Here is a 115343-nt window from a genome sequence, read left to right on the forward strand (position 1 = left end):
TGTTATACAGGAGGTGGGTGTGCGCGTATGAGCAGGAACACTGATGACCGGCGTGCTCTTGCAGCGATCGAGAGCGAACGCATGGAAGACCAGATCGCTTATTACCGTAAGCCCTTCATGGTGCTGTGGGCGGCTGTTCAGGAGGCTTCGTCGGAATTGGAAGAGGATTATGGACTCTCTTCCGACGTCTCGCAACTCTGGGTGGCTGAACGGCTGCGGCAGGTGTCGGATTCATTGGTGGACAGATTGGCCGAGAAAGCCGTGCAACATGGCACCAGCAAATCGAACGTGGCACGTGCCGCCGATTCGGATCCAACGAATGCCATGCGCAGATTTCCTCGTCTTCGACCGGGAGCTGTTCGCACCCGACTGCTTATTGACGAGGTGCTCGATTCGCTGGAATGACGTCTTCGGATTCGCCATCGACCTTTCCCATCCTTCTCGGCAATGAGTGCATGCCATTGACGGCAATGGGGTGATGGCATAACCCGTTCTCCGACCACAATGACCTGCCAGACTGGACACGTGGATGCTAACCAGTCATAGTGGAATCCAGATCACTACGTGGCTGGAGGAGATATGGCACATCATGGGACTTCCTGGGATGGGTGGCGTCGATGGCGGGCTCGCAGACTCAGGATGGTGAGATTGTGGATGCTGCGGTTGCTGCGGATGCAGCATGAACTGCTGATTCTGGCGCTATGCCTGGTTTGCGGTGCCGTTGCCCCGCTCGCTGTCTCGTCGAGTGAGATTCATGGCATGGAGCTCGTTGCTGGTTGTACGGCAATCGCAGGGGAAATGTGCCATGCTCGCATGCTGTCGCCCGTGCCCGATGGATTGATTGTCAGGGGGTTCGACCGGCCGGAATGGCAATGGAGCCCTGGCCATAGGGGAGTGGATATCTCGTTGAATGGTATGCATGAGTTGCTGGCACCCAGCGATGGGGCCATCAGTTTCAGCGGGATGGTGGCGGGGAAATCGGTGGTGAGTATCGACACAGGTCCGTACACGCTCACATTCGAACCGGCGCACACTCAACTGGCGGTGGGCGACAAAGTGCATCGCGGAAAGCGATTCGCCTCGGTCGGAGGCCAGAGCGACCACTGTGGGGAAAGTTGCGTGCATTGGGGTGTCAAGCGCACTGGGCGCAGGGACTATCTCGATCCGGCGTCATTCCTGCGTCCAATGCAGATTCGGCTGGTTCCCTATTCCGAATAGCGTCCCACCGGCACATCACATCACATGTCGGCGTCGGCCAATGAGATGTATCCCGGATCGATCAATGCGGCCTTCAGATTTGCGGCACTCACGGCCAGCAGGGTCATATGCAGTGTGGGGATCTCCGAACCGTAGTCGTCGCTGGTTTTGAGCTCGGCAATGTTGGAGAGCTTCTCCTTGCGGTTGAGCTGCAGTGCGATTTGTGCAATGGTGCCGGTGTTGGCATGGACGTCCACCAGACCGGTCATCCACTGCAATCCATTCACAATGTTCGGGATATCGGATATATAGGCACCAAAACCGGTGATAATGGGCCATTGCTTGGAGTCCGTCTTCGTTGTCTGGGATGGTTGCGCGGACTCATCACCTGACTGTGCCGGATCAGGCACACGTTGTCTGTTCAGTGGCTTCCTTCCTGCAATGTTGCCCACCACATCGAAAATGGTGATGGAGGGGTTGACATCCATGGAGGATCCTGAATAGCCCATCGTTTTCAGTGCCTTGATCGATGCGGCCGCGGTGAAATCGTTCATCGCCAGGATACCGTCGATGCGTACGGCAGCATCGCGTCCTTTCGTCTCGAGGCGTGACTTGAGCTCATCCTCTATCTGGGAGTCCTTCGTCGCCTTGAACATCACATCCTTGTAATCGCTTTTCGTGGTGAAGAACGAGAGGCGTTGTGAGGGGCTATATGCCTTGCGCTGCCGGAAATACGGCCCCAGAACCTCCCAGATGCCTTCAAACGCCTGCGCTTGGAACGAATTGTTTTTGCCGGACGGGTCGGTGTTCGGCAGGAGCACCTCTATGGCTTTGGGATTCGACTCGCTCACCGCATCGAGATCGAGTTTGGATACGATCTGCTGTGCCTGCATACGGCCGATATCAGCGGCAGTCACCAATGGGACGTAGACGTTCGGAACGAAGCCGTCGATCGGGTTGCCCAGCACCACCACATGCATCCCCGCGTTCTTCGCCTTGTTCAGCGAATCGGCTATCTGGCGCATGGAAGAGGATTCATCTGAGTCAGTGTCAGATGCATCCTGGTCGGAGGGCTCCTGGTTCGGAGTGGTGATGAAATGGCTGTATTCGCCGTAGTTCCTGTCAAGCCTGACGGCCGGGGCGATGACAATCGTCGTTGCCCCCTGCTCGGTTTGCGGGTCGCCGTATTGCTCCTTGGAATCCGCATTGAGCCGTTCCTGCACATACCGCTTCAAGGCATCGCTCTGGCTTGCCAACGAACCGCTGGTCTCACGGTTCATGGACTTGCCGGAGAATCCGCCAGTGGACAGCGCGTTCTCGAGCGAATCATTGAGGGTGTTCCAGTTGTTCAGGGGAACGTTCTGCGAAAGATTAGGGGAGTTCGATGGAAGGAAGAGCGCCACGTGCCCTGTCGAAGCTGCGGTGGTGGCCGAGGGGCTGGTGGTGGCGGTACCGGTCAATGGATCGGTGGAGCATCCGGCCGTTGCACACATCAGTGAGCCAGCCATCGCCAACGAGACGAATGCGCGAATGATGTGAGAGGTGCCTTTGCCCATAACCGCCCTTGCCCTTTGCCTAGATCGCAGCGTATGCCGTTACATTGTACCCGACCTGCAACACTTCGGGGCCTGTGCATACGCACAGGCCCCGAATGTCGTGAGGATGTCAGATTCAACGCTGCTCGGCAAGGTTCCTTTGCAGGTTCTCATCCAGGGCGTTCATGAACTGCTCTGTGTCGAGCCATTCATGGCTTGGATCGATGAGTATGGCCAGATCCTTGGTCATCTGGCCGCCCTCAACGGTCGAGATGATGGTCTGTTCCAGTGTTTCCGCGAAATTGGCGACCTGTGGGGTGCCATCGAGTTTTGCGCGGTGCTTGAGGCCACCGGTCCAGGCATAGATCGAGGCGATCGGGTTCGTGGAGGTCTTCTCGCCTTTCTGCCAGAGACGGTAATGGCGTGTGACCGTTCCATGGGCGGCCTCGGCTTCGACGGTTTGGCCATCGGGAGTCATGAGAACCGACGTCATGAGTCCCAGCGACCCGAATCCCTGTGCCACAGTGTCGGACTGCACATCACCGTCATAGTTCTTGCAGGCCCACACGTAACCGCCATGCCACTTGAGCGAGCTGGCCACCATATCGTCGATCAACCGGTGCTCGTAGGTGAGTCCCTCCTGCTCATAACGTTGCTTGTATTCTGTTTCGAACACCTCGGCGAAAATGTCTTTGAACTCGCCGTCGTAGGCCTTGAGAATCGTGTTCTTCGTGGAGAGGTACACGGGGTAGTGCCGCAGGAGTCCATAGTTGAAGCATGCGCGTGCGAAGCCGCGAATCGATTCATCGAGATTGTACTGCACCTGCGCCACGCCGCTCCCAGGATAATCGAACACCACATGTTCGATCGGCCCGGAGCCGTCATTCGGGGTGAAAGTCACGGTGAGAGTGCCAGAAGTCGGCACCTTGAAGTCGGTGGCCTTGTACTGGTCGCCGAACGCGTGACGAGCCACCACAATCGGCTTTGTCCAACCAGGCACCAGACGAGGAATGTTGTCTATGACAATCGGCTCGCGGAAGATCGTACCACCGAGAATGTTGCGAATGGTGCCGTTCGGCGACTTCCACATTTTCTTGAGGCCGAACTCCTCCACACGCGCCTCGTCGGGGGTTATCGTGGCGCATTTGACACCCACATGTTCGCGCTTGATCGCTTCTGCCGCGTCGATGGTCACTTGGTCATCCGTGGCGTCGCGGTTCTCGATTCCCAGGTCGTAATAGTCGAGATCGATGTCGAGATACGGCAGTATGAGACGATCCTTGATGTCCTTCCAGATGACGCGTGTCATCTCGTCGCCGTCGAGCTCAACCACCTTGCCTTCGACCTTGATTTTGGCCATGCTGTGTCCTCCAGTCGTTGCGGGTAACAAACCCATGTGTAATGCAAAAGTGTTACCAACATGAATATTTGTCCATTCTGCAAACGGTGCGGGTGACGTGTCACATGGCACGGATAGCCTAAAGGCATGGCTCAGGAAACAGAAATCGGCCTTGGCAAGAAGGCCCGCATCGCTTATGGCTTGGACGACATATCCATCGTCCCCTCCCGTCGCACCCGCGATCCGCAGGACGTGTCTACCTCGTGGCAGGTGGATGCTTATGAATTCGACATCCCGGTGATCGGGGCCCCGATGGATTCGGTGACGAGCCCACAGACGGCCATAGCCATGGGCAAACTTGGAACTGTTGGCGTACTCGATTTGGAAGGTCTGTGGACCCGATACGAGAATCCCGAACCGATTCTGGAGAAGATCGCCTCGTTGGATCCCGACGATGCCACGGCGTATCTGCAACAAGCCTATGCGGAGCCAATCAAGCCCGAACTCATTGTTGAACGACTCCACGAGATCCGCGATGCGGGGGTAACCGTGGCAGGTGCCCTTTCCCCGCAGCGCACGCAGCAGTACTATTCGACTGTGCTCAATGCCGGTGTGGACCTGTTCGTGATCCGCGGCACTTCCGTGTCGGCGGAGCATGTTTCGAAGGATCATGAGCCTTTGAACCTCAAGCAGTTCATCTACGACCTCGACGTGCCGGTGATAGTCGGCGGTGCGGCAAACTACCGGGCTGCATTGCATCTGATGCGTGCTGGGGCTGCCGGTGTGCTGGTTGGGTTCGGTGGCGTCGCGACATCCGCCAACCGCCAGACCATCGGGGTGTCCATCCCGATGGCGACCGCCATCTCAGATGTGGCCGAGGCGCGACGTGACTACATGGATGAGTCGGGGGGCCGATACGTCCAGGTGATTGCGGATGGCAGCATGGGCGAATCAGGCAGCTTCGTCACTGCCCTCGCCATGGGAGCCGATGCGGCCATGCTCGGTGCGCCGCTGGCCCGCGCCCAAGAGGCGCCGGGGCATGGAACGCATTGGGGTTCCGAGGCTCGCCACGCCACATTGCCGCGTGGCCTGCGCTCTGAGGTCGGTACGGTTGGCACCCTGCAAGAGATTTTGTATGGTCCGAGCCACAAGGCGGACGGCACCACGAACTTCATAGGTGCATTGCGCCGTGCCATGGCATCGTGTGGCTATGTGGACATCAAGAGCTTCCAACGATGCCCCGTGGTGGTCACCGCCAACCGATCCTGAATGGGAACATCAAAGCGCCGAGTCTGCCATCTCATCAGGCTCGGCGCTTTGGCATTATCGGGGGGAAGGGCGCCGCGGCGAGGATGCGGGAGGAATGTGAATAAATCATCCACAAATCCACAATTCCCCGTGTCAGGGTTGCGGGATAATCGTGGCTTCGATACATTCGATACCGAATACGGCAAAGGGGACCGTATCGGACTCAAGGGGGAAACATGCATACACCATCCAACCCATCGAATACGAAACCACATGCGGGCAATGCGCGTCAACCCATAGACATTCCTCCGCTGAAGGAAGAGCTGGAGACATGCCCTCCCGATGTGGACATGCACATAGAACGCACACCGTTGCCGGTGCACAGCGGCATGCTCTCACGTAATCACAGCCTATGCCCGGTGCGGTTCCGCATACGCAGCTGCGTCAATGTGGAACTGCTGCCCATCACGGCATATGGCATAAGCGAACGTGCTTTCAAGATCTGCTGCATAGCGTTTGAGGTTGTGCGAGGCAGGGTGGGGGTGCAGGCGCTGAGAGGCATGGTCACCACCACCTGCTGCGAGAGGTTAGAACTCATGCGGGATCTTATGAAGTCCGCCACCAGCAGCCGTGTCGATTTGCATTCCAAGCGTTTCTATGGGCAACCCATGCCTGTTCTCATCGACGGCACCGCGGTGTCTCCGATGAGATTCGAAATCACCATCGAGGTGAGGGTGGGTTCCCTCCAATATTGGGTGAACATGGTGCTCGACCTTCGCGGCAGTGCTTGGATATGCACCTATCTGGATATGGGATGAACTTGACACCATCCGATGAAATGGCAGACGATTGGATATAGTTGAACCATGCTCAGGGAATATGGACTCGATAACAAATACGTGACCACGGATGACGACACCGTATATCAGCTGCTGTCGAAACGTGCTTTGGAACGCCCCGATGAACTGATTGCCCAGTTCAAAGACCCTCAGACGAACCAATGGGTCGATGTCATGGCCGGTGAGATGCTGGCCCAGGTGCGCAGCGTTGCGAAAGGCCTGATGGCCATAGGGGCGCGTCCGGGTACCATGGTGGCAATCTATTCCGCCACCAGCTACGAGTGGGGGGTCATGGATTTCGCATGTGCCAGCATTGGTGCGGTGAGTGTTCCGATCTATGAGACCGATTCGCAGAAGCAGGCCGACTCGATCATCACGGAGGTGCAGCCTGCCATCGCATTCGGCGGTGACGAGAACCATACCCATACTTTGGAACGCATCGCCGAGCAGGTCAAATGCCTCCGCCACGTATTCAACTTCGAGAACGGTGCATTGGAAGCGCTCATCGATTACGGCGAATCGGTGAGCGAGGACGAGCTTGATGCGGCCATTGGCCGGGTGCGTGCCGATGACCTGCTCACCATCGTGTTCACGTCCGGTTCCACAGGTAAGCCGAAAGGCGCCATGCTTTCGCATCGCAACTTCACCCACATTGTGAAGAACGGCTACGAGATCCTGCCCGAGATGCTGTACGATGCCCCGAACCGTCTGCTGCTGTTTCTGCCGCTCGCCCATTGCTTCGCGCGTTACATCCAGTATGTGGCCATCGGAGGTTATGGGGTGGTGGGCTATGTGCCCGACGCCAAGCATCTGTTGGCCGATCTGCGTGGCTTCAAGCCGACGTACTTGCTCGGTGTGCCCCGCGTATTCGAGAAGGTTTACAACGCAGCTTCCCAGAAGGCCGGCGCCGGCATTCGCGGGCATATCTTCGCCAATGCCGTCGACCATTTCGTCTCCTGGTCGAAGATGATGTCGGAACACAAACACCCGGGACCGATGATGCGAATCAAGCATTCGTTCTATATGAGCACCGTGGCCTCGTCCTTCCGATCGGCCCTTGGCCCGAACCTGCGGTATCTCGCGTGTGGCGGAGCGCCGATCAATCCGGACCTCGTGCATTTCTTCAATGGCATCGATGACATCACCTTCATTCAGGGGTACGGCATGACGGAGACGGCCGCTCCGATGATCGTCAATTGGCAGAAAGCCAACCGCGTTGGATCCGTCGGACGTCCCGGACCGGGAATGGCCGTGCGTACGGCGGACGACGGGGAGATCGAGGTCAAAGGCCCCAACGTGTTCCTTGGATACTACAAGAACCCGGAGCTGACCGATGAAGTGCTGGAGCCAAGCGGTTGGCTGCACACCGGCGATCTCGGGTATATCGACGACGACGGATTCCTGTACATCACCGGTCGCAAGAAGGATCTCATCATCACCGCGGGTGGAAAGAACGTGAGCCCGGCCCCGCTGGAAAGCGCAATCAGTGAATGCCCGATCGTGTCCCATGTGGTGGTCGTCGGTGACAACAAGCCGTTCATTGGCGCAGTGGTGACCCTCGATGAGGAGATGACCCGCAGCTGGCTCGATAATCAGGGCATGCCCACGAATCTTTCGATGGACGATCTGGCCCACAGCGACGGTGTCCACGCATTCATCCAGCAGTACGTGGACAAAGCGAACGCCAATGTATCCCGTGCAGAGTCGGTGCGCAAGTTCATCGTGCTTCCCTCCGATTTCAGCATTGAGGAAGGCACGCTCACGCCAAGCCAGAAAGTTGTGCGTCCCAAGGTGCTCTCGACATACAGCGAGCTCATCGATGCGGAGCTCTATGCTCCGAAGAATGCGGCGCGTCCGGTTCCGGTGAGCATGCAGATCATCGAAAGCACCTCGGAAACCGTGAAGAAAGCCTCCCAAGCCGTGCAGCACACCGCCGAGACGGTCACTCCGAAGGTCCGTCAGGCATTCGACAATGTACAGGAACGCTTTGAGGAGCTTCAGCAGCATGGTCGGTCCGATGAAGCCTCCTCGGCCAAGCCTGAGCATGGTGCCTCAACCACAACGAATTCGGATTCCTCCGAACAGAACACAAAGGAGCAGTGACAAGAGTGGCAATTCGTGAAATTCGGGTCGTTCCCGATCCGGTACTGCGCACGCCATGCGATCCAATCACCGAGATCACGCCGGCCGTACGCAATCTCGTGCAGGATCTGCTCGATACTGTGGATGACCCAGGCCGAGCGGGCGTCTCCGCCAACCAGATCGGCGTCAGCCTCCGAGCCTTCTCGTACAACATCGATGGCAAGATCGGCTATGTGCTCAACCCGGTGCTCGAGGAGACCCGGGGCGAACAATACGGCGATGAGGGATGCCTGAGCCTGCCGAAACTATGGTACAAGACCAAGCGGGCGGATTACGCGCGCGTGCGCGGCATGGATCTGGACGGCAATGAGATTGTGCTCGAGGGGGACGGCATCATGGGCCGTATGCTCCAGCACGAGACCGACCATCTCGACGGCCATCTCTATATAGACCGGCTGGAGAAGGACGAGCGGCGTGCGGCGATGCGCCGCATGCGCAGTCTTGAATAGCGCTGACTAGCCATACCGAACGCAGCGGGAACGTCTGGTGTGAATGTCCACAGGGGGTCGCAATTGAAATGCGACCCCCTGTGGTATTATCGAGCATTGTGCGCCAACCGGTGAAGAAGGCAGTCGCAGCTTTCCGAGCCAACCGAATATCGTCTACCGGTGCACATGAATTCGCGTCATGCCCGCGACGGCCTGTGTCGGTCGGCAGCCCTGTAGGGGCAGCTGCACGCAGGATCGCATGGCCAGGCAATAACCGACTAGGAAGGTAGTAATACCATGGCTCAGATCACTATGAGCGAAATGCTGAAGGCCGGTCTCCAATTCGGTCACCAGACCCGCCGTTGGAACCCGAAGATGAAGCAGTACATCCTTACCGAGCGTAACGGAATCTACATCATCAACCTGTTCAAGACGCTGGATCTGATCGATGTCGCCTACGACTTCATCAAGACCACCGTCGCCCACAATGGCACCGTGCTGTTCGTCGGCACCAAGAAGCAGGCTCAGGAAGCGATCAAGAACGCTGCCACCCGCGTGAACATGCCCTATGTCTCCGAACGCTGGCTCGGCGGCATGCTCACCAACTTCCAGACCGTTTCCAAGCGCGTCAACCGTCTCAAGGAACTCGAGACGATGGACTTCGACGACGTGCACGGCTCCGGTCTCACCAAGAAGGAGCTCCTCCTGCTCAAGCGCGAGAAGGACAAGCTGGAACGTCAGCTTGGCGGCATCCGCAACATGACCCGCACTCCTTCCGCGATGTTCGTCGTCGACATCAACAAGGAAGCCCTGGCCGTTGAGGAAGCACACAAGCTGGGTATCCCGGTGGTCGCCATTGTTGACACCAACGCCGATCCGGAAGCCGTCGAGTATCCGATTCCGGCCAACGATGACGCCATCCGAGGCATCGAACTGCTCACCAACCTGTTCGCGGACGCGGTCGCCGAGGGCCTGCTGGAGCGCTCCGGCAACGCCTCCAAGAGCGAGAGCAACTCCGAGCAGCCGATGGCCGCTTGGGAGAAGGAACTCCTCGAGAAGAACGAGAAGGCCACCCTGCGTGAAAACGCCGTGGTCACCGAAAATGAGGTGAAGAAGACCGACGAGGAGGAGGGAGCCTCCTCCGAAGCCGCACGTGCCGACGCCCAGAACGAAGAGGCTGTGGCCAAGCCAGGCGAAGAGGTCGAATGATCTCTACGGCGTCGGGAAGCTTTTGCCTTCCGCCGCTGTTGCATTGGTGGGCGTAAGCCGCAAGGTTGCGCCCACCACCCATGCTTTTCACACAAACAAGGAGAAATCAATGGCAGCAATCACTGCAGCTTTGATCAAGCAGGTTCGCGAGGAGACCGGCGCCGGCATGATGGACGTCAAGAAGGCCCTCACCGAGGCCGACGGCGACGTCGCACGCGCCAAGGAAATCATTCGCGCCAAGGGCATTCAGGCCGCCGGCAAGCGTGAAGGCCGTAAGGCCCAGGAAGGTACCATCGCCTCCACAGTTATCGATTCCGCGGCGGGCCAGACCGGCTATGCCGTCGAGCTCAACTCGGAGACCGACTTCGTGGCCAAGACCCCGAAGTTCATCGACTTCGCAGACACCGTGCTCGCGGACGCCGTCAAGGCCGGTGCCGATGACATCGATGCCGTTCTCGCCGCCCCGTCACAGGACGGCACTGTGAAGGAAGCCGTTGAAGAAGCTTCCGCGCTCTTCGGCGAACATGTCAAGGTCGGTCAGTTCGCCAAGATCGAAGGCCCGAAGGTCGAGATCTACGCGCACAAGAAGTCCGTTGAGATGCCCCCGAGCATCGTCGCGATGATCGCCACGGATGAGGCCGGTGCCGCCGTGGCCCATGAGGCCGCCCTGCAGATCTCTGCCATGGGCGCCCAGTGGCTCACCCGCGACGATGTTCCCGAGGACGTCGTCGAGACCGAGCGGCGCGTCGCCACCGAGAAGTCCCTTGCCGAAGGCAAGCCGGAGAAGATCGTCCCGAAGATCGTCGAGGGTCGTCTCAATGCCTTCTTCAAGGAGAATGTGCTGCTTGAGCAGGCCTATGTGAAGGATCCGTCCAAGACGATCGGTGATCTGTTCAAGGAAGTCGGCGGTCAGGCTCTCGCTTTCGCTCGTCTCGAGGTTGGCAAGGCTCCTGAGGCCGATGCCTGATCTTGACTGATTTCGCATACATATGAAAACGGGGGACGTGGAATTCCACGTCCCCCGTTTTCATATGCCTACGGTGTCTGCGTGCATGGATACCCTGTAGACAATAGTGACTGCGCGAAGGCGCAGCAAACGGAAGGCAGAATATGGCATTGGAAAACGACTTGGCACAGCCGCGCCGAGTATTGCTCAAACTCTCCGGTGAGGCATTCGGCAATGGCAAAGTCGGCGTGGACACTGCGACCATCCGTCGCATCGCCGGTGAAATCGTTCCCGCAGTGGAGCAGGGAGTTCAGGTGGCCATCGTCACTGGCGGCGGCAATTTCTTCCGCGGCGCCGAACTTCAGGAGGCGGGCATAGACCGTTCCCGCGGCGATTACATGGGGATGCTCGGTACGGTGATGAACTGCCTGGCGCTGCAGGATTTCCTCGAGCAGGCCGGACAGGCGACACGCGTGCAGACCGCCATCACCATGGGCCAGGTCGCTGAACCGTACATTCCGCTCAAGGCCATTCGCCATTTGGAGAAAGGTCGTGTGGTCATCTTTGGTGCCGGCGCGGGCATGCCGTATTTCTCCACCGACACCGTGTCGATTCAACGTTCGCTGGAGATCCATTGCGATGAGGTCCTCATGGGCAAGAACGGCGTGGACGGTGTGTACACCGCCGATCCTCGCAAGGATCCAAGTGCCCAGCGTTTCGAAACGTTGAGCTATAAGCGCGCGCTCATTGACAATCTGGCCGTCATGGATGCCTCGGCAATGGCCATGGCCCGTGACAACAACCAGACCATTCGCGTCTTCGGCTTGGAAGGTGAAGGTAATGTGACCCGCGCGCTGATGGGCGATTCCATCGGTACACTGGTGTCCAATGGAGATTCCTCGCTGGCGTAGTCGCCAGCGGTGACGAACACACGTAGCAGCAAAAACTAGAGGAGCATGCATATGGCAAACGTTGTAGATCAATCCAAGGAACAAATGAAGAAGTCGGTGGAGTCCACCAAGGAGAACTTTGCAGGCATCCGCACAGGCCGAGCCAATCCCGCTCTGCTCAACGGCATCGTGGTGGAATACTATGGCGCTCCCACCCCCCTCAAGCATGTGGCCACCATTGGTGTCCCAGAGCCTCGCACACTTTCCGTCACACCATTTGACCCCTCGCAGGCTAATGCAGTGGAGAAGGCCCTGCGCGACTCAGATCTGGGGGCAAGCCCACGTCGCAACGGATCCGCCATTCTGCTGACGATGCCGGAACTGACGGAGGACCGCCGCAAGGAATACGTCAAACTCGCCAAGTCGAAGGCCGAGGATGGCAAGGTCGCCGTGCGTAACATTCGCCGCAAGTCCAAGGAAGCCATCGACAAGGCCGTCAAGGATGGCGAGATGGGCGAGGACGAAGGCGATCGCCTGCTCAAGGAACTCGACAAGGTGACGAAGGCCACCACCGATGAGCTCGATGCATTGCTGGAGGCAAAGCAGAAGGAGATCATGGAGGTCTGATCTCCAGATGGTCCAAAAGGCAATGGTGTGCATATCCAGCATGCCATTGCCTTTCATCTTGAGTGGTCACGTCATGAGTAAGGCGTAGGGAAATGGATTCACAAATGCAGCGCGACAGGGAAGCCAAGGCCGACGAGGCAATCAACGCGATCAATAGAAAAGCCGGCCGCAATATGCCACAGGCAGTGGGTACGGCGATCGCGCTCATCGCCATCATTCTGCTATGCCTATGGGCAAGTCCCATACTGTTCGTGGTGCTGGTGGTGCTGTTCATGATCGCGGGGCTATGGGAATTGCGCGTGGACTTCGCGACGATTAACCTGCACATTCCGCTTGTCACACTATGGATCTGTTCCACGGTCACATTGCTGGCGGTGTACTTCTACCCACGCCACGTCGTGGCCATGGCGGTCTGTGTTGCCGTCTCGCTCATAGCCGTCGCATTCAGCGCCACTCTGCAGGTCTGGCATGGGCGTCGTGTGGAGAAGGAGCTCGATAACAAGGCCCTGACCACGCCAGATGCGCCCGATCGTCGCACCGAGCAACACAGCCACCTGACTCAGGTGGCTGTCGCGATGTTCACCGTGTTGTACATCCCACTGCTGGCCTCCTGCATCGTGATGCCCCTGACGTTCAACGAGCATTATTTCGCCCACGCGATGTTGATTGTGTTCATGCCGGCGTTGAGCGACACCGGTGGCTTGTTTGCAGGCATGCTGTTCGGTAGGCACAAGCTGAGTCCGCGCATCTCTCCGAAGAAATCCGTGGAGGGGCTGTGCGGATCCATGCTCTTCGCGGTGGCCGGAGCCTATGCCGTATTCGCCTGCACCTATGAGCCGGCGTTGTGGGCCACGCGTTGGTGGGCGCCGTTGTTGACCGGCGTGATCATAGGCATTGTGGGCACCTATGGTGATCTGTGTGCGTCGATGCTCAAGCGTGATATGGGCATAAAAGACATGGGGCATATGTTGAAAGGCCATGGAGGGGTGCTCGATCGTGTGGATTCGATCCTCATGTGCGCGCCATTCATATGCGTATTGCTGTGGGCAACTGGACTGTAGACGAATAAGGATTATGAGCGATTTCAGAGTGACTGACGACAATCAGGTTTCCGAGACCGTCGAGACCGGCATCACTGAAGGTGGCCGCAGTGGCGCATTCCGTGACGTACTCAGCAAGAACCACGCGCGCCGCGGCAAACCGCCGGTTCATTTCGCCGATCTGACGGACGATGAGCGCATCGCCAAGGCGAAGGAGCTCGGATTGCCCAAATTCCGGGTCCGGCAGCTCGCCAACCACTACTATGGGCACTTTGACGCCGATGCTGGGTATTTCACAGATTTCCCCGCGGGCAAACGCGATGAGGTGGCGCGTGAATTCTTCCCGACGTTGATTCGCGAAGTGACCCGGCAGGTCGCTGATGACGGGCAGACGATCAAGACTCTGTGGGAGCTGTTCGATGGTTCGAAGATTGAGTCGGTGCTCATGCGTTACCCGAACCGCACCACGTTGTGCATCTCGTCGCAGGTGGGTTGCGGCATGGGATGCCCCTTCTGCGCCACCGGCCAATTGGGGTTGACGCGAAACATGTCCACCGGCGAGATTCTCGAACAGGTGCGCATCGCCGCCGCAATGATGGAACGGGGTGAAGTGGCCGGAGGTCCCGGCCGATTGAGCAATGTCGTGTTCATGGGCATGGGGGAGCCGATGGGCAACTATCGGGCGATTGTTTCCGCAGTCCGACAGATCAGCGCGATGCCTCCGGAAGGCTTCGGGATCTCTGCACGCAACATCACCGTATCGACTGTGGGCGTGGTTCCTGGCATTCGCAGACTCGCACAGGAAGGCATGCCGGTGCGGTTGGCGGTCTCGTTGCACGCCCCCAACAACGCGCTCCGTGATGAGTTGGTGCCGATGAACCGTCGCTTCAATGTGGATGAAGTGCTCGATGCCGCACATGACTATTATCTGGCGAGCAAACGCCGCGTGAGCATCGAATACGCATTGATGCGGGGCATCAACGATCAGGAGATCCATGCGCGTCAACTGGCGAACCGGCTCAACCATTACGGTGACAACTGGGCCCACGTCAACCCGATTCCTCTCAATCCCATTGAAGGATCGAAGTGGACGGCATCGAAGCCCGAGGACGAGCGCCGGTTCCTCGAGATTCTGCACAATGCCGGCATCACCGCCACATTGCGTGACACCCGTGGGCAGGACATCGATGGTGCGTGCGGCCAGCTTGCGGCCAAAACCAACAACGCATAATGGGCATATTCTCGGTTCAGGCGGCACCAATTCGGTGTCGCTTTTTCATGCCCAACTTGACATAAGCAGTCTGCTCTTGTAAGGTAACATATGTTACTTAATAGATCGAGGAGATTGCATTGCCGCGTCCACCACGATTCACGCAGGAGGAGGTCGCCGTAGCCGCGTTTGACATTGTTCGCGGTGGGGGCGAGGAATCCCTCACTGCCCGTTCCCTCGCCGAGAAGCTTGGATGCTCGGTCAAGCCGATCTTCGGCCTGTTCGACACCATGGACGAGGTGCGGCAGGCCGTTTGGGAACAGGCGAATGCGTGGTACATCGAGAGGCTTGATGCGGCGATGAGTGCCGGTGATCGACCGCCATATCTGGCCAGCGGTCTCGCATACATCGAGTTCGCGCGCACGGAGCCAAATCTGTTCACGTTGCTGTTCATGCATCGGCGCACACCTGAGCAGATGGAACAATCCAGCATCCAACTGCGTCCGGTGATCGAAATCATCGCCAGGCAATTGGGTGTGGGGTATGACGAAGCCTATGCCTTCCATATGCGAATGTGGGTGTATGTGCATGGCATCGCCTCAATGATCGTCACCGGTTATCTCGACTGGGACGAGGCATTCGCGGAACATTCCCTTTCCGACATGTTCCATGCGCTGAGCGAGTACACGGAAACGAAACAGGGGGAGTGAGATGGACGCCATATGAACCGTCGACCTGACCAAGACCTTCGGCAGCCTCACCGCAGTCGACAAGCTCAATCTCACCGTGGCGCAGGGGGAGACCTTCGCATTGCTCGGCGTGAACGGCGCGGGCAAGACGACGACGATCTCAATGCTATGCGGATTGACCAAACCGACGAGCGGCAACGCATACTTGCTGGGAGAATCGGTACTGACCGATGCGAAGCGCATCAAGCCGCAGATCAATCTCTCGCCCCAGGAAACGGCCGTGGCGCCGAATCTGAGCGTCACCGAGAATCTCAGGCTCATCGCCGGAATCTATGGGCAGTCAGCGCAGCAGGCCAAGGCGAGCACACAGCAGGCACTTGATGAATTCGGACTCAATGCGGTGGCCTCCCAGAAAGCACACACGCTCTCCGGTGGCATGCAACGCCGGCTCAGCATCGCAATGGGCCTCATCACCAATCCGAAGATTCTGTTCCTCGACGAGCCGACGGTGGGACTGGATATATTCGCCCGTCGTGAGCTGTGGAATGTGATCAAAGGGCTTAAGGGGCGGGTGACGATACTGCTTACCACGCATTACCTGGAAGAGGTGGAGGCGCTGGCCGACCGTATCGCCATCATGGTCGCCGGCAGGACCATCGCCATCGGCACCGTGGCCGAGCTCAAGAAGCAAACCGGTGAAAACAATCTGGAAGACGCATTCGTGAAACTGGTGGGAGGGAACAATGAGCTGGCATAGGACGTGGTTGTTCGCGCGCCGCACCATGAAGGAAATCATGCGCGATCCGGTGAATCTGTTCTTCGGTCTCGCGTTTCCGGTGCTCCTGCTGTGGGCATTGTCGTTGATATACAAGCAGGTGGGCCAGATTCCAGGTGCTGCGACAATCTCCGGCGATGAGCTGGCCGCGGCCATCTCCGCCTATGCGCCGGTGTTCGTCTCGTTGTTCTCCGGCATGCTGATCGCCAAGGATCGCACGTCGTCATTTCTTACACGCCTGTTCGCCTCGCCGATGACCGCCGCGGATTTCACTCTCGGGTATTCGCTGCCAATGCTCGTGGTGGCGCTGGCGCAGTCGCTTGTCACGTTCCTGTTCGCCGGGCTATTCGGCCATCCGATCGGCGTGCGTATGTTGCTTGGGGCGATTGTGGTTTTGCCGACGGCGCTCATGTACACGGCGATAGGCTTGCTGTGCGGCACGCTGATGAGCGACAAGGCCGTGGGTGGTGTGTGCGGCGCGATGCTCACGACAATCGCGTTCATTCTCGCCGGAGTCACGGTGCCGATTCAGATCATGGGACCGACATTCCAGGATATTGCGAAGGCATTGCCGTTCTACAATGCCGCGCAGTCCGCTGTAGCGGCTGTGGGCGGCGACTACGGGAGAATCTGGCCGCATGTATGGATTGTGACTGCGTATGCCGTGGGGTTCTGGCTTGCCGCGGTCATCGTATTCGGTCTGCGCAAACGCAATGTGAACCGGTAGTTGCCGGTATTCCTGAGGAATATATGCAGGGTCGCGATATCACAATATGGGCGCCCCATAGCAAGCACATGGCGATGTAACAGGGAATCGGTACTCTAGAGCACGGTATGCAAGTCCCAAGATGAAACGGAGAGCATGAGCATGTCGTTGGCGGTACGTGTGATTCCCTGCCTGGATGTCGATGACGGACGTGTGGTCAAGGGCGTTCATTTCGAAAACCTCAGGGATGCCGGGGATCCGGTGGAGCTCGCAGCGGAGTATTACCGTCAGGGGGCCGATGAGCTCACGTTCCTCGATGTGACCGCCTCGAGCTCGCATCGTCAGACTATGGTTAACGTCGTCACGCGCACCGCGGAACAGATTTTCATTCCGCTCACGGTCGGAGGGGGCGTGCGCACGCCCGAAGATGTAGATTCGTTGCTGCGCTGCGGTGCGGACAAGGTGAGCGTGAACACCGCGGCCATTAACGATCCGACGCTGATCAGCCGCGTTGCCGAGCGTTTCGGCAATCAGGTGCTGGTGCTGTCGGTGGATGCCCGGCGTGAGCGTGGGGAGCAGCATACGCAATCCGGATTCGAGGTCACAACGATGGGTGGCCGTAAATCCACCGGCATCGACGCCCTGTGGTGGGCGAGGCGTGCCGAGGAGCTGGGTGCCGGCGAGGTGCTGCTCAATTCGATGGATGCGGATGGCACGCAGCAGGGCTTCGATCTGGAGATGATCCGTGCAATGCGCGAGGTGGTGTCTATTCCGATCATCGCCTCCGGAGGCGCAGGAAAGGCACAGGATTTCCCGCCTGCCATCGCCGCCGGCGCGGACGCCGTACTTGCCGCATCAATCTTCCACTACGGCAAGGTTACAATCGGCGAGGTCAAGGACGAGTTGCGCCGTGCTGGCTATGCCGTGCGCTAGAGAGGCCGAAGGGATGCCCTGGATGCTCCCCGGCCACCAATTGAATGAACGCCTACAGCATTGGAGCAGGCATGAGTTATGAATCTGAAATCGTATACGACAACACCAAGACGCTGGATCCGCGTATCAAGGACCGTCTCAAATACGACGACAAGGGGCTGGTCTGCGCCGTCATCCAGCAATACGATACCCATGAGGTGCTCATGGTGGGGTACATGGACGATGAGGCATTGCGTCGAACCCTTACCACTGGTCGAGTCACGTTCTGGTCGCGATCGCGGCAGGAATACTGGTGCAAAGGAGACACGTCCGGTCATGTGCAGTATGTGAAGGGTCTCAGCCTGGATTGCGACGGCGACGCCATTCTCGTGGAAGTTGATCAGGTGGGTGCTGCATGCCACACCGGCAAGCGCAGCTGCTTCGACGAGGGTGGGCCGTTGCCGGTGGTCATGGGCGAGCGCGAACCTCGGGAGGAGACAGAGTGAGCATGCAGGACTCCAGTAGTGTGAAGAATCTGGGTTGGGGGGAAACCTGGCCGTCGCGCGAGCGGTTCCATGAACTTGCCGGTGAAGGGTACCGCATCATCCCCATCGTACGCAGGATCCTTGCCGATTCGTTGACCCCCGTGGGGTTATATGAACGTCTTGCAGGGCACCGGTCGGGGACCTTCATTCTCGAATCCGCCGAGACTAATGGCACCTGGAGTCAGTACAGCTTCATCGGCGTCAATTCCATGGCCCAGTTACGTTCGAATCAAGGCGAGGCCGATTGGCTGGGAAAGGTTCCTGTCGGTGTTCCTCTCACCGGAGACGTCATCGATGTGGCGCGTGCGACACTCGATGTGCTTAGATCGCCGAAAGTGGAGGGCCTGCCGAATCTGACCAGTGGGCTGGTGGGCAATGTCGGATGGGATGCCATTCGGCATTGGGAACCGACGTTGCCTGCGAATGCGCCCGATGAGACCGAGCAGCCCGAGCTCACGTTGGCTTTGGCCACCGACATTGCCGTGGTGGACCACAAGACGGGATCCGTGTGGCTCATCGCAAACGCCGTGAACGTGGACGACAAGCCGACCCGTGCCGATGCCGCTTACAACGAAGCGGTTGCGCGCGTCGGGCAGATGGAGATCCAGGCCGCGACTCCGGCGCAGGACGAATTCCGCGTCAACGTCGTAGACACATCCATTCCCCAACCGCAGCTGCGCTTCCGGACGGCGAAGGAAGATTTCATCGCGATGGTCGAACGATCACGCCGGCACATCATCGACGGAGACGTGTTCCAGGTGGTGGGGTCGCAGCGTCTCGACATCGATTCGCCGGCCGATCCCTTCGACGTCTACCGTGTGCTGCGCACGCTGAACCCGAGTCCATACATGTACTTCATGACGCTCACCGATGCGAAGGGCCGCGTTTTCAACGTGATCGGATCTTCTCCGGAGACACTCATCAAAGTCGACAACGGATTGGCGATGAGTTTCCCGATTGCGGGGTCACGCCCGCGAGGCAAGACCCCGGAGGAGGACGAACGTCTCCATGACGAGTTGCTTGCGGATCCGAAGGAGCGCAGTGAGCACATCATGCTCGTCGATCTTGCCCGCAACGATCTGAGTCGTGTCTGCGAGCCGGACTCGGTGGAGGTGGTTTCCCTGATGGATGTGTTGCGCTACAGCCACATCATGCACATCTGTTCCACCGTCACCGGACGTGTGCTGCCGGGACTTTCCGTGATGGACGTGTTCACATCGGCATTCCCGGCAGGTACGTTGTCGGGCGCGCCGAAGCCCAAGGCCATCGAACTCATCGATCAGATGGAACCAGCGGATCGCGGCATATACGGGGGTACTGTCGGTTATTTCGATTTCTCCGGCAATATGGACATGGCCATTGCAATCCGCACTGCGTTCATTCGCGATCACAAGGCGAGTGTGCAGGCGGGAGCCGGTCTGGTGCTCGACTCCATTCCGGAGAACGAATGGATGGAGACGCGCAACAAAGCGAGTGCGAGCGTCGAGGCGATCAAAATCGCGGCACAACTCAAACAGGTGTGAGCGCCCGCATATCGAAGTCCCCCGTATTCGTCGTCACAACGAATACGGGGGACTTACGTCATTAGAATCGAGTGATTTCTCACTTGCCAAGGATGGCGTGCACATGCTCGCGCAGTGCCGGCACCACCGTCTCATCGAACCACGGATGCTCGGTGCGCCAGATGTCGGTCCGGCCCGACGGATGCACGATGGGGAAGTACTTGGGCAGGTATTCCTGGAAGTGCTTCACCGTGTCCTCAAGACGCGCCTTCGACCATTGATTGAGGTAGTACTTCACGGCATTCGATCCGGCCAGAATCGTCAACTTGACATCCGGCAGCAGCTTCATGATCTCTGGGTGGTAGGTTGGGGCGACCCACTCGCGCGGCTCCTCCATGCCCTTGTCTCCAGGCACGTCGCCAAGATAGTAGAAGTCCATTGGCACGAGTGCGAATTTTCCGGAATCGTAGAACGTCTCTTTGTCCACATCGAGCCATTTGCGCAGGGTGTCACCGCTGCGGTCGTTCCAGCACAAGCCGCGCGTCTGCGCGTCCAGACTCGGTGATTGCCCGACTATCGTGATGAGCGCGGTGGACGGCGCCGAGAAAACCGGCTTCTCACCGCGCTTCGTGAACTCCGCGTCACGCGGGTCGTCCATGATCTGCTTGGTTATCGATTCAATCGTATCCATATACACTCCTTAGCATGTCTCCACCAGACCGGCTTAGCACGTTCTGGGCAAACCGGCGCGGAAACGTGGCCCGCTTCTGCCAACGGCGTCATGCGGAACGCTCTGCGGTTCAAAAGGAAAAGGCGTGAACCTGAGGTTCACGCCTTTCATTGGATTCGAAGCGGTCTGGTGACGCGATGTCACTTGGACTGGTCCTCGTGATCCTTCTTGAGTTCGTCGAGCTTGGCCTCGGCCTTGCCCTTGAGCTCGCCGGCCTTCATCTTGACCTCGTCTGCCTTGACTTCGGCCTTGCCCTTGAGTTCACCTATCTTTTGAGCCATATCACTCATGATTGGCTCCTTTCGTTTGTGTGTGCCTGTATGGCACTCCATCCATTACAGCATGTTCGGCAAATTACCAAACGGATTGTTCGTCGAGAGCAATGGGGGATTCGTGCACGGTGTGGGCCCCGGACATACCTGCTATGGGGGTCCAGTGGAGTATGAAAAAGGGACATGCATGCACGTCCCTTTCAGCCGGAAAATGTGGAGCGGAATCAGCCGAGCTGGGTTCCGAAGCGCTCGTTGAGCTCCACCTGATCCTCGGTGGCCTTGGCTTCCTTGGCGGCTGCCTTGCCTTCGGCCTTGTCCTTCTTGTCATCGGCCTTGTCGGTGATCTTCTCGAGCTTGGCATCCGGGTCGTCAGCGGCCTTGACGATCTTCTCGTCCTCCTTGGCAATCACCTTGGCAGCATGGTCCTCGGCACGCTCGGCGCGCTTTTCGTCACGCTCCGCCTTGTGCTCCTCGTGCTTCTCCTCCATGCGATCCTTGAATTCCTCGAAATGTTCCTTGATGTCTGCCATAATCGGTTCCTTTCATCAGTGATGTAGGCTATGTCTAATTAGACCACCATTTGCGAATGCATAGATGGCATTCCGCTTTTGAGCGTAATTCCCTCGCCGTGTGTGATTCGGTGTTATGCGTCGAGCCGTATGTCGCCGGCGAGAAGGAACAGACCACGATTCAGACGTCGACATGCGTTCGTCACCTGCATTCCGTTACAGTGACTATGACGGGAAGGGCCCGTTGAGCCATCGCATCCCAAGGAGGAGCATGTCGGTTTTGGATGAACTGGTAGCGGGGGCACTCGAAGACAAGTGCGACCGTGAACGCGTAACGTCGTTGGAAGAGCTCAAGGCCCGGGCTGCCTCGGCTCCGGCTCCCCTCGACGCGAAACGATGGCTTAGGCGTCACGACGGCATTCCGGTGATTGCCGAAATAAAGCGTGCCTCGCCGTCGAAAGGGCATCTCATCGATATAGAAGACCCTGCCGCTTTGGGCCGACAATACGAACAAGGCGGTGCGAGCGCAATCTCGGTGCTCACTGAAGGCCGCAGGTTCCTCGGGTCTCTTGACGATGTCGATGCCGTACGTGCCGCTGTGCACATCCCGGTGCTTCGGAAGGATTTCATCACCACGGATTACCAGATCTGGGAGGCGCGTGCGCATGGGGCGGACATCGTGCTGCTCATCGTCGCGGCGCTTGACGACACCCAGCTGGCGCATCTGCTGAAGCTCACGCATGAACTCGGTATGACCGCCTTGGTCGAAACGCATACCCGTGAGGAAATCGAGCGGGCCATCGCGGCCGGCGCGCGTGTGATCGGCATCAATGCGCGCAATCTGAAGGATTTGCGCGTCGATGTGGGCAAATACACCGAGTTGGCGAGCAATCTGCCCGAAGATGTGATCAAGGTGGCCGAGTCCGGTGTATTCGGTGCCGTTGAAGTTGAGGATTATGCCCGCGCCGGAGCCGACGCTGTTCTGGTGGGAGAGGGCGTGGCCACCGCCGATGACCCGCGGCTGGCCGTGGAACGATTAGTGAAGGCAGGAGAACGAGTGAAAGCTTCTGAAACCACTCCGTTGAGCGAACATCATGGCCCGTATTGGGGGCAGTTCGGCGGTCGCTATGTGCCGGAGGCGCTTATCACCGCCCTCGATGAATTGCAGCGTGTGTACGACGACGCGAAAGATGATCCCGAATTCCACAAGGAGCTCGCCACGCTCAATAAGCGCTATGTGGGACGTCCTTCACCGCTCACCGAGGCGCCGCGATTCGCCGAACGCATCAAGGAACGCACCGGACTCGACGCCAGAGTGTTCCTCAAGCGTGAGGACCTCAACCATACCGGTGCCCATAAGATCAATAATGCGATCGGGCAGGCACTGCTCGTCAAGCGCATGGGCAAGACCCGCGTGATCGCGGAGACCGGAGCAGGACAGCACGGCGTTGCCACGGCCACCGTGTGTGCGATGCTCGGTCTCAAGTGCCGCATCTACATGGGACAGATCGACGCACGGCGACAGGCGCTCAACGTGGCCCGCATGCGCATGCTGGGCGCCGAGGTGGTCGAAGTGACACTTGGTGACCGTATTCTCAAGGACGCCATCAACGAGGCGCTGCGTGATTGGGTCACCAACGTCAAAGACACCCACTATCTGCTTGGTACCGTCGCAGGTCCCCATCCGTTCCCGGAGATGGTGCGTGACTTTCAGAAGATCATAGGTGAGGAGGCGAAGGAGCAGCTGGCACAGTGGTACGGCATCGATCATCCCGATGCGATCTGCGCCTGCGTGGGCGGCGGTTCCAATGCCATCGGCATCATGAACGCCTTCCTCGACGATCCGCGCGTCAACCTCTATGGTTTCGAGGCTGGCGGCCACGGTCCGGACTCCGGCCAGCATGCCATCCGTTTCGCACCGGGAACCGGTGAACTCGGCATGTTCCAGGGGGCCAAAAGCTATCTGCTTGGGAACTCTGAGGGACAGACCCTTGACACCTACTCGATTTCCGCAGGCCTTGATTATGCGTCCGTTGGCCCAGAACACGCATGGCTCAAGGAAATCGGACGTGTGAACTATTCATGGGCGACCGATGAGGAAGCGATGAACGCGTTCAAGGATCTGTGCGAGACCGAGGGCATCATTCCAGCCATCGAGAGCTCCCATGCCGTCGCCGGCGCCTATAAAGCGGCACGGGATCTCAAGGAGAAGGGCTATGAGCATCCGGTGATGATTGTGAACATCTCGGGACGCGGCGACAAGGACATGAACACCGCCGGCAAGTGGTTCGGATATCTCACCGATGAGCAGGCAGCCGCACTCGAGGCGAACGGTGCGACCGGCAACAACGCGTGAACGAGTAAGTGGAATAGGAGCAGATATGACCGAATACAACACCACGCCAAGCGGTCAGCCGCTTGGAATCAGCCATCGTCCCAGCCCATGCCGCGAGCTGTTCACACGGTTCAAAGCGCAGGACAAGCCTGCATTCATTGGGTACCTGCCATTCGGATTCCCCACGATGGAACAGTCACTCGAGGCCTTCGCCACGATGGTCGAGAACGGTGCTGACATTGTCGAGATAGGACTGCCGTATTCCGATCCGGTGATGGATGGCCCGGTGATCCAGGCCGCCAGCCAGATCGCCCTGAACAATGGCGAGCGCATAGCCGATGTGTTCAAGGCCGTGGAGACGGTGGCCAATGCCGGTGGAGTGCCGCTCATCATGAGCTACTGGAACCTCATCTACCATTATGGGGTTGAACGCTTCGCCGCTGATTTCGCGAATGCAGGAGGCGCAGGCCTTATCACTCCCGATCTCATTCCCGACGAGGCAGGGGAGTGGATCGAGGCGTCGGACCGCCATGGGCTCGATCGCATCTTCCTTGTTTCCCCCGACTCCACCGATGAGCGTCTGCGGGTGGTGTGTGAAAACGCCCGGGGATTCGTCTATGCGGCATCGCGCATGGGCGTGACTGGCGAACGGTCGAGTCTAGGGACTTCCCCGGAGGATCTTGTGGCCCGGACCCGTAAGGCCGGGGCCGAGAATGTGTGTGTGGGCATCGGCGTCTCCACCGCTGCTCAAGGCAAGGCCGTCGGGCAGTATGCAGACGGGGTCATCGTTGGATCCGCCTTGGTCCACACCCTGCTCACCGAGGATGGCGATGCGCGCGAGCTCACCTCAGGTCTGGCTGCGTTGGCGGCCAAGACCGCAGAACTCGCCGAGGGCATCCACAACGCACGCCTGTAGCGGCACGCTATTGGTTGGCGGCCGGGACAATGAATCCGGCTGCCAACCAATACCGGTCCTATGCCGATATCGGTTCTCCACGCTATATTCGAGCGTATGACGACTCTTGCCTACATTCCCTCGCCATCCATCTCCCAATTCCATGTGGGATCGCTGACGATTCACATCTATGCGTTGACGATGCTGCTGGGCATCATTGCCGCGGTATGGATCACCGGCGAACGTTGGAAGAGATTGGGAGGCACTTTCGACCAGATCTTCGACACCACCCTGGTGGCGGTGCCATGTGGCATCGTCGGTGCACGCCTCTACCACATCATCACCACTCCGGAACGTTTCTTCGGCCCGAATGGCGACTGGGTCGAGATGTTCCGCATATGGAACGGCGGTCTCGGCATCTGGGGCGCCATCCTATGCGGCGCACTGGGTGCATGGGCATGGTGTCGCCATAAGCATTATCCGATGGCATTGCTGGCGGATTCCATTGCGCCTGCGCTGCTTGTCGCCCAGGCGATCGGTCGCCTTGGCAACTGGTTCAACCAGGAGCTGTACGGCAAGCCCACCACGCTGCCATGGGGGCTCAAGCTCAACATGAACGGCAGTGCCATAGGCAACAGTGAGACCTGCTATGACGGTGCGAGCTGCCCGACCGGCACGCTGTTCCATCCGACCTTCCTGTACGAGATGATATGGAATCTCATCGGAGCCGCCCTGATCATCTGGATCGGCCACCGACTTGCGAACAGGCTCAAGGCCGGATCCCTGTTCGCGCTGTATGTGATGTGGTACACCCTTGGGCGCACCTGGATCGAGATGCTGCGCATCGACTTCTCCCACGAGATTCTCGGACTGCGCGTCAACGTATGGGTGTCGATCATTGTGTTCATGCTCGGAGCCGTCGCCTTCATCGTCATCCAGCGAGTGGGAAGTCCCACCCAGCTTCTCAGCGACAAGCTGCATGCCCAGACCGAATTGGAAGCCAGACGGGAGCAGTCGCCGCAGGATGCAGGTGGCTCCGGCCGCAATGCGGGCTGAATATGGCCGCTCAGACGTCTCACCTGGTCGATTACTGTATTTAGAATGGCAACCATGGATATTAAAATCGCACCAAGCATTCTGTCCGCGGATTTCTGCAATCTCGAACGCGACCTCGAGCGCATTTCGAATGCGGACATGGTTCATGTCGATGTGATGGACCACCACTTTGTCCCGAATCTGACCATTGGCGAACCGGTTGTCAAGCGCATCTGCGAGGTCACCGATCTGCCGGTCGATGTGCATCTCATGATTGACGATCCGGACCGCTGGGCTCCCGGCTATGCGGAGCGTGGCGCCCATTCGGTCACCTTCCACATGGGGGCCACCCATGCGCCGGTGCGTCTGGCACGCCAACTGCACGACATGGGATGCGAGGCATGGTTCGCCGTACGTCCCGCCGAGCCGGTCGAACCGATCTTCGACATTCTCGAGGAATTCGACACCATTCTCATCATGACGGTGGAACCGGGATTCGGTGGCCAGAAGTTCCTCGCCAACCAGATGGGCAAGGTGCGCCGCCTGCGTGACGAAATCACACGTCGTGGCCTTGACACGAACATTCAGGTCGATGGTGGCGTGAGTCCGAAGACGGCGGCAACCGTGGCCCAGGCCGGCGCGAATATTCTCGTCGCTGGATCCGCGGTCTATGGCGCCGCTGATCCAGCCAAGGCGATCAACGAGATTCGCGACACGGCCGCCGCCGCCTACCGCGACTGATTCGCAACTTGCCGCACGTCGAAACGGCGTGCGGCACATTCATGCCCATACCACGTGCCACACTGGGTAGCACGTGTACGTTCGATTAAGGAAACCATGAAGACATTCGAGTCGCTGTTCGCCGAACTCAGCGAAAAGGCCGCCAACCAGACCCCAGGTTCACTCACCGTGGACGAACTTGGCAAAGGCACCCATTTCATTGGCAAGAAGATCATCGAAGAGGCGGGCGAGACCTGGATCGCCGCCGAATACGAGGGTGCCGAGCGCACCGCCGAGGAGATGAGCCAGCTCATCTACCATCTGCAGGTCATGATGATCGACCGTGGCATCACTCTCGACGACATCTACAAGAACCTGTAAGCAAATACCCGCCGGGGCGCCGGTCGCATGCGGCGCAAGCGTGGGGAGGAAGTTGGAGGAATCATGCTGAGAATCGCAGTGCCAAACAAGGGCATGCTTTCCGAGCCGGCATGGGCCATGCTGTCTGAGGCCGGATACACGTTGCGGAGCAACCCACGCCAACTGGTGGTGGAGGACCCCGACAACGACGTCGAACTGTTCTACCTTCGTCCACTGGACATCGCAGTGTACGTGGGCATGGGCACCATCGATGTGGGTATCACCGGCCATGATCTGCTGCTCAACTCGGGAACTGATGCGCAGGAGGAGATGAACCTCGGTTTCGGAGGATCCACGTTCCGTTTCGCCGCTCCGCAGGACAGCCCGATCACCACGCTCGACGACGTCGAAGGCAAGCGGGTGGGTACCTCCTTCGACAAGCTTGTGCATGACTATCTGACCGAACACGGCATCAATGCGACGCCCATACATTTGGATGGCGCGGTGGAATCCTCGGTGCAGCTTGGTGTGGCTGATTTGATTGCAGATGTCGTTTCCACAGGTACCACCCTGCGCAACGCCGGTCTGCGCATTTTCGGGGAACCGATTCTGCACTCGGAAGCGGTGCTCATTCGCTCGCCGCGGTTGGACCCCCAGGACGAGCGCTTGGAACGGCTCGAACGCCGCCTGCATGGTGTGCTCACGGCCAAGCGCTATGTGCTCATGGACTTCGATATTCCCGTGGAGAAGATCTCTGCGGCCGTACAGATCACGCCCGGCTTCGAAAGCCCCACCATCTCGCCGCTTCATGACAAGCAGTGGGCAGCGGTGCGCGTCATGGTGCCGAAAGCCAAGGTGAATCAGCTCATGGATCAGTTGTATGAAGTCGGCGCACGCGGCATCATCGTCACCGCCATCCAGGCGACGCGAATGTGAGTCGCTTGGATGTGACGCCCATGGATCTCAAAGAGAAGTTCAGCCGGAAGAAGTACAGTCCGGAACCGCGTGACGTGGTGTTCACCATACCAAACATCATCAGTCTGTTGCGCATCATCTCCATTCCGATCATCGCATGGCTCATCACCGAGCACAGCATGGTATGGGCTCTGGTCGTGCTGGCGTTGTCGTTCGCCTCTGATGGGCTCGATGGTCTCATTGCGCGTAAATTCAATCAGGTGAGCAAGATCGGCCAGTTGCTCGATCCAATCGCCGACCGATTGCTCATCCTGTGCTCCATTCTGGCACTCGGCATCTGCCATGTGGTGCCTTGGTGGATGCTCATTCTCGTGGCTTTGCGCGATGTGACAATGGCCGTGCTCACCGTGGTTCTCGCGCAACATAACTATGGGCCGCTCCCAGTGCACTTCGTAGGCAAGACAGGCACCGCAGTGCTCATGATCTCGATCGTCGGCCTCATGGTGGCCGATATAGAACGTCAGATGCCCGTGTTCGAAATGCTGCACTATGCGGCTATCTCCTGTGCGATTTGGGGCATAGGACTGTACTGGATGGCCGGAATCCTGTATATGCGTCAGGGTATCGGGCTCCTACAGGCGGATGGACGTCAAAAAGCAGTCAGGTAGGTAAATCAGAGAGAGGACGCGCAGTTGACCCGCGAAAACGGCATGCCTGAAGTGTTCCCGGTGAGCGTTGAAGATCCGCCGGTTCGCAGGCGTGCCGTTTTTTCGTCCGCATACGCCCGTCTCGACTCACATCACACCGAGATATCACGTGGTGGGGTGATGCCGCCTCGGCGCCGGGGCAAACACTACGATGCCTCGCTTCGGCTCATCGACGATCTAGTGAACCGTCCGATGGACGCCCTCTACAACGATTCGAGACTGGTTACCAAACCGGATTCGAAACTCACATTCTGGGGCACGCGCATTATCGTGCTCATCATATGCGTGGCCGTCGGATTCGCGGGATGCCTGTTCGTGCGCCTGCTCAACACCGATCCCCGCAAACAGGTGCGTCAACAGTTGGCGTCACAGCTTGAGGCGCAGAATACTCATATCGACGAACTGGAGAAGCAGATTGCGGATATGCGCGCAGATGTGGACCGCCAATCGCAATCCGCATTGCCCTCCCAAGTGGAGCAGGAGGTGCGGCGCAACGAAGCGGCTGCCGGCGCCACCGCTGTCGAAGGCGAGGGCATTGTGCTCACCGTTGCCGACCCGATGGTGACGAACAGCAATGCGCAGGAAGGATCGTTACCTCGAGAGAAATCGACGAACCGATTGCGCGTGGTCACCGACACCGATCTGCAATTGCTCGTCTCGCTTATGTGGAAGGCAGGCGCCGAGGCGATCTCCATCAACGACAACAGGCTTGGGGTGCAGACGTCCATACGAACCGCAGGCAACTCCATACTCATTGGCACCACACCGGTTTCAAGTCCATACCGCATTCAAGCCATAGGCAATAAGAACGAGCTTGCGAATAGAATGGGGCAAAAGGAGCTCTCGACACTGTACCAGGAGTTCAAGGACGCCGGTATGACGTTGCAGACCAGCAAGGAGAATATGATTCGACTCAAGGCGGCAACACCCGGTCAGGTTTCAAATGCGAAGGAGATACGGTAATGGCAGCAGTGCTCGGTCTGATCATCGGCGTTGTAGTCGGTCTGTTCGTGAAACCAGACATTCCGATTTGGCTCCAACCGTATCTTCCGATCATGGTGGTGGCGGCACTTGATGCGTTGCTTGGCGCGGCACGTGCCTACTTCGAGCGCAGCTTCTCCGACAAGGTGTTCGTGATCTCGTTCTTCTCCAATGTCGTCACCGCAACACTCCTGGTGCTCCTGGGCAACCAACTTGGTGTGGGGTCGCAACTCTCCACCGCTGTCATCGTCGTGCTTGGCATCCGCATCTTCTCCAACGTCTCGGCAATCCGCCGTTTCATCTTCCAGGGGTGAGTATGGGCGAAGCGAATGGGCACGAGAACAAACCGATTCAGTCAGCCGGGACGCCTCCTGAACCACCCAGCGGCATCCATGTGAAGAAAATCCTCTCTCAGCAGAAAAAAGACCGGCAGAATGACAAACTGCCAACCGGTGCATTTCCGGCGGTCAGGAAAGCGAAACCGAAGAAGCAGATTTCCGGACGCGCACAATCCATTCGCGCGCGGCTGCTGGCCAGTGTACTTGTAGCGGCATTGTGCGCACTGCTGTCGTTCGGGTACGTGATCCAGGTGAACAATACGGATATGACGTATGAGACGATGACCGAGTCTGAACTCACCCGTATGCTCGGCGAGACGAACACGCAGGTGCAGCGCCTTGAAGAGCGACGCACCGAGCTCAGCCGGCAGCTCACTTCACTGCAACAGGCAGCCGATAAGGAGGCCGAGGCGAACCGCATCGCCAAGGAGAACGAGGAGTCCAGCGGCATTCTCTCAGGTCGGCTTCCCGCGGAGGGTCCCGGTATCATCGTGCATATCTCCGCCGGCACCAAGGCGCCGATCGATGCGGCGACCATGTTCAACCTCATCGAGGAGCTGCGCAACGGAGGTGCAGAGGTCATTGCCATCAACGATGTGCGGGTGGTCACCTCCACCTACATCAGCGAAGGTGCGAATGGCCTCATATGTGACGGCAAGGCACTCAACGCGCCATACATCGTCAAGGCCATAGGGGAGCAGAACAACCTTGCGAATGCGGTGAACATGGCCGGTGGCGTCGGCTCGAGGCTTACGGTGAAATTCGGGGCGAGTGTGAACGTCGAGACGTCCGATGACGTGAAAATCACCCAAACGCAGCCGGTGACCAACTATAAGTACGCAAAGATTGTAGAATGAGGAGTTATGACTGATCCAATTCCAAGTGCAGGCGAAACCACCATCATCGGCATGCCTGCCATCCAGATTCCAGTGACCACCAGCGGTGAGCGTCCGTTGACGCAGGAGGATCTGCAGACCATCTCCAGACTGGCGGACGACACGGCTCTGCTTATCGCAACACGTGGCGCTCTTTCCGGTTCGCGTTACCTGCTCGATGAAGACGAGGTGACCGTAGGCAGGGACCCGCGCGCCGACATTCTGCTCGACGATTCCACGGTCTCGCGCCAGCATGCCGTGTTCCGCCGCGAAAACGGCGCTTACACGGTGATTGATGCCGGCAGCCTCAACGGCACCTATGTGAACCGGCAGAGGGTCGACAAGGCGACGCTCAAGAATGGCGATGAGATCATGATTGGCAAGTTCCGCCTGATCTATTTCACGAACAGCGCGGTGCGTAACATCTGAGCATTGAGCCGCACGCCCTGCAATGGAGTCGAATCGGGAGACACAAGCACAGCGGGAAGGTCGGAATGACGGCCTCCCGCTTTTCGTGGATGTCCCATTGCTCGATGTCGACGATTCCATGGTGCAAGGGGAGTTGTTTCCGGACTCCCTGCTGGAAACCGAGCAGGTTCGCATGGGGTATCGCGGATCTGCGGCGTCACGGGCGGCCGGCATCACATACCGGCAACTCGACTACTGGGCGCATAAGCATATCGTGGAGCCATCGGTCACCGCATCGCACGGTTCGGGGTCGCGACGCCTGTATTCCTTCAACGACGTACTCATGCTCGCCGCATGCAAGAAATTGCTCGACCTTGGCGTGAACTTGCAGAACATATCGCAAACATTGCAGTTCCTGCGGGCCTACCGCTCCACGCAGCTCTCCCACATGGTCATCGTCTGCGACGGGGAGCATGTGCGCGCCTGTGAGGGTGAGACCATGTTCGCCGATGTCCTGCAGCATGAATCCGCCGTGTTCATCATTGCCGTCGGGGCGTTGTTCCGTCAGGTGGAGTCCAGTCTGGCGGCCGCCGAATCCGTTGCTGTCACCTCCGATGTCGCCTTGCGGCACCTGAGCGTCGATTCCGATGGACCGTTGGCTCGTCTGCCGATTGTCGCGAAAGGCACCAGACTGCATCACCGGGACGCGCACGTCGAGCCTCCGTATCGCGATGTGCCCTTGGACATCGATGGGCATTCGTACGCCGTGGCGTAATATATCAATGTGCATGAAGACGAGGGGAGTGATATGAACGCCTTACCTGCCATTCTATGGATTGCAGCAGCGCTCTGTGCAGTCATGGTGTGTGCGGTCACCGTGCACTGCAGCCATTTCGGGCGCGCGGATGTTGTGGTCAAACCAGTCAGTTGGGCCGTGATCATCGGCCAGCTCACCACCTTTGTCTTGTTCGCCATGCCGTATTTCCTGTTCCTGGCGAACAAGGACTCGATCGGCACCCACCCACGCTCGCTCTACGAACGGTTGGGATGGCCCTCCGCGGTGGTTGCCGTGGTGTTGGTGTTCGCGGAGTTGGCGCTCATGTATGTGCAGGCTCGGCGTGCCATGCGTTTCGAACCGGCGCACGTCGAACCATTGCCTGACGATGGTGACGCAGACGGTGATGAGACCCATGAGGGGATGTCAATCATATGATCTGGCCGAATCTAAGTGCGGTGGCTGTTGGCGCATTCGCCGGCGGCTGTTTGCGCTCATTGGCCTCAGGCTGGCTTAACCGCAAGGACTACGCAATCCCATGCGGCACCCTGTTGGTAAATCTGGCCGGTTCGTTGCTCGTGGGCATCATGCTGGGGGTAGTGGCCATGGGGTCTGTGGCCGAGCCATGGAAAGCTTTGCTGATCACGGGATTCTGCGGCGGTCTGACCACGTTCTCCACCTTTACGTCGGAAGTCGTGTCGCTGTTCGAAGAGCACAGTACGGTTCGCGCGTGGATCTATTGGATTGGCAGCGTCGTGGCAGGCATTTGTTGCGTGGCGTTTGGTTTTCTTGTCACCAGAGCGTTTGCGTAGGGGTGAGGATTATGGAACTCATTGCAGTGGGATTCGGATGCGCATTGGGAGCCGTCTGCCGGTATCTGCTGGAGAATGGCTTCAACAATTGGACGATGGATCCGATCTCGATTCTTGTCATCAATTGCGTGGGCTGTTTCCTCATGGGGCTATTCACCGCAATCATCGAACGACGCGAACCGAGCAAGGCCATGGCGAAATTCATGACCACGGGATTCTGCGGCGGTCTGACCACGTTCTCCACTTTTTCGGCCGATACCTACAAACTGCTGCAGACGAATGCCTGGCAGGCGATTGCGCTAGTGCTGGCGAGCCTGTTCCTCGGCATGCTGCTGTACGCTCTGGGTCACAGGCTTCCGCGGCGGAATGCACACGCCGATGTTGTTTGAGTTGCGGAGGAATCCAAGGCAATGCATGGAGGAGAAGGCGTTGCTGTTCCGGTAAACCTTGTTAAATGCCACGTTGGTTCGAATAATGAAGTAACAGGCACTTAAATCATCGAAGAAAACACAAAATTACTACACGTTTAAATATATCTATACATCGTGCTGTAGAAAATCCGTAAAAACAGATCTACAGATAAGTATATTGAAAAGTATCATGCAAGTGTTTTCAATAATAAGACTTGTTCGACGAGAATATTTTCCCGTGACCCATTGTTTTGTCGTGGCGTGATTGGTCGTATTCGTTGATCTTATCGTGATGAATGTCGCGGTATCGGTGCCGCCGCTGGTGCGGAGGGTGTGGCCGCGTATTCATCAATCTGACTGAGCCTGGCGAACGAGCTAGATATGACATACCGCATATATATCACTGGGGAGTGTGACGGATATCTAATCTGACATAACGTACATTATCGGATAATGGTATACCGATATAGTGAAGGGGCGTATACGTATTGCATGCGCCCCTTCTGATGAGATTATTGGATTGTCAATCGGTCACTGGCGTTCCGTGAAGTAATCGTTCACCGCATCGGCAAGCTCGCTGACGAACGGAACCACACGGTATGCGCCATGCTCGCGCAATTCGTTCGGCTCGGCATAGCCCCAGCCGCAACCCAGGCAGTCGAGCCCATTGAGCTTGGCGCCGTCCACATCGGTCCAACGATCTCCCACCATGAGCGCTCTGTCTCCGGCGTTCCTGTCCACACCGATTCTGTCGAGCGCATAGGTGATCACCGCTTCCTTGGTGATGCGCGAATTGTCTTTGCTTGCCCCGTAGATGCCGTCGACAAGATCGGTCAGATGGAAATGCTCGCAAATCGGAATGGCCTGATACTCGGGCTTTGCCGTGCATACCGCGAGATAGTAGCCCATCTCGCGCATTTTGCGCAGCTGTTCGGGAATGCCTTCGTACATCGAGTTGACAAGACGGCCGGGCACTTTCCGCCCGGGTTCGTTCGGATCGTTGAACACATTCGCATCACCATAGAAATGCCGATAGACGCGTACCGCCTCATCGAGTTTCTGCGGCGGAATGCCGTTGAGCTTCATCGAATCGATGATGGCAGGTCCAATGAAACGCTGCAATGCCTCGTCGTTTGGCACGGGAACATCCACGGCCTCGAAGGCCTTGATCACGCATTTGATGATGCCGGGGCCCGATTCCGTCAACGTGCCGTCGAGATCGAGCAACACCACTCGCCTGGGTTCTGTCATGTATTTCCTCTTTCCGTCCTATATGGGCACACGCTGTTTTGCAAATGAAAAACCTGACATAACATGCTCTGTCATGTCAGGTTGTCGTCACTCGTAGTCCGGAATCCAGCCGTCGTGATGCATCTTCAGACGCTTTTCGAGCAATGCCGCCAGCTCGTCCTCGCTACGACGCTCCATGAGCATATCCCAATGCGTGCGGGTCGGCTTGGTGATTTCGTCCGGCTGCTCGTCCTCCTCGTTCTCACGGTGCGCGGTGGCGCCGCAACGGCACTCCCATTCGTTCGGAAGATCCGCGGACTCGGCGAACGGCAGGATGGTGCGGTGCCCCTTCGGACATACGTAGGCCACTTCGACGCGAGCCGCGAAATCGACGTTGTCGTCGGACTCCAAGGACTTTGCGCCGATGCTCATGCCGCGCAGACTGCGTTCCGCCATGCTGTTCCTCCTTGAGGTTTCAAAGTACTTCCAAGCTACAAAACAGCTGGGACTACCCCTTTATTCCTTGCATTCTCGGTGTCTGGCACCGGTTTTGGCGCCGATCAGTCCACGCCGGAGTAAGCCACGATGCCACGATTGACGCGCTCGTAGGCCTCATGCGCGAGGGCGGCGAGCTCGGCACCGCCCTCCCCCAGATATGGTTCGGCGACGGCGATCTGCTGCAATACGTCGGCAATGCGTTTCGCCGTACGTACGAAATCCCCACCGGTCATGTCGCTGTGCTCGAGCACTTCGGAGAGCGAGTCGCCATATGCCCAGTTGTACATGAGATCGACGATTCCAAAGTCCAGCGGTTGCAGATAGTTCTCCAGACCGTTCGCCTCGCACAATGCGATGATCTGCCCATCCATGTCCCTCAAGGCGTTCGCGGCCTGCATCACACGACCACGGGGGCCTCCCGGGTACCTTCTCGGTTCCCCACCCTCGCCTCGGCGAGGTTCGTACAGCAACGACGACATCACTGCAGCGAGTTCGGGGGCATTGAGATCGTCGAAGATGCCATGGGTGATCGCCTGCGCCAATACCAGATCACGTTCGGTGTAGAGTCGCCTGAGTAGCTGCCCGTATTCGGTGAGCCTGTAGTCGATGTGACCGTTCTCGTCGGCTGTCTCAAGGTAACCGAGCACTTCGAGGCTATGGCATATGCGGTCGAACTGACGAGCCACCGAACTGGTACGGGATTCATAGCGGTATTCCAGACGCTCGAGTTCCTTGGTCTCACGCACCCAGCGGTGCCCCCATTTCATCAGGGTCTTGAAATCCGCAGACCGTTTGGCGGGGTGGTTCGCCTCCTGCTCTTTGAGCTGGGCGATCTGTGCATCCAGCCGGCGGAATGCACGCGAACGCTCCTCATTCGACTTGAACACCTCGTGCTTGAGCCGCCGGCGTTCGTTCTTCTGCAGGTCGCTGAGCTTCATGCGAATGCGCAGCAGCTCCACCATGTCACCGGCATCATTGCCCATGGCCTCCTCATAGCCAGCTATGGCCTTGCGCAGTTTGTCAATGCGTGCCTCGAGATCCCATGCCGACTCATTGGCTTCCCATTGGGCGAACGAATGGTCGAGGGTGTCTCGTGCCGTCTCATAATCGCTGGAGTTGAGTAGATTGACGGCCATATTGAAGGTCGCCTTGAAGCTCGAATGCAGCGGGTAGACGCGCTTGCTGGACAATGCCACTGCCGTCTCGGGTTTGAAATCGCGGTGATCGACCACGATGGCATTGCCTATGGTGTCGATGCCCCGGCGTCCGGCACGGCCGGTGAGCTGGGTGTACTCCCCCGGGGTCAATGGAACGATGCCAGTGCCATTGTATTTCTCCAGCTTCTCCACCACGACGCTGCGTGCCGGCATGTTGATGCCGAGCGCCAGTGTCTCGGTGGCAAACACACACTTGATGAGCCCCTCTTCGAACAGGCGCTCGACAATCTGCTTGAACAGCGCGATCATACCGGCATGGTGCGCGGCAAAGCCCTCTTCCAAGGCATAGCGGAACTGTGAGAAGTGCAGGGTCTTCAGGTCCTCACGAGTGAGCTGTCCCTCAATCATCTCATCCACGATCTTGCGGATGTGCAGAGCCTCCTCGTCAGTGGTGAGCCGCAACCCGGCGTTGAGGCACTGTTCCACTGCCTCGTCACAGCCATTGCGTGAGAACACGAAATATATGGCGGGGAGCATGCCCAAGAAGTTCAGTTCATCGACGACCGCCCAACGGCGAGGCTGATATCGTTCCGGCTTGCGCACGAACTTGCGTTTGCCTCCGCGGTCTTGCCGCCGCTCCGACCTACCATGGGTGTCCGCACGCGCGCGCCGCGCCTCCATACGGTCGAGCTCGTCAAGCCGGTTCATCAGCCGTGCATTCATTTTGACGGTCTGTTCGCCCATGTCGTCCCTGCAATACAGGTCGAACAACTCCGGTTCGGTGCGTGGATCCTTTTGCAATAACACGTACTGGTCCAGCGGAACCGGCCGGTGTTCAGACACCACGAGCTTGGTGTCCCCGCGTACGGATTCAATCCAGTCTGCAAAGTCCTCGACATTCGACACAGTGGCGGAGAGTCCGATGATCCGAACGCTCTGAGGCAGGTGGATGATCACTTCCTCCCAAATCGGTCCTCTGAACCTGTCAGCGAGATAATGGACCTCGTCGAGAATCACATAGCCCAAGGCGTTGAGCGTTGTCGAATGCTCGTAGAGCATATTGCGCAGCACTTCGGTGGTCATCACCACGATGTCGGCCTCGGAATTTATCGAGGTGTCACCGGTGAGCAACCCCACCTTATCCGCACCGTACATGTCGACTAGATCATGGTATTTCTGGTTGCTCAGCGCCTTGATAGGCGTCGTGTAGAACGCCTTCACATTGCGTTGCTGAGCCAGATATATGGCGAAATCCGCCACCACGGTTTTCCCGGCGCCGGTCGGTGCCGCCACAAGCACATTGGAGCCGGCCTCAAGAGCCTCGTTGGCATCTTGCTGAAAGGCATCCAACTCGAATGGCATACGGTCCGCGAACCGTGCCGCTACAGACTGCATGCGCTTCCTCGACTCCTTGAAGGCCCGGTACCGTTCGGCCGGGCTGAGTTCACGCTCGTCTGTTGACTCGGAATGCCTGTTCCTTTTGTTTCGTCCTGCCATTTTCCCCATCCACGTCAGTCGTTGAATGAGGCCCACCTGCTCCAGATTCGTGCATAGCGTTCACGACGTGCCCGCTTGCGTTTGTCCACCTTCGTATGGGCCTGCGTGTATCGATTGGCGGCCACCTCGAGTGGCTCGGTGAAGATGGGACGCTCCTTGGGGTGTCGGGTGCCCTCGGTATCGGACATGAGGGCAATCCGTTCAGAGACCGCCTCACCGGTCCGTTGCACCGACTGGAGCGCATGGAGTCCGTGAATGATCACGTAGATGATGCCGGCAATCAGCACCGCCAGCATGGCAAGGGCCAGAATCAACCAGATCCACCACGGCATGCATTACCTCTTTCCTTGCGTCGTCCTGTCAATTCCACCGGGCGCGATGGCGTCCGTCCGTCATGTAATATACCTCTACACGCACCGCATCAGCGGGCATGATGTTCCTCGGCTGAATCGGCCTCGCCGTTCTCGTCGAGCATGCTCAGCTCACGCTTGGCGCGTGCGATAATCATCGTGCGCAAGGTCTCCGGTGCCACTGCCAGAATATGGCGGGCATGAGCAATGCAGAACGCCACGAACCACGAGTCAGACTGAATCTGCAGTCGAACCTTCTCCCCCTCACCGCACGGTTCCACCTCGGCATCGCCGAGTGTGCGTATGAACTCCAAATGCGGTTGATCGGTGATGAAGGCGGCGGATGTGGAGGTCTCGATGCTCCATTTGCGCAGGTCGCTCACAGAGACATCTGGAATCTGCATCGGCTTGGTCGGTTCCACCTCCTGGACCTCCTCTATGCGCGCGATGCGCAGGATCTGCCAGATTCGAGGTTCTCCGGTCTCCTTGTTAATCGTCATGTCCTTATGCACGATTTTGTGCAGCGCCGCCGGGGCGACGTCTTCGACATCGGTCCACAAGGCCACGTAATACACGCCTTCGTCCACGTAGATTTTGGATGGTGCCACCAGACGCTCGCGAATACGGCCAGAACCATCGGTGTACTTCATGTCCAGCAACGCATGCTCAGCGATTGCCTTCTTCACAATGCCGAAGGAACGCGGTTCCACCTCGTAGCCGGTCAGACTCAGCCAAGGGGTCTGACCCGGTTCCACATACTGGCGCAGGCGGTCATAGAGGTCAACCGCTTGGCTGCGTTCCTCGGCGGGCAGCAGCGGTGCATGGGCCAGATAGTTCACCGATGCGGTGAGCATGCTCATGTATTGCGGCGAGATTCCGGCAAGACGTTCGAGGCCGAGGGAGTTCGTGGCGCATACAATGCCCTCGGCCTCGAGCAACGACCAGTCGATGTCGAAGAACTGGCTGCCAGCCATCTCGCCATCGTCGGAGACGGTGGTCAGTGTGTTGATGTCCTTGTGAATTGTCTGTACGAACTTCTTGCGCTCGTCGTCATTCTTGGGGACGCCAATGAAGCGCACGGCGAGTTCGGAGAGCGAGTATTCCTCTCCCATGTGGGCGGAGAGGAACAGCATGAGGCGCAGACGGCGATCCACTTCGCTTCCCGTCTGGAACGAGCTCTTCTTATGGCCTTTGCCGTTCGCACCATCCTCGTCCTCCGCCTCGTCGCCGGCGTCAATGGCATGGGCTGCCACCTTGGCGCTGGACATGTTCGCAGAGTCATCGGCCAGCTGGAAGCCGATGGCGGCATTGAGGCGCCGCCGGAATGCGTCCACGGCCTCCGGCGGGTTCACAATGGAGGTGTTCGGGTGCTCAAGCACGAACATGACAAGATCGTCGGTGTCGGTGTAGGCGACGTTCAGACTTTCGCCGTTCACGGAAAGCGTGGCGGCGAATCGGCGGGAATCCACCTCCTTCACCAGATTCTCGGGAATGTGCTGGGTGCCCAGACCAGGTGCAATCGAATCAAGGCCGAGACCGGGAATCGGCGTCTGCGGCACGCGCGGTGCCGTGCGAGAGACGTGTTGCGGTTGAGGTTGTGGGGCGGACGACATGGACATCGATCGCGCTAGATAGTTGGCGGCCGCCAGCACCGGCATGTCTTCCGGCTGGAACTTCAGCCGAATACGGGGCTCGTCTCCGAGCTGAAGGCGGTACGAGGCGAAATCCTGACCTTCGGATTTCGAGGAATATTCGGGTTGCCGCGACTCTATGGCGATTCCCATGGCCGCCAGCTTAGCGCGGTCACGTTGGAATTGCTTCGCGAAAGCCGCTTTCGCGGCCTGATCAGCCAGTTCACCGTAGGAGTCAGCGTATGCCTTCACACGCTGGGCGATCTGGCGGGAAGTCAGCCATTGCGGAAAAGCGGACGACAACACTGCCAGCACATCAAGCTCATGCTTGCCCCACTTATCCGAGAAGCGGCGCCTGCCGTTACTACCCTCAGCCATTAGTCCTCACGTATCGTTATCGTTTTAAATCAAAGTGGGCGCACACAAACGCCCCTTGTATTATCATAAGGGCCTTTTCCTCAAATGGTGTACTGAAACACCGAAAAAGACCAAATTTTCTTTTCTGCGAACAATTCTACAGCCATTCGTCGGGCTCTATACCCTGCGGTCCTACGAATTCGCCGTTTGGGACATAACTCGGCCTACCCTCATCATGCAATGTCGCCTCACCATAGAAGTTCACATCACGGCCGAAGGTCCAATCCCCCTCCACCGTGACCGAGGCAGCCGCTGCAAGCGATGGCACGCCGTAGGGGAAGCGGTCGTCGAAATCATGGATGTTCTTGTAGAAGCGCGTGTCAAGCTGGACGTTCGGGAAGATGTAGTTGCCGTCCTCCATCTCGTACTGATCGGTCAGATGGAAGCGGTCGGAGCGCATGATGAACAGGTCGTCGGTGGTTTTCACCGGCAGGAAGCGCATGCGGTCCACCTCGACGCAGATCGCCCCATTGAACAGACTCACTGCAGCGCCCATCGCGGTCTCGAGCTGAATCACCTCGGTGGTGGAGGCATCCGTTGGGTCGACGGTCTTGTAATTGCGAATGACAGGCAACGGGAGCACGCCGTTGCTCTGTGCCAGCTTCTCGCGTAGGGAGTCGATGCGCACCCAGATGTTGTTCGTATTGAAATACGGATGCTTGTCGATGTTCTTGGCTTCCGCCGCGTCTTCAGGGGCCACCTGCGTCATCTCGCGCAACATGAGTCTACCGGTGACCTTGTCGCGAACGATGTGACCACCCTTGCGATCCGCTTCGGTGCGTTTCGACACTTCGATCATGAACGGAGCGTCGGTGTTTTCGAAGTGCTGGGCCAGAGTGCGTGACGGACGTGCCCCCAGATTGTCTGAGTTCGAGATGAACAGGTACTTGAATCCGTGGCTTTCGAGAATGTCGAGCAGACCCGATTCCCAGAGGGTCGAATACAGGTCGCCGTGCCCGGGTGGGCACCATTCGAGATCGGGATTGGAGGGGAATGACACCGGCTCCCCCGTCGAAAGATCGATCTTGGGCTCCACGTGCTGGATGATCTCCATCGGAATATCATCCTGATGGAACCGCTTGTCTCGGTTGAGCACCTTCATGGTGTCGGCCGATGTGCGGAACGAGTTCATGAACGTCAGCGGGAGCTCCACGCCCAGTCGGTTGCGTGCGGTTTCCACCTGTCCGAGAATGATGTCGATGAAGCGCATTTGCTTGGCTTTGTGCCTGCGAACCGGCAACAATGATTTTGCGCAGTCGAGCCCCATCGAGGTTCCCAGACCGCCGTTGAGCTTGAGGAACGCCGTCTTGGCGAATGCGTCGACCGCCTTGTCGTGGTTGATCGTCTCATAGATCTGCGCGAAATTGGGAATGTCCTGGACCGGCTCGATGTCCTCCTCGCGAATCCAAGTGGTGCCGTCCTCGTGCTGCCACACATCATAGAGATGCTCGAATTGGGCTATGGCCGTCTCGCTCAGGCCGTGGGCCTTCATCTTCTCGGCGGTTCGCTCGAATGCGTCGGTCATGTCAAACCTTTCTCATACGAAGAGGATCCCTGTATCGTTATGCCAACTGTGCCAAGTGTAGCCTTTTTTCCAAGGATTCGCATCTTTTGCATGACAATTCGAATTCATTTCCTAGTTTCAGTTGAAAATATGTAAACAACGAAGAGAAAAGAATTAGTATGTTAATTTTTTGAAAGTCTCGTCCGATCATCTCGAATTGATTCCTTGTAATACGGCAGATTGATCGACGACGGAAAATGAGGTGGGCAGAAATCCCATGAAGTCGGACCAGCGGGATTTGAACCCGCGACCCCTTGACCCCCAGTCAAGTGCGCTACCAAACTGCGCTATGGTCCGTATTGCTCAAAGGCAACGAATACACAATATAGCAGAGGGGGCGAATAATGGCCGACGCTGCGCGCGTCGGCCATTGGAATCGCTACTTACGGCGCTTCTTCTCGCGAATATTCACCGAGATCTGAATCGGTGATCCCTCAAATCCGAATTCCTCACGTAGCGAACGCTCCAGAAAGCGTCGGTACCCGTGCTCCAGGAAGCCGGTAGCGAAGATCACGAAGCGCGGCGGCCGACTTGACGCCTGGGTGGCGAACAGAATGCGAGGCTGTTTGCCACCACGCACCGGATGCGGGTGCGAGGCTTGGATCTTGCCGAGGAATGCGTTGAGCTTGCCCGTCGGAATACGCTTGTCCCAAGACTCGAGAGCCTGCGTCATCGCCTTGGCCAAACGGTTCGTGTGCCAACCGGTCTTCGCCGAGAGATTGACACGTTGCGCCCAAGTGACACGGTCGAATTCGGTCTTCCACAACCGCTCCATGCGCTGGCGGTCGAATTCATCCATGAGATCCCATTTGTTGAATACGAGCACCACCGCACGGCCTGCATCCACCGCCGTGCTCATGACCTTGAGATCCTGATCGGAGATCGGAATGGAGGCGTCGAACAGCACCAAGGCGAGCTCGGAGCGTTCGATGGCCGCTTGGGTGCGCAGCGAGGAGTAGTACTCCGCGCCCGACAGCTTGTGCTGGCGACGTTTGATGCCCGCCGTGTCGATGAACAGGTAATCCTCGCCGTCGATGGTCACGATCTCATCCACGGGATCACGCGTGGTGCCAGCAAGTTCGTTCACCACCGAGCGTTCCGAATGCGAGAGCTGGTTGAGCAGCGACGACTTACCCACATTCGGTCTGCCCACCAACGCCACACGGCGCAGATGGGATGGCGTGAGGAAACCGGAGGTCTTTTCGGCGCTTTTCATTTGCGCAACGGCCTCATCGAGCAGGTCCCCCACTCCCCTTCCATGCATGGCAGAGATCGGGTATGGCTCACCAAGGCCGAGCTTCCAGAATTCAGCGGCCATATACTCGCTGATCTGGTCGTCGATCTTGTTCACCGCGACGGTGACGGGTTTGCCAGCCTGACGCAGCAGCTTCACGATGCGCTCGTCGGTCTGTGTGAGCCCGGTGAGCGCATCTACCACGAAGATCACGGAGTCCGCGAGCTCAACGGCAATCTGAGCCTGGGACGCGATGGCGGAGTCGATGCCTTCGACGTCGGCTTCCCAGCCGCCGGTGTCCACCAGTTTGAAGTCAGTGCCCGCCCATTCGGCGTCATAGCTCACCCGATCGCGGGTGACACCCGGAGTGTCCTCCACAACCGCGGCGCGACGTCCGAGAATGCGGTTCACCAATGTCGACTTGCCCACGTTCGGACGACCCACCACTGCGATGACGCCCACCGCCTTGCGGCGGTCCGACTCTCCGTCTGCACTGAATGCGGAGCCGTCGAGCAGACCCTCATCGCCCTCATCAAGTTCGTAATCGTCGAGATTGGCGGCATATTGCCGGTATGCCTGCTCCTCGATCGCGTCGTCGACCAGACCAATCATCAGATCGAGCGTCTCCCCGAAATCGATGTCGGAGTTGTCGATCGTCGTCACACCATCCGAAGCCTCCGTGAAGTGGGTGACCTTCGAGTCGGCGGCGTCGCGTTTCGCTACATCATCGCTGCCCACTCCACCGGTCTGCTCCTGCCTGTTGCGGCGTGCCTGACGCACCTCCTCTCGGGCCGTGAGCAGGATGCGCACCTCCGCACCGGGTTCCACGACGTCGGTGATGTCACGCCCCTCGGCTACGACACCACGGCCGTGCGAGAACGAATCATCGGCGCTTTGAGCCGCGATGTAGGCACGTTGCGCCGCGATGAGCACGTTGCGCACCGGCATAATCGCCGCGAGTCTGGATACGTGGGATGAGACCTCCTGCGAGCGAATCTGCTCGCTGATGTCGACGTCGTCGGCGAAGACGCCGGGATGCTGGGGGTCGACGCTGATGTCGAAATGGCCGTCGGTGAAGAAGGCCGCCACAATCTCCGTCACCTGCTGCTCATCCACATGGTCCGCATCCAGGTCGACCCCGCGCTCCAGGCACCACCATGTGCATGCACGATACATGGCGCCCGTGTCGAGGTAAGCGAATCCAAAATAGTCTGCAAGGGCCTTCGACGAGGACGACTTGCCCACGCCGGCAGGGCCATCGATTGCCACACGAATCATAGACCGACCTCCTTCGAGAGTGCGCGAACCTCATCCTGCGACAGCACACGGTAGGACCCGGATTTGATGTCACCGAGCTTGATTGGGCCGATCTGCGTACGCACCAGCCGTTTGACCGGGAAGCCAATGGCACCGAAGATGCGGCGGACGATGCGGTTGCGCCCGGAATGGAGCACTACCTTCACGATGGTCTGGTCACGGTTCGAATCGATGATCGAGCAGTGGTCGAGCTTGATCCAGCCGTCGTCGAGCTGTACGCCGGTGCGTACGAGACGACGGCATACTGTGCCGCTCATATGACCTTCCAACGTGGCGATGTAGGTCTTCTCCACCTCGTATTTCGGATGCATGACGTGCTGGCTTAGTTCGCCGTCGTTCGTCATGAGAATAAGGCCCTCGGAATCGTAGTCCAAACGCCCCATGTGGAAGATGCGCTCATATTTGTCGCCGACGATGTCGCGCAGCGTGTAGCGCCCCTTCGGATCGTCCATCGTGCTCAGCACCTTGCGTGGCTTGTTCAAGGCCAAGGTGATGTGCCGCGGATTCAGTCGTATGCGTGAGCCATCGACACGTACTTGCTGGCGTTTCGGGTCGACTCGGGTGCCCAGTTCGGTGACGAGTTCGCCATCGACCTCGACACGGCCGTCGGTGATCATTTCCTCGCATTTGCGGCGGGACCCGAATCCCGCCTGCGCCAGAAGCTTCTGCAGGCGAATACCGTCGCCGTCGTTCTCATATTGTTTTCTGGCTTGACTGTAGATATGTGGCATCGTTCTCCCAACGTGGCCGAATAACATATAACTTTCTCAATATACTGTGCGGACGGTACTCCGTCAAGCCTTGACGAGCACTTGCACAGCTTGTTGAGTATGATGGGTTCCGGTCGCAAAACGCTTTGCGTCTGCCATTTGAATGAAGGAACAATATGACCGATACGACAACAACCGCTTCAGTCCAGCCAAAGAAAGGGCATGATCTGTGGGCGCGTGCACTCTCCGAGTTCGCTGGGTCCCTGCTCATCTGCTTCGCCATCTATCTCATGTGCACTTTCGGTTCGGCGTTCTATAACGTGAACCTTGCCTTCGTCACCGTCTGCGTCGGCGTGATCTACGCGGCCATGACCGCAATCTTCGCACGAATCTCCGGCGCACAGTTCAACCCGGCCGTCACCGTGGCCGCCATGCTCACCTCGAAGACGAAGGTGTGGGACGGCATCTGCTACATCGTCGCGCAGATTCTCGGCGCCATTGTCGCCGGCGGATTGCTCAGGCTTGTGCTGCCCACCTCCGAAAGCGTCGCCGCCAACCAGTGGTATGCCATGGCAGTGAACGGATACGACAAGGGTTCGTCGCTGTACACATCGCTCAATTCGCTGGGACTCACGTTCAGCATCACCGTCGCCATCATCGTCGAGCTGCTTGCCTCCATCATCGTCGTGGCGGCCGCCATGGTTTCGATGCGCAAGCATGGCAAGGTGAGGTCGGACTATGCGCTGGTTATGGGTGTTGCCTATGCTGCCGCGTCAGCCATGAGCTTCCCTGTGACGGGTGCCTCCATCAATCCTGCCCGTGCCACAGGCATCGCCGTGTTCGCCCAGGGGCAGGGTCTCACGCAGGAACCGCTTGCCCAACTCTGGGTGTTCTGGGTCACCGCCATTCTCGCCGCCGCCATTGTGGCGTTGGTGATCATCGTCTCCCAGCTGCTGGGCACTCCGAAGACCAGCGTCGACTCGGATGTAGCCGAGGCCGCCATGGCACAGGCCGGTGAGGTTCCGGCGGAAGATGAGGCCGAGGCGGTTCAGATCGCCGAAGCAGAGAACTACAATGTTCCACTGACCGGAGAACAGACCGACAACGACTATTCAGTGATTGAGGAAGAGGACGCTGAGGAAGAGACCGAACAGGATGACTCCCAGACTGATTCCGCAGATGGAGTCGAACGTCACTGAGCGAATCTTCCACGGGCTGCGTTCCCGCAACACAGTCCGTAGCACACTGGTTCCAATGGCCGTCACAGACAGTAGGGCTGTGGCGGCCATTGCTTTGCCACATGCAGCCAATACGGTGGAGACCACCACACAGAGCGCCACTCCCCATTCGAATGCGGGTTTGCCCTCATGGCTCTCAGAGACAAATGGATGATGGCTGCTCATGGTGCTCCTCCCAGTGATTGCTGCATACTTTACCCTATCCCCTGCATGTATGCCCGTAACATGATGGAAGGCCCGACAACCGTGCGGCTGTCGGGCCTTCCATGCGTCATCTGCCATACACCGGTTCGAACAGCCGGTTTCAAGGGCAAATGACTCAGTGGAGGAAGTGGCGTGTGCCGGTGACGTACATGGTCACATTGGCCTTGCGTGCCGCTTCGAACACCTCCTCGTCACGAATCGATCCGCCTGGCTGCACGATGGCGCGCACGCCGGCGTCAATGAGAATTTCGGCGCCATCGGCGAACGGGAAGAAGGCGTCGGAGGCGGCGACCGCGCCCTTCGTGCGGTTGCGCCCATCATCGAGCGTATTGGCGCGTTCCACGGCCAGATGCGCCGAATCCACGCGGTTCACCTGTCCCATGCCGATGCCTACCGTCGCCATATCGTCGGCAATCAGGATCGCATTGGATTTGACGCAACGAATGGCGCGCCATGCGAATTCGAGATTCTTGAGCGTACGCTCGTCCGCGGCCTCACCGGCAACAAGCTTCCAAGCATCCGGATGGTCTCCCGGGGCATCAATCAGATCGGTGGACTGTACAAGCAACCCTCCGTCGATCTGCTTGAACTGGTATTTGGCCTTGGGGGGTTCGGCAACCTTGAGGATGCGCAGGTTCTTCTTCTTGGCTTGGAGAAGTGCGAGGGCCTCGGGCTCATAATCGGGGGCCACAATGACCTCGGTGAAAATCGAACGGATGTATTCGGCCATCTCCAGCGTCACCGTGGCGTTGGAGGCAATCACACCGCCATAGGCGCTCATTGGATCGCAGGCATGTGCCTTGCGGTGTGCTTCGGCGACGGTGGTTCCCACGGCCAGTCCGCACGGGTTGTTGTGCTTGACCACGGCGACGGCGATCTGGGGGGCGAAATCCCATACCGCGCGCCACGCGGCATCGGCGTCCACATAGTTGTTATAGCTCATGGGTTTGCCGCCAAGCTGCTCGGCGTCGGCGAACCCGCGGACATTGAGCGGATCTACATACAGGGCGGCATCCTGATGGGGGTTCTCACCGTATCGCAGAATATGCGCGCGGTTCCAGGAGCGGGTGTATTGGGCTGGGAACTTGCCAAGCTTCACCTGCTCGGTCGGATCCTCGGTACCCGCGTCAGCGATGGTGTCAATGGTCTCGTCGATGCTCGCAGGTTTCGGCCAATGGGCACTGGTCCACTCGTTGATCGTGGCATCGTAGGCAGCTGTGTGGGCAAAGGCCTTCGCCGCCAGCCAACGGCGTTCCTCCAAGGAGAATCCCTCGCCGTTCTCGATGCGCGTGGCCACCAAGGCATAGTCCGTCGGATCGGTGACAATAGCGACCGTGGCGCTGTTTTTCGCAGCCCCGCGAACCATGGATGGTCCGCCAATGTCAATCTTTTCGATGACGTCGGACTCCCCAGCTCCCGACCGCACGGTATCGGCGAACGGATACAGGTTGACCACCACCAGGTCGAATGGCTTGATACCGAATTCCTCGAGCTGCCGGGCATGGTCTTCATTCGTCATATCAGCCAGAATCCCGGCATGGATATGCGGATCAAGCGTCTTGACACGTCCGTCGAGGCATTCCGGGAAACCGGTCACCTGCGACACTTCGATCACATTCACACCGAGCTCTGCCAGCTTATTCGCGGTTGAACCAGTGGACACCACCTCGGTTCCGGCATCAATGAATGCCTGGGCCAGCACCTCGATGCCCTCCTTGTGGAATACCGAGACCAACGCCCTGCGAATCGGTCGGTTAGTCGTCACCTTTCGTCTCCTTCTGCGTAAACGTGGAATTGACCACGCGTGGGGTATGGGGGGTTTTGTGTTCTTTGCGTTCGTCATCAGGGGAATCCGCGGATTCCAACGGCAACGAAGTGCGGTTTGCGGCCCGTCGTTTCAACATCATGAGCATGAGCGAGTGGATGGCAACGATCACGATCGCGCTGATCCAGGATATTCCCAGACCAATCGCACATGGCCTTGCCACCACATTTGTGGAGCGCATCACATCAACCCCGACATCACGGAGCCTGCCGACTCCCAGCGACCCATTGGCCAGCCAGAATGCCAAGCTGCTCATCAGGGAGACCAGTGTGGCCGTGATGCAGAATGCGCCAGCCGGGTATGCGAAGCGCAACAGCAAATCGCGTACGTCCACGGGCTCATTCGGATCAATGCCCCGCACATGGAAACCCCGGTGGAGCAGCAACATGAGCAAACCGAACACGAATCCCAGCATAACCGGAATCAGCATCAGACAGGTGCGAATGCCCGCATTGTCGACAGGATGGGGGAACAAAGCGAATATGGGAAGCGAAGGCAACTCGTGAATCTGCGCCGACCACAACGAATATGAGGCGGCCTGCCCAATGTGGAATCCGCCGCCGAATACCCATGACAATGCCCATAACGCCATATTGGGCAACCATGCCAAGGCCATGATGCACATGAGGATGCGCGATCCGGTGTTCATGTGCATTGTCTTGAACATGGTGACCATGCTGGAATGATCCAGACAAATCCAAACGAACACGGTAATCAAACCGATGGAAAGGAATATCACCAGCAATCGCAAGGCCAGACGCACACCGACATGAATGCTGGAACGCACTGGTTGGGAGATGTGCTCGCGGCAGTAGAGGCGCCCCCTGTCCATCAGTGCGGAGCCGGGCAACGCTCTCCACGCGAAGCCCAGGGAAAACACCACCGCACATTTGAGCGCGATGAGCCAAATGGAATCGGTGAGTTGGATGCGTGTTTCACCGCTGCACCATAGGCAGAGCACAATCCAAGTTGCCACGCCCGCAAGATAGGCTGGCAGATCCGTGCTCCAGTGGGAGTAGACGGCACGGATTAGCAGGATCATCGCTAGTGTCAGGAGCAAAGGCGTGATGGTCAGGGTAATCGCCCCGGCATGCATGCCGATACCCTGACTGAGTAACACAATGACTCTGGTGAGTGGGACAGCGAACGACGACATCGTCTCGCCGCCCTCTTCCATGGCGAAGACCAGCAGGGCCAGCGCCATGAACACACCGACCGGAATGGCGAAGATCACCATGACCAGAACCGGTGCGAGCACACCTTTCAACCAGGGCGTTATCTGCTTCATCATATCTGCGCGGAAAGCACCTCACGCATGATCTGCGCAGCCTCGGAGGGGGTTCTGCCCACTCGGATGCCGGCCGCCTCAAGTGCCGCCTGCTTATCCTGAGCAGTCCCCTTGCCTCCGGACACAATGGCCCCCGCATGCCCCATCTGCTTGCCTTCGGGGGCGGTGAATCCGGCGATGTAGGCAACAACCGGTTTGGTCATGTTCTTGGCGGCCCATTGTGCGGCATCCTGTTCGGCATTGCCTCCGATCTCGCCGATCATCATGACCGCCTTGGTGTTCGGATCGGCTTCAAAGGCTTCGAGCGCCTCGAGCAGCGTGGTTCCCACGATGGGATCACCGCCAGCGCCGAGACAGGCCGTGAAACCGATGTCGGAGAGTTCGCCCATGAGCTGATAAGTGAGTGTGCCGGATTTGGATACCAATCCCAACGGGCCACGCGAGACGATGCCGTCGGGAATGATGCCAAGGTTGACGCCATGTGTATCGGTGGATTCCGGCAAGGTGAGGAGGCCCGGACAGTTCGGCCCGACGATGCGCACGCCTTTGCTGAGAGCGAGTTCCACGAAATAGGCGGAGTCCGCCACGGGGATGCCCTCGGTGATCACGACAACCACCTCGAAGCCTGCTTCGACGGCTTCGACAACGGCGTCCTTGGCGAAACGAGGGGGAACGAACACAACCGATGCCTTGGCACCGGTGATGTCTTTTGCCTCCTGGCAAGTGGCGAACACCGGTACCCTGACGGGGACGCCGTTTCCATCTTCGAATTCGAGGGTGGTGCCGGCCTTGCGTGGGTTCACGCCACCGACGATATTCGTGTTGGCCTTGAGCATGCGTGCGGTGTGCGTCATGCCCTGATGACCGGTGATGCCCTGTACGATGACGGGTGCGTCATCTTCGATGAACACGTTCACTTAACGCTCCTCCTTGCCATGGGCGGCGAGACGAGCCGCCTCGGCGGCCGCCTGCCCCATGGTCTCGCATACATGGATGTTCGGGTTATCGGCCTCGGCGAGAATCCGAAGCCCCTCATCGGCCTTGTTCCCCTCGAACCGAACGACCATCGGCTTGGATGCGCCGAGCTGATCCGCCGCCTCGAGAATGCCGAGAGCTACCTGTTCACAGGAGGTGATGCCTCCATACACATTGATGAACACGGATTCCACCTGGGGGTCGGAGAGAATGATCTCAAGGCTTTCGCACATGACCTGCGAGGAGGCTCCCCCGCCGATGTCGAGGAAGTTCGCGGCCTTCACACCGGTGCCCTGTTCCTCGCCCGCGAATGCGACGGCGTCGAGGGAGCTCATCACCAAGCCCGCCCCGTTGCCGATGACACCGACCTCGCCGGTGAGATGCACGTAATGCAGATTGTGTTCACGGGCACGCTGTTCAAACGGATCCGGGACGATCGGGTCGGCAAAGCGCTTCCATCCATCGTGACGGAAGGCTGCGTTGTCGTCGAGTGAGATTTTCGCATCCAATGCGCACAACGACTTCGAAGATTCGTCGTCCGGGTCGCCGACTTTGGCCAATGGGTTGATCTCCACGAGGGTGGCATCGTTCTGCTTGAAGCAGCGCCACATGTTGAGCAGGATCTGCGCCGCCTGAGCTGAATCCGCGTGGTAGAAGCCGATGCTCTCGGCCATTTTTGTTGCTGCTTCGAGGTCGAAGTCCTCAAGAGCGCTTATATGCAGCCGTTTCACAGATTCCGGATGCTTGCGTGCGACTTCTTCGACTTCAGTGCCGCCGTTGGCCGTGGCCAGGACGTCGAAGTCGCGCGAGGAGCGATCAACCGAGATGGACACATAGTATTCGTGGAGGATGTTCTTGGCTTCGGTCACCAGGATGCCACTCACCTTATGACCATGGATGGTCATCGGAAGGATATCCTCGGAGATGAGTATCGCCTCGTCACGGTCATGTGCAATGCGCACACCGCCTGCCTGCCCGCGATGTCCGATCTTCACCTGTGCCTTGATCACGACCGGATATCCGATGATGTCGGCGGCTTCGGCCACCTCATGTGAATTCTGTGCGAACACCGCCTTCGGCACATCGATGTCCTGCTCTTCGAGCAGCTGACGTGCCTGATATTCGTAAAGATCCATATTCCTCTACTCCACTGTTTCCTAAGCGGGCATCTTCAACAACGAGCCGTATGGATAGTCGCCGAGCGCCGTCCGTCCGTCAAGGCCCTCCAATTCCATGACGAATTCGTAGCCTGCGACCTTGCCTCCAGCCGATTCGATGAGGTCCTTCGCCGCCGCAGCCGAACCGCCGGTGGCGATCAGGTCATCGACAATGAGTATACGTTCATTGTTTCGGACACTGGTGTCTTCGATCTCCAAGGTGGCTTTGCCGTATTCGAGTGCATAGCTGCATGCATGCACCGGTGGAGGCAGCTTCCCGGCCTTGCGAATGGCAATGAATCCCTTGCCGAGTTGTGCGGCAAGGGCAGGTCCGAACAGGAACCCACGTGCTTCAAGGCCTGCGACCGCATCGAATTCGTCTGTGTGCACCGGTAAAGCGGCGATGAGCGCGTCGAGGAGAATACGAAGCCCTCGGGAGTCGGCGAATACTGGCATGAAATCGCGGAACAGGATGCCTTCGCGGGGGAAATCCGGAACGGTGCGAATGAGTGAGATGAGGTAGCGGGCATCGTCTTGCGACATGCTGGCAGCATTGGCCACATGAATGTCGGTCTGTGACATGTTCACCTTCGTTGATCGGCGGGTTGGCGGTGGTATTGGCAGTTTACTTGGACTGTGTTTCGAACGGTGAGGAATCCGCGTCCTCCGGGGTCTCAACCACGGAGGTTTCCTCCACGACGGTCTCGGAACCGTCGGATTCCGGTTCGTTCGAGGTAATCTGCGCCGGTTCGTCCTTCGGCAGTGGATTACCGTTCTCGTCGACGTCGTCGTCGCTCACATAGGCCGGACGAACATAGGCCCGGCTGACCGACTGCAGGCTGAAGCGCAGCAGCGATCCTTCGGAGTCGAGCACGATTTCTTCGTACTGCTCGTCCACTTCCACGACCTTGCCGATCAGGCCTCCGATGGTGATGACCTCAGTGCCCGGAGCGAGGCTCGTGCGGAACGCCTGACGCTCCTGCTGCTGCTTCTTGGCCTTCCGGGAAGAGTAGAACATCATAACGCCCATGAGGACGATGAGAACGATGAGCATCATATATTCCATGAGTGGACTCCTTAAAAACATGAGAAGGGGCAATAGCCCACGAAATCCTAAGCTTAGAATAGCTTGCTGACATCATCGGGGGTACCGTCGTCGGGTTTGAGACCCAAATGCTCCCATGCCTTGGCGGTGGCGAGACGGCCTTTCGGGGTGCGAATCAGGAAGCCTTCACGTACCAGATACGGTTCGCATACAGTCTCCACTGTCTCGGCCTCCTCCCCCACCATGGCGGATAGGTTGTTGAGACCCACCGGGCCACCGTTGAACTGCCGGACAATTGCATTGAGCACGGCGATGTCCAGGCGGTCCAGTCCTTCGGAATCGATTTGGTAGAGAGCCAGTGCGTCTTTGACATCGTCCGCCCCCACGCTGTCGAGATCGTGCACGATAGCCCAGTCGCGCACTCGCCGAAGCAAACGGTTCGCAATACGTGGTGTGCCGCGTGAGCGCAGCGACAACTGTCGCGCAGCCTGATCCTCCAATGGGAGGCCAAGCACGGAGGCAGAGCGTTCGATGAGTTTTTCCAGTTCCTCGTGAGGGTAGAAATCCAGATGCGCGGTGAAGCCGAATCGGGCGCGCAGCGGTGAGGGGAGCATGCCTTCGCGAGTGGTGGCTCCGATGACGGTGAACCGAGGCAGCGTCAGTGGAATAGAAGAGGCACCAGGCCCCTTGCCCACCATCACATCCACGCGGAAATCCTCCATGGCTATATACAGCAGTTCCTCCGCGGCGCGTGGAAGTCGGTGAATCTCATCGATGAACAACACTTCGCCCACATCCAGCGAACTGAGAATCGAAGCCAGATCTCCAGCATGTTGAATCGCCGGTCCCGACGTGACCCGGATGGGCACCCCAAGCTCATTGGCCACAATCATGGCCAATGTGGTCTTGCCCAAGCCGGGAGGACCCGCCATGAGGATGTGATCAGGAGCCACATCACGTTTGCGGGCAGCATCAAGGAAAAGCTGCAGCTGGGCCTTCAGTCTGGGTTGCCCTATGAAGCCCTCCAACACATGAGGACGCAGCTCCTCGTCGCTCACCGGTTCATTGCCGACCGGCACGGCCGACACCATGCGCAACGATTCATCCCGGGCATCGAGGTTGTCGGCTCCGGAATACTCCATTGGCTCCATGTTCGCGATTGCCACGAATTACCTCCCTCTGTCCAGTGATGTCAATGCCAGTCTGAGCACAGTCGGCACATTGCCTTCCTCCAGTGGCAACGCGATGCCACTGGAGGAAATGACCGAATCCACAGCCTGCTGTGCATCCGCCTGCTTCCAGCCCAGCGACATGAGACCCTCAACCACCTGTTCGACCCCCTTGTCGGTTGGGATGCGTTGCGTGGAAGTTGGCTCCCCTGTTTCGATTTTGTCGACGTCAATCGAGCCCTTGAGCTCCAGGATGATTTTCTGGGCACCTTTCCGGCCCAGACCGGGGGCGCGTGACAAGGCCTTGTCGTCACCGTCGTGGATTGCCTGTGCAAGGTCGTCGGGGGCCAGCGTGCTCAGAAGCGAAAGCGCCACCTTCGGTCCGACGCCACTCACCTTCTGCAGCTGGAGGAACATGCGTTTCGATCTGGCGTCGAGGAATCCGAACAGCGTGATGGCGTCCTGCGAGACGCTCATGGATGTGTATATTTTGACGTCCTGGCCCATATGCATGGCGGTGAGATCGTTGGAAGGCATACGCAATTCGAATCCAACCCCATGGACGTCCACCACCGCATTGGAAGTGTCCACCGACTCGACCCGGCCCTTGAGCATTCCGATCATTAGTCCTCCTGCCGAATTCGAACATATGTTCGGTAGTTTACATGCCTCTGCGGACTCCCCTTCTACGGGTGGCATGCTGCGTGGCCTGTGCCCATTGGCGTTGCGCCGGGGTGAGATGTTGCTCGCGTTCGCCGCCTTCAAGTGCACCGGATGGGCGCAGTGCATGGCATATGGCGATGGCCAAGGCGTCTGCGGCATCCGCGGGTGTGGGCAATGCGTTGAGATTGAGAATCCGAGCCACCATGCGCTCCATCTGGATCTTCTCCGCCTTGCCGTTGCCGGTGATCGCCATTTTCGATTCGGTCGGCGTGTGAAGCGCCACCGGAATACCGCGCTGGGCGGCGGCCAGCATGGCCATGCCGGCCGCTTGCGCCGTACCGAGCACGGTGTTTCGGTTCTCTTGGGCGAACACACGCTCGATTGAAACGGTGTCGGGAATGAATTCGTCCATCTTCGCACACAGGCCGTCGTAGATCTTGAGCAATCTCAGATCCTGCGATTCGTGCGGATCACTTCGCACCACATCGACGTGAATAAACGAAAGCCGGCGGTATGCGCCGGCTTCGATCACGCCGACCCCGCAGCGTGTGAGCCCGGGGTCAACGCCGAGAACGATCACGGATGACTACTCCTCGTCCAGCTGGGCGAGCACGTCGTCAGACGCGGTCCAGTTGCTGTAGATGTTCTGCACGTCATCGAGATCGTCGAGGTTGTCGATGAGCTTCGACACCTTGCGCGCGTCGTCGAGGCCAAGCTCGATCTCGTTCTTCGGGCGCATGACCAGATCCGCGGAGTCGTAATCGACGCCGGCATCCTGCAGGGCCTGACGCACTGTGATCAGATCCGAAGGAGCGGTGACGACCGTGTAGGTGTCGCCATCGTCGATCACATCCTCAGCGCCTGCTTCTGCGGCCTTCTCGAACAGATCGTCGAAATCAAGCCCCTCGGACGGCACGACGATCTCACCCTTGCGCTCGAAGTTGAAGCTCACGGCACCATTGGTGGCCAGCGAGCCACCTCCCTTGCCGAGGGTGGAGCGGACGTCGGCCGCAGCGCGATTGCGATTGTCGGTCAGGCATTCGATGATCAGGCCGACGCCTGCCGGTGCATAGCCTTCGTAGATGATCTCCTCATAGTTGGCGCCGCCGGCTTCGGCACCCGATCCACGGGCGACTGCACGCTTGATGTTGTCAGCGGGCATGGAGGCCTTCTTGGCCTTGTAGATCGCGTCATAGAGCGCCGGGTTGCCATCGGGGTCGCCACCGCCCTGACGGGCAGCGATCTCGATGTTCTTGATGAGCTTGGCGAACAGCTTGCCGCGCTTGGCGTCGATGGCGGCCTTCTTGTGCTTGGTGGTCGCCCATTTGGAATGGCCTGACATATTGCTCCTACAAAGATTGCGGATTCTTAGAACGTGTTGATTTTACAGCGTTTCTATGACAACGCCTTCGCATACACCTCGAGTACCTCATCGACCACGGTATTCCAGTCGAAGCTCCTGGAGCGTATGGAACCGGCCTGTGACAGGGATTGGCGGCGCGCCGGATCCTCGATGAGCTCGGTCATGCGGCGTGCGCAATCATTCGCATCGCGATTGACGAACAATGCTGCACTGCTCCCCTCCTCGGTGACGGCCCTGAACGCATCGAGGTCGGAGGCGATGACGGGGCAGCCCGCGGCCATCGCCTCAGCCAACACGATGCCGAAGCTCTCGCCGCCGGTTTGCGGGGCCACGTACATGCTCAACGAGCGATAGAACCTGGCTTTGTCCGCATCGCTTACACGTCCCAGGAATTCGAAGCGTTCCCGCAGCCCCTTGTCGGCGCCAATGGCGTCGAGTGTTTTTCCGCCGTCCTCCTGTCCGTCGCCTGCGACAAGGAACCGTGCGCTCGGGAATGCCTCATGCACAATCTTCGCGGCCTGAGCGAACACCGTGAATCCTTTGCGCTCCTCACCCATACGGCCCAGGAATCCGATGGTCGGCGCCTCTGGACTGCCCTGCCATTGTGGGTTCGGCTCCGCGCGTCGGTAGAAATCGCATTCGATGCCATTGGGGATGGTCTGGACCCCCACTTGCTGTGGCAGATAGTGTTCGGCGGTCTTTTGTGCGGACTCGGAGACGAAGATCGCTTCCCTCAGCGGCGAAAGGTATTTGCGCAGGTAGCGGGTGAACAATCTGAGCGCGCGTGGATATGGTTCGATCGAGGCATGGAATGTGGCCACCATGGGCGGCGCATCATGCATGACGAGAGGCTTGTGGCTCAGTGAAGGGGTTTCGGGTTCATGCAGATGCAGAATGTCAAAACCGCCGTCACGCACCCATTTTCTGGTGGTATGGCCGGCGTTGAGGAAATAGCTCAGATGCGCCCACGATCCGTTGTACGGGATGGCGAACGAGGAGTTGTTCGTATGGACATATTGGGGCATGTCCGCGGTTCTCCTGCCTGGTGCGAACACTTGGACCTCGTGCCCGCGCCGACGCAGTTGGCGGGCGAAATCGCGAATATGGTTCTGCACACCGCCCGGCGTCTCGAACGAGTATGGGCAGATGATGCCTACACGTAGTGCGTTCTGTTGTCCTGCCGTTCCGCTCTTCGTATGCAAAGACGGCGTATTCCTGTCAAACGATGGCATATTGGCATCTTGCTCGACTCGCTGGACTTTCACCGTGACATCGTTGCTTGTGCTCGCAACTCCTCGGGGACGTCTTTGAGACGCTCCATATCCAGATCCTCCAGGAATATCGGTTGGAGCATGTGCCAATCCTCAGGGTGTGCGGCGATGCCTCTTGCCCAGATGTCCACCCAATCCTGGCAGATGCAGCGGATTGCCTCCTCACGAGGCATGGAACGGTATCGCTCCACATCGATCGGCCCACTCACTTCACATACGTATCCGTATGGTGTGCGCGCCAAGCGGCGTCGTTCCCCGCTGAGTTTTTCGCGGTAGGTGTTGACGACGAACAGTGGCGTTCCGGTGTCGAATGCTATTGCGGCCGGTCCCCTGGCCACTCGGATGAACGATCCGAATGCGTTCACGAATTCGCCATGGCGGCTCAGATCCCGGTCCGCGAGCAACGGAACGAGCGTATGCGGAGTCCGCAGTGCCTCCTCAAGACGTTCGGTGAGCTTCGGCGTGCCTGTCAGGAAGATGGTCATGCCCAGATGTTCGCGTATGGACACGAACGCGTCGAGCATCTCCCTGTTGGCCAGTTTCTCCGCCACCGTGGTCACCGGTGCCACATCGAATTGCGCCCAGAACCCGTCGTAGTCCCAATTGCCCTGATGTCCCATGGCGATCGGAGCGGAGCCTGTCCCCTCCGAACCCGCCTGATGTTTGATCGCCTCGAATCCGTCCCCTGAACCATGGATCCGCGCAAGCAATTGCTCCTTGGATCGCGCGCCAACGGTCATTGCCTCGGAGAAATAGGTGAAATACGAACGCATGCCCTTGCGAGAGAGTTTGCGCAACGTCCTTCTATCGGGATCCGTTCCGTCACGCCAGGAGAGCACATGGGCTAGATTGCGCTCCAGCTGCCTTACCGAACCGATGTGCAATGCCCACGTCACATCCGCGGCAGCAAGGAACCCCCCTCGAACCATACGCTCGGGCAGCGCGTTCGGGTGGCGTGCGAGCCATGCCATCAATCTGTCGAACATCACAATTCGCCTTTCACACTCTGCCTATGAGCCCGGTCGTACAGGCGACGGCTGCGTGCCGTCACTGCTTGGAGACGCCGGCGTCGCCGTTGGCTCGCATGCTCACATAGACCTCGCGGATGCGCTGGAACACGGTGATCGTGCCGAGCAATGCGAGCACGGCCATGTCGATCATGAGCCAGAGCGGATTGTTGGCCAGGCCGCATATGGCCATGCCGACCAGGATGATCGTCAGGCGGTCGGACCGTGTCGCTACGCCGTTTTTCGCCTCGTAGCCGACTGACTGTGCTCGTGCACGTGCATATGAGGTGACGAACGAGGTCATGACCGAATAGATTGCCAACGCCATGCCGCTCACGCAAATCCAGTCGTAGCGTTGCCCGGCGTGTGCTGCAGTGAAGGTGGAATTGCGCACAAAGAAATAGATGATGCAGCCGAGCAGCACGGCCCAGTCGGCTATACGGTCGAGTGTGGAGTCGAGGAATGCCCCGAATTTCGTGCCTCCTGTGGTGATTGCGGCCACAGAACCGTCAAGCGAATCGAACACCACCAGAATGGTGAGTACCAAAGCTCCCCAGAACATCCATCCGGTGATTCCGGATGCGATGCCGACAATGGTGGTGCCGACCGCCCCGATGACAGTCACCGCGTTCGCGGTGATGCCCATTCGCGTCAATGCGCGTGCGATCGGCGCGATGAGCCGCTTGAACCATGGTCGAAGCTTTTCCAGCATGTTGTGTCCTGGGGTCAATGAGTAGAAACACTATGAGAATAGACAACAGCGCAGATATTGCTTGCGAATGGCTTTGGAAAAACACCGGTGGGGCCGGCGCTGGAATGCGCCTGACCCCACCGGTGCTGAATGCCGTGATATTCGCAGTGCGTCCTGTTTTACTCGGCGTCGGTGTCTGCGACGCCGAACTCGACATTCTCCACAGGCTGCCCGGTGGCTGCCTTGAAGTCGTCGACGCTGTTGACCTGCACACGCTTGGTGATCGTCTCCAGAATCCACGCCTTGGCTTGGTCGACCGGCACGCCGTTGAGTTGGCTGCCGTCACGGAAGCGGAAGCTCACGGCGTTGTTGTTCATATCCTCCTCGCCGGCGATGATGATGTACGGCACTTTCGATTTGGAGGCGTTGCGGATCTTCTTGCCGAAACGATCATCGGAATTGTCGGTCTCGACGCGCACAAGGTCCTCTTCGAGCGAATTCATGAACTTGTCGAGATGCGGGGCGAATTCGTCCGCCACCGGCACACCGAGAGCCTGCACGGGAGCCAGCCACGCCGGGAAGGCGCCGGCATAGTGCTCGAGCAGAATCGCGAAGAAACGCTCGATGGAACCGAACAACGCACGATGGATCATTACGGGGCGCTGGTGCGATCCATCCGGAGCGATGTACTCCAACTGGAAACGCTCCGGCAGATTGAAGTCGAGCTGAATCGTGGAGACCTGCCAAGTGCGTCCGATTGCGTCGCGGGCCTGCACCGAGATCTTCGGACCATAGAATGCGGCGCCACCCGGATCCGCCACGAGTTCGAGACCGGATTCCTCGGCCACCTCGGCGAGGGTGTTGGTCGCCTCCTCCCAGATCTCGTCGGAGCCGACGAACTTGTGCTCGTCCTTCGTGGAAAGCTCCAAGTAGAAATCGTTGAGACCATAGTCCTTGAGCACTTTGAGCACGAAGTTGAGCAGGTTCTTGAGCTCGTCCTTCATCTGCTCACGGGTGCAGTAGATGTGGGAATCATCCTGAGTCAGACCGCGCACGCGGGTCAGTCCGTGAACCACGCCGGACTTCTCGTAGCGGTAGACGGTGCCGAACTCGAAGAGGCGCAACGGCAGTTCTCGGTAGGAACGCTGGCGTGACTTGAAGATGAGGTTGTGCATCGGGCAGTTCATCGGCTTGAGGTAATAGTCGAAGCCCTGCTTGACGATGTTGCCGTTCTCGTCCTTTTCCTCATCCAGATGCATCGGCGGATACATGCCGTCCTTGTACCACTGCAGGTGTCCGGACGTCTCATACAGGCCGCCCTTGGTGATGTGCGGAGTCTGCACGAAGCTGTAGTGATTCTTGCGGTGCATCTCGCGGGAGTAGTCCTCCATCGCGTTGATAATCGCGGCGCCCTTTGGATGGAACACGGCAAGACCCGGGCCGATCTCGTCAGGGAACGAGAACAGGTCCATTTCCTGACCGAGTTTGCGGTGGTCGCGTTTGGCGGCCTCCTCCATGCGGGTCTGGTAGGCCTTGAGCTCGTCCTTGGTGGGGAACGCCACGCCGTAGATGCGCTGGAGCATGGGGTTCGCCTCCGAACCCTTCCAATACGCGGCGGCGGCGCGCTCCAGCTTGAATGCCTTGATATAGCGGGTGTTCGGCAGGTGCGGTCCACGGCAGAGATCCGACCACACCACATTGCCCTCACGGTCGAGATTGTCGTACATACTCAGCTCCTTATGGCTGATGTCTACGGCCGCCTCGGTCTCGAGCGCATCTTCCTTGTCTTTGATGAGCTCGATCTTGTACGGCTCATCAGCCTCTTCGCGCAGGGCCTCCTCTTCGCTCACCACTCGGCGCTGGAAGCGCTGCGCCGACTTGATGATGCGTTGCATGTGCTTTTCGATGGTCTTCAGGTCATCCGGCGTGAATGGATCCTTCACGTCGAAGTCGTAGTAGAAACCGTTCTCGATCACCGGGCCAATGCCGAGCTTGGCATCCGGGCGTACCTCCTGCACGGCCTGTGCCATGACATGGGTGGCCGAATGGCGCATGATGCCTGTGCCATCCGGCGAGTCGAGGGTCACGGATTCGACGTTGTCGCCATCGTGCAGAGGCGTGTAGAGGTCTCGCAACTCGCCATTGAGACGCACTGCGATGATGTTCTTGTCGTCTGCGAACAGTTCGACGCCGGTCTGGCTTGCTTCCACCTCCTTCGCCTCGCCGTTGACTGTGATGGAGATGTGTGCTTCTGCCATGAGGTGTCCTTTGCTATCTGGGTCCGCGGTACAAGGTGCAGACCTGGACTATGTAGTGTTACGACATAAAACTTAGGGTTCAGTTCAGACAAAGTGGCTCCCCTGTCTCACACCTGACAGGCTTCGGCGAACCAATGTGAGCAGATGGCAGCGCGATTCGGACGTGCCGTCATCTGCTCGAGGCGGATTGCCTTCCCGGTCGGTATCCAGACCCATTCACTGTTTTCCGCAGACTTCGTCGAGGAACCAACGCTCGTGACTCACCACGATCCCGCGTGTATGCTCATCGACATGATTCGTGGGCTCGTCGAGTACCAGTACATCGGGACGGGAGTATAGCGCACAGGCGATCTGCAGACGTTTGCGCTCGCCGCCACTGAGGGGGTCATACCGGTAACCCCAATCGTCGCCGATGCCGAGTGCGTCGCGCAAGGCAATGGATTCGGCGAACCAGTCATCGCGGAACTCTGCGAGTCCCTCAGGTTCCGAAACGCATTCCTGTTTGCAGTACGCGCAGATGAGCGTCCGCGGACTCGGCTGTACTTCGCCCCGCGTAGGTGTGCGCCGTCCGCAGATCAGTTGCGCGAGCGTGGTCTTGCCGAGACCGTTGTCTGCGAGCAACGCGGTCCAACCGTGTGACAATGACGCGTTGAAATGATCGAACAGCGGTTCGCTGGAATCTGTGTATTGATATGAGATGTCGTGAAGCACCAGATTGCCTACCATGTCAGCTCCTTGCCGATATGGCGTACTGCATATGTGTGAAACAGCGAGTAAGACCTGAATGCGAATGGGAATCACTGTGCACAGTGGACACGGCAGCACGCGTAACGCGTCTGGTTTGCTGGGTTACTCACTGTGTCCAGATGCGCAAGTGCTTGCCGACCTCCGTTGAGCATTCTCTTGGCATGTGGGAGAATGTGCTTGAAAATAGAAGAGAGCGGACAACGGGACTCGAACCCGCGGTCTCGACCTTGGCAAGGTCGCGCTTTACCAACTAAGCTATGTCCGCATGTGCTTGAAGCACGAGTTATTAATTTACTATAATTTTCCGATTGCGCAACTTCGGCGTGTCGTGTATGTTCAGATAGCGCACGACACCGGTGGAAAGGAACTGAACATGAGTGAGATTTCCATTGCCGAAAACACGCAGCTGCAGACAATACGCGATCTGAGCATCGCCACCTTCAGGCAGACGTTCGCCGGTACCAATACCGAAGAGGATATGCGCGACTATATCGCCCATGGGCTCTCCCCCGAGGTGTTGGGCAAGGAGCTGGCAGACCCGCTGCAGACGTTTTTCGTCGCAACGGTGGATGGTGTGCCGGCAGGGTATATGAAGGTCAATCTCGGCACGGCGCAAACGGAGCGTATGCCGGACGACCATGCCGAAGTCCAGAGACTCTACGTGCTTGCGGATTTCAAACGTCACGGTTTGGGAACCAGGTTCATGCGTACGGCAGAGCAGTTCGCGTCGGCACATGGCAAGCAAACGCTGTGGCTCGGCGTATGGGAGCATAACGAACCGGCCAAGGCGTTCTATCGTAGAATGGGATTCGTCGAAACCGGTGCACATACTTTCGTGCTTGGATCGGATGCGCAGACCGACCTGATTATGAAACATGCATTGACCGCTTGCTGATCACATCTTTCGCCCTGTTCCCCGATGCCCGCTGGTGTGGCACGGTCATCGATAGAGGTATTTCCCTTCATCCATGTTGCGGGCAATGTCCTGCAATTCGGAGGCGAGACGCCTGTCTTCCTCCGATCCGTCGCGCAAGCGGTGCGCCTTGCGGTCTAGGCGGTACTCATTGGCGAAATACACGGATATCGCGAGGATGACGATTGCCGCGATGATCCAGACCATTATTTCCTTTCGATGGGCGTATTGTGTGCTTCGTATTCATGGTGCAATCAGGTATACGCCATGATCAGTATGAATGGGGTCGCATAGCAGAGCAGAATGAAAACCGCTCTGGAGAGCAGCCCTCTGAGGGTCACCGGACGCGGAACGAGCCTGTTCCTGCTTGTGAGGTACCCATACGTTTCGGAGACGACCGCGTATATGATCAGCATGAGGATCAGGAACACGGTATCGACCCACCTGCGCTCACCCCATACCAGGGCGCCTGCGGCAATCAGATAGATGAACGTCATGACGGCCGTGCACCAATGAAAACTGACGAAGTGCCGACCGAGTCGGTAAACCGGCCTCGAGGTGGCCTGCCATATCTTGCGAGCCAACGCGAAAGCTCTGTTTGCTTGCCGTTCATTCATGACTCTTCCCTTCGTCCCTCATATCAGGTGCGCCCTCTTTCGCCTGCCCATCTGGTTGCCGCCGTACATTATGCAGATGCCTGCACAGCACTATGACTGCGGTAATCACCGCAGTCCAAAAGGCCATTGCACTGATGAAAAGCGCTGTCATGCACATTCCCCCTGCCATGGTCTGCATACGAGGGCAAGCACCATCGCAATGGCATACGCTTCCTCATGCGTGATGGATATTGTTGCATCATTCCTCGGCTAGCGATACAACCGGGAATGAGAAGCACCCCTACCCAGCCACTTAATATACAGTTCGACCCGTGCCCGATACAATGAGCAGTGCCTGAATAGTGGTTTATAAGTCGTATTCTGTCTCTGGGCGTTTCATTCCCCTTCTCGGTATTGGGGACGGTCTAGTATTCTTGGACTCCGTCGTCGTTGTCTTGATTAAGCCATGAGACCCAATCCTTGCCAGGGCCGACCGATATTTATTCATGCGTCTCAGCTGCCGCCCCAGGCGCACAACACGCTTAGTTCTATACGCCCGGCATGTCGACCCTGATGCCAACGGACAAGCCGAAACAAAAAGCCTCGTGGACAACAGTCCACGAGGCCTCAGGTGGGTGATGTAGGAATCGAACCTACGACCCCTTCCGTGTGAAGGAAGTGCGCTAGCCGCTGCGCCAATCACCCGTATTCAGTTATTGTATCCGATGGCTCGGATCGTGGGCGATACAAGATTCGAACTTGTGACCCCTTCCGTGTCAGGGAAGTGCGCTACCTCTGCGCCAACCGCCCGGTTGGTCCCGGGCATCTTTCGATGCCGTCGAGGTGGGTACGAGAGTCGAACTCGTCTATACGGCTTTGCAGGCCGCTGCCTAACCGCTTGGCTAACCCACCGTAAGGTTCGTTAAACTCATCGGACCTTAGAGCGGACAACGGGACTCGAACCCGCGGTCTCGACCTTGGCAAGGTCGCGCTTTACCAACTAAGCTATGTCCGCATGTGTTTCTGGCGTTGTTTCCTCTGCCTGAGCACGAGTCACTACTATATCGAACTCCTGGAAGTTTGCAAGTTCGGCGTGTCGTAATCGTTGGATCATCTCTCCGTATAGGATTGCAGTAGAGAGATACACAACAGTGACCGCGCGTTTTGCTCACGGTTCCTCCACATTGCTTCACTGTGGGATTACCTTCACAAAATGCAGCTTTTCAAGGGATGCAGTGGTGTCCATGAATGAGCGAGGAACCAGAGTCAAATACGTCATGGTCGCGGCCTTCGATGGCTGGAATGACGCATGCCAGAGTGCCACCGATGTGATTCGGCATCTGGTCTCCCGTTATAGGTCTTTGGAGATTGGCCACATCAACAAAGACGGATACTACGATTACCAATCCGCCCGTCCAATGCAGTGCACCATTCAGGGTTCACGTTGCATCCTATGGCCGCAGACCGTTTTCTATGACATCGCAGTGAGCGACTCGCTTCATATTCTTGCGCAATTGGGGCCGGAGCCGAACTACCAGTGGCTTGAATACTGCCGCGGTAGCCTGCGTTTCGCCGAACAGTATGACGTCGAATGCATCGTCACGCTGGGATCCATGCTGGCGGAGTGCCCACACACGCGCCCGTTGCCCATAGATATCTCGAACAACGGCAAGCCGCTGGATCCTGATTATGAATACAATGGGCCCATCGGAATCACGCATGCGCTTGACATGATGGCCATCGAACAGGGATTCAACACCACATCCCTGTGGGTTTCCATCCCCCGCTATCTCGGGTCCGCTGATCCATGCCCACAGGCAACCCTGACACTGTTGCGGGAGCTCGGCGAGATCTTGGGGCTCGATCTTCCGGCGGGCACCATAGAGAACAAAGCGAAACAATGGCGTTCCCGGTGCGATGTCACCGTGCGTAACAACGTTGATTTCGAGCATTTCGTGAGTCAGCTGGAACGTGATTACGATCTGCATCAGCATGCCAAGGAACTTTCGTCGGCGGGGACGCCGATGGCTGAGCAGCTGGTGCAGGAGGCCGAGGCATTCCTACGGGATCAGGATTGAGAGCCAGTTCTCCCTAGCGCCATAGGCCTCCTGCCTTGGATATGAGAATACCTCCCGAATCGGGAGGTATTCTCATATCCAAGGCAGGACATATCAGGCATTACCGGAGACCGGAATGCCCTCCAGCGGCGAGAGCACGCCGCACAACAGCAAGATAGCCACGATGATGGCCAGGGCGATGCGATAGATGGCAAAGGCCTTGTAGGAATAGGTGGATACGAATTTGAGGAATCCGATGATCACGATGTAACCGACCACAAACGCCACGACGGTGGCGGCGATGGTGGCGCCCCATCCTGGGAACATCGCGTCGGCATTGACGTCTTTGATCGCCTTGACAGCTTCGAGAATGCCTGCGCCGAACACGGCGGGGATGGCCATGAGGAATGCGGCGCGCACTGCCGCCTCGCGTTTGTACCCCATTGCTCGTCCGAAGGTGATGGTGCCACCGGAGCGTGATACGCCCGGAATAAGCGCGAGCATCTGGCCGATGCCAAACCAGATCGCATCCTTCGTGTTCATGTCGTCGAGTGTCTTGACCTGGCGGGCGCGGTCGTCGACAATCCACAGGATCACGCCGAATATGAACAGCATGGCCACCGTGATCCATAGATTGCGCAGCGTCGTCTCAATGGCATGCTGGAACAGTACGCCCGCGATGAGAATCGGAATGGTGGCGATGATGATGTACCAGCCCAGACGAGCGTCCTTGTTATGCGCTCCGAAACGAGAGGCCCTGTCCTTCCCCTCCTTGCCGGCGAGGCATAGGCACCAGGACTTCAGGATGTTCCAGATGTCGCGGCGGAAATACAGCAGCACTGCCAATTCGGTTCCGATCTGGATGATGGCGGTGAACGCGGCACCTGGGTCTCCGCCGAGCATGAGATCGCCGACGATGCGGACATGGGCGCTGGAGGATACCGGCAGGTATTCGGTGAGTGCCTGCACCAGTCCGAGGAATATGGCCTGGAAGAAATTCATAAATCCTCTTTACGAATGATTTCATGGTTATTGCAGTTTCACTGTACCGTGTGCCCTTCCTCTTCCACCGAAGGAGGCGATAGTCGCACAGGTCATCGAGCGGCATTCCGTGCCGTTTCGCGACATCGAATTGCGTACAATGAACACCGGAATATACAGGCGAAAGGACTGAGATGGGTGCAGAATACCGTAAGAGTCGCAGGAATGCGCCACGGGGCTTCTTCGAATGCGAGGGCAAGGGTCTCGAGTGGCTTGGCGAGGCGCAGGCGCAGGGTGGCCCGCGTGTGGTGAAGGTGTATGGCTGGGGTGACGATTACCTTGACATCGAGCGGGTGACCCCCGCGATGCCGACTGGGAAAGCAGCCTTCGAATTCGGTGCCGCACTTGCGCATATGCATGATGCGGGCGCGCCGTATTTTGGATCGGCTCCGAAGGGATATGACGGCACCTGTTATTTCGGACCCCTGCAGGATCCTGTGCCAATGGACACCGGTGAGTGGCGTGATCCGGCAACATATTTGGCCGAAGGCCGTCTGCGTCCGATGGTTCAGATGGGAATCGAACGCGGGTCGTTGCGTGATGCCGACATGGATCTCACCAACGAGGTCATCGATGCGCTTCCGGAACTGCTCGGCAGGGCCGGCGAAGATAGACCCGCTCGTGTGCATGGCGACTTGTGGAGCGGCAATGTGATGTGGACGGCAGACACCGGCGAGACGCAGGCCGTGCTCATTGATCCGGCGGCCCATGGCGGACACCGGGAGGAGGATCTCGCCATGCTCCATCTGTTCGGCATGAGTTATCTGACGGAGATCACCGATGGCTACATGTCGGTGCATCCGCTGAAGGCGGGTTGGCAGGAGCGCATCACGATATGGCAGCTCTACCCCATTGCGGGCCACTGCGTGTTCTTCGGCGGCGGTTATGTGAGCGAGTATCGGCAGATGTGTCGTTCGCTGCTGCGGTGAATAGCTGTCGGCGGCAGTGAATGTGATCTATGCGAGGGGTCTGTGCGACATCCAGTTGGATGTCGCACCGACCCCTCGCATAGATCACATAAATCAGTTGCGTCGCCAGATGCTAAGTGATTTCAGCCTAAGGCGTCTTTGATCTTGCTGAAGAAGCCCCTCTTCTGCGGCGTTGCGGGCTGCGAGGACTGCCGCACCGGTTTTTCGTCCTTCTGCTGTTGGGCGAACTGCTCCATGAGACTGCGCTCGGAGTCGCTGAGCTTCGTGGGAATCTGCACGTTGATGTGCACAATCAGATTGCCACGTTGATCCTTATCGTTGAGCTTTGTCATGCCCAGGTTTTTGATCTCCACGGTCTGTTCCGGCTGCGTCCCCGCGGGGATGTCGAGTTGCTGCTTGCCGTCGAATGAATCGATCTCCATTGCATGCCCCAGCACGGCCCATGTCATGGGAACGCGAATCCAGCAGTGTAGGTCATCACCCTGCCGCGTAAACCTTTCGTCCTTGCGCACCGTGATGTCCACGTAGAGATCGCCGGGCTGCCCGTTGCATTCGCCAGCTTCTCCCTGACCCGGCACGCGAAGGCGGGAATCGTTCTGCACGCCACCCGGCACAGGGATCACTACGTCACGCTCGGTGCGCACACGACCGCTTCCCTGACATTGGGTGCAGGGGTGTTGGAAGATGTTGCCGTGACCTTGGCAGGTTTCGCAGGGCACCGAGGTCATCATCTGGCCGAGCAGTGTGCGCACCACCTTCTGTGTGTAGCCGGACCCATGGCATGTGGGGCATGTGATGGGAGGCTCCTCGTGCTCGGATCCGGTGCCTTCGCAGTTCTGGCAGGTGCCGTAGGTCGAAAACTTCAGGTGTTGTTCCGCGCCGAACACGGCGGTCCGCAAATCTATGGTGAGCTCTTCGAGCTGATCGCGGCCAGGCTGGCTACGTGGTATCGGACCGTTGCCGGTACCTCCACCGAAGGCGTCGAAGAACTGGCCGAACACGTCGCCCATGTCGAATCCGCCGAAGGGCTGGCCGCCACCGTATCCCGCTCCGCCTCGGGGATCGTTCGGATCGACGCCCATGTCGAACATACGCCGCTTCTCCGGGTCGGAAAGCACTTCGTACGCGGTGTTGACCTCCTTGAATTTCTCCTCGAACTGCGGACCCGCGAGATCGGGATGGTATTTACGGCTCATCTTGCGGTATGCGCGCTTGATCTCCTCTTCCGTCGCATCGCGCTCGACACCTAGGACACTGTAATAATCTGCCACGGCCACTCTTTCTGTTGTGCTGGGACGTATTCTTATGACTGTATATTGCTACTCGAAAGGTTCGGCTGTTATTCCTGCCATCCATTATGGCCAACGCGCAGGAACTCGGTCAGATACCGCGATACGGCATGGACGGCGGCCATGGTCACCGCATAGTTCATGTGGGTCGGGCCAATGGATCCGATTACGGCGATCGGCATGGTTGGCTTGGTGCCTGTGTCGTATTCCTCATGCTCGACATTTGCGCTCGGGGTGGAGCTCTGCCCATAGCCGCTGCTCACCACGGAGGCATGCAGCAGACCTGGCGTGTGTGTCTCCGAGCCGATGGCCACGCCGACACCCTCCTGGCCAGGCTGCCCCGTCAGATCGTACATCAGGCGCATCAACACCACCTGTTCCTCCAAAGCATCGAAGAGCGGTGCAAGGCTGGCAGCATCGATATGCTGATGTGTCAGGCTTGCGGCACCTGAGGTGAACAACTCGTTTGGACGCTCCTCATTCTCCATGTCGGAGAACACCGCCGCGATGGCATCGCGGAGCTGGGGGGTGAATCCCCCCTCGGAGTCGGTTGGCAGCGTGCGAATGCTCTGCGCGCATTGGCGGAACGTGAGCAGGCGGCAATGGGTATTGATCGTTTCGCATATGCACTGCGTCTGCTCGGTATTCGGCAACGTGTCCGTCGAGACCAACCTCTGCACCACGCGGCCCGTCTCGGTTATCGTCACCAGCAGGAGCGTATGCGCGGCGAGGGGCAGCAGTTCCACGTGCCTCATAAGGGACCGGGACAACGACGGCGCCGACACCATTGCATATTGACCGGTGATGGTGGAGAGAATGCGTGCGGCGCGCTGCAATGTGTCCTGCAGGCTCGCCGAACCGCTCAGGGCACTGCTGATTGATTCCCGTTGCTCTGCGGTGAGCGGTATCGGTGTGCTCAGCGAATTGACGAAGTACCGGTATCCTTTTTCGGTCGGGATGCGTCCCGCCGAGGTATGGGGCTGGGTGAGATAGCCTTCATCCTCCAGCGCGGCCATGTCGTTGCGGATTGTGGCAGGGCTCACTCCCAAATGGTGCTTGGCCGCCAGCGCACCGGATCCGATGGGTTCCTGCTGCCGTATATAGTCCTCTACAACGGCCCGCAGAATCTGCATGCGACGTGTCGAACTCATATATACCCCTTATTACGCTTTCGAGAAACATTGTATTAGCACTCTGCATACAGGAGTGCTAATTCCGGCTCACAGAGAAAGCGGATAACACGCCAAAGGCGCGGAATCTCGTCGGTTATTGCGGTTAGTATGTAAGTGCAATGTGAAGAGCGCCGGCGTTGTTGGACAAGCCGGCGGCCCCGGCGCTCGAAATATTGGAAGGAAAGTAGATCACTTATGACCGATAACACCTGGTCTGAATTGGATGAGCGCGCCATCAAGATGGCGAAGGCCCTCTCCGCCGATGCAGTGCAGAAGGCGGGCCACGGTCATCCGGGCTCCCCGATTTCGTTGGCTCCAATCGCCTACACGCTTTATCAGCGTTTCATCAAGCACGATCCGAACGACCCGAACTGGGCCGGTCGCGATCGTTTCATTCTTTCTGGCGGTCATGCATCGCTTACCCAGTATGTGCAGCTGTACTTCTCCGGTTATGGCCTGACGCTGGATGACCTCAAGTACTTCCGTGGCGGCGCGGATACCCGCACTCCGGGCCATCCTGAGTACGGCCTGACCCCCGGTATCGAAATGACCACCGGCCCACTGGGTCAGGGTGTCGCATCCGCCGTCGGTTTCGCATATGGCCAGCGTTACGAGCGCGGCCTGCTCGATCCGGATGCTCCGGAGGGCAAGTCCCCGTTCGACCACAAGGTGTGGGTCATCTGCGGTGAAGGCGACATCGAGGAAGGCGTCTCCGGCGAAGCCTCCTCGCTTGCCGGCAATGAGCAGCTCGGCAACCTGTTCGTCTTCTTCGACGCCAACCACATCCAGATCGAAGGCGAGACCAAGATCGCCCTCGACGAGAACGTGATCGAGCGTTACAAGGCCTACGGCTGGTACACCGATGAATTCAGCTTCATCCAGCCCGACGGTTCCTACAAGGAAGACATCGAAGGCCTGTCCAAGGTCATCGAGAAGGCCGAGCAGGTCACCGATCGTCCGCACTTCATCAAGGTCGACACGCTCATCGCATGGCCGACTCCGGGCAAGACCAACGATCCTTCGTCCCATGGCTCCGCTCTGGGCGACGAGGCCGTCGCGGGTCTCAAGAAGGCCCTCGGCCTCGATCCGACGAAGACCTTCGAGGTGGACGAAGAAGCACTGGCCCACGCCCGCAAGGTCGCAGAGCGCGGCCTTGAGGCACACAAGGAATGGGATGATGCCTTCGAGAAGTGGGCTGATGCCAACCCGGACAAGGCTGCTCTCTACAACCGCATCAAGAACGGTGAGCTGCCTGAGGAATTCGACAAGGCCATTGACGATCTCGAAGCCGGCTTCGAGGCCGGATCCAAGGTCGCAACCCGCAAGGCCTCCGGCGCTGTGATCAATGCCATCGCGCCGATCATGCCTGAGCTGTGGGGTGGCTCCGCCGATCTGGGTGGTTCCAACAACACCAACATCAAGGGCGCCGCGTCCTTCGCTCCGGCGGAAGATGCCACCACCCAGTGGCCGGATTGCTCCCCGTATGGCCGTCAGCTGCACTTCGGTGTGCGCGAATTCGCCATGGGCTGCATCACCAACGGCATCCTGTTGGGTTCCGACACCCGTCCGTTCTCCGGCACCTTCTTCCAGTTCGCAGATTACATGCGTGCCGCAGTCCGTCTGTCGGCTCTCATGGAGATCCCGAACCTGTACATTTGGAGCCATGATTCGGTGGCCCTCGGCGAGGATGGCCCGACCCACCAGCCGATCGAGCACCTGAGCTCCTTCCGCGACATCCCGCAGCTCGAAGTCGTTCGTCCTGCCGATGAGTGGGAGACCGCCGAAGCCTACCGTTACTTCTTCGAGAAGAAGAACACGCTGCCAACAGCCATGGTGCTGACCCGTCAGGGTGTCCCGACCCTCGTCGAGACCGCCGAGAAGGCCAAGGAAGGCGTGCGCAAGGGTGCTTACGTGCTCTACGGCGAGGAAGGCCAGCCGGACGTGATCATCATGGCCTCTGGCTCCGAGGTCCAGTGGGCCCTGGAAGGTGCCAAGAAGCTGGCGCAGGAGGGCATCAAGGCCCGCGTCATCTCCATGGTCTCGATGGAATGGTTCGAGGAGCAGGACGACGAGTACAAGGAGGAGATCCTCCCGAAGGGCATCAAGGCCCGCGTCTCCATCGAAGCCGGCTCCGCGATGTCCTGGTACAAGTACCTGGGCTCTTATGGCAAGGCCATCGCCATCGACCAGTTCGGCCTGCAGGGCGACGGTGCTCAGAACATGATCGATCTGGGCATCACCGCCGAGCATGTCGTCGAAGCAGCCAAGGCCTCCATCGAAGAGGCTCGCTGATTCATCTATGAGGGGATGCCATCCGGCATCCCCTCCCCTTTGCCTACACTGGTAGGCGTTGGATTTTTTCAACAACACAAATTAGGAGATACATAATGACTGCATCTACTCAGGCAATTTCCGATGCCGGCGTTTCCATCTGGCTGGATGACCTGTCCCGCACCCGCATTGAGTCGGGAAATCTCGAAGAGCTCATCAAGAACGATAACGTTGTTGGCGTCACCACCAACCCGTCCATCTTCCAGAAGGCTCTGAGCCAGGTCGGCCCGTACGACGCACAGCTCAAGGAACTCGGCAAGGTCGATGTCGAGACCGCCATCCGCGAGCTCACCACCACCGACGTGCGCAATGCCTGCGATATCTTCAAGCCGGTCGCCGAGGCCTCCGACTACGTCAATGGCCGTGTCTCCATCGAAGTCGATCCGCGCCTCGCACACGAGACCGCCGAGACCGAGAAGCAGGCTGAGGAACTCTGGGCCAAGGTCGACCGTCCGAATGCCATGATCAAGATCCCTGCGACCCTCGAGGGCCTGCCGGCGATCACCGCTACCCTGGCCAAGGGCATCTCCGTCAACGTCACGCTGATCTTCTCGCTCGAGCGCTACGAGCAGGTCATCGACGCCTTCATCGAAGGCATGGTTCAGGCCGACGCCAATGGCAAGGATCTGTCCAAGATGGCTTCCGTCGCATCCTTCTTCGTCTCCCGTGTCGATACCGCGGTCGACAAGAAGCTCGAGGAGATTGGCTCCCTCGAGGCCAAGGGTCTCGAAGGCAAGGCCGCTGTGGCCAACGCTCGCCTCGCATACGAGCTCTTCGAGAAGAAGTTCGCCGAGGATCCGCGCTGGGCTGCTCTGGAAGCCAAGGGCGCCAAGAAGCAGCGTCCGCTGTGGGCCTCCACCGGCACCAAGAACGCCGCTTACTCCGACGTCAAGTATGTCGATGAGCTCGTCGCCAAGGACGTCGTCAACACGATGCCTGAGAAGACCCTGCTCGCTGTGGCCGATCACGGCCAGGCCACGCTGGGCATCATCCCGGGCAACTATGACGAAGCCCACGACATCATGAACGACCTCGCCGAGGTTGGCATCAACTTCAAGGATGTCACCGACAAGCTCGAGGCCGATGGTGTCGCCGCCTTCATCAAGTCCTGGGATTCGGTGCTCACCGATGTCCAGTCCGGCATCGACCGTGTCAACGGCTGATTTCGACTGACTTGGTCTAGTCAAGACATAATCGGATGGGCCCAGCATTCGCTGGGCCCATTTTCTATATGCATCGAAGGCAATCGATCACTGTGTGCGGATGCCGATGCTTCGTGCGAACACCTCGGAAAGGTCGGCGATCTGCTCCAAAGACATGGTGGTCCCATGCAGTGAATCGACATTGCGAATCTCCCGTAGCCGCGCGCCACGCAAATCCACATCGGCACATATGGCATGCTGCAAGGAGAGCACGTCTATTCGTGTCCCAGCGAATGCGATGCGCGAGAACTTGGCATCGTTGCCGTCCAGCTCCCCTATCTCGCAATCGCGGAACATGATGTCACGGCATATGGCATCTCTGCAATTGAGATAGTCGATGCGGCATCCACGAATCTCCATGCCAATGATCTTCGCCGTGTTCGCCTGAACGGCACCGAAGGAGCAGTGGACCGCAATGCTGTTTTCCATGCCGATGCTGCGGATGCCGAGCAACGCAGTGCGGCAGGAATCCACAAGCACATGATTAACATGTGTGCGCTCGGCAATGATTGTGTCAATTGCGAGATTCCTGAACTCGCAATTGAGCAACGCAGCGGCGGTCATATCGATCGTGGAGGCCTGCTGGTCGAAGAAGCGGCGTGAATCCTGATCGTCCTCGGCAGTAAGCAACGAGAGCCGCGATTCAATGAGCCCTTCCCCGCCCATCGGGAATTTGGGAAGGCGGGGAGGCTGAGTGTCACGAATGGCTGCCATGGTGAGAGTCCACAGATTCACTCGGCAGATGCAATGATTCGAGGAACGCCTCGATACGTGAGCAGGCCTCTTTGATGTTCTCCATGCTCGTTGCATACGAAATGCGTACGAAGCCTTCCCCGGAATCGCCGAAGGCAGTGCCGGGGACGATGGCCACCTTGTGCTCCTCCAGCAGGCGCACGCAGAACTCGTCTGAGGTGAGGCCTGAGGATGTGATGTTCGTGAACACGTAGAACGTGCCTTTCGGTACATTCGTCGTCAGTCCCATACGGTTGAGCCTGGCACAGATGAGGTTGCGCCGCGATTCATATTCCCTGCGCATCGACTCGGTATCGGCAATGCCGTGTTCAAGCGCCTCAATCGCCGCATACTGTGCCGATGTGGGTGCGGACATGATGACGAACTGGTGCACTTTGGTGAGCTGTTGGCTCAGATCCGCGTTGCTCAGCAGGTAACCGAGGCGCCAACCGGTCATGGCGAAGGCCTTTGAAAAGCCGTTGATGACGAGCACCTGATCGCGAATCTGCTCGAAGTTGGCAGGTGAGCAGAATTCTCCCTCGAACAGCAGTTCGGAATAGATCTCGTCGGAGATGACGTAGATTCCGGATTCCTTGAGGATTGGAACCACACGCTCGTAGTCCTCGCGGGTCATCACGCCACCGGTCGGGTTCGACGGGAAGTTGAGAATGATTGCCTTGGTATGGTCGTTGATCGCGCGTTCGAGGTCCTCCGGCAGTAATTTGAAATCGTTGTCTTGCGTGAGCTCAATACGCACTGGCACCCCACCCGCCATCAGGATCGCCGGCTCATAAGCCACGTAGTTCGGGTCCAGCACAATCACCTCGTCGCCGGGACTGATCAACGTCCGGCAACATAGATCCACCGCTTCCGAACCACCGACAGTCACGAGAATCTCGGATTGCGGGTCGTAGTCGATGCCGTAGCGGCTGTGGTAATACCCTGCGATTTGCTTGCGCAGGGCGATGAGTCCCCGGTTCGCGGTGTAGTGCGTATGGCCGTCTTCGAAGGACTCCACTGCTTTCGCGCTGATATGCCACGGTGTGTCGAAGTCCGGCTCCCCCACACCGAGCGAGATCACACCCTCCATGGAGTTCGCCAGATCGAAGTATTTGCGAATGCCGCTCGGTTTGAGATGCGCGATGGTCTGGTTGATCGGCTTCATCAGTAGCTCACCACCAGACGGTCCTCGGCACGGTTCGGCCGACCGGCGCCGGTGAGTATGCCGGATTGTTTGTACTGCTTGAGCACGAACAACGTTTTCGTGCTCTGCACGTTCTCCATGACGGCGATGCGATCGGCCACAAATTGGCACACTTCGAACATCGTCTTGCCCTGCACCAGGCAGATGAAGTCGTTGTCGCCGGTGATCAGGTAGAGCGAATCAATCTCGGGGTATTTTGCGAGCAACGCCGCGGTATGGTCGTAGCCCTTGCCTTTCATCGGGCTGACTTCCACCTCAATGAACGCCATGATGCGTTCGTCACGCAGCACCTTGTTGTAGTTGATCACCGTATGGTAACCGCAGATGATCTTCTGCTCCTCCATGCGGCGGACGGCCTGCTGCACCTCTTGTGCCTCCTCGCCCAGAATGTCCGCCAGATCCCGTGCATCGAGCCGCGCATCGTTCTCGAGCAGTTCGAGTATCGCCTGATCGTTCGCGCTGATGTTCCCCTCGGCCATGTCTCCTGTCATCCTTTCCGCATTCCCTGTTGTTCGCCAAGCCATGCATGCGCCTATTGGCGATAGTGGCTGAAGAAGTGTGTCATTTTGTCGACGGCGCCTTTGAGCACCTCGACGCGCGGCAGGTAGACCACACGGAAATGGTCCGGGTCCTTCCAATTGAAACCGGTGCCCTGCACGATGAGCAGTTTCTCGTCGTGCAGCAGATCGAGCGCGAATTGCTCGTCGTTGCGAATGTTGAATTTCTTCGCATCGATTTTCGGGAAGATGTAGAAGGCCGCCTTCGGTTTGACCGCCGTGATGCCATCGATTGAGTTCAGCGCGTTGTAGATGTATTCACGCTGTTCGTATATACGGCCCCCCGGAACGAGGTAGTCGTTGACACTCTGATGGCCTCCCAATGCCGTCTGCACGATTGATTGGGCGGGTACATTCGAGCAGATGCGCATGTTCGTGAGCATGTCAAGGCCTTCGATGTAATCCTTCGCGATCGACTTGTTGCCTGACAGGATCATCCAGCCGATGCGGTACCCGGCGATCATATGAGACTTCGACAAACCGCTATAGGTCACGCAGAACAGGTCGGGGGCGAGGGAGGCGATTGACGTGTGGGTGAGCCCATCCATGACGAGGCGGTCATAGATCTCGTCGGAGAAGATCATAAGCTGGTGCTGCCGCGCCAGTTCGACGATCTGCTGCAGCACCTCGGTCGGATAGAGCGCGCCTGTCGGATTGTTCGGGTTGATGATGACGATTGCCTTGGTGCGATCGGTGATCTTGGCACGCATATCGTCGATGTCCGGATACCACTCCGACTGTTCGTCGCAGACGTAATGCACTGGTTTGCCGCCTGCCAGGGTGACGCATGCCGTCCACAACGGATAGTCGGGGGCCGGTAGCAGCACTTCGTCCCCGTCGTCCAACAACGCACTCATGCTGAGGTTGATGAGCTCGCTCACACCGTTGCCAGTGTAGATGTCTTCTACTCCCACATTCGGCAGGTTCTTGAGCTGAGCGTACTGCATGATCGCCTTACGGGCTGAGAAGAGCCCCTTTGACGCCGAATACCCTTCCGTATCGGTGAGCTGTTGTGCCATGTCATAGACGACTTCGTCCGGTGTACGGAATCCGAATGGGGCTGGATTGCCTATATTGAGTTTCATCACATGCATGCCGGCTGCTTCCATGCGCGCCGCCTCGTTGACCACCGGTCCGCGTACGTCATAGAGCACGTTGTCCAGTTTATGTGACTTGGTGAAGACCCGTCGGGAGCCGATGTTCATGGGTTCCGATGTGACACTTGATGGCACATCAGGGAACGAGGGGTCCTGCACATTATTGTTCGCTGCCGCTTCCATGTCTTGCTCCTGTTCAATTTCAGCGAGTTCATTGTTATGTTCAATATGTTCAGAATTCTGAATCGAACTATTCTGTTCAACTCTCTTGATATGTTCAAAATCGGCGTCTGGACTCACGTGTTCAATCTTTGCGAAGGTTTCAGGATCATCGTCGAACGGCACGCTCTCGCCTGCCAGCCAATCCGCGTTCACCCGCAACACAGCCGCGAGGAATCGCTCAATATCGCGGCGCGGTCTTGTTTTGCCGCTCACATATTGACTGATGTGGCTGCGCCCCAGCTTGACTCCATGGTCCTGCGCCGCTTTGACGAAGTCGATCTGCTTGATGTTGCGCAACTCCATCGCCTGATTGAGGCGCGTGGTGAAATCGGTCATGCCGTCCCTCCGTTGAACTTAGAACATAAGTGTTTCTTCGAAGCGTACCGTAACGGTTGAACATAGTTTTGACTTGAACATTTCAGTGTTCAAAATACAGAAGTTCAAGATCAATTTATGAATATGCGGTGTTCAATCCATTTCGCCACGCCGTCATCGTTATTCGAAGCACATATCTCATCGGCTATGTTCAATACTTTCGGATTCGAATTGGCGACGGCCACTCCGGTTCCCGCACGCTGCATCATGTCAATGTCGATGATGTCATCGCCAAATGCGACCACATTGTTCAAATCGATGTTCCAGCGGTCGCACAGCAGTTCCATGGTGTACTGTTTGTTCGCATGTGGATCCATGAGCATCCACAGACTTCCCTCGCTGATGTTGAGCGACAGTTCGTCAGGAAGCAATGTGCTGAGCAACGGAGTCTGCTCGTTGGTTGGGAAGATGATGATCTTGTCTGCGGTGCCCTCTGGGACGTCGGTGAAATCGGTGAATCGCCACGTCTGTGTCTTCCAGTACTTAGACACATCGAAATTCGTATATCGTACGTCATCCATGACGATGCCTATCTCGATGTCGGGAATCACATGCGCGATTGATCGGCACACCTCGCAGGCATAGTCTGAAGAGAAGCCTATTTTCAACAGTTGCCCGTTGGGAGTAGATTTGGTTCCGGTGAGCATCGCGTAATCAGAGGTCGCCGGATGGAAGTCGATGAGTGCGCCATTGAGATAGATGCATGCATCGGCATGCAATCGGCGTACCATGTCGAGACCTGTGCTGACTGGACGTGCGGTGGCCACGACAAACGGAACATGGTTGCGATGCAATGTGTCAACAGTGTGAATCGTGTAGTCCGACAATGCGCGTTGTTCGAAGGTCTTGCCGTCATGGAGCAATGTGCCGTCCAGATCGGCGACAATGAATGGTTCCGTCAAGTCCACTCCCCTGTTCGTGGATCATATGCTGTTGTATAACAAAAACGAAAGGACCCATGCCCTCCTAGGGAGGAGCATGGGTCCTTTCACAAACTCATATCAGGCGACACCGAACTTGGTGAACAGTCCGAGCGCAATGATGATGGCAACCCAGATGAGTGCGATGATCACAGTCCAACGGTTCAGGTTCTTCTCGGCAACGCCAGAGGAACCGGCGTTCTGCGTAAGGCCGCCGCCGAACATGTCGGACAGGCCGCCGCCCTTGCCTTTGTGCATGAGGATGAGCAGGGTAAGCAGCAGACTGAGCACAACCAGCACAATCTGCAGAATCAGCTTGACTACAGTCACGGGTGAACCTCCAAATTTCAATACCGTTGTCCAGTGTACCGCAAGTTCGCGAAAAAGCGTGCAAAATCAACTATTATCATGTGAAGATGTTGTCGCAATCGTCTTCCTGCAGATTGTGGTGAGCTCATCGACGTCGAGGGCGGCACCTCCGATGAGGAAGCCGTCGACGTCCGGCTCCTCAATCAGCTCCACACAGTTCTTCGAAGACACCGAGCCTCCATACAGTACACGCACGGTCTGCGCCACATGGTCGCCGAATGATTTCGCCAGATCCACGCGGAAGGCATGGGCGGCGTCCTGCGCTGTCTGCGGTGTAGCAACCATGCCCGTGCCAATCGCCCAGACGGGTTCATAGGCGATGATGAGTTTTGATGCCTCCCCATCGGAAAGGTCGCGTGTCACGTCATGCACCTGTCCGACGGCAAACTCAAGTTCAATGCCCTTTCGCCTCTCCTCCAGACTCTCGCCGACGCATAGGATTGGCTGCATGCCGGCGGCAAGCACCGCTCGTACCTGATCGACGATGTTCGCATCGTCCTCCGGATGGTATTTGCGCCGTTCCGAATGGCCTACAATCACATAGCTGCAACCCAGATGCGCGAGCATGTCCGCAGAGACGTCACCGGTGAACGCCCCCTGTGACGTGACCGAAACGGCCTGGGCCCCGTATCTGATGCGCAAGTGTTCGGATTCCACCATCACCTGAACGCTACGAATCGAGGTGAATGACGGGAAGAGCGCCACTTCGCAACGATTGAAGTCAAAATGGCATCGTTTGAGGTTCTTGGAGAATGCCCGGACGAACTCGGTCGCCTCAAGATGATCGAAGTTCATCTTCCAATTGCCCGCAACCATGGGGATGCGTCGTGTCGATGCCATATTGCCTTGCCTGTCCTCCATATGAGAACGTGGCGCCCAGTACCTATTGCCGGGCGCCACGTCACACCGTTATTGGGCTAGTGTTGTGAATCCCTACTCGAGGACCTTGAGGCCAGGAAGCTCCTTGCCCTCGAGGAATTCGAGAGAGGCGCCGCCGCCCGTGGAGATGTGCGAGAAGCCATCTTCGGGGAATCCGAGCTGACGCACGGCCGCAGCGGAATCACCACCGCCGACGATGGTGAAGGCACCATGTTCGGTGGCATCCACCAGAGCCTGGGCGACGGCCTTGGTGCCTGCCGCGAAGGCAGGAACCTCGAAGACGCCCATCGGGCCGTTCCATACGACCGTCTTGGAATCGACGATCTTGTCGTGGAACAGCTTGCATGACTCAGGTCCGATGTCGAGGCCCATCATGTCAGACGGAATCTGATCGGCGGGAACCACCTTCGGATCGACCGGAGTGTCACCAGCCGGGAAGCCCTTGTTCACGACGATGTCAACGGGAAGCACCAGTTCGACGCCGTTCTTGTCGGCGGTTTCGATGTAGCCCTTGACCTGGTCGATCATATCCTCTTCCAGCAGGGAGGTACCGACTTCGTAACCCTTGGCCTTGAGGAAGGTGAACACCATGCCGCCGCCAATGACGAGACGATCGGCCTTGTCGAGAAGGTTCTCGATCACTCCGAGCTTATCGGAGACCTTGGAGCCACCGAGCACAACGGTGAACGGACGTTCCGGATCCTCGGTCGCCTTGGAGAGGGCGTTGACTTCCTTCTCCACCAGCAAGCCAGCGGCGGCCGGCAGGTCGGCAGCGACATCGTAATCGGAACCCTGTGCGCGATGAACCACACCAAAGCCGTCGGAGACGAACACATCGCCGAGAGCCGCAAGCTTCTTGGCGTATGCGGCACGCTCGGCCTCGTCCTTGCTGGTCTCCTCAGGGTTGAAACGAACGTTTTCCAGCAGCACAACGTCGCCGTCCTTCATGGCGGCTACCTTAGCCTGGGCGTCCTCGCCATAGGTGTCGGAGGCGAGAACCACAGGAACACCGAGAAGTTCGCTCAAGCGTGCAGCCACGGGAGCCAAGGAAAGCTCCGGAACAACCTTGCCCTTCGGGCGGCCGAGATGGGCCATGAGAATGACCTTGGCGCCTTCCTTGCGCAGAGCCTCGATGGTAGGCAGCGCCGCCTTGATACGACCATCGTCGGTGATCGTAGTCCCATCCAGCGGAACGTTGAAATCTGCGCGAACCAGAACGCGCTTGCCCTTCAGATCTCCAAGATCCTTGAGTGTCTTCATTCGTTATCCTTTCTAACCGCAAGAATGCGGGTGTGGCTTATGCCATCCCTTGCATTCTAGCGTCAAATCCACGCGATATCGGTTCGATTATCCGTTACGCAACATCACGCCTTACACCAGCTTACGCCATTGCGGCGTCCTGCTCCGCTTTCTCCGCCCGTTGCAGCAGACGACGGATGCGACCTGCCACCGCGTCCTTGCTGATTTGCGGGCGTGCGGCTCGTCCGAGCTCCTCCAAGGAGAAATCGGGGTGATCGATGCGCAATTGCCCGGCGGCACGAAGATTCTGCGGAATATCGTCTCCGAGCACATCGAATGCATGCTGCACTTTCACCACGGCCTCGGCGGCGGCTTTCGCACTGCGTCGCATATTTGCGTCATCGAAGTTTGCCAGTCGGTTGGCGCGATGGTGTGATTCGGTGTCGGGTCTCTTGCCGGTCCAATCGCGTACGGTGCTTGAGGCTCCCATCATCGTGAGGAGCCGTTCGATGGCATCCGGGTCGGAGAGATGGACGCGTACGGAACTGCGCACCGTATGCTTTGCGGCTCGTATGCCGAGGCGCTGACCCATGGCGATGAGCGAATCCGCTGTCTCCTCGTTCGGACAGATAATCTCAAGCGCGCTGGGTTTGTCGGGATCCGAAAGCACACCAGCAGACATGAAGGCACCGCGCCACACACCCTTGATTTGGGCAATGTTGCCGTTGGACAGATCCGTTGGCAGTCCGCGGACGATACGGTTGAGCCGTGGGTCTATCATGCCGGTGCGCACCGCCAATGCGAAACCGGCGCGTGCGCCGACGTCCACGGCATATCGACGCATGGAGCCCTGAGGGGTCTTCACATCGACGGATTTGAGGGCGGCTGGGATTTTATACAGGCTCTCGATTGTTTCCTGGAGCCAGTGGGCGGCTTCCATGGAGTCGAATTGTGGTTGGACGATGATCTGCGTCGAGGATTCACGCTGCACCTTGCGGAATCCTCGGCCGAAGTACAGCATCGACGTCACCTGTGCCTTCTGCACCGCCGGGGATCCCCCATCGATGTTCGACAACTCGCTTTTGACCTCATCGAGAAGCGCCAAAAGATCCTCCTGTAAGTTGTGTGGTACCTATTACGGTTCGGCGTGTCTCATTGACTCCGCTGTTCTGTGATACCGAACGTCTTGGACATCTTTGTTGAGTTTTCCCACATGTTGAAGTTGCTTTCACGATATGGGAAACCACTTGCAATCATTGGGTTTTCCGATCCAACTCTCGGGCCGAGACGGAGACCGAGAGGCCATGCGACCGCAATCTTGATGCCAATGCCTCGCTCATCGCCACGGAACGATGCTGGCCGCCGGTGCAACCGATTGCGATCGTCACATAATGCTTGTCCTCCTGTGCATAGCCTTGGATCGCTATTTCGATGGCCTTCTCATAGGCATCGAGGAACTGTGTGGCCTTGTCATTCGACAGCACGTATTCGCTCACCGGTGCATCATGTCCGTTGAGCTCTCGTAGCTGTGGCACCCAGTAGGGATTGGGCAGGAACCGCACATCGGCCACGAAATCGGCATCGATCGGTATGCCGTACTTGAAACCGAAACTGAAGATGTGCACGGAAACGGTTGTGGGTCCGTTGCCTGTCAAAGCCTCGTAAAGCTTGGTGGAGAGCTGGTGGATGCTCAGTTTCGAGGTGTTGATCACGATGTCGGCACGTTCCTCGAGGTTCTCGAGCAGTCTCCGCTCTTCGTGGATGCCGTCGATAAGACGGTTACCCTGCTGCAAAGGGTGCGGCCGGCGGACGGATTCGAATCGCTTGACCAATACGTTGTCATCGGCATCTAGGAAGAGGATGCGCGTTTTGAGGCCCAGATCATCCAGATGCGAGAGCACCGAACTCAGGTCCATGAAATAGTCGCGGGAGCGCACGTCGATCACTGCTGCAAGCTTATGAAACCCGGATTTCGACGCAGTCATCATGTCCACCATGGGTTCGAGGAGTTTGGGTGGCATGTTGTCTACCACATACCACCCCATGTCCTCTATGCTATGGGCTGCGTGCGAACGACCGGCGCCGCTCATGCCGGTGATGAGCAGCACTTCAAAGCCTTCCGTAGGAGAGGCTGCATGCGGTGATTCTGGTCCCGTGCCTCTTTGTTCATTGCGTGCGGACTGCATCACAACTCCTTCTCCAACGCTTCCCACATGGCCTGTTCCAGTGTACCGGTTTGGGGTGGATTATTCAGGGCATCATCCACATCGGCACCCCCGATTATTCCCGTCATCAGCAACACTTGCGCCACGGCCTGATGTAGCAGCATCCGCTCTCCTCCTATGGTGAGGCCGCCACGATCGCGCCAGGCCACCATGAGTTCGGTCGGACGGGGATCGTATACGACATCGAGCAATGCCCCATGGATGGGTTGTGCATGCTCCGCGAAATGCCGGGCAACCACATCGGCGCCCGTTCCGGGAATCGTACTGATGGCGATGTTGCATTGTTCCAGTGCTGGAAGGCAATCCTCCAAGGAGATGCTACGAACCGTCACACCATGCGCGGCACCCAGCTCGATCAGTGCCGTGCTGCGATTCGGATGCCGTGCGGCGACAGTGATCTGGGAACAGCCCATCGTGATGCACGCCGCCAATGCCGAAGTCGCGGTGTTGCCGTTGCCGAGTATGACTGCGTGTGGTTGAGCTGGCAACGTCATGACATGGGTGCGAAAGGCATCATGGAAAGCACGCACAATACCATAGACATCAGTGTTGTAAAGTGCCATGGCCGGAAGATCCCGACCCGCTGAGGTCGAGGGGGAATCCCAATCGAACACGACGGTGTTGGCGACGCCAAGCTCCCGTGCCCATTGGTTCCGTGCGATACCGAAGGGGGCGATGGTGCGTTTGAGCGGCATCGTCAGGCTCAAGCCTCGCCAGGAGGGGTCCAGGGAGGCGAGGAATGAGGGAAGTTCGCTTTCAGCCACTTCCTGCTTCGTATACGACCATTGTCCAAGACCCAGCGCTCGATACGCAGCCTCATGCAACACCGGTGACAGCGAATGTGCGATTGGTTTGCCTAATACCGCACATCGTTGCATCTCATTCATATTCTCATCCCCTCATTTGTGCATGCCCGTTGCATGCCCTACAGCACTCTACAGCATAACTATGCTTTATTGCGGCATCGGCGCATGCCACAACACGACTCATAGCCATTGCAATAGCGCATATAAGTGGTCACGAAGCATTGTCATGCAGTGCTTCGTAGATGGCCCGTGCTTTGGCGTGGCCAACGCCTTTCACGGATTCCAGTTCTTCGAGGCTGGCTTGTCTCATGCGGCGCACTGACCCGAAGTGGTTTAGCAGCCGTTTTTGGAACGTTGGGCCGATTCCCGGAATCTCATCGAGTGCCGAACGGAGGGCACCCTTGCGTCTGGTCTGACGATGGTAGTTGATGGCGAACCGATGTGATTCATCGCGGACACGTTGAAGCAGGTACATGCCCTCCGATGAACGTTTGAGAATGACTGGATAGTCGTCGTCCGGCACCCACACCTCTTCCATGCGCTTGGCTAGGCCACACACGGCCACATCAGTCACACCGCAGTCCTCCAATGCTTTCGCGGCGGCCATCACCTGAGGCTTGCCGCCATCGACCACCACCAGATTCGGTTTGTAGGCGAAATGACGGCGATCGGTGTTCTGCTGGACTATTTCCTGTTGGACCTGCTCGGCGGATTCAAGCTCTCCCTCCTGCGAAGCCCGCTTCTCGTTGTCCATGCTTTCGCCGGTGTCTCCCGCAATGTTCCCATGCTTGAATCGTCTGGTCAGCGTCTCATACAGCGCATTGAGATCGTCCACCGCACCTTTTCCGTCGGCACCACGTATGGCAAAGCGTCGGTATTCGGATTTCCGGGCCATGCCGTCTTCGAACACCACCATGGATGCCACTTGGAACGCCCCGCCCACCGTATTCGAGATGTCATAGCATTCGATGCGCAACGGCGCCTGGCTGAGTCCAAGCGCATCGGCCACATCGTTCATGGCGGTCGTACGCGCACTTATGTCGGAGATGCGGCTCATTTTCGAACGTTGCAACGCCTGCTGTGCGTTCTGTTCGGCGCGTTCGAGCAGTTGCCTCTTGTTACCCCTTGCAGGCGTCCCAATCGAGACCGCGCCACCGCGAAGCCGTCGCAAGTATTGTTCCAGGTCATCGGCACGCGCAGGCATCACCGACACCAGCACCTGTCTGGGCACAGGGGCGATCGGTTCGAGCAGATCGGCACGACCAGTATGCTCGCGTCTTGCGTTACGTGCCTTGGTCGACTGTGCGCGGGATGACGCGTCGCCGGCCGACATGCGCTGTGTCGATCCCATGGCCGTGCGCTGTTCCTCGACTTTGATCTGTGCTTTTTCCATGCGAATGGGCGTGGGTTCCGCGCTCACGGCCGCGTCAAGCGTCGCTGCCTGGGCTATTGGCGGTTCCACGGTGGGTCTGGAGGATGGTGGTGCATCAGTCCTGCGGAATTCCCCCGCTTCACGCTCACTGTACAGTTCCGAATACACCTGCATGATCAGATCGCTGATCAGTTCAGCGTCATCGACATCTTCGATGCGTTCCACACTCCAGTTGCGTTCGCCTCGAATCGAGCCCGAGCGCACGAAGAATGCATGCACTGACGCCTCAAGTTCATCGGATGCAATGCCGAACACATCGGCATCCACATCCTGATCGAGAACAACCGCATTCTGCTCCACAACCGTGGAGAGCATCTGGATCTCATCTCTAAGGCGCGCGGCTTTTTCGAAATCGAGTTCGGCGCTTGCCTCCTTCATAGCCGCAGTGAGTTTCGCCACATACGATTTGCCTATGCCTCCGGTAAGCACGCCGACCAATTGCTCACACAGGCGCTTGTGGTCCTGTGGGGTTATGCGCCCCACGCAGGGGGCAGAGCATTTGCCTATCGACGCCAACAGGCATGGCCTATTGGTGAGTTGCGCCTTGCGGAAATTCGCATCGGTGCACGTGCGCACCGGGAAGGTGCGTAGAAGTCCGTCGAGACTTTTGCGCAGATCCCACACTTTCGCATATGGCCCATAGTAGCGGGTGTCACGGCGCTTGCGGCTGCGCGTGACCCAAATACGCGGGTACTCCTCGCCTATCGACAGCGCCAGATATGGGTAGGTCTTGTCGTCCCTGAACTGCACGTTGAACCGTGGATCAAACTCTTTGATCCAGGTGTACTCCAGTGTGAGCGCCTCCAATTCGGTGCCCACCACCGTCCATTCCAAGGATCGGGCTGTGAGCACCATGGTCTGGGTGCGCGGGTGCAGCTGCCGCAATGGCTGGAAATAGTTGGATAGACGGTTGCGCAGGTTCTTGGCCTTGCCCACATAGATCACCTGCCCGTCGCCATCGCGCCACTTATAGACGCCGGGCTGGGCAGGAATGTCACCCGTCTTGGGTCTGAAGAGATCACGGGAGTCGCCGAGCAGCGGTGCGCCGTTCGCATTCACGTCCTCTGGCGGCTGTGCATGACCGCCGGCACCGGTATTGCCGGTGACTTCCATGAGATCATCGGCAAGATGCCTCCAGGTTCCTGGCGCATGGCGCTCGAAAATAGGCATGTCTCCCCTTATCGCTTGTTGCCGTGAGTGATTGCCGACAGTGCGTGAGGTGTGGCAATGTGTTATTGGTGCATGTCGCTCGATGCCCGTTCGAGCATCGGTGCAAGGAATCTGCCTGTCCAAGACCTTTCGCATGTGACCAGATGCTCTGGCGTTCCCTCGGCGACGATCGTGCCGCCTCCATCGCCGCCCTCGGGACCAAGGTCGATGATCCAGTCGCAGGACTTCACCACATCGAGGTTGTGCTCGATGATGATCACCGTGTTACCTTTGTCGACGAGTCCCTGCAGCACCAGCAGCAACTTGTTTACGTCTTCGAAGTGCAGGCCAGTGGTTGGTTCGTCGAGAATGTAGACCGTCTTGCCGGTGGAACGTCGTTGCAGCTCGGTGGCCAGCTTCACGCGTTGGGATTCGCCACCCGACAACGTGGTGGCTGGCTGTCCGAGACGGATATACCCCAGTCCGACGTCCACCAGTGTGTCAAGGTAGCGTGAGATGGAGGGGTACGCCTTGAAGAACTTGGCGGCCTCGCTGATCGGCATGTCGAGGATGTCGCTGACGGTCTTGCCGTTGTACTTCACCTCGAGTGTTTCGCGATTATAGCGTTTGCCGTGGCATTCCTCGCATTCCACATAGACATCCGGAAGGAAGTTCATCTCGATCTTCAAGGTGCCGTCACCGTGACAGGCTTCGCAACGGCCGCCCTTGACGTTGAAGGAGAACCGTCCGGGACCGTAGCCACGAACCTGCGCCTCGGGAGTCTTGGCGAACAGGGCGCGGATTTTATCCCATACGCCGGTGTAGGTCGCCGGATTCGAACGGGGGGTGCGTCCGATCGGGTTCTGGTCTACATGAATCACCTTGTCGCACTGGTCCACACCCTCGACACGCGTATGCTTGCCGGGCACGATGCGGGCACCGTTGAGCTTGTCGGCCAGCACCGGGTAGAGAATCTGATTCACGAGCGTCGATTTGCCGGATCCGGAGACGCCGGTCACGCAGGTCATCACGCCGAGGGGAAACCTGACGTCGATGTTCTTCAGATTGTTCTCACGGGCGCCCACCACCTTCAGCATACGTGAACGATCTATCTTGCGCCGTGTCTTCGGCACTTCGATGCTGCGACGCCCCGCAATGTAGTCGCCGGTGATCGACCTCGGCGCGTCGACAAGGTGTTCGGCGGGGCCGGAATACACGACCTCCCCGCCTTGTTCGCCGGCCTTCGGGCCGATGTCCACCACCCAATCGGCGCTTGTGATCGTATCCTCATCATGTTCGACCACCACGAGTGTGTTGCCGAGGTCGCGAAGATGATGCAATGTGGAGATGAGCCGGGCGTTGTCTCGCTGATGCAGGCCGATTGACGGCTCGTCGAGTACGTACATGACGCCCACGAGTCCGGAGCCGATTTGGGTCGCCAGTCGAATGCGCTGGGCTTCGCCTCCAGACAGCGTTTTGGCGGCACGGGAAAGAGTGAGGTAGTTCAGGCCGACATCGTTGAGGAATCCGAGGCGTGCTCGAATCTCCTTGACCACCTCACCCGCAATTTTCGCCGCAGCTCCGGTCAGTGAGAGGTTGTTGATCCATTCGAGGCTGCGCTCGGCCGCCATGTCACACACATCGGCGATTGATTCCCCGTCGACGGTGATGGCCAGCACCTCCGGTCGAAGTCGCTTGCCATGGCAGGCGCTGCAGGGCACTTCGCGCATGTACGATTCATAGTATTGTTTGCGTTGTTCGGAATCGGTCTCCTCGTGCCGCCGCATGAGGGATCGTATCACACCTTCGAAGCCGGTGGTGTACTCGCGCATACGTCCCCACCGGTTACGATACGAGACCTCAACCTTGAAGTCGCGGCCGTATAGGATTGACTGGCGCACCTCCTCGGGGAGGTCCTTCCATGGGGTATCGAGACTGAACCCCATCTGATCGGCGAGTCCTTCAAGCAGGTGGCGGTAATAGTCGCCGCTGCTCTTCGTCATCATCCAAGGTTCTATAGCTCCCTCGTTCAACGTCTTGTCGGGGTCGGGAACAACGAGTTCGGGGTCGATCTCCAAGCTGAAACCGAGACCCGTGCATTCCGGACATGCACCATAGGGCGCATTGAACGAGAACGTGCGCGGCTCGATCTCGTCGAGATCGAGGGTATGGCCATTCGGGCAGGCCATATGCTCGGAGAACGGCACCTGCCTTTTCGGATCGTCCTGCGGCAGGTCGACGAATTCGGCGACCATCACCCCATGGGCCAATCGCAGCGCAGTCTCGACGGAATCCGTAAGACGCTGGCGAATGCCGTCACGAATCACCAAACGGTCGATGACAACCGAGATCGTATGCTTCTTCTGCTTAGTCAGCGTGATGTCGTCGGACAGCTGCCGCATCTCGCCGTCTATGATGGCCCTCGCGTACCCATCGCCACGCAGCAGTTCAAGCAGATCGGTGAATTCCCCTTTTCGCCCTCGCACAACTGGCGCCAGAATCTGGAAGCGGGTTCGCTCGGGGTATGCGAGCAGTGCATCCACCATCTGCTGGGGGGTCTGGGCCTGCACTGGTTCGCCGCACACCGGGCAGTGCGGTATGCCGGTTCTGGCGAACAGCAGACGCAGGTAATCGTAGATCTCGGTAATCGTTCCCACCGTGGAACGTGGGTTGCGGTTGGTCGTTTTCTGGTCGATGGAGACCGCCGGGCTCAGACCCTCGATGAAATCGACATCCGGTTTGTCCATCTGCCCGAGGAACTGGCGGGCATAGGCGGAAAGCGATTCGACATACCTGCGCTGGCCCTCCGCGAACAACGTGTCGAAAGCCATCGATGACTTGCCGGACCCCGACAGGCCTGTGAACACGACCATGCGGTTTCGGGGGAATTCCAGATCCACATCCTTGAGGTTGTGCTCGCGGGCACCCTGCACCATGATTTTGAGATCATTGGGCAAGTGGCCGATGTCGGCCACCAGATTGCCATCGTGTTCCTCGAGGGGCGCCTTGCCGAGCTCCCTGCTCAGGAACGAGTCGCTCGTCATCACCTTTTCCACGACCGTTTTCCTGCTCGCCCGTGCATCATGATTTGCCAAGGCATTCCTCCCGTCAGGCATCGCTCTTTCCACGCCGTCTGTATGCGATCGGCTTATGTGTATGCAGTATCGTACATCAATTCCACACAAAAGTCGAACACTTGTTCGATTGTGGGACGTGTGCCGCAGCCACCCAAATAACAACATATGCCGTCGCCCCATATTCCATCGTCGGGTTTTCCCGGTTGACTGAATTCGATGCTCATGCCGAACATGTGCGCCAGCTGGCGATATCGTAGAGTCATACACATGCATTCACTCGTATCTGGGAGAGCTGATGGGCGAGAAGAGACAGACAGAGCATACGCAGGCCAATGCGGTGACCGTGGAGCCGAAAAGCAGTTCGCAGCGTTCAAAACAGAAGGTGCGGCATGACATTGAGATGATCTGTGCGTGGGTGTCGTTCGCCGCATTGGTCGTGTGCAACGTGCTGGCACAGACCGGGGTGATGGGCCGTATGGTCAAGCCGCAGCATTCGGAGGCGTTCACTTGGTTCGTGCCGGCGCGATATACGGATCTCATCTGGGCGGTCATATTCGTATTCGCCGCCGTTTGGCTTGTGCGTCTCGGCAACGATAAGCACCGCGCGAGGAATCTGGGCAAGATCCCGGCCAGTCTCCTCGGAATCCTGTTCATTGCCGCCTGTGTACTGCAGATTGCGTGGCTGTTCTGCTTCCATGCCGTGAACTACCCGGCCACGATCACGTTGGTGTTTGCCTCGACCATAGTGATCTGGGTGCTATGGTTCTTCTCCCGGAGACATGACAGAACGCTATGGGGCTGGGTGCCGTTCTCGCTTTGGGGTTCATGGCTGGGAATCGAGACCATCACCGACATCGCCCGCGCAGTGAGCTACTACCTGTCCAAAGACGGTTCGCTTTCTGCGTTCGGACAGATGATTTCCACTATCATCCTGGCTTTGCTGTTGCTGGCCGTCGCCTGCGCCATGCGCTGGTACATGGGTGATTGGGTGTTCGGGCTGTGCGTGTTGTGGTCCGTGCTCGGAGTGGCGATTCGAATCATGGACACTTCGAAGATCACCGCGGTGATTGTCATCATCGCCGAGAGCATCGCCGCCGCACTCATGTATCTGCCATGGCGTCATCTGACCGGAAGGCTCAATTCCGTGGACGCGCTCTCCTCGGCACATGCGGGTGCGGTGGATGAGCAAGGACGGAAGAGCGTGGAATCCGACGGAGAACCGCAATCGACGGATTACCCAGGCGCCCAGGAGCATAGGTGAGGCTTTCATCACGCCGTCTGTGAGTCAGCGCAGCCGCGTACCGGAATTTCCCGGGTACGCGGCTGTTGTGTATGAGGTGAGCACTATGGAACGATTCATTCATGTGGAGCACGGTTTCGGACCCTGCTATGCGGCGGATTCTACCCGCTTGTTCCTTGGCACCATGGCGAGCCCGAAATCACGGGAAGCCGGCTTCTTCTACATGCATCCGCGCAACCGGTTCTGGCCGATCATGCAGGCGTTGTTCGCCGATCCGCAAGATGCCTCCGACGTGGTTGGCGACACTCCGGATTCGCGCCGGGCATTCGCGCTGCGTCACCGGTTCGCGTTGTGGGACACCGTGGAATCATGCGATATCGTCGGCGCCAGCGATTCGAGCATCCGCAACGTCGTGCCCAGCGACTTGAGCGAGATCATTCGCAATTCACAGATCTCGCATATCTACGCGTGCGGGCAGAAGGCGGACCAGCTGTTCCACAAATACAGCGAGCCGATGCTCGAGTGCAATGGCATCCATGTATCTGAAACGGCTCTTCCCTCCACTTCCCCCGCATATGCATCGAAGACACTCGACCAACTTGTCGACATATATCGAGAGCGCATTTTCGACTGATTCCGGTTCATCTGCCGGTTGACGACGTAGGAATAAGAAGACCCAAGGAGCCTGATATGCTCAACGCCCTTTGCCATGTCCACGACGATTCCTCGCCGCTGTTCCTCATGTTCCACGGGTACGGAAACGACGAGCATGAAATGATCCGCGTCATTGAGGCCGTTGGCAGGCACGACCCGATGAGCTACATCAGTTTCCGCGCCCCATTCGAGCGCGAATACATGGGCGGCTATTCGTGGTACCCGCATGGATGCGGCCCCGAGGCGCGCAGACGGTTGGCAGATGAAAGCATCGGGGGAATCAGGCGGTTGCTCGACTCCCCCATCTGCCGCAATCGTCCAACCGTCTGCATCGGGTTCTCCCAAGGTGGCTATATGAGTCTACGTATGGTGCTTGCGGAGCCCACGATGTTCGATGCCGCCATATTGATGAGCCCCTCCTTCGTCGGCGGATTATCCGATGACGAGCGAGAGCGGCTCATGCACAGCCGTACACGTTTCTTACTATGCTATGGCGAGGATGACACGACGATTCCGCGGGCCGACCAATGCAGGCTCCGCGAATGCCTGCAGCGGACCGGCAGGCTGACATACCGGGACTACCCGCAGACGGCGCATGCGATCGTCGCCCCGGAGATACAAGACATACGAGAGTTCATACAGGAGATGGTGACCCATGCCGATTGACGCGCAGGGACTTGAGATTCAGATCGGTGCCCGCACGCTGCTGCACCCGACGAACTTCCATGTGACGAAGGGTGACAAGATCGGCCTGGTGGGCCGAAACGGCGCAGGCAAGACCACACTCACCCGCGTCATCACCGGAGACATGCTCCCCACCGCGGGCACCGTTCGTGTCTCGGGCAAACTCGGCTACCTTCCGCAGGACACCCATGCCGCCGATCCGGAACAGACGGCGCTCGACCGTATGATGAGCGCACGTGACATCGCCTCGATCATCAAACGAATCCGCAAGGCCGAGAAGGAGATGACCAGCCCGGATCCCGACGTGATGACGAAGGCGATGAACCGGTACGACAAGGCGATGCAGGATTTCGAGAAAGCCGGCGGGTATGCGGCGCAATCGGAGGCGACCGCAATGGCCGCCAGCCTCGGCCTACCCCAGGAGGTCATGGGCCAACAACTCGGCACGCTCTCCGGCGGACAACGCCGGCGCATAGAACTGGCACGCATCCTCTTCTCCGATGCCGACACACTCATCCTGGACGAACCGACGAACCATCTGGATGCCGATTCCATACTGTGGTTGCGCGAATTCCTGAAGAAATACGAAGGCGGATTCCTCGTGATCTCCCACTCCAACGAACTGCTCGACGAGGTGGTGAACAAAGTATGGCACCTCGACGCCCAGCTCGGCCAGATCGACATGTACTCGCTCGGTTGGAAGGCATACCTACACCAGCGCGTCGTGGACGAGGAGCGCCGTCGCCGTGAGCGTGAAGTGGCTGAGAAGAAGGCCGAGCGCCTCATGCAGCAGGGCATTCGACTGCATGCCAAAGCCACAAAAGCCGTGGCAGCGCAGAACATGATGCGTCGGGCTGAACGTCTCCTCGCCGAAACCTCCGTGGCCCAGAAGAAGGAGAAGGTGGCCGACATACGCTTCCCGGAGCCGGCACCATGCGGCAAGACCCCCATCGAGGCGAAGGACATCTCGAAAGCCTATGGCTCGAACATCGTATTCGCGGGAGTCAATCTGGCCATCGACAAAGGCTCCCGGGTGGTCATCCTCGGGTACAACGGTGCGGGCAAGACCACCACACTGCGTTTGCTCGCCCATCTCGAGGAGCCGGACACCGGCGTGGTCGAATATGGCCATGGCGCGAAAATTGGCTATTTCGCCCAGGAGCACGACACCCTGGATCTAGGCATCACCGTGCTCGAGAATCTGCAGCGAGTGGCACCCGAACTCACCGACACCCAAGCGCGCTCCATACTCGGATCGTTCCTGTTCTCCGGTGACGATGCCTTCAAACCCACCCACGTGCTTTCGGGCGGCGAGAAGACCAGACTGGCGCTCGCCACGTTGGTGACCTCCCGTGCCAATGTGCTGCTGCTCGACGAACCCACGAACAATCTCGATCCCGCCTCGCGCAATGAGATTCTCAAGGCAATCTCGAAATACGAGGGAGCGATTGTGCTGGTCACCCACGATGAGGGCGCCGTCGAGGCGCTCCGACCAGAGCGCGTGCTGCTCATGCCGGATGGTGACGAGGATCTGTGGAACGATTCGTATCTAGAGCTTGTCGCCGAGGAGTGAAGGCGATGGGATGTGTTGCGGCGTTGTTTGCGTGCGCAATCAGGATTCGAATATCATAGTGGCCCGGACGAAAGTTCGGGCCACTATGATATTCGAGGAACGAGATTGCTATTCCATGAGATCAACCGGTTCGTCCGGCGTCCCTGCCTGCGTCTCTCGCATCATATCGGGTTCCACATAGATTTCCCAGTTATACCATGGCATCGCGGTACGCACCGCATCCTCGATCTTGTTCACCGTCGTCACATCGTAATCACGGTCGAACTTGGAGGTCTGCACTTTGAGGCAGAGCAGAATGTTGTCTTCCGACATATGCACGCTCTGCATGTTGAGGAGATCCTCCACGCCCTCGGTCCCCTCGACCGCTTTGATGATCCGCTCCTGCGTCAACGGGCTCACCGACTCCCCTATGAGCAGCGAACCGGTCTTGTAGGCGAGGAGCAGCGAACCGACAATCAACACGATGCCTACGAACATGCCGCCAAGCGCATCGTACAGTTCGTCACCGGTGCAGATCGCGAGTCCTATGCCGAGGAAGGCGAACACCAGACCGATCAATGCGAGCGTGTCTTCCATGATCACCGAGGCGAGGTCGGCGGATTTCGTCACTCTCCAGAACCGATAGATGCCCATATGCGGCATACCGGTATGCCGCATGCGTTCATTGGACTCTTTGACCGACTGGTGCAGACCATACCCCTCAAGGCAGGCGCTGATGACCACGACGATCAGCGCAACCACGAGCTCACCCCGGTTCGCCACTCGTGCCGACTGATCGGAGAGCACTTCGGTGATCTTCTTGACGGCCTCGCTTGTCGAGAAGAAGCCGCCCACGAAGAACAGCAAGGTTGCCACGACGAACGATGCCAAGTATTTGACGCGGAACCAACCAAAGGGGTGTTGCGGGTTCTTGCGTTTCTTGCGGGCCACTCTTCCGCCGGCCATCAATACGATCTCATTCGTGCAGTCCGCTATCGAATGCACCGATTCGGAGAGCATGGCCGAGGATTGCGTGAATGCCCAGGCCGCGAGTTTGGCGATGGCCACGCCGACATTCGCCGCCAACGCCGCCTTGACGGCTGCGCCCTCATGCTTTCTCTCTTCCTGGACGATTGGATTGTCCTGTTTGGGTGGAATATGCCGAGGTTGTGCCATATCGGTCTGCGTGGATGTACTCATTGCTCACTTCTTCACTGATTGCGAGGTGTGGGACCGCACGGGCGGTTCGGTCACACTGTCTGTTTGTCACTATGGGCCACTTCCGCAATGGTTTTCACGGCGTTCATCGCGCGCGGATACCCGATGTACGGCAGGCATTGCGAAGCCACTGCAATGAGGAAATGCGCGGTGTTGCCCACCCGGAGGTTCGCCATGATATGGCCGCGCAGCTCATTGGCGCAATCCGGTTGTGCCATGAGCAGGCAGAATGCGATCATCTCCCGTTCCTGCAAGCTCAGTCCGTTCCGCGTGAGGTAGGCACCGAGGTAATCGCCGCTGATCCAGGAATCGATGTGACCGGCGCCCATCTTGCGAAACTCCTCGTCACTGTCTGCAGATTCGCCGAAAAGTGTTCTGCGCAGTGAGGCACCTTCTTGTGTGCGGTTTTGCTTATCGATTGCGGATTGCGGCGCCAAGGGCAGTTCCACATTCTCCACATTGAGATAATCATTGATTCGTTTGAGATACGGCAGTGTATGCGCGAAGCCGATCAAAGGCGTGGCCTCATACACGATTTCCTTGAGTTCAACGGATGTGACGCCGGAGTGATATGAGATAGGCAGCATCATCTCGAAGGCATCCATGCCCTGTGCGCCGATGATGGCTGCGATGATCGCCATGCAACGGGCATGGTCGTCGAGCTTCTCATCATTGGCACCGGGCTCATTGACCACCGTGTCATATGCGAATTCGCTGAAGATCCCAATGAACTCGGGATCCGTCTCGTTCAGTGTGCGATCGGCATTCCAGAACCGGTTCATCTTCCTATGCAGTTCCTCGAACATGCCGTTCCTCTGTCCTTTCTCGGCATAGAAATCGGGACCCACGCATGCGCAGGTCCCGAATACGTGTTGTCCCAGTCTACGAGGCAATCGTTACCGAACGGAGTCCTCTGGCGTCCTCGCTCACTTGCTCTGCAACTGGTTCGAGGAGGCGTCGAAATCCTTGACGGCATAGGAATGCACGGCCATATCGTCGTACTTCTTCAAATACACGGTTTGCGTGGCCGTTGAATAGCAGTCAGAAAACAGCGTTTTCTCGAATTCGCCGTTCGCCGAGATTGCAGTCCCCTCGATCACTGCGGCGGTCGACAACGTCTTGAATAGGCGGTTCACGTTGGCATTCTCGCCGCTCTGCGTCGGATAATGCGTATTGTTGTATGCCGCGCGCACGAAGCGCGCCATGGAACCATAGCCACCCGGAAGCCCCTGCGAACTGTTGGAATCCTGATTGGTCTCAAGTTCCGAGCTTCCCCATTTCACCGACTTGCCGGTACGCGGGGAAACGTAGGCATAATTGTCGAGATGCTCGATCTGCTGTGGGAACGGTGGCTGATTGGTGAGCACATCGACATCGTCATCGTAGACGTGCATGCCGTCCTCGGTGCATTCGACGACGATGCTGCGGGTGTTGTCGGCGATGATCCAATGCAGTGTGGCCACCGGGAACCTGTCATTGATGGGCTTGCCGACGATCGTCACGTTCTTCAGAGCCTCCTGTACATCGTCCACACTGGTGAAGTTGCGGGTGACCCACAGGGGGAACTCGTATGCGGCCACGTTCGTGGTGAAGTTGACCGCCTCGGTGGCGTACTTGCAGTACTTGGCGAAGTTGAGACCCGCCACGGCGAGGCCGGCATCGTTCATGCAGTCGAAATACAGCGGCGTATCTTCCACGATGATGCCGATGCCGATCACCGGGTGGTTCTTGTCTTCGGCATTGAATGCCGGCGCGTAATGGTAATCATGCGGGGCGAATACGATTTTCTCCCCGTAATCCTCGCTCCAATCGAGATTGCGGCCGAAGTACATATTGTTCTGTCCATCGTCAAAACGAACGGCTGTGCACATTGCAGTTCCTTCCGATATGCCCGGCGGTGAAATCCGTATGGGCGTCATGCCCAATTCTATGGACGGGGAATTCGTCCATGTCGATTTTTCGTTGAGAGGTGAAGCAAACAGGTTACGCTATCGCCCAATCATGCATGCCGCCTTGCGCCGCGTACTAGAGTTGAGACTATTCGCCGTCCTGTTTTATGGACCATACGGAAGGGATGTCTTATGGCCTCACTGACCGCTCAACGCGAGCAGACCGCAGCGCTCGATGACGCACACATCGATTTACTGACCACCACCGCCTACAGTGTGGCCAATGTGCGTGCCATGGAGCAACCCCTGTTGGCGAAGGGCGTGCCTCTCATGCGCATGGCGGCACGCGCCACGGCGCACAAGATCCTGCAGATCATAGAAGACGCTCCCCTTGACCCGCATGACATACGGGTCAGCGTGCTTGTCGGCGCGGGAGACAACGGTGCAGATGGCCTGTTCACCGGTGCCATGCTTGCGGCACAGGGCGTGAACGTGACGGCCATTGCCGTCGGCAAGCAGCTGCATGAACAGGGGTTCGTCACTTTCGTGCAGTCCGGCGGCCACATTTGGACGCTTGATCCGGGTTCACGCATTCCCGGCGTACCCACCGGATTCTCCTCGGGAGAGGCCGGGCAACGACTTGAGACGGCCATTCGCTACGCCAAACGCTCCCATATCATCGTTGATGCAATGACCGGCATAGGCGTACGCGATGCCCTGCAGGGCATTCCCCGCGCACTCGCAGAGGTGCTTGGCGCCTTCAAGTCCGACGAGGGTAGCGAACACAAGCCGTTGGTGGTTGCGGTCGATACGCCCTCGGGCATAGGCGTGGATGATGGCACATTGCCGGGTGCCTACATTCCCGCGGACATCACGATGATGTTCGGTGCACTGAAGCCCTGCGCCATGCTCCCCCCTGCCGCATACGCCTGCGGTGAGATCAATCTGGTGGATTTCGGCTTCGACCTCGAATCCGCGGTGCCTGGCGTTGAGATGGTGGATGCCGATTTCGCCCGCATGTCGATTCATGAGCCGAAGGTGACCGACTCGAAATACACGCGTGGTGTGGTGGGGCTCATCACCGGATCGGTGCAATACCCCGGTGCCGCAGTGCTCTCCACCACCGCAGCTGCCCGCTCGAACATAGGCATGGTGCGCTACCTCGGCCCACAACATGCCCAGGATCTGGTGTTGCAGGCATTGCCCGAAGCCACAATGGGTAAGGGACGCGTTGAAGCCTGGGTGGTGGGCAGTGGTGTTCCGGGGGAAGACACGCAGGACATTCAACGGGAGGCCATTGAATCGTTGCTGGCACATTATGAACTCACCGATCCGGCACCGGCGGAATCGGTGAGCGACATTGATGGCGGTGATGTGGAATACAGCGATGCCCAGCAGAACGAGGAGGCCAGAAACATGCCTCCGATCGTGGTGGATGCCGGAGCCCTTGACTTGCTGCCCCGACATGTGCCATCACAGGTCGTGCTCACGCCCCATGCCAACGAGCTGTCCAGACTCCTGACGCGTATCGACGAACCGGTGAATGCAGCTGAGATAGAACAACGCCCCCTGTATTTCGCACGACGTGCGGCACGTCTCACCGGGGCCACAGTGCTGCTCAAGGGTGCGTTGACCATTGTGGTTGGACCCGATGATGACTCAATGGGTCGCGTGCTCGTGTCTGGCCGGGCGCCAGCCACCCTGGCCACTGCAGGGGCTGGTGACGTGCTCGCAGGCATGACCGGAGCATTGTTGGCCCAGCAAGGTGACGCCTATCTCGAAGATCCCGCCACCGTTCCCGAAACAGCTGCCGCAGCCGCATACCTTCATGGACTGGCGGCCTCGCTGGCCTCTCATGCAACCCAACATGCTTGGAACAAACCGAACATCGTGGGATTGGAAGAGACCGATGCCGACGAATCCCTCGGACGCCCCATCATCGCCTCCGACATCGTCCGCGCGGTTCCGGAGGCGTTCCGTCACTTGGGAAGCATGGAAGGTTGATCCGCATGTGAGGTACATCATATGTGACGTTCGCCGCATTCGCTCTGAGTAGACTCGCGTACAATCCACGCTGCATGTGGCCATACTCGAAGAAGGATCTTTTGGCAATCCATCGAAAGGAAGATCACCATGTCAATGTTGCAGCATAATCTCATCGATTTCTCCGTGGAGGCCTACCATGACGGGGCACTTGAGACCATAGGCAAGGAGGATCTACTCGGTCATTGGTCGGTGCTGTTCTTCTACCCTGCCGACTTTTCCTTCGTCTGCCCCACTGAGCTTGAGGACCTGCAGGATCATTACGCCGAGTTCAAGAAGGCCGGTTGTGAGATCTACTCGGTGTCGTGCGACACCCAGTGGGTGCACAAGGCTTGGCATGATGCCAATGAGAAGATCGGCAAGGTGCAGTACCCGATGCTCGCCGACACCACCGGCAAGCTCGCCCGTGATCTGGAGACCTATAACGAGGAGTCCGGCTTGGCCGAACGCGGCGATTTCATCATCGACCCCGAGGGCAAGGTGGTGGCCTATGAGGTCATCTCTTCGAACGTCGGGCGCAATGCAGAGGAGATCCTGCGCCGTGTGAAGGCGTCGCAGTTCGTGTACGAGCATGGCGATCAGGTATGCCCGGCCAAGTGGGAGCCCGGCGACGAAACGCTCGAGCCGAGCCTCGACCTCGTGGGCGAACTCTGATCGGAAGCGTATTGGAGCATGGACGATTCGAAACTCTATGACGCGATTGTGATCGGTGGGGGCCCTGCAGGCCTCACCGCCGGCATGTACCTCGCGCGTGCACGTTACCGCACCCTCGTCATTGAGAAAGAGGACTTCGGCGGTCAGATCACCATTACGGCGGAAGTGGTCAATTACCCTGGTGTACCGCGCACCAATGGCCATGCACTCACGAAGGCGATGCGCCAACAGGCGCAGGATTTCGGTGCCGAACTCACCGTTGGCGATGTCACCGGCATCGAGGAGGATCCAGACCGTTCCGGTTTGAAGATCGTGCATACGAAGCGAGGCGATTACCGGTGCTTCGCGGTCATTCTGGCCATGGGGGCCGCTCCGCGCAAAATCGGTTTCGACGGTGAACTCGAATATGCCGGTCGAGGAGTCGCCTATTGCGCCACTTGTGATGGCGAGTTCTTCACCGGCAAGGACGTCATTGTGGTCGGAGGCGGTTTCGCCGCAGCTGAGGAGTCGGTGTTCCTCACCCGCTTCGCACGCAAGGTGACGTTGCTGGTGCGTGAGGACGACTTCACCTGCGATGCCATGGTGGCACAGAAGGCCAAGGACAACCCGAACATCGAGATTCACTATGGCACCGAGCTCGTCGGGGTGCAGGCCGGTGAGCAAGGACTCGACAGGGCCGTGTGGCGTTCGGTCGCCACCGGTACGCAAACCGTCTGGCAGCCAGACGATGGAGGCACCTTCGGCGTGTTCGTATTCGCCGGATATGTGCCACAGACCGCTGTGGTGAAAGGAGTCGTCGACCTTGATCCGCAGGGATATGTGATTGCCGACGAACATATGCAGACCAGCCGGCCGGGCATATTCGCCGCAGGCGATCTTCGGGTGAAGGATCTGCGCCAGGTCGTCACGGCAACCGCCGATGGTGCCATCGCCGCGGTGAATGCGGAACGGTATGCTGCCGCGAAAAGTCTGGAGACAGGCATCGTGCCGAAACGTGTGGATCATAGTGTCTATGAGCAGGAGGAGCAGCAGGCTGCGCGGAACAAGCCTGCGGGCACCACCCCTGCCCCGGCTCCGGACCGCAGCCAGTCGGAAGATCCGCAGAACACGGTGTCCGCGGTGTTCAATGACGACGTGATCAAACAACTCAATGTGGTCTTCTCGCGCATGGCGCGGCCGCTGACATTGCAGCTGCAGCTCGACGAGACGAAGACCTCATCCGATCTCAAGGCGTTCATCACTGAACTGGTGCGCCTGAGCGACGGCAAGCTCGACATGATCGAAGACAAGGTGGGCAAGATCGCCCCCAACGGGCGTGGCGAATTCGATGTGAACGATTCACTGCCGTTTGCCGCCCCTCTGGTCAGCATCATGGTGCGTGACGATGCGGGGATGCTGGTGCCTACCGGCTTGACATTCCACGGCGTGCCGACCGGCCACGAGTTCCATTCGTTCGTGCTTGGCCTCTACAATGCGGCAGGCCCCGGCCAGCCACTCATCGGAGACGAGGCTGAACGAATCGATGCGATTCACGATCCCACCGAGATCATGATCCTGGTGAGTCTGACGTGCACGATGTGCCCGGAGACGGTTCGTGCCTCCCAGCGCATCGCAGCGGCGAACCCGAATGTCAGGGCCGAAGCCTACGACGTCGCCCACTTCCCAGAACTCAAGGAGAAGTATGACGTCATGAGCGTGCCGTGCATCGTACTCAATCGCGGAGGCAGACAAACCGTCGAGTTCGGCAAGAAGAACGTCAGTCAGATGCTCGATCTGATCGACGCACTGTGAGTGATCCGTAACCGAAAGCACGTCGCGGGCGCATATGTTTGCTCATATGCGCCCGCGACGTGCTTTCGGTGTGGGCGAAGTAGGCAGGTGTCAATCTGAAATGATTGTATACCCGTGGTTCGCAATGACTTCCTTGAGCTTGTCGAGATAGGTCTGTGCGGCCTTCGAGAGTTTCGCGCGTTCGTTCGTGATCCAGCCCAGCAGCATCGTCTCGTCGGTGTCGAGCGGAATCGTCATGATCTTCTCATTATTGAGGTCGCCATTATCGATTCCGGTGCACACCGTGTACCCGTTGAGCCCGATGATGAAGTTCAGAATGGTCGCACGGTCGGTCACATTGATCTGCTTGGGCGAATACTCCGGCCACACCGCCTCTTCGGCGAAGAAGAAGGAGCCCTCCTCCCCCTGCTCGTACTGGATGAACGGGAAGGGCTTGAGATCGTCCATCGTCACTTTCTTCTTCATCGACAGCGGGTTGTCTTTCGAGATGAACACGTGCAATGGCGCGCGGAAAAGCGGGTGGAACTCGAGGTGCTTCTCTCGCAGCATCTTGCCGATCACATGCGTGTTGTAGTCGGAAAGGTACAGAATGCCGATCTCGGAACGCATGTTCGCGACCTGATTGATGATGTCCTTCGTTCGTGTCTCGCGAATGGTGAACTCGTATTCATCCGATTTGAACGAGTTGATCATCTCGACGAAGGCCTCGACCGCGAACATGTAATGCTGTGTGGAGACGGAGCACAGCTGCTTGCGCGGTTTCGCGTTCTTGTACCGTTCCTCCAACAGATCCGCCTGGTCGAGCACCTGCCGCGCATAGGTGAGGAATTCCGCGCCGTCGACGGTCAGCGCAATGCCCTGCGAGGAGCGCGTGAAGATCTCTATGCCGAGCTCGTTCTCGAGTTCCTTGACCGACGAGCTCAACGCAGGTTGCGAAACATACAGTGCGTGCGACGCCTCGTTCATCGACCCGCATTCGACAATCTTGACGATGTACCGCAGCTGCAACAGTGTCATGTGATTCTCCCCGAGGTTGTTGTCAACGAGTAGTGTACCGCCCGGGAATCGCCCGTCCAAACGGTTGCTCAGTGTTCGAGCGAAAGCAGGTCACGTCTCGCCTGTGCTACGTCGCTGAATCTGAATGCATGCCAGCCCACGGATTTCGCGCCGTCCACGTTGCGCTGCGTGTCGTCGAAGAACACGGTGGTCTGCGGTTCCAGATTGAAGCGGGACTGTGCAAGCTCGTAGATGTCGGCGTTCGGCTTGCGCAGTTTCTCTATGCCAGACACCACGGTTCCACTCAGCAATCGTTGGAGCTGCGGGTACTTCTCGAACGCGAAATGGAATGTGTCCGCCGACCAGTTCGTCAGTCCCCAGACATGCACTCCTTGTTCGCACAGTTCGGTGAGCAGTTCCTCGGCGCCGTCGACCAATTGCGGCAACGCATCGCCATAATGCTCGATGTAATAACGGTACACTTCGGCGATCTCGTCACCCTGCTCCGCACGCACCAGTTCGAGCACATCCGCGAAATCCGCGCCACCGTCCATGAGATCCTCGTAATGGAAGAAACCATACGGATCGTTGTCCGCACAGATGTCCGCTACCAGCTGCTCGGGGTACACTCCGTCGAGCGCCGCATGGCATTGCCAGTCGATCAGCACGCCGCAGAAATCAAAGACGACGTCGCTCACCGCCCTGTTCGTCGTCTGGTTCTCGCCCATGTTCGCCTCTTCCTGCAATTACTGCAATCGGTTCCTGCGTCAGTATAATTCAAGCATTACCGATATGCCCGTAATTCCCATACCTCGATCAACCCTAGGGAGAGCTAGGCGACGACACACTGACGAGTGGAGTGGATTTACACGGATGCACCGGCCATATATGGTCGACGCATGGGGTATTCGGACGAGACGAGTGCCAGCGAGGCACGAGGGCTGCAACGAGAGCGACGCGACTTAGAGGTTCAACGCTGTGCAGCCGCCGAGGATGTGTGCGGGCGGCAGGTGGCATGCGTCTTCGCGCTCACGACGGCATTGGCGCTCATGGGGTTGGATTGGACTCCACTCACGACTGGGGTGACAAGACGGCGTTTGAGACCTGAATATCTACAGGTTGTGGTGGGTCCGTCGGATCTCAAGCCAGAAGACAGAATCGCCAGCAAACGGCATGGAAGGGTTTACGGTCGGTTCAGCGTCACCTACTTCAAAAGCGGAATTCCTCTGAAGACGATCGAAGTCGCCCCAGGTGTCACCTGCACCTCATGCGCATTCACCTGGCTGATGTTCGCCCAATGGCTGGATTTGGAGGAGTTGGTGAAGCTCGGCGATGCCATGATGCGTCGGTACACACTTCACGAGATGATGACCATACAGGATTTCGTCGATTTCCTCGATTGGGTAGATGAGTATGCCAGACGTAATCATAGGTATGCTCCACGAGGCATTATGAAATGCCGGAAGGCGTTGCCGCTGATGGCACAAGGTACCGATTCGGTTGCGGAAACTATGTTGCGTTTGATACTGATTCGCTATGGCCTGCCAATCCCTTGCGTCAATTACCAACTCGTCTTGCGCGATGGTTCACTGGTGTTTCTGGACCTTGCCTACCCTGAGGCGAAGATCGACATCGAATACGATGGGCGTCATCATCGCTACCAATGGGCACGGGATGCCCAGCGGACCATGAAGATCCGTGCCGAGGGATGGGAATATTTCCAGGTTACCTCTGAGATGCTCTCCGATGATGAGCAAATGTTTATGGTGGTCGTGCTCGTTGCCCGGTGCCTCAAGGAACGAACCGGCAAGGATTACCTGCTGCCGCAGCCATTGACTTTGGAGCAGGCGGCCGACCAACGCCGCGCGGTCTGGCATGGTTGATTTCGGATTTATCGGCCGTCATTCGTCTCTGTTTTGCGGAAAAGTGGAGGTCCCCTCCATAACATCTTGGTTTCAAGAGCGGCAAAACTCGACCACCTCCACGTAGCGGGATTCGGAATATCCGGTTTTCCGCTACCCTTGGGCACCGCTACTTGTGGGCTTGGCATTTTGCCGCTCTTGAAACCAAGATGTGCGCGGTCCGGCGATTGCCACCGCCTCTCTTCCGATAATTGTTCCGCGACCGTCACCAAATGCCGTGACTGGTTCGCACGGATTAGACGCTTCGCTCAGGTATATGCTTGATGTATTTGCTTATTCAACGTACGCTTCCGGTCGGTGGAAGCCCACATATCGTTCAAGGAATGCTGGCAATGGACGCATTCGACAAGATCGTGCAGAGGAGCTCATGAGTCAGATGGAGGATGGAATGACCGGCATATTCGGCGCGATCATAGGCGATATCGTCGGCTCGAAATACGAAGCCAATCCAATCAAAACCAAGCATTTCCCGCTGTTCTCCAATGGTTGCCGATTCACCGACGACACGGTGATGACCTGCGCGGTAGCCGAGGGCATCATGAATGGTGGTAGCGCAGATGATTTCATTGATGCGATGAAGAAATATGGGCGCATGTACCCGAACGCGGGTTATGGTCCCCGGTTCATGCGCTGGCTGTTCTCCGACAGTCGTGAGCCCATCGGCAGTTTCGGCAACGGATCGGCCATGCGCATATCGCCTTGTGCGTGGATGATGAGCTGCGGATTCACCGCACGGACCGGATTCATGCCCATCGGAGGTCGCGAACTCGCCGAGCGCTCGATCACGGTGACCCACGACGATCCCGAAGGTGTCAGAGGAGGGATGGCAGTGGCCGACTCAATCTTCCTCGCGCGATACTACTTCGGCGGCTGCCGCGGTGAGCATGAGAGGTCTCTGGCCGACGATCCTGCCGCATGCAGACAACGGATCGAAGACCACATCATCCACGAATACGGGTATAACATGAGCCGATCACTGGGCAAAATCCGTTCAGACTACCGGTTCGACGCCACATGCCAAGGTTCGGTGCCAGAGGCCATCACCTGTTTCCTGGAAAGCACCGGTTTCGAGGATGCCATACGCAATGCGGTCTCATTGGGAGGAGACAGCGATACGCAGGCAGCCATAGCTGCGAGCATTGCACAGGCCGCCTATGGCATTCCCGACAGCATAGCCGAACAGGCGCTCTCCTATCTGCCCATGCCCTTGCGTGACGTGCTGACCCGCTGGGATGCATTCTATAGAGACCTTGACGAGCCGCCGCTCTTTTTCGAACATCGCCCGTACAACGCATGAAAATCGAATGTGGACGTCACAAGAGAATGCTCCACTGCTCTCGTCGCAGGAAAGTATGAATTGTGTGGTGATGATTTGGAGGGTTTTAGGTTCAGTTGAATAGTAAGTTTTGAAACTTACTATTCGTAAGGTTGTTATATTCCGTTACTTTCATCTGTTACACTACCGCCATGGAAAAACTCGATATCTTCGCAAAGGACTGCCCCGCACGCTTCCCGCTGCAGGTGATCAGCGGCAAATGGGGACTGCTCGTCATCCTGGCCCTCGAGAAGAAACCGCTGCGTTTCAGTGAATTGGTGCATAACATCGGCGGCATCAGCGAGCGTATGGCTTCGCAGACGCTCAAGTACCTGGAGCAGATTGGCGTGGTTCGTCGTGAGGTGCTGCAGCGTTCGAAGCCGCCGCAGGTCTATTATGAGTTGACGTCGTTGGGTCGGCGGTTTCTCAAGCCGCTTGGCGAGCTGGTCGAGACGGTGAGTGCGCATGTGGATACGATGGCGTATCGCCGTGGCTGATTCCGTATGACTGTGCGTGCGAATCGGATCCCAAATCATGTCCGCGATGCCAATCATTGCATTTCATTTCATCGCATCTCATCGACGTGAAAAGGACATGCTGACGCTGGAGGTGTCTCCTCTTGCGTCTTGGAGAGAGCGTGCCAGTCAATTGGCGATGCTCGTACAATCATGGAGGTGGTATGACTGAGGAACCATTGAGTCTTGAGCTCGAAGATGCCGAATGGCCGTTCGAATATATTGATCATGATCGGCCAATCGCGCGGGCCATCGTCATCGATGCTCACGCGTACTTCTATTTTCTGCGGGTGCAGCGTACCGACGTCTTCGGCAATGCGGTGACGATCGAAACCTCCGGAGGCGGCATCGAACCAGGTGAGACTCCCACGGAGGCGGTGATGCGCGAGGTTAGGGAGGAGCTTGGAGCTGAGATTGAGATTCTCGGCGAGATTGGCTTGGTCAGCGATTGCTATAATCGGATTCACCGCCATAATATCAATCACTACTACCTGTGCCAGGCGCTTTCGTTCGGCGAGACGAATCTGACGGAGCTGGAGCGGACGAGATTCAATCTGTCGACATTGAAGCTCACCTATGCTCAGGCCATCGCCGAATACAGGAGATGCGAGGATTCCAAGCTCGGCAGACTGATTGCGGCGCGTGAGCTGCCAATGCTGGAGCGAGCATGGGGCATGCTCGGAAAGTTGGGATATTAGTGAGATTCAGGTGTCGATGCGCGTGAGTTCGGCGAGCGCCTTGTTGCGGTAGGTCAGGTCGTCGCGCGATGTGAATCCGAGCCGCTGCCAGAACGCGTTGCCATCCGCGTTGCGGGCGAAGACGACGAGCGCCACCTTGGCGATCCCCTCGTCGGTGAGCGCATGTAACGCCGCTTCGACGAGCGCGGTGCCGATGCCCTGGTGGCGGTGGTCGGGACTGACCGCGGTGTGGTAGATGTATCCGCGCCGTCCATCGTGCCCGGCGATGATGACGCCGGTGATGCGCCCGTCACGCTCGTCCACGAAGCATGTGGTCGGGTTGCGTGCCAGATATTTGGCGATGCCGTCGCGTGAGTCGTCGATGGTGTTGAGCCCCATGCCGGTGCATGACATACAGCATGCGCAGACGGCATCGTAGTCGTCGATCGTCATTGGTCGGATCATAGGCGTTCTTTCCGTATCTCTTCCGGTTTTGTTGTTCTGAAGCGAAGCATATGACCGAAGGAAACCCGTTCTATTTCTTCCTGATGAGTCTCAGTGTGAGGTTTTCTGTCACTGTCGCTGCGGCCGATATCACCATACTTCCTCCAATGATGGGCCGCAATATACTTCCAGTTTTTGGGCGTATCCCAGCTGCGGGTGCAGATTCGTGGACGGCCTATTGGATGTTAGGCGCGGATTGTCGCCGCCATACCCGCATCTAGGCATATGTGTGCCGATGGACTTCGATGATGCCACCGTGCATTGATCATCGACATTGTTCTTCCGAGAGGAACTGCGTCTTGGAATGCTTGCAAGGGAGCCTGTATTTCACCTGATAGGCTTATGCTTGTGCCAAGCGTAACCACCACACCTCCTTCCTCATGCAATGCATGAAAAGTGGGCAACGAGGAGACCTGTTGCCCACTGAAAATGATGACAGCCCACTCACGCCCCGTACTGCGTCAGATACTCCTCGGCGGCCTTGGCGATCTCGTCGGTGACGTAGGGCTGGCCGTGCTCGCCGATCAGCTGCCGTCCGGCGGCGAAGATCTCCTTGACGTTCGCAATGGCGAACACGGGGAACCCGAACTCGCGTTGCACGTCCTGCACGGCGGAGAGATCTGAGTCCTTCGTCTTCTCCATGCGGTCGACGGAGAGGACGAGGCCCACGATGTTGACGTCGGCCTGCGCCTTGAGCTTGGGGACGACCTCGCGCACTGCGGTGCCGGCGGTCATCACATCGTCGACGAGCAGCACGTTCATGCCGTCCTCGAGTGGCTTGCCCACCATCGTGCCACCGTCGCCGTGGTCTTTCTTCTCTTTGCGGTCGAAGGTGTAGCCGATGGAGGCGTTGAAGCGGTGCTGCATGGCGATCGTGGTGGCCACGGCCAGCGGGATGCCTTTGTATGCCGGTCCGAACACGGTGTCGATGCGGGCGGCCAGGTTGCTTGCGGCGATCTCCTGTTGGATCTTCTCGGCATAGAATTCACCGAGCGTGGCGATCTTCGCACCGTCATCGAAGGCGCCGGCGTTGATGAAATAGGGCGACTGGCGTCCCGACTTCAATGTGAACGAGCCGAACTTCAACGCCTGCGATTCGAGCAGAAACTGGGTGAAACGGGTATCCAATGCTTCGGTCATCTGTGGGTTCTCCCCTCTGGTAAACGGATGCGCGAATAATCTGCGTATTCGGGACATCTCCGGGTTCGATTTGTCCCGAATACGCCGATTGACGGTCATGAATGGAATCGGAACGGCGAACGGGCATCGCCGACGGGTCAGCGCCAGGTGTCGCCCTTGACGAGCTTGTGTGCCAATTGCGGGCGTGAGTCGAGCAGATCGTCGAGTTCACGCGCCACGCGGATCGGTGCGGTCGGGTCGTAGAGCGCGGCGCCGCCCACCTCGACGGCGTTGGCGCCTGCATACAGGTATTCGAGCGCCTTCTCGCCGGAGTCGATGCCGCCGATGCCGATGATCGGCACATCGGGCAGAGCGGTGCGCACACGCCACACGCAGGCCAGACCCACCGGGAACACGGCAGGTCCGGAGACACCGCCGGTACGGTTCGCGATGATCGGTTCGCCGGTTTTGATATTGATGCGCATGCCGACCAGCGTGTTGATCATGCTCAGCGCATCGGCACCGGATTCGACAGCCGCCTTGGCGATGGCCGTGATATCGGTGACATTCGGCGTGAGCTTGACGATCATCGGCTTGTCGGTCATCGGGCGCAAACGCTCCATGAGCCGGCTCAACGCCATCGGATCGGTGCCCACGCTCATGCCGCCGTGGGTCACGTTCGGGCAGCTCACGTTGATTTCGAGCATGTCGGCATCCGAGTCGGCGAGCTTGGCGACAACCTGGGCGTAGTCGTCGTCGCAATGACCGGCCACATTAGAGACGACCGTGGCGCCCATGTTCTTGAGTTTGGGCAGGTCATATTCGAGGTAATGGTCGACGCCCGGGTTCTGCAGGCCGACGGCGTTCACCGTGCCGGCCGGGCATTCCGCCGTGCGCACACCGGGATTGCCAAGCCATGGCACCGGCGAGACGCCTTTCGTGGTGACGGCGCCGAGCTGGCTCACATCGTAGAACTGGCCGCAGGCGTCCACCTGGAACGTGCCAGAGGCGGTGCCCACCGGGTTCCTCCATGGTATGCCTGCAACCACGGTGCCATGCTTCCACTCATGCGGTTCGTACACACTGCTTGTGGTCTCGTTCATCGTCTCGTTCTCCTTCGCCCGCTCGTCCATATCACGCATCGGCGTTCGCCTCGGCACCATCGGCGTCCCAACCCAATTGGTGCGCAGTGAAGACCGGACCAGCCTCACACACCTTCTCGCGGCCGGCACGTGTGTCGATTGTGCAGGCCACACAGGTGCCATACCCGCATCCCATGCGCTGCTCCATGCTCAGTTGGGCGTCCACGCCACGTTTGGAGGCCCAAGTGGCCACGGCTCTCATCATTGGCGTCGGACCGCAGGACAGAATGATCGTCTTGCGCCCGCTCTCCTCCAATGCCGGCCACAGACGTTCGAGCAACGTGAGCACATTGCCCTCCGACTCGTCGATGCTGTGCACTTCGTCCGCGTACTTGGCAGCATAGATGTCGGCGAAATGCTCGTCACGATAGCCGAACACGGCGATCGCCCGCGAATCCGCCTCATCACGCAGGCTCTGCGCGGCCTCGAGCAGCGGCGGAATGCCGAGACCCCCGCCGACGAGCACATAATCCGCAGCCTCATCGAGATTGAAGGGCGTGCCCAACGGGCCAAGCACATCGATGGTGTCCCCCGCTGTCAGCTTGCTGAACTCGTCGGTGCCGAAACCGACCACCGCGAAGATGAGGCTCACCTCGTCGCCATCCACCTCGCTGACTCCGAAAGGACGTGGCATGAGGTGCATGGGGTTCGACGAATACAGATTCACGAACTGCGCAGGTCGAACATGGTGGGCGATGTATTCGTCACGGAAGGTAAGACGGACGATGCCCGCAGTGAGTTGCTTCACGGCGACAATGCTGACGGTGCGCCTGGTCGGGGTGAAACCGGCCTCCTGGGCCTGTTCCACCGTGCGGGTGAATGCGGTTGGCATGAATCTCCTTGGTTGTTCGGTGTGCGAGAATCCGTACGGACGGCTATCGCATACAAATCTATATCGGTTATGCAAGGGCGACGCGCAGCTGGTCTCGCATATCGGCCGCCGCTGCGCGGGCGTTGACGGCTACGAGTTCCAGCGCGGATTCCGGTTCGAGTGAATCGCTGTATTGCTCGTCGTTACGCCAGGCGCCTATGATGCCGCGGGATGAGTTCACAATGGCGCCGGAACCGTTGTGGTCGAACATGCCGGCCACGCTTTGTGCCGTGCCGCCCTGTGCCCCGTACCCGGGCACGAGGAAGAACGTGTGGGGCATGCGCTCGCGCAATGCGGCACCCTCCTTGGGATGCGTCGCACCGACCACGGCTCCGGCCCGGGAATAGCCGAAACGGCCGATGGAATCCTTGCCCCAATCCTCCACCAGATCGGCCACATGCTCATACACCCGGCCGCCATCGGCCAATTCGAGCTCCTGAATCTGCGAGCTCGACGGATTCGAGGTGCGCACCAGAATGAACATGTCGCGATCGGCTTGCCCGGCGGCCTCCATGAACGGTTCGATGCCGTCGGAACCCAGGTACGGGTTCACCGTCACCGCGTCCTCAAACCACACGTCATCGCCTTGGAAACCGGTGAGATGATGCGCGTAGGCGGCGGCGGTCGAACCTATGTCACCGCGCTTGACATCGCCGATCACGTACAGGCCGCGGCTTTGCGCATATTCGCATGTCATCGTGTAACAGTCGATGCCTGCGGGCCCGAGCGCCTCATACATGGCGATCTGCGGCTTCACTGCAGGCACGATGTCGTACACCGCATCGATGATGGCGCGATTGAATTCGAAATACGCTGCTGCGGCAGCGGTGGCTGCCAGATTGTCGTCCGACTCCACCTGTTCCTCGGCTTCGACGGCATAGGCATCCATCACGGGGGCGGGAACGAGTTTGTCGGTGGGGTCAAGGCCCACGACACTGGGATTCTGTTTGTCTTCGATTGCTTCGATGAGCCGGTCCATAATCGCTACTCCCCTGTTTCCGTTTCGGTTGCCTCGTCAAATCCCAGTCGGTCGAACACCAGAGCGGATGCGATGATCGTCGCATACGGCTTGCCGCTCACATCCCAGCCGTTGAATGGCGTGTTACGTGCCTTCGACAGGAACCGGCCCGCGTCGATGCTCCACTGCTCCGTGGTGTTGAGAATGTTCAGGTCCACGAGCTCCGGGTGTTCCACTTCGGCCAGGTTCAGCGAGCGCTTCACCGCGCATTTCGACGAGGTGTTGAGCAATGCGGCGATGTCGGTGGAATGCCGTCCCATCAGTTGGGCCGGATTCAGCGACATGAGCTCGATGAGTCGCTGGTCGCTGATGTGGCCGCCGTCGACGAGTACCTTGTGGCATACCGCATAGGCGCATTCCAGTCCGATGATGCCGTTGGGTGCTTCGAGGAATCCGCGGGCCTTCTCTTCGAGTGTGTGCGGGGCATGGTCGGTGGCGATCATGTCCACGGTGCCGTCCTCGATCGCTTTGATCGTGGCCAAGCGATCCCGTTCGCCGCGCAGTGGTGGGTTCATCTTCGCGAGCGTGCCGTATTCGAGCAGCGCCTCGTCGTTCAATGCCAGATAATGCGGTGCGGTTTCGCAGGTGATGGGCAGCCCTTCGGCCTTCGCGTTGCGAATGGCGTCGAAGGAGATTGCGGTGGACACGTGCTGGAAGTGCACGTGCACGCCGGTTTCGCGCACGAGGTCGATGTCACGTTGCACGATCGCCAGTTCGGTGTCTTCGGGGATTCCCGGCACGTTCAGGGCATGGGATACGGGACCTTCGTTCACGGCGCCCACGTCATGGTGTTCGCAGTGCTCGATGAGGTATAGTCCGGTGCTCTTGACGTTGTCGAACACCTGGCGCAGCACTGGTTCTGGCACGGCTGAACCGTCGTCGCTCATTGCGGTGACGGGGTGGGCGATCTGTGCGGGGTCTTTCTCACTGTCATGGCCCGGCATGTACCATGCCCAGTCCTTCGGGTCGGTCGGTTCGAGCCCGGCCCGGCCTTTGGTGGCGCATACGCACAGTTCGTAGCGTACCGGCAGCGTGACGTGGTGGATCTGTTCATAGTGCTGCAGATAATCGATCACCGTGTGGTAGCCGGCATCGAGAATCTCCTGCGCGCCGGGTTCCCCCTCGTGTACTTGAAGGCCGTCCATCGCCGGCACGGTGTTCGGCATGATGAGCACGTTCGTGTAACCGCCCGATGCGGCGGCCATGCATCCGGAGACCATCGACTCCTTGTAGGTCTGCCCGGGATCGCGGAAGTGCACGTGCGGATCTTCGAAGCCCGGCGCCACGGTGAGCGCACTGGCGTCGATGGTGACGTCACGCGGGTCGGGGACGGTCAGGTCGATGTGTTCGCCCGTGTCCCACACCGTGATGTCGGTGAATGTGATGGCCATTTAGAATTTCGCCTCCTCGTCGCAGTATCGGCAGCGGTACACCTCGTCGTCGGTGTGGTCGAGGTAGAACACCTGGTCGATGCCGGGTTCGGTGGTCGTCACGCAGCGCGGGTTCACGCAGGTGATCACATTGACCACGCGTTCAGGCAGCGTCGGCGTCTGTTTGTTCACAATCTGGCCGCCGTGGATGATGTCGACGGTGGCTTGGCGGGCCACCAGTCCGAGCACGTCGAGGTCGACGTCCTGGGCGTCCTCGATCTTGATGATGTCTTTCGAACCGTACCGTCGGCTCGTTGTGTTCATGATCAGCGCGAGCTTCGTGGTGGCCGGGTCGATGCGCAGGTATTCGAGCACCTTGAGCGCGGTGCCGGCAGGCACATGATCGATGATGATCCCATCCTGGATGCTAGTGACTTCCATCAGGCTTCGACCTCCTGGTTCGCATACTGCTCGTAGCCGGGCAATTCGTCGCCGAGCACCGAGCTTTCCAATGCCATGCGCATGAGCATGCCGTTCTTCACCTGTTCGAAATAGGCGGCACGGGGGTCGACGTCCACCTCCGTGGCGATTTCGTTGACGCGCGGCAACGGGTGCAGCACCGCCATCGTGGGTTTGGCCTTCGCGAGTTTGCCCTCGTCAAGAATGTAGGTGTCACGCAGGCGCAGGTAATCGTCTTCGTTGAAGAAGCGTTCCTTCTGCACGCGCGTCATGTACAGGGCGTCCAGATCCCCTATGACCGTACTCAAGTCGGTGACCTCCTCGTACGAGCAGGTGGGCGTGGCGTTGATGCGGTTGAGCACGTATTGCGGGGTGCGCAGCTCCTTCGGTGAGATGAGCACGAAACGCACGTTGCCGAAGCGGCACAGCGTCTCGATGAGCGAGTGCACGGTGCGGCCGAAGGTCAGGTCGCCGCACAGGCCGATCGTCAGGCCGTTCACCCGTCCGAATCGCGACTGCAGTGTCGCGAGATCGGCGAGCGTCTGCGTCGGGTGCATGTGGCCGCCGTCGCCGGCGTTGATCACCGGCACCGAGGAGGCGTCCGCGGCCACCAGGGCGGCGCCTTCCTTCGGGTGACGGATCGCCACGACGTCGACGTAGTTCGACACGGTCTTCAACGTGTCCGAAATCGATTCGCCCTTCGTTGCGGAGCTCAGCTGCGATCCCGCAAAACCGATCACCTTGCCGCCCAACCGCAGCATTGCGGTCTCGAAGCTCAGTCGCGTGCGCGTGCTTGGCTCATAAAACAAAGTGGCCAACACCCGTCCGTCACAGGTGTGTGCCACTTCCTTGCGATGCGAATCGATGTACTGCGCTTTATGCAGCAACTCCTCGATTTGCGTGACTGTGAGATCGTCGAGGGTGATGACGCTGGTTCCCACTATGGACTGTCCGTCGGCGTGTTGCTGAACGCTAGACAATGGCTCACCTTTCATGCATGTGCTGTTCCAGGTGATCACCGAAGTGACCTCTCCAACTATACCCCACTGCCCCGCCGGCTCGACACGCCCTCATAATTCCGGCTGCACATACCGGGGAGCCTTGGCATGGGCCGCCTTCACGCGCCTGGCATCAGCCTGTGCAGAACGGGCGCCTGCAACTGCGTCCCGGGCCGGATGATTCGTCAGATCCCTGTCGATCCAAGCCATGACGAGATCGGCCAGTCTGTTCACCTCGGCATCGGTCAACGGCCGACCTTTGGCAATGCCATGCCATTTCTCGATGCATCCGCGGCAGCATGTCGCCGTCGCATGCTGGGCGGTGAACACCGGGTGCCCGCGCCAAGGCGTCTGCCTGCCGTCGTTGGACGGTTGCGCCTCGCCCACGCGTGCGCGCAGCATCTCATGCGCATGCCTGTCGATGACATGTCTGCCCTTGTCGCGCGCATACGACCGATCAGCCTCGCTCAACACGAACTTCGCACGGAACTGCGATTCGCCGAGCCGCACGAGGGTGTGCTCCACCCACGTGGATTCGTCATCATGCCCATTCATACCCGCCAGCGTATCTCACTCCTCAACACCGTAGAAGAGCCGTTCGCATACTTCACGACTCTTGCGCATTTGCGAGAGAATGTCGTTCTCGAACTGCTGACCGCGATCCGGATCGTAGCCAAGATACGTGGCAATGCCACTCAGGTCGAAATGCTGGTCGGGCAGGATGTCGGCGCGGTTCGCCCGCCCGTTCCACAGATAGTTGCCGTTGCGCGCCGCTGTGCACATCTGCCAGGCGTCACGCAGTATCTTCGCGTCCTCCATGACGATGAGCCCATGCTCCACCAAGACGTCAAGGGCCTGCATCGTCGAATTCACCTGCAACGCCTCAATGTCATGCGCATGCTGCAATTGCAGCAACTGCACGGTCCATTCGACATCCGACAGGCCTCCCCTGCCGAGTTTGAGATGCCGGTCGCGTCGCACACCACGTGGCAGACGCTCCGCCTCCATACGCGCCTTGAGTCTGCGTATCTCCTGCAACTGGTCGTCGGTGAGACGCTCGGCTGGGTATCGGAACGGGTTCGCGACATTCGCCAGAAAGTCCTCGGCCAGCTCCTTGTCGCCGGCTGCGAATCGGGCGCGCAACAGCGCCTGGCGCTCCCACACGCTTGCCCATGCACGGTAGTACTCCTCACACGAGGCGTACGAGCGCACGACGGGCCCGTTCTTGCCCTCAGGGCGCAGGTCCATGTCGAGTTCGATCTTCGGTTCTGTCGACACCGGACCCATGAGCATCATGCGCATCTGCTCCTGCACCTTGCGGGCGAACGAATTCGCGGCGGAATCGTCAGCGCCGTGCGCAGGACGGTAGATGATGATGACGTCGGCGTCGGAGCTGAAATTGACCTCACGGCCGCCATAACGCCCCATGCCGATGACGGCGAGATGCGCAGCCGGTCCATCCATGCCGTTCGCCCGCATCGTATCATGCACCGCCCATTGCAGCGAGGCCTGGATGATCGAGTCAACCACGTCGGTC

The 115343-nt window shown here is 58.4% G+C and carries 111 protein-coding genes, 6 tRNA genes and 1 pseudogene (1 of these 118 cut by a window edge); 50 read left to right on the top strand and 68 right to left on the bottom strand.

Features of this window, described 5'->3' with window-relative positions:
* Positions 1 to 27: 27 nt before the first annotated feature.
* Positions 28 to 405, top strand: a complete 378-nt coding sequence (locus OGI63_RS08425) for a hypothetical protein (protein WP_004218027.1) — start codon at positions 28 to 30, stop codon at positions 403 to 405.
* A gap of 234 nt (positions 406 to 639) precedes the next feature.
* A complete protein-coding gene (locus OGI63_RS08430; RefSeq protein ID WP_004269086.1) occupies positions 640 to 1218 on the top strand; it encodes a M23 family metallopeptidase in 579 nt (192 codons plus the stop codon).
* A gap of 20 nt (positions 1219 to 1238) precedes the next feature.
* On the opposite strand, the gene OGI63_RS08435 is transcribed toward OGI63_RS08430, so the two are convergent.
* A complete protein-coding gene (locus tag OGI63_RS08435) occupies positions 1239 to 2753 on the bottom strand; it encodes a substrate-binding domain-containing protein (protein WP_004218024.1) in 1515 nt (504 codons plus the stop codon).
* A 115-nt stretch (positions 2754 to 2868) separates the two neighbouring features.
* Positions 2869 to 4092, bottom strand: coding sequence for an NADP-dependent isocitrate dehydrogenase (locus OGI63_RS08440; protein ID WP_004218022.1), 1224 nt, complete (start codon positions 4090 to 4092; stop codon positions 2869 to 2871).
* A gap of 126 nt (positions 4093 to 4218) precedes the next feature.
* Between OGI63_RS08440 and OGI63_RS08445 the strand changes: the two genes are divergently transcribed.
* The 16 genes from OGI63_RS08445 (at position 4219) to OGI63_RS08520 (ending at position 19800) form a co-directional block, all read left to right on the top strand.
* Entirely contained in the window at positions 4219 to 5340 is a 1122-nt protein-coding gene (locus OGI63_RS08445; RefSeq protein ID WP_004218019.1) for a GuaB3 family IMP dehydrogenase-related protein, read from the top strand.
* Between the two features lie 215 nt (positions 5341 to 5555).
* Positions 5556 to 6137: a hypothetical protein gene (locus OGI63_RS08450; RefSeq protein ID WP_004218016.1), complete on the top strand. Its 582-nt coding sequence runs from the start codon at positions 5556 to 5558 to the stop codon at positions 6135 to 6137.
* 48 nt (positions 6138 to 6185) lie between these two features.
* Positions 6186 to 8261 (top strand): AMP-dependent synthetase/ligase, encoded by a 2076-nt coding sequence (locus tag OGI63_RS08455; RefSeq protein WP_004218015.1) that lies wholly within the window; start codon positions 6186 to 6188, stop codon positions 8259 to 8261.
* A gap of 5 nt (positions 8262 to 8266) precedes the next feature.
* Positions 8267 to 8749: a peptide deformylase gene (locus tag OGI63_RS08460; RefSeq protein WP_004218014.1), complete on the top strand. Its 483-nt coding sequence runs from the start codon at positions 8267 to 8269 to the stop codon at positions 8747 to 8749.
* A gap of 276 nt (positions 8750 to 9025) precedes the next feature.
* The gene (gene rpsB / locus OGI63_RS08465) at positions 9026 to 9937 is read left to right on the top strand and encodes a 30S ribosomal protein S2 (RefSeq protein WP_004218012.1); all 912 of its coding nucleotides are present in this window, start codon (positions 9026 to 9028) and stop codon (positions 9935 to 9937) included.
* A gap of 109 nt (positions 9938 to 10046) precedes the next feature.
* Entirely contained in the window at positions 10047 to 10904 is an 858-nt protein-coding gene (gene tsf, locus OGI63_RS08470) for a translation elongation factor Ts (protein ID WP_004218011.1), read from the top strand.
* 143 nt (positions 10905 to 11047) lie between these two features.
* On the top strand, positions 11048 to 11794 hold the full coding sequence (gene pyrH, locus OGI63_RS08475) for a UMP kinase (protein ID WP_004218010.1): 747 nt from the start codon (positions 11048 to 11050) through the stop codon (positions 11792 to 11794).
* A gap of 51 nt (positions 11795 to 11845) precedes the next feature.
* Positions 11846 to 12400: a ribosome recycling factor gene (frr, locus tag OGI63_RS08480; protein WP_004269087.1), complete on the top strand. Its 555-nt coding sequence runs from the start codon at positions 11846 to 11848 to the stop codon at positions 12398 to 12400.
* A 92-nt stretch (positions 12401 to 12492) separates the two neighbouring features.
* A complete protein-coding gene (locus tag OGI63_RS08485) occupies positions 12493 to 13461 on the top strand; it encodes a phosphatidate cytidylyltransferase (protein ID WP_004218006.1) in 969 nt (322 codons plus the stop codon).
* 13 nt (positions 13462 to 13474) lie between these two features.
* Entirely contained in the window at positions 13475 to 14671 is a 1197-nt protein-coding gene (gene rlmN, locus OGI63_RS08490; protein ID WP_004218005.1) for a 23S rRNA (adenine(2503)-C(2))-methyltransferase RlmN, read from the top strand.
* A 119-nt stretch (positions 14672 to 14790) separates the two neighbouring features.
* Positions 14791 to 15360, top strand: a complete 570-nt coding sequence (locus OGI63_RS08495) for a TetR-like C-terminal domain-containing protein (RefSeq protein WP_004218004.1) — start codon at positions 14791 to 14793, stop codon at positions 15358 to 15360.
* A gap of 25 nt (positions 15361 to 15385) precedes the next feature.
* The gene (locus OGI63_RS08500) at positions 15386 to 16096 is read left to right on the top strand and encodes an ABC transporter ATP-binding protein (RefSeq protein ID WP_012619994.1); all 711 of its coding nucleotides are present in this window, start codon (positions 15386 to 15388) and stop codon (positions 16094 to 16096) included.
* Positions 16083 to 16841, top strand: a complete 759-nt coding sequence (locus tag OGI63_RS08505; RefSeq protein WP_004269089.1) for an ABC transporter permease — start codon at positions 16083 to 16085, stop codon at positions 16839 to 16841. The genes OGI63_RS08500 and OGI63_RS08505 overlap by 14 nt, the downstream gene beginning before the upstream one ends.
* Positions 16842 to 16982: 141 nt before the next feature.
* Positions 16983 to 17753 (top strand): imidazole glycerol phosphate synthase subunit HisF, encoded by a 771-nt coding sequence (hisF, locus tag OGI63_RS08510; RefSeq protein ID WP_004218001.1) that lies wholly within the window; start codon positions 16983 to 16985, stop codon positions 17751 to 17753.
* 71 nt (positions 17754 to 17824) lie between these two features.
* Complete coding sequence (hisI, locus tag OGI63_RS08515; RefSeq protein WP_004269090.1) at positions 17825 to 18238, top strand: phosphoribosyl-AMP cyclohydrolase; 414 nt, start codon at positions 17825 to 17827, stop codon at positions 18236 to 18238.
* Positions 18239 to 18240: 2 nt separating this feature from the next.
* On the top strand, positions 18241 to 19800 hold the full coding sequence (locus OGI63_RS08520; RefSeq protein ID WP_012619995.1) for a chorismate-binding protein: 1560 nt from the start codon (positions 18241 to 18243) through the stop codon (positions 19798 to 19800).
* Positions 19801 to 19879: 79 nt separating this feature from the next.
* On the opposite strand, the gene OGI63_RS08525 is transcribed toward OGI63_RS08520, so the two are convergent.
* The 3 genes from OGI63_RS08525 to OGI63_RS08535 all read right to left on the bottom strand — a co-directional run bounded on the left by OGI63_RS08525 (position 19880) and on the right by OGI63_RS08535 (position 21311).
* Complete coding sequence (locus OGI63_RS08525) at positions 19880 to 20470, bottom strand: uracil-DNA glycosylase family protein (protein ID WP_004217998.1); 591 nt, start codon at positions 20468 to 20470, stop codon at positions 19880 to 19882.
* Between the two features lie 179 nt (positions 20471 to 20649).
* Positions 20650 to 20799 (bottom strand): hypothetical protein, encoded by a 150-nt coding sequence (locus OGI63_RS08530; RefSeq protein WP_004217997.1) that lies wholly within the window; start codon positions 20797 to 20799, stop codon positions 20650 to 20652.
* A gap of 206 nt (positions 20800 to 21005) precedes the next feature.
* Positions 21006 to 21311, bottom strand: coding sequence for a hypothetical protein (locus tag OGI63_RS08535; protein WP_004217995.1), 306 nt, complete (start codon positions 21309 to 21311; stop codon positions 21006 to 21008).
* Between the two features lie 250 nt (positions 21312 to 21561).
* On the opposite strand from OGI63_RS08535, the gene OGI63_RS08540 reads away from it, so the two are divergent.
* The 15 genes from OGI63_RS08540 (at position 21562) to crcB (OGI63_RS08610) (ending at position 32835) form a co-directional block, all read left to right on the top strand.
* A complete protein-coding gene (locus OGI63_RS08540; RefSeq protein WP_004217993.1) occupies positions 21562 to 23646 on the top strand; it encodes a bifunctional indole-3-glycerol phosphate synthase/tryptophan synthase subunit beta in 2085 nt (694 codons plus the stop codon).
* 25 nt (positions 23647 to 23671) lie between these two features.
* Positions 23672 to 24541 carry a tryptophan synthase subunit alpha gene (gene trpA, locus OGI63_RS08545; protein ID WP_004217992.1) on the top strand — a complete coding sequence of 290 codons (870 nt, stop codon included), beginning with the start codon at positions 23672 to 23674 and terminating at the stop codon, positions 24539 to 24541.
* 96 nt (positions 24542 to 24637) lie between these two features.
* Positions 24638 to 25576: a prolipoprotein diacylglyceryl transferase gene (gene lgt, locus OGI63_RS08550; protein WP_004217991.1), complete on the top strand. Its 939-nt coding sequence runs from the start codon at positions 24638 to 24640 to the stop codon at positions 25574 to 25576.
* Positions 25577 to 25630: 54 nt separating this feature from the next.
* Positions 25631 to 26296, top strand: coding sequence for a ribulose-phosphate 3-epimerase (rpe, locus tag OGI63_RS08555; RefSeq protein ID WP_004217990.1), 666 nt, complete (start codon positions 25631 to 25633; stop codon positions 26294 to 26296).
* A 96-nt stretch (positions 26297 to 26392) separates the two neighbouring features.
* Complete coding sequence (locus OGI63_RS08560; RefSeq protein WP_004217988.1) at positions 26393 to 26656, top strand: phosphoribosyl-ATP diphosphatase; 264 nt, start codon at positions 26393 to 26395, stop codon at positions 26654 to 26656.
* Positions 26657 to 26719: 63 nt separating this feature from the next.
* On the top strand, positions 26720 to 27571 hold the full coding sequence (hisG, locus tag OGI63_RS08565; protein WP_004217986.1) for an ATP phosphoribosyltransferase: 852 nt from the start codon (positions 26720 to 26722) through the stop codon (positions 27569 to 27571).
* Positions 27572 to 27591: 20 nt separating this feature from the next.
* A complete protein-coding gene (locus OGI63_RS08570; protein ID WP_004217985.1) occupies positions 27592 to 28218 on the top strand; it encodes a CDP-alcohol phosphatidyltransferase family protein in 627 nt (208 codons plus the stop codon).
* Between the two features lie 24 nt (positions 28219 to 28242).
* Complete coding sequence (locus OGI63_RS08575; protein ID WP_004269091.1) at positions 28243 to 29220, top strand: DUF881 domain-containing protein; 978 nt, start codon at positions 28243 to 28245, stop codon at positions 29218 to 29220.
* Positions 29220 to 29552 (top strand): small basic family protein, encoded by a 333-nt coding sequence (locus OGI63_RS08580; protein WP_004217983.1) that lies wholly within the window; start codon positions 29220 to 29222, stop codon positions 29550 to 29552. The genes OGI63_RS08575 and OGI63_RS08580 overlap by 1 nt, the downstream gene beginning before the upstream one ends.
* 2 nt (positions 29553 to 29554) lie before the next feature.
* Positions 29555 to 30433, top strand: a complete 879-nt coding sequence (locus OGI63_RS08585) for a DUF881 domain-containing protein (protein ID WP_004217982.1) — start codon at positions 29555 to 29557, stop codon at positions 30431 to 30433.
* Positions 30434 to 30439: 6 nt separating this feature from the next.
* Complete coding sequence (locus OGI63_RS08590) at positions 30440 to 30880, top strand: FHA domain-containing protein (protein ID WP_004217981.1); 441 nt, start codon at positions 30440 to 30442, stop codon at positions 30878 to 30880.
* Between the two features lie 22 nt (positions 30881 to 30902).
* Positions 30903 to 31634: a MerR family transcriptional regulator gene (locus tag OGI63_RS08595; RefSeq protein ID WP_004269092.1), complete on the top strand. Its 732-nt coding sequence runs from the start codon at positions 30903 to 30905 to the stop codon at positions 31632 to 31634.
* An 84-nt stretch (positions 31635 to 31718) separates the two neighbouring features.
* Complete coding sequence (locus tag OGI63_RS08600; protein ID WP_004217978.1) at positions 31719 to 32072, top strand: hypothetical protein; 354 nt, start codon at positions 31719 to 31721, stop codon at positions 32070 to 32072.
* Positions 32069 to 32446 carry a fluoride efflux transporter CrcB gene (gene crcB / locus OGI63_RS08605; protein ID WP_004217977.1) on the top strand — a complete coding sequence of 126 codons (378 nt, stop codon included), beginning with the start codon at positions 32069 to 32071 and terminating at the stop codon, positions 32444 to 32446. Before OGI63_RS08600 ends, crcB (OGI63_RS08605) begins: the two co-directional genes overlap by 4 nt.
* A gap of 11 nt (positions 32447 to 32457) precedes the next feature.
* Positions 32458 to 32835 carry a fluoride efflux transporter CrcB gene (gene crcB, locus OGI63_RS08610; protein ID WP_004217976.1) on the top strand — a complete coding sequence of 126 codons (378 nt, stop codon included), beginning with the start codon at positions 32458 to 32460 and terminating at the stop codon, positions 32833 to 32835.
* A gap of 552 nt (positions 32836 to 33387) precedes the next feature.
* Here crcB (OGI63_RS08610) and OGI63_RS08615 read toward each other — a convergent pair.
* The 9 genes from OGI63_RS08615 to OGI63_RS08655 all read right to left on the bottom strand — a co-directional run bounded on the left by OGI63_RS08615 (position 33388) and on the right by OGI63_RS08655 (position 44482).
* Positions 33388 to 34107 carry an HAD hydrolase-like protein gene (locus OGI63_RS08615; protein ID WP_004217975.1) on the bottom strand — a complete coding sequence of 240 codons (720 nt, stop codon included), beginning with the start codon at positions 34105 to 34107 and terminating at the stop codon, positions 33388 to 33390.
* A gap of 87 nt (positions 34108 to 34194) precedes the next feature.
* Positions 34195 to 34542: an RNA polymerase-binding protein RbpA gene (locus tag OGI63_RS08620; protein ID WP_004217973.1), complete on the bottom strand. Its 348-nt coding sequence runs from the start codon at positions 34540 to 34542 to the stop codon at positions 34195 to 34197.
* Between the two features lie 104 nt (positions 34543 to 34646).
* On the bottom strand, positions 34647 to 37238 hold the full coding sequence (locus OGI63_RS08625; RefSeq protein ID WP_014483159.1) for a DEAD/DEAH box helicase: 2592 nt from the start codon (positions 37236 to 37238) through the stop codon (positions 34647 to 34649).
* A gap of 14 nt (positions 37239 to 37252) precedes the next feature.
* Positions 37253 to 37570, bottom strand: a complete 318-nt coding sequence (locus OGI63_RS08630) for a hypothetical protein (RefSeq protein WP_004217971.1) — start codon at positions 37568 to 37570, stop codon at positions 37253 to 37255.
* A gap of 89 nt (positions 37571 to 37659) precedes the next feature.
* Positions 37660 to 39597 (bottom strand): helix-turn-helix transcriptional regulator, encoded by a 1938-nt coding sequence (locus tag OGI63_RS08635; protein ID WP_004217970.1) that lies wholly within the window; start codon positions 39595 to 39597, stop codon positions 37660 to 37662.
* Between the two features lie 136 nt (positions 39598 to 39733).
* Positions 39734 to 41161, bottom strand: coding sequence for a UTP--glucose-1-phosphate uridylyltransferase (locus tag OGI63_RS08640; protein ID WP_004217969.1), 1428 nt, complete (start codon positions 41159 to 41161; stop codon positions 39734 to 39736).
* Positions 41162 to 41423: 262 nt separating this feature from the next.
* Positions 41424 to 41497 (bottom strand) — tRNA-Pro (locus tag OGI63_RS08645).
* Positions 41498 to 41579: 82 nt separating this feature from the next.
* Entirely contained in the window at positions 41580 to 43712 is a 2133-nt protein-coding gene (der, locus tag OGI63_RS08650) for a bifunctional cytidylate kinase/GTPase Der (protein ID WP_004217968.1), read from the bottom strand.
* Positions 43709 to 44482 (bottom strand): pseudouridine synthase, encoded by a 774-nt coding sequence (locus OGI63_RS08655; protein ID WP_004217967.1) that lies wholly within the window; start codon positions 44480 to 44482, stop codon positions 43709 to 43711. The genes der and OGI63_RS08655 overlap by 4 nt, the downstream gene beginning before the upstream one ends.
* A 155-nt stretch (positions 44483 to 44637) precedes the next feature.
* On the opposite strand from OGI63_RS08655, the gene OGI63_RS08660 reads away from it, so the two are divergent.
* Positions 44638 to 45660 carry an MIP/aquaporin family protein gene (locus tag OGI63_RS08660; RefSeq protein ID WP_004217966.1) on the top strand — a complete coding sequence of 341 codons (1023 nt, stop codon included), beginning with the start codon at positions 44638 to 44640 and terminating at the stop codon, positions 45658 to 45660.
* On the opposite strand, the gene OGI63_RS08665 is transcribed toward OGI63_RS08660, so the two are convergent.
* From OGI63_RS08665 to OGI63_RS08745, 17 genes are all read right to left on the bottom strand, one after another.
* Positions 45574 to 45864 carry a hypothetical protein gene (locus OGI63_RS08665; RefSeq protein ID WP_012754381.1) on the bottom strand — a complete coding sequence of 97 codons (291 nt, stop codon included), beginning with the start codon at positions 45862 to 45864 and terminating at the stop codon, positions 45574 to 45576. The genes OGI63_RS08660 and OGI63_RS08665 overlap by 87 nt on opposite strands.
* 154 nt (positions 45865 to 46018) lie before the next feature.
* Entirely contained in the window at positions 46019 to 47668 is a 1650-nt protein-coding gene (gene purH, locus OGI63_RS08670) for a bifunctional phosphoribosylaminoimidazolecarboxamide formyltransferase/IMP cyclohydrolase (RefSeq protein ID WP_004217965.1), read from the bottom strand.
* Positions 47658 to 49019 (bottom strand): DUF6350 family protein, encoded by a 1362-nt coding sequence (locus OGI63_RS08675; RefSeq protein ID WP_004217964.1) that lies wholly within the window; start codon positions 49017 to 49019, stop codon positions 47658 to 47660. Before OGI63_RS08675 ends, purH begins: the two co-directional genes overlap by 11 nt.
* Positions 49016 to 49933 carry a succinate--CoA ligase subunit alpha gene (gene sucD / locus OGI63_RS08680; protein ID WP_004217963.1) on the bottom strand — a complete coding sequence of 306 codons (918 nt, stop codon included), beginning with the start codon at positions 49931 to 49933 and terminating at the stop codon, positions 49016 to 49018. The genes OGI63_RS08675 and sucD overlap by 4 nt, the downstream gene beginning before the upstream one ends.
* Positions 49934 to 51127 (bottom strand): ADP-forming succinate--CoA ligase subunit beta, encoded by a 1194-nt coding sequence (sucC, locus tag OGI63_RS08685; RefSeq protein WP_004217962.1) that lies wholly within the window; start codon positions 51125 to 51127, stop codon positions 49934 to 49936.
* Between the two features lie 21 nt (positions 51128 to 51148).
* Positions 51149 to 51730, bottom strand: coding sequence for an adenine phosphoribosyltransferase (locus tag OGI63_RS08690; RefSeq protein ID WP_004217961.1), 582 nt, complete (start codon positions 51728 to 51730; stop codon positions 51149 to 51151).
* Between the two features lie 43 nt (positions 51731 to 51773).
* The gene (gene yajC / locus OGI63_RS08695; RefSeq protein ID WP_004217960.1) at positions 51774 to 52214 is read right to left on the bottom strand and encodes a preprotein translocase subunit YajC; all 441 of its coding nucleotides are present in this window, start codon (positions 52212 to 52214) and stop codon (positions 51774 to 51776) included.
* A 53-nt stretch (positions 52215 to 52267) separates the two neighbouring features.
* Entirely contained in the window at positions 52268 to 53335 is a 1068-nt protein-coding gene (gene ruvB, locus OGI63_RS08700; protein ID WP_004217959.1) for a Holliday junction branch migration DNA helicase RuvB, read from the bottom strand.
* Positions 53336 to 53362: 27 nt separating this feature from the next.
* A complete protein-coding gene (ruvA, locus tag OGI63_RS08705) occupies positions 53363 to 53986 on the bottom strand; it encodes a Holliday junction branch migration protein RuvA (RefSeq protein WP_004217958.1) in 624 nt (207 codons plus the stop codon).
* A 37-nt stretch (positions 53987 to 54023) separates the two neighbouring features.
* On the bottom strand, positions 54024 to 54605 hold the full coding sequence (gene ruvC / locus OGI63_RS08710) for a crossover junction endodeoxyribonuclease RuvC (RefSeq protein WP_004217955.1): 582 nt from the start codon (positions 54603 to 54605) through the stop codon (positions 54024 to 54026).
* A 6-nt stretch (positions 54606 to 54611) separates the two neighbouring features.
* On the bottom strand, positions 54612 to 55367 hold the full coding sequence (locus tag OGI63_RS08715; protein WP_004217954.1) for a YebC/PmpR family DNA-binding transcriptional regulator: 756 nt from the start codon (positions 55365 to 55367) through the stop codon (positions 54612 to 54614).
* Positions 55368 to 55420: 53 nt separating this feature from the next.
* Entirely contained in the window at positions 55421 to 56590 is a 1170-nt protein-coding gene (locus tag OGI63_RS08720; RefSeq protein WP_004217953.1) for a glycosyltransferase family 4 protein, read from the bottom strand.
* Positions 56591 to 56649: 59 nt separating this feature from the next.
* The gene (locus OGI63_RS08725; RefSeq protein WP_004217951.1) at positions 56650 to 57645 is read right to left on the bottom strand and encodes a phosphatidylinositol mannoside acyltransferase; all 996 of its coding nucleotides are present in this window, start codon (positions 57643 to 57645) and stop codon (positions 56650 to 56652) included.
* Between the two features lie 61 nt (positions 57646 to 57706).
* Positions 57707 to 58378, bottom strand: coding sequence for a CDP-alcohol phosphatidyltransferase family protein (locus tag OGI63_RS08730; protein ID WP_004217950.1), 672 nt, complete (start codon positions 58376 to 58378; stop codon positions 57707 to 57709).
* Between the two features lie 158 nt (positions 58379 to 58536).
* Complete coding sequence (thrS, locus tag OGI63_RS08735) at positions 58537 to 60615, bottom strand: threonine--tRNA ligase (protein ID WP_004217949.1); 2079 nt, start codon at positions 60613 to 60615, stop codon at positions 58537 to 58539.
* Positions 60616 to 60831: 216 nt separating this feature from the next.
* Entirely contained in the window at positions 60832 to 61341 is a 510-nt protein-coding gene (locus OGI63_RS08740; RefSeq protein ID WP_004217948.1) for an ATP-binding cassette domain-containing protein, read from the bottom strand.
* A gap of 213 nt (positions 61342 to 61554) precedes the next feature.
* A tRNA-Gly gene (locus OGI63_RS08745) sits at positions 61555 to 61627 on the bottom strand.
* A 108-nt stretch (positions 61628 to 61735) separates the two neighbouring features.
* Here OGI63_RS08745 and OGI63_RS08750 point away from each other — a divergent pair.
* Positions 61736 to 62257 (top strand): GNAT family N-acetyltransferase, encoded by a 522-nt coding sequence (locus OGI63_RS08750; RefSeq protein WP_004217947.1) that lies wholly within the window; start codon positions 61736 to 61738, stop codon positions 62255 to 62257.
* Between the two features lie 45 nt (positions 62258 to 62302).
* Here OGI63_RS08750 and OGI63_RS08755 read toward each other — a convergent pair whose 3' ends face one another.
* The 6 genes from OGI63_RS08755 to OGI63_RS08780 all read right to left on the bottom strand — a co-directional run bounded on the left by OGI63_RS08755 (position 62303) and on the right by OGI63_RS08780 (position 63886).
* A complete protein-coding gene (locus tag OGI63_RS08755; protein ID WP_004217946.1) occupies positions 62303 to 62482 on the bottom strand; it encodes a hypothetical protein in 180 nt (59 codons plus the stop codon).
* A gap of 47 nt (positions 62483 to 62529) precedes the next feature.
* A complete protein-coding gene (locus OGI63_RS08760) occupies positions 62530 to 62772 on the bottom strand; it encodes a hypothetical protein (RefSeq protein ID WP_014710572.1) in 243 nt (80 codons plus the stop codon).
* Positions 62773 to 63503: 731 nt separating this feature from the next.
* Positions 63504 to 63576, bottom strand: a tRNA-Val gene (locus OGI63_RS08765).
* A 33-nt stretch (positions 63577 to 63609) separates the two neighbouring features.
* Positions 63610 to 63681, bottom strand: a tRNA-Val gene (locus OGI63_RS08770).
* A gap of 31 nt (positions 63682 to 63712) precedes the next feature.
* A tRNA-Cys gene (locus tag OGI63_RS08775) sits at positions 63713 to 63783 on the bottom strand.
* A gap of 30 nt (positions 63784 to 63813) precedes the next feature.
* Positions 63814 to 63886: transfer RNA gene (locus tag OGI63_RS08780), tRNA-Gly, on the bottom strand.
* A 262-nt stretch (positions 63887 to 64148) separates the two neighbouring features.
* On the opposite strand from OGI63_RS08780, the gene OGI63_RS08785 reads away from it, so the two are divergent.
* Positions 64149 to 64949: a PAC2 family protein gene (locus OGI63_RS08785; RefSeq protein WP_004217941.1), complete on the top strand. Its 801-nt coding sequence runs from the start codon at positions 64149 to 64151 to the stop codon at positions 64947 to 64949.
* Between the two features lie 93 nt (positions 64950 to 65042).
* Here the strand turns inward: OGI63_RS08785 and OGI63_RS08790 are convergent, their stop codons facing one another.
* The gene (locus OGI63_RS08790) at positions 65043 to 65930 is read right to left on the bottom strand and encodes an undecaprenyl-diphosphate phosphatase (RefSeq protein WP_004217939.1); all 888 of its coding nucleotides are present in this window, start codon (positions 65928 to 65930) and stop codon (positions 65043 to 65045) included.
* Positions 65931 to 66103: 173 nt separating this feature from the next.
* Between OGI63_RS08790 and OGI63_RS08795 the strand changes: the two genes are divergently transcribed.
* Entirely contained in the window at positions 66104 to 66898 is a 795-nt protein-coding gene (locus tag OGI63_RS08795) for a fructosamine kinase family protein (RefSeq protein ID WP_004217937.1), read from the top strand.
* A 122-nt stretch (positions 66899 to 67020) separates the two neighbouring features.
* Here OGI63_RS08795 and dnaJ read toward each other — a convergent pair whose 3' ends face one another.
* Together dnaJ and hrcA are read right to left on the bottom strand one after the other, a co-directional pair.
* Positions 67021 to 68169: a molecular chaperone DnaJ gene (gene dnaJ, locus OGI63_RS08800; protein WP_004217936.1), complete on the bottom strand. Its 1149-nt coding sequence runs from the start codon at positions 68167 to 68169 to the stop codon at positions 67021 to 67023.
* 68 nt (positions 68170 to 68237) lie between these two features.
* Entirely contained in the window at positions 68238 to 69338 is a 1101-nt protein-coding gene (gene hrcA, locus OGI63_RS08805) for a heat-inducible transcriptional repressor HrcA (protein ID WP_004217935.1), read from the bottom strand.
* Positions 69339 to 69554: 216 nt separating this feature from the next.
* Here hrcA and tkt point away from each other — a divergent pair, with 216 nt between their 5' ends.
* Both tkt and tal read left to right on the top strand, forming a co-directional pair.
* Positions 69555 to 71651 (top strand): transketolase, encoded by a 2097-nt coding sequence (gene tkt, locus OGI63_RS08810; RefSeq protein WP_004217933.1) that lies wholly within the window; start codon positions 69555 to 69557, stop codon positions 71649 to 71651.
* A gap of 95 nt (positions 71652 to 71746) precedes the next feature.
* A complete protein-coding gene (gene tal / locus OGI63_RS08815; RefSeq protein ID WP_004217932.1) occupies positions 71747 to 72853 on the top strand; it encodes a transaldolase in 1107 nt (368 codons plus the stop codon).
* An 87-nt stretch (positions 72854 to 72940) separates the two neighbouring features.
* Here tal and OGI63_RS08820 read toward each other — a convergent pair whose 3' ends face one another.
* The 13 genes from OGI63_RS08820 to uvrA form a co-directional block, all read right to left on the bottom strand.
* Positions 72941 to 73606: a hypothetical protein gene (locus OGI63_RS08820; protein WP_004217931.1), complete on the bottom strand. Its 666-nt coding sequence runs from the start codon at positions 73604 to 73606 to the stop codon at positions 72941 to 72943.
* Complete coding sequence (locus tag OGI63_RS08825) at positions 73590 to 74789, bottom strand: pyridoxal phosphate-dependent aminotransferase (RefSeq protein ID WP_004217930.1); 1200 nt, start codon at positions 74787 to 74789, stop codon at positions 73590 to 73592. The genes OGI63_RS08820 and OGI63_RS08825 overlap by 17 nt, the downstream gene beginning before the upstream one ends.
* Positions 74789 to 75307 carry an Lrp/AsnC family transcriptional regulator gene (locus tag OGI63_RS08830; protein WP_004217929.1) on the bottom strand — a complete coding sequence of 173 codons (519 nt, stop codon included), beginning with the start codon at positions 75305 to 75307 and terminating at the stop codon, positions 74789 to 74791. Before OGI63_RS08830 ends, OGI63_RS08825 begins: the two co-directional genes overlap by 1 nt.
* 53 nt (positions 75308 to 75360) lie before the next feature.
* Positions 75361 to 77040: an aminotransferase class I/II-fold pyridoxal phosphate-dependent enzyme gene (locus OGI63_RS08835; RefSeq protein WP_004217928.1), complete on the bottom strand. Its 1680-nt coding sequence runs from the start codon at positions 77038 to 77040 to the stop codon at positions 75361 to 75363.
* Between the two features lie 110 nt (positions 77041 to 77150).
* Entirely contained in the window at positions 77151 to 77981 is an 831-nt protein-coding gene (locus OGI63_RS08840) for an HAD hydrolase family protein (RefSeq protein ID WP_012754383.1), read from the bottom strand.
* A gap of 99 nt (positions 77982 to 78080) precedes the next feature.
* Positions 78081 to 78329 carry a preprotein translocase subunit SecG gene (gene secG / locus OGI63_RS08845; RefSeq protein WP_004217926.1) on the bottom strand — a complete coding sequence of 83 codons (249 nt, stop codon included), beginning with the start codon at positions 78327 to 78329 and terminating at the stop codon, positions 78081 to 78083.
* 66 nt (positions 78330 to 78395) lie between these two features.
* Positions 78396 to 79208 (bottom strand): triose-phosphate isomerase, encoded by an 813-nt coding sequence (gene tpiA, locus OGI63_RS08850; RefSeq protein WP_004217924.1) that lies wholly within the window; start codon positions 79206 to 79208, stop codon positions 78396 to 78398.
* Between the two features lie 93 nt (positions 79209 to 79301).
* A complete protein-coding gene (locus OGI63_RS08855; protein ID WP_004217923.1) occupies positions 79302 to 80507 on the bottom strand; it encodes a phosphoglycerate kinase in 1206 nt (401 codons plus the stop codon).
* Between the two features lie 121 nt (positions 80508 to 80628).
* Complete coding sequence (whiA, locus tag OGI63_RS08860; RefSeq protein ID WP_004217922.1) at positions 80629 to 81591, bottom strand: DNA-binding protein WhiA; 963 nt, start codon at positions 81589 to 81591, stop codon at positions 80629 to 80631.
* 148 nt (positions 81592 to 81739) lie between these two features.
* The gene (rapZ, locus tag OGI63_RS08865) at positions 81740 to 82672 is read right to left on the bottom strand and encodes an RNase adapter RapZ (protein ID WP_004217920.1); all 933 of its coding nucleotides are present in this window, start codon (positions 82670 to 82672) and stop codon (positions 81740 to 81742) included.
* A complete protein-coding gene (locus OGI63_RS08870) occupies positions 82672 to 83598 on the bottom strand; it encodes a shikimate dehydrogenase (RefSeq protein WP_004217919.1) in 927 nt (308 codons plus the stop codon). Before OGI63_RS08870 ends, rapZ begins: the two co-directional genes overlap by 1 nt.
* A gap of 130 nt (positions 83599 to 83728) precedes the next feature.
* Positions 83729 to 86119: an excinuclease ABC subunit UvrC gene (gene uvrC, locus OGI63_RS08875; protein WP_004217917.1), complete on the bottom strand. Its 2391-nt coding sequence runs from the start codon at positions 86117 to 86119 to the stop codon at positions 83729 to 83731.
* A gap of 62 nt (positions 86120 to 86181) precedes the next feature.
* On the bottom strand, positions 86182 to 89142 hold the full coding sequence (uvrA, locus tag OGI63_RS08880; protein WP_004217916.1) for an excinuclease ABC subunit UvrA: 2961 nt from the start codon (positions 89140 to 89142) through the stop codon (positions 86182 to 86184).
* Positions 89143 to 89470: 328 nt separating this feature from the next.
* Between uvrA and OGI63_RS08885 the strand changes: the two genes are divergently transcribed.
* The 4 genes from OGI63_RS08885 to OGI63_RS08900 all read left to right on the top strand — a co-directional run bounded on the left by OGI63_RS08885 (position 89471) and on the right by OGI63_RS08900 (position 93326).
* The gene (locus OGI63_RS08885) at positions 89471 to 90436 is read left to right on the top strand and encodes a hypothetical protein (protein ID WP_004217915.1); all 966 of its coding nucleotides are present in this window, start codon (positions 89471 to 89473) and stop codon (positions 90434 to 90436) included.
* Between the two features lie 85 nt (positions 90437 to 90521).
* Positions 90522 to 91049 (top strand): DNA-deoxyinosine glycosylase, encoded by a 528-nt coding sequence (locus OGI63_RS08890; protein ID WP_004217914.1) that lies wholly within the window; start codon positions 90522 to 90524, stop codon positions 91047 to 91049.
* A gap of 56 nt (positions 91050 to 91105) precedes the next feature.
* Entirely contained in the window at positions 91106 to 91735 is a 630-nt protein-coding gene (locus OGI63_RS08895; protein ID WP_004217913.1) for an alpha/beta hydrolase, read from the top strand.
* Positions 91725 to 93326 (top strand): ABC-F family ATP-binding cassette domain-containing protein, encoded by a 1602-nt coding sequence (locus OGI63_RS08900; protein WP_004217912.1) that lies wholly within the window; start codon positions 91725 to 91727, stop codon positions 93324 to 93326. Before OGI63_RS08895 ends, OGI63_RS08900 begins: the two co-directional genes overlap by 11 nt.
* Before the next feature lie 108 nt (positions 93327 to 93434).
* Here the strand turns inward: OGI63_RS08900 and OGI63_RS08905 are convergent, their stop codons facing one another.
* The 3 genes from OGI63_RS08905 to bsh form a co-directional block, all read right to left on the bottom strand.
* Positions 93435 to 94505 (bottom strand): cation diffusion facilitator family transporter, encoded by a 1071-nt coding sequence (locus OGI63_RS08905; RefSeq protein WP_004217911.1) that lies wholly within the window; start codon positions 94503 to 94505, stop codon positions 93435 to 93437.
* Between the two features lie 50 nt (positions 94506 to 94555).
* The gene (locus OGI63_RS08910) at positions 94556 to 95329 is read right to left on the bottom strand and encodes a carboxymuconolactone decarboxylase family protein (protein ID WP_004217910.1); all 774 of its coding nucleotides are present in this window, start codon (positions 95327 to 95329) and stop codon (positions 94556 to 94558) included.
* 120 nt (positions 95330 to 95449) lie between these two features.
* Entirely contained in the window at positions 95450 to 96394 is a 945-nt protein-coding gene (gene bsh, locus OGI63_RS08915) for a choloylglycine hydrolase (RefSeq protein ID WP_004217908.1), read from the bottom strand.
* A 210-nt stretch (positions 96395 to 96604) separates the two neighbouring features.
* On the opposite strand from bsh, the gene OGI63_RS08920 reads away from it, so the two are divergent.
* The 3 genes from OGI63_RS08920 (at position 96605) to OGI63_RS08930 (ending at position 100900) form a co-directional block, all read left to right on the top strand.
* A complete protein-coding gene (locus tag OGI63_RS08920) occupies positions 96605 to 98416 on the top strand; it encodes a bifunctional ADP-dependent NAD(P)H-hydrate dehydratase/NAD(P)H-hydrate epimerase (RefSeq protein ID WP_004217906.1) in 1812 nt (603 codons plus the stop codon).
* A 129-nt stretch (positions 98417 to 98545) separates the two neighbouring features.
* Positions 98546 to 99109 carry an alkyl hydroperoxide reductase subunit C gene (gene ahpC, locus OGI63_RS08925; RefSeq protein WP_004217905.1) on the top strand — a complete coding sequence of 188 codons (564 nt, stop codon included), beginning with the start codon at positions 98546 to 98548 and terminating at the stop codon, positions 99107 to 99109.
* An 18-nt stretch (positions 99110 to 99127) separates the two neighbouring features.
* Positions 99128 to 100900, top strand: a complete 1773-nt coding sequence (locus tag OGI63_RS08930) for an FAD-dependent oxidoreductase (RefSeq protein WP_004217903.1) — start codon at positions 99128 to 99130, stop codon at positions 100898 to 100900.
* A 90-nt stretch (positions 100901 to 100990) separates the two neighbouring features.
* On the opposite strand, the gene OGI63_RS08935 is transcribed toward OGI63_RS08930, so the two are convergent.
* Together OGI63_RS08935 and OGI63_RS08940 are read right to left on the bottom strand one after the other, a co-directional pair.
* Entirely contained in the window at positions 100991 to 101917 is a 927-nt protein-coding gene (locus OGI63_RS08935) for a LysR family transcriptional regulator (protein ID WP_004217901.1), read from the bottom strand.
* 68 nt (positions 101918 to 101985) lie between these two features.
* Positions 101986 to 102624, bottom strand: coding sequence for an HAD family hydrolase (locus tag OGI63_RS08940; protein ID WP_004217900.1), 639 nt, complete (start codon positions 102622 to 102624; stop codon positions 101986 to 101988).
* Positions 102625 to 102795: 171 nt separating this feature from the next.
* On the opposite strand from OGI63_RS08940, the gene OGI63_RS08945 reads away from it, so the two are divergent.
* From OGI63_RS08945 to OGI63_RS08960, 4 genes are all read left to right on the top strand, one after another.
* On the top strand, positions 102796 to 103779 hold the full coding sequence (locus OGI63_RS08945) for a hypothetical protein (protein WP_004217898.1): 984 nt from the start codon (positions 102796 to 102798) through the stop codon (positions 103777 to 103779).
* A gap of 427 nt (positions 103780 to 104206) precedes the next feature.
* A complete protein-coding gene (locus OGI63_RS08950; RefSeq protein ID WP_004217897.1) occupies positions 104207 to 105115 on the top strand; it encodes an ADP-ribosylglycohydrolase family protein in 909 nt (302 codons plus the stop codon).
* 170 nt (positions 105116 to 105285) lie between these two features.
* Positions 105286 to 105630, top strand: coding sequence for a winged helix-turn-helix transcriptional regulator (locus tag OGI63_RS08955; protein ID WP_004217896.1), 345 nt, complete (start codon positions 105286 to 105288; stop codon positions 105628 to 105630).
* A gap of 182 nt (positions 105631 to 105812) precedes the next feature.
* Positions 105813 to 106346, top strand: coding sequence for an NUDIX domain-containing protein (locus tag OGI63_RS08960; RefSeq protein WP_004217895.1), 534 nt, complete (start codon positions 105813 to 105815; stop codon positions 106344 to 106346).
* 6 nt (positions 106347 to 106352) lie between these two features.
* On the opposite strand, the gene OGI63_RS08965 is transcribed toward OGI63_RS08960, so the two are convergent.
* The 10 genes and pseudogenes from OGI63_RS08965 to OGI63_RS09010 form a co-directional block, all read right to left on the bottom strand.
* Positions 106353 to 106778, bottom strand: a complete 426-nt coding sequence (locus tag OGI63_RS08965; RefSeq protein WP_004217893.1) for a GNAT family N-acetyltransferase — start codon at positions 106776 to 106778, stop codon at positions 106353 to 106355.
* Positions 106779 to 107273: 495 nt separating this feature from the next.
* Positions 107274 to 107969, bottom strand: a complete 696-nt coding sequence (gene pyrE / locus OGI63_RS08970; protein ID WP_004217892.1) for an orotate phosphoribosyltransferase — start codon at positions 107967 to 107969, stop codon at positions 107274 to 107276.
* 137 nt (positions 107970 to 108106) lie between these two features.
* Positions 108107 to 109090, bottom strand: a complete 984-nt coding sequence (locus OGI63_RS08975) for a dihydroorotate dehydrogenase (protein ID WP_004217891.1) — start codon at positions 109088 to 109090, stop codon at positions 108107 to 108109.
* On the bottom strand, positions 109083 to 109922 hold the full coding sequence (locus tag OGI63_RS08980; protein WP_004217890.1) for a dihydroorotate dehydrogenase electron transfer subunit: 840 nt from the start codon (positions 109920 to 109922) through the stop codon (positions 109083 to 109085). Before OGI63_RS08980 ends, OGI63_RS08975 begins: the two co-directional genes overlap by 8 nt.
* A 67-nt stretch (positions 109923 to 109989) precedes the next feature.
* Complete coding sequence (gene pyrF / locus OGI63_RS08985; protein ID WP_004217889.1) at positions 109990 to 110940, bottom strand: orotidine-5'-phosphate decarboxylase; 951 nt, start codon at positions 110938 to 110940, stop codon at positions 109990 to 109992.
* Positions 110941 to 110945: 5 nt separating this feature from the next.
* The gene (locus OGI63_RS08990; protein ID WP_004217888.1) at positions 110946 to 112370 is read right to left on the bottom strand and encodes a dihydroorotase; all 1425 of its coding nucleotides are present in this window, start codon (positions 112368 to 112370) and stop codon (positions 110946 to 110948) included.
* Positions 112371 to 112790: an aspartate carbamoyltransferase regulatory subunit gene (locus tag OGI63_RS08995; protein WP_004217887.1), complete on the bottom strand. Its 420-nt coding sequence runs from the start codon at positions 112788 to 112790 to the stop codon at positions 112371 to 112373.
* Positions 112790 to 113752, bottom strand: coding sequence for an aspartate carbamoyltransferase (pyrB, locus tag OGI63_RS09000; RefSeq protein WP_171021307.1), 963 nt, complete (start codon positions 113750 to 113752; stop codon positions 112790 to 112792). The genes OGI63_RS08995 and pyrB overlap by 1 nt, the downstream gene beginning before the upstream one ends.
* 222 nt (positions 113753 to 113974) lie before the next feature.
* A pseudogene (locus OGI63_RS09005) lies at positions 113975 to 114361 on the bottom strand (DUF4186 domain-containing protein); the annotation flags it as partial.
* 15 nt (positions 114362 to 114376) lie between these two features.
* A protein-coding gene (locus OGI63_RS09010) for a bifunctional [glutamine synthetase] adenylyltransferase/[glutamine synthetase]-adenylyl-L-tyrosine phosphorylase (RefSeq protein ID WP_004217884.1) crosses the window boundary here: on the bottom strand, positions 114377 to 115343 show its final stretch. Its footprint extends 2168 nt past the window's final position; only the last 967 of its 3135 coding nucleotides appear in the window; its start codon lies off the right edge, out of view; its stop codon occupies positions 114377 to 114379.

This window comes from Bifidobacterium sp. KRGSERBCFTRI, from assembly GCF_025908335.1.

Coding starts and splice junctions, on each gene's coding strand:
- OGI63_RS08890 (WP_004217914.1), top strand. CDS start 90,522: ATGGAACGATTCATTCATGTGGAGCACGGTTTCGGACCCTGCTATGCG.
- OGI63_RS08830 (WP_004217929.1), bottom strand. CDS start 75,307: ATGGCCGAGGGGAACATCAGCGCGAACGATCAGGCGATACTCGAACTG.
- OGI63_RS08855 (WP_004217923.1), bottom strand. CDS start 80,507: ATGAAGACACTCAAGGATCTTGGAGATCTGAAGGGCAAGCGCGTTCTG.
- uvrA (WP_004217916.1), bottom strand. CDS start 89,142: ATGACGAGCGACTCGTTCCTGAGCAGGGAGCTCGGCAAGGCGCCCCTC.
- OGI63_RS08525 (WP_004217998.1), bottom strand. CDS start 20,470: ATGGATACGATTGAATCGATAACCAAGCAGATCATGGACGACCCGCGT.
- OGI63_RS08920 (WP_004217906.1), top strand. CDS start 96,605: ATGGCCTCACTGACCGCTCAACGCGAGCAGACCGCAGCGCTCGATGAC.
- rapZ (WP_004217920.1), bottom strand. CDS start 82,672: ATGCAGTCCGCACGCAATGAACAAAGAGGCACGGGACCAGAATCACCG.
- OGI63_RS08755 (WP_004217946.1), bottom strand. CDS start 62,482: ATGGTCTGGATCATCGCGGCAATCGTCATCCTCGCGATATCCGTGTAT.
- OGI63_RS08585 (WP_004217982.1), top strand. CDS start 29,555: ATGGGCGAAGCGAATGGGCACGAGAACAAACCGATTCAGTCAGCCGGG.
- OGI63_RS08825 (WP_004217930.1), bottom strand. CDS start 74,789: ATGAAGCCGATCAACCAGACCATCGCGCATCTCAAACCGAGCGGCATT.
- der (WP_004217968.1), bottom strand. CDS start 43,712: ATGATTCGTGTGGCAATCGATGGCCCTGCCGGCGTGGGCAAGTCGTCC.
- OGI63_RS08630 (WP_004217971.1), bottom strand. CDS start 37,570: ATGCCGTGGTGGATCTGGTTGATTCTGGCCCTTGCCATGCTGGCGGTG.
- OGI63_RS08535 (WP_004217995.1), bottom strand. CDS start 21,311: ATGGCAGACATCAAGGAACATTTCGAGGAATTCAAGGATCGCATGGAG.
- OGI63_RS08540 (WP_004217993.1), top strand. CDS start 21,562: ATGTCGGTTTTGGATGAACTGGTAGCGGGGGCACTCGAAGACAAGTGC.
- OGI63_RS08895 (WP_004217913.1), top strand. CDS start 91,106: ATGCTCAACGCCCTTTGCCATGTCCACGACGATTCCTCGCCGCTGTTC.
- OGI63_RS08725 (WP_004217951.1), bottom strand. CDS start 57,645: ATGTTCGACAGATTGATGGCATGGCTCGCACGCCACCCGAACGCGCTG.
- OGI63_RS08950 (WP_004217897.1), top strand. CDS start 104,207: ATGACCGGCATATTCGGCGCGATCATAGGCGATATCGTCGGCTCGAAA.
- sucC (WP_004217962.1), bottom strand. CDS start 51,127: ATGGATCTTTACGAATATCAGGCACGTCAGCTGCTCGAAGAGCAGGAC.
- tsf (WP_004218011.1), top strand. CDS start 10,047: ATGGCAGCAATCACTGCAGCTTTGATCAAGCAGGTTCGCGAGGAGACC.
- OGI63_RS08595 (WP_004269092.1), top strand. CDS start 30,903: ATGGAGTCGAATCGGGAGACACAAGCACAGCGGGAAGGTCGGAATGAC.
- uvrC (WP_004217917.1), bottom strand. CDS start 86,119: ATGCCTATTTTCGAGCGCCATGCGCCAGGAACCTGGAGGCATCTTGCC.
- OGI63_RS08930 (WP_004217903.1), top strand. CDS start 99,128: ATGGACGATTCGAAACTCTATGACGCGATTGTGATCGGTGGGGGCCCT.
- OGI63_RS08910 (WP_004217910.1), bottom strand. CDS start 95,329: ATGTTCGAGGAACTGCATAGGAAGATGAACCGGTTCTGGAATGCCGAT.
- bsh (WP_004217908.1), bottom strand. CDS start 96,394: ATGTGCACAGCCGTTCGTTTTGACGATGGACAGAACAATATGTACTTC.
- pyrE (WP_004217892.1), bottom strand. CDS start 107,969: ATGACCGAAGCATTGGATACCCGTTTCACCCAGTTTCTGCTCGAATCG.
- OGI63_RS08440 (WP_004218022.1), bottom strand. CDS start 4,092: ATGGCCAAAATCAAGGTCGAAGGCAAGGTGGTTGAGCTCGACGGCGAC.
- OGI63_RS08450 (WP_004218016.1), top strand. CDS start 5,556: ATGCATACACCATCCAACCCATCGAATACGAAACCACATGCGGGCAAT.
- OGI63_RS08675 (WP_004217964.1), bottom strand. CDS start 49,019: ATGATGAAGCAGATAACGCCCTGGTTGAAAGGTGTGCTCGCACCGGTT.
- OGI63_RS08690 (WP_004217961.1), bottom strand. CDS start 51,730: ATGTCACAGACCGACATTCATGTGGCCAATGCTGCCAGCATGTCGCAA.
- OGI63_RS08870 (WP_004217919.1), bottom strand. CDS start 83,598: ATGAATGAGATGCAACGATGTGCGGTATTAGGCAAACCAATCGCACAT.
- tkt (WP_004217933.1), top strand. CDS start 69,555: ATGACCGATAACACCTGGTCTGAATTGGATGAGCGCGCCATCAAGATG.
- lgt (WP_004217991.1), top strand. CDS start 24,638: ATGACGACTCTTGCCTACATTCCCTCGCCATCCATCTCCCAATTCCAT.
- crcB (WP_004217976.1), top strand. CDS start 32,458: ATGGAACTCATTGCAGTGGGATTCGGATGCGCATTGGGAGCCGTCTGC.
- crcB (WP_004217977.1), top strand. CDS start 32,069: ATGATCTGGCCGAATCTAAGTGCGGTGGCTGTTGGCGCATTCGCCGGC.
- OGI63_RS08995 (WP_004217887.1), bottom strand. CDS start 112,790: ATGGAAGTCACTAGCATCCAGGATGGGATCATCATCGATCATGTGCCT.
- OGI63_RS08750 (WP_004217947.1), top strand. CDS start 61,736: ATGAGTGAGATTTCCATTGCCGAAAACACGCAGCTGCAGACAATACGC.
- OGI63_RS08820 (WP_004217931.1), bottom strand. CDS start 73,606: ATGGCAGCCATTCGTGACACTCAGCCTCCCCGCCTTCCCAAATTCCCG.
- OGI63_RS08795 (WP_004217937.1), top strand. CDS start 66,104: ATGGGTGCAGAATACCGTAAGAGTCGCAGGAATGCGCCACGGGGCTTC.
- OGI63_RS08615 (WP_004217975.1), bottom strand. CDS start 34,107: ATGACAGAACCCAGGCGAGTGGTGTTGCTCGATCTCGACGGCACGTTG.
- OGI63_RS08740 (WP_004217948.1), bottom strand. CDS start 61,341: ATGGTAGGCAATCTGGTGCTTCACGACATCTCATATCAATACACAGAT.
- OGI63_RS08955 (WP_004217896.1), top strand. CDS start 105,286: ATGGAAAAACTCGATATCTTCGCAAAGGACTGCCCCGCACGCTTCCCG.
- hrcA (WP_004217935.1), bottom strand. CDS start 69,338: ATGAGTTCGACACGTCGCATGCAGATTCTGCGGGCCGTTGTAGAGGAC.
- rlmN (WP_004218005.1), top strand. CDS start 13,475: ATGAGCGATTTCAGAGTGACTGACGACAATCAGGTTTCCGAGACCGTC.
- OGI63_RS08635 (WP_004217970.1), bottom strand. CDS start 39,597: ATGGCTGAGGGTAGTAACGGCAGGCGCCGCTTCTCGGATAAGTGGGGC.
- OGI63_RS08590 (WP_004217981.1), top strand. CDS start 30,440: ATGACTGATCCAATTCCAAGTGCAGGCGAAACCACCATCATCGGCATG.
- OGI63_RS08790 (WP_004217939.1), bottom strand. CDS start 65,930: ATGAATTTCTTCCAGGCCATATTCCTCGGACTGGTGCAGGCACTCACC.
- OGI63_RS08625 (WP_014483159.1), bottom strand. CDS start 37,238: ATGGCAGGACGAAACAAAAGGAACAGGCATTCCGAGTCAACAGACGAG.
- OGI63_RS08560 (WP_004217988.1), top strand. CDS start 26,393: ATGAAGACATTCGAGTCGCTGTTCGCCGAACTCAGCGAAAAGGCCGCC.
- rpe (WP_004217990.1), top strand. CDS start 25,631: ATGGATATTAAAATCGCACCAAGCATTCTGTCCGCGGATTTCTGCAAT.
- OGI63_RS08445 (WP_004218019.1), top strand. CDS start 4,219: ATGGCTCAGGAAACAGAAATCGGCCTTGGCAAGAAGGCCCGCATCGCT.
- OGI63_RS08885 (WP_004217915.1), top strand. CDS start 89,471: ATGGGCGAGAAGAGACAGACAGAGCATACGCAGGCCAATGCGGTGACC.
- pyrH (WP_004218010.1), top strand. CDS start 11,048: ATGGCATTGGAAAACGACTTGGCACAGCCGCGCCGAGTATTGCTCAAA.
- OGI63_RS08430 (WP_004269086.1), top strand. CDS start 640: ATGGTGAGATTGTGGATGCTGCGGTTGCTGCGGATGCAGCATGAACTG.
- OGI63_RS08620 (WP_004217973.1), bottom strand. CDS start 34,542: ATGGCGGAACGCAGTCTGCGCGGCATGAGCATCGGCGCAAAGTCCTTG.
- OGI63_RS08655 (WP_004217967.1), bottom strand. CDS start 44,482: ATGCCACATATCTACAGTCAAGCCAGAAAACAATATGAGAACGACGGC.
- tpiA (WP_004217924.1), bottom strand. CDS start 79,208: ATGGCATCGACACGACGCATCCCCATGGTTGCGGGCAATTGGAAGATG.
- OGI63_RS08975 (WP_004217891.1), bottom strand. CDS start 109,090: ATGCGTGATATGGACGAGCGGGCGAAGGAGAACGAGACGATGAACGAG.
- OGI63_RS08660 (WP_004217966.1), top strand. CDS start 44,638: ATGACCGATACGACAACAACCGCTTCAGTCCAGCCAAAGAAAGGGCAT.
- pyrF (WP_004217889.1), bottom strand. CDS start 110,940: ATGGACCGGCTCATCGAAGCAATCGAAGACAAACAGAATCCCAGTGTC.
- OGI63_RS08485 (WP_004218006.1), top strand. CDS start 12,493: ATGGATTCACAAATGCAGCGCGACAGGGAAGCCAAGGCCGACGAGGCA.
- OGI63_RS08785 (WP_004217941.1), top strand. CDS start 64,149: ATGGTCGCGGCCTTCGATGGCTGGAATGACGCATGCCAGAGTGCCACC.
- OGI63_RS08435 (WP_004218024.1), bottom strand. CDS start 2,753: ATGGGCAAAGGCACCTCTCACATCATTCGCGCATTCGTCTCGTTGGCG.
- OGI63_RS08520 (WP_012619995.1), top strand. CDS start 18,241: ATGCAGGACTCCAGTAGTGTGAAGAATCTGGGTTGGGGGGAAACCTGG.
- OGI63_RS08580 (WP_004217983.1), top strand. CDS start 29,220: ATGGCAGCAGTGCTCGGTCTGATCATCGGCGTTGTAGTCGGTCTGTTC.
- OGI63_RS08530 (WP_004217997.1), bottom strand. CDS start 20,799: ATGAGTGATATGGCTCAAAAGATAGGTGAACTCAAGGGCAAGGCCGAA.
- OGI63_RS08905 (WP_004217911.1), bottom strand. CDS start 94,505: ATGAGTACATCCACGCAGACCGATATGGCACAACCTCGGCATATTCCA.
- OGI63_RS08965 (WP_004217893.1), bottom strand. CDS start 106,778: ATGACGATCGACGACTACGATGCCGTCTGCGCATGCTGTATGTCATGC.
- yajC (WP_004217960.1), bottom strand. CDS start 52,214: ATGGAATATATGATGCTCATCGTTCTCATCGTCCTCATGGGCGTTATG.
- OGI63_RS08730 (WP_004217950.1), bottom strand. CDS start 58,378: ATGCTGGAAAAGCTTCGACCATGGTTCAAGCGGCTCATCGCGCCGATC.
- OGI63_RS08900 (WP_004217912.1), top strand. CDS start 91,725: ATGCCGATTGACGCGCAGGGACTTGAGATTCAGATCGGTGCCCGCACG.
- thrS (WP_004217949.1), bottom strand. CDS start 60,615: ATGGCAGAAGCACACATCTCCATCACAGTCAACGGCGAGGCGAAGGAG.
- OGI63_RS08935 (WP_004217901.1), bottom strand. CDS start 101,917: ATGACACTGTTGCAGCTGCGGTACATCGTCAAGATTGTCGAATGCGGG.
- OGI63_RS08760 (WP_014710572.1), bottom strand. CDS start 62,772: ATGACGTTCATCTATCTGATTGCCGCAGGCGCCCTGGTATGGGGTGAG.
- OGI63_RS08600 (WP_004217978.1), top strand. CDS start 31,719: ATGGTGTGTGCGGTCACCGTGCACTGCAGCCATTTCGGGCGCGCGGAT.
- hisI (WP_004269090.1), top strand. CDS start 17,825: ATGAGTTATGAATCTGAAATCGTATACGACAACACCAAGACGCTGGAT.
- OGI63_RS08570 (WP_004217985.1), top strand. CDS start 27,592: ATGGATCTCAAAGAGAAGTTCAGCCGGAAGAAGTACAGTCCGGAACCG.
- OGI63_RS08715 (WP_004217954.1), bottom strand. CDS start 55,367: ATGTCAGGCCATTCCAAATGGGCGACCACCAAGCACAAGAAGGCCGCC.
- ahpC (WP_004217905.1), top strand. CDS start 98,546: ATGTCAATGTTGCAGCATAATCTCATCGATTTCTCCGTGGAGGCCTAC.
- OGI63_RS08425 (WP_004218027.1), top strand. CDS start 28: ATGAGCAGGAACACTGATGACCGGCGTGCTCTTGCAGCGATCGAGAGC.
- tal (WP_004217932.1), top strand. CDS start 71,747: ATGACTGCATCTACTCAGGCAATTTCCGATGCCGGCGTTTCCATCTGG.
- OGI63_RS08990 (WP_004217888.1), bottom strand. CDS start 112,370: ATGGCCATCACATTCACCGACATCACGGTGTGGGACACGGGCGAACAC.
- OGI63_RS08640 (WP_004217969.1), bottom strand. CDS start 41,161: ATGACCGACGCATTCGAGCGAACCGCCGAGAAGATGAAGGCCCACGGC.
- ruvA (WP_004217958.1), bottom strand. CDS start 53,986: ATGATCGGAATGCTCAAGGGCCGGGTCGAGTCGGTGGACACTTCCAAT.
- OGI63_RS08835 (WP_004217928.1), bottom strand. CDS start 77,040: ATGACCGATTTCACCACGCGCCTCAATCAGGCGATGGAGTTGCGCAAC.
- trpA (WP_004217992.1), top strand. CDS start 23,672: ATGACCGAATACAACACCACGCCAAGCGGTCAGCCGCTTGGAATCAGC.
- OGI63_RS08455 (WP_004218015.1), top strand. CDS start 6,186: ATGCTCAGGGAATATGGACTCGATAACAAATACGTGACCACGGATGAC.
- OGI63_RS08980 (WP_004217890.1), bottom strand. CDS start 109,922: ATGCCAACCGCATTCACCCGCACGGTGGAACAGGCCCAGGAGGCCGGT.
- OGI63_RS08945 (WP_004217898.1), top strand. CDS start 102,796: ATGGGGTATTCGGACGAGACGAGTGCCAGCGAGGCACGAGGGCTGCAA.
- ruvB (WP_004217959.1), bottom strand. CDS start 53,335: ATGGAGTATTCCGGAGCCGACAACCTCGATGCCCGGGATGAATCGTTG.
- hisF (WP_004218001.1), top strand. CDS start 16,983: ATGTCGTTGGCGGTACGTGTGATTCCCTGCCTGGATGTCGATGACGGA.
- frr (WP_004269087.1), top strand. CDS start 11,846: ATGGCAAACGTTGTAGATCAATCCAAGGAACAAATGAAGAAGTCGGTG.
- OGI63_RS08665 (WP_012754381.1), bottom strand. CDS start 45,864: ATGAGCAGCCATCATCCATTTGTCTCTGAGAGCCATGAGGGCAAACCC.
- rpsB (WP_004218012.1), top strand. CDS start 9,026: ATGGCTCAGATCACTATGAGCGAAATGCTGAAGGCCGGTCTCCAATTC.
- OGI63_RS08940 (WP_004217900.1), bottom strand. CDS start 102,624: ATGGGCGAGAACCAGACGACGAACAGGGCGGTGAGCGACGTCGTCTTT.
- OGI63_RS08505 (WP_004269089.1), top strand. CDS start 16,083: ATGAGCTGGCATAGGACGTGGTTGTTCGCGCGCCGCACCATGAAGGAA.
- hisG (WP_004217986.1), top strand. CDS start 26,720: ATGCTGAGAATCGCAGTGCCAAACAAGGGCATGCTTTCCGAGCCGGCA.
- OGI63_RS08960 (WP_004217895.1), top strand. CDS start 105,813: ATGACTGAGGAACCATTGAGTCTTGAGCTCGAAGATGCCGAATGGCCG.